A 96,578-nucleotide genomic window follows, 5' to 3' on the forward strand; every position below is an offset into this window, starting at 1 on the left:
CTGTTTGCCGCAGCCTCGGCACAGAAAGTTCTGCCTGCTCGTGCGCTTTACCCCGTTTTTGATGACCTTCATACTGTGGCAGTAGGGGCAGTTTACCTGGATAGTTATCTCGCACATAACTTCCTATGAATACCCTTGCTGCCATACTTATTCCAATATCATACATTCTAGACCACAGCCTTAAATACATCATTCGGGTAGGCTATGTCCCATACTTGTTTTTTTGCGGGAGGAAATAGCAGATGTAAGGCAGTGCCTGCAAACAATAAGCCGACGCAGCGACGGCTTTATTCGTTTTGTGACTGATTTTCGTAACCCTACATCCATTGTAGTACCGCAGTTGACAAAGTTCGATGTGGCGGAGCTTTTAAAGGAAGTTAAACCGTTGATGCGTGAGCAACTACTTGCTAATTAACTTGATTAAGAATGCCACATAGACCTTACAGGAAAAGGTAGAGCCTTTTATCACACTCCATGCTTATCTTGATGGACGTAGTAGAGTAAGTATAAAGGTGACTGATAATGGAACTGGCATGACAGCGGAGGCCATTGCTGAGACCTTTGTCCCGTTTTATACTACTAAGACAACAGGTTCTGGAATTAGCCTTAGCTGGTCAAGGCAAATTATGCGCCTGTACACAGGTACTGTTTCAGTTCATTCAGAGCTGGGAGAGGGTACCACTTTTCTGCTTCGCTTTTAGAATAGGGTATTAGTTTTAATATTCCGAATATTATGTTAAATAAAGGATTCAGGAAACATTTTATTTTAAACATACTTATACATATTACAAATAATAGAGGAGAAGAGGTAGGGTAGCTTTATTAAAAGCTACCCTACCTCCTAAGCAGCACCCAACATAACAGACAAAATGGAGAGTAACGAAATACTAAGCTACGTTACAGCCAGTGCAGACAGTACTGCAGGTATGGTAGCAAATATTCAGATAGGCGACCAGAAAATAGTGATAGATGAGTCGGGAATGGCAGAAGGTTTAAAACTCTCTCCTGACCCCTATGATTACATAATGTGTGCTTTAGGAGCCTGTACTGTTATTACATTACATATGTATGCGCAACGAAAGCACTGGCCCCTGGAGCGGGCAGAGGTAAGGCTGAACCATGAGCGAGTTTACATGCAGGATTGCCTGACCTGTGAAGATGATAACAAGTCTAAAGTCTCCCATATCACAAAAAAGCTTAAACTTGTAGGAGACCTTAGCTCTGAGCAGCGCAAACGACTGGAAATTATCTCTTCCAGATGTCCTGTGCAAAGAACTTTATCGGGAGGAATAAATATTCTTACTTTAATGGATTAATCTTATTTACAGGATTGATGTCGACTATAGTTTCAATTAGTATACTGCCTGTTTTTCTTTAGGCTGATGATACTTTCCAGAGTTATTTTACCAACTGAAGCCACTACGGAATCTTCCAGATTAAAAGCTATTAACAAGGCAGGTGTTTATAGTAAGAACTTTATGTAAGGCTTAATAAGGTGCAATAATGCTTTATGTCTTGCAGTCGGAACAGCAGGTGTATGTCTTGTACAGTATGCCTCCTGAATTACTACTTTAATGACTTTCAGAGGAGTATGTAATTTTTTTTAGATTCAAGGGAGTGTTATATCAGCCATGCTCAATTGCCACGAGAACTATCTTAGCTACATCTCATTCATAAACAGAATTAATTAAGCTTGCCACAACCTTTGTACTTAGTACCTTTACGCTTTTAAGTAACTTTATAAGCCATAAATAGAGCCAATTTAATTTTCTTTTGATGATAAATAAAACATTTTATAACTATCTGCTGATTGTCCTAGTTGCTTATGGTACTTATTCCTGTGTGCCGGTAGAGCAACAGGCACAGAGCAGTACAGGGAGTTCAGCATCAAATAAATTGCGTTACGACGACTATATCTATAACAGCAGTATTCAATCAGTACAGACTTATGTGGCAACAGGTTATAATGAAGAAGTACTAGAGCCGCCTGTTGTGCCTCTTAGCCAGGAGAAACCAATAATACTGGAGTTTGACAGGTTGAATTCTGGTCCACAACGCCTGATTGTTAAGCTGCAACATTGTAATGCGGACTGGACTCCTTCAGGCCTTATTGAATCTCAGTTTCTGAATAATTTCAATGAGTTTTACATAACAGATGTACAGAATTCGGTTAACACCAAAGTACCTTATGTGCATTACCAGTTTGAGGTACCGCAAGTGAAACTAAGCGGAAACTATCTGTTGATAGTGCAGGAAGAAGGAGGTAATCTTTTGCTGACAAGGCGTTTACTTGTGTATCAGAATACTGTGAGTGTAACAGCTAGGCTTAGTACAACTACAGGCCCTGCCGGGCGCTTTGTCAGACAACCTGTAGAATTCAATGTGTTTTATCAGGATTATCCGATTATAAATCCATCGCAGGAGGTAAAGGCTATCATGCGCCAGAATCACAGATGGGACAATGCTAAAAGCTATAAGCCTACCTATGTAAGGGATGATCAGCGTCGGCTGGAGTACATTTTCTTTGATGAGAAAGACCTGTTCCTCGGCCTAAGTGAGTTTCGTGCGTTCGACACCAGAAGTATCCGGTATAATGCTGTCGGTGTGGTAGGCATTAACTTAGAGGCTAGCCCTATTGAAGTAAAGCTGGAGCCTGATAAAAATAGGCAGAATAATGTGTATAGCCAACAGCCCGATATAAACGGTAAACGCATTTTTAATAACAGAGAATATGGTAACGGTATTGTTAATGCAGACTATACATGGGTTAACTTCGAGCTTATAACAGATGAGGTGCCAGGCAATGTGTTTATTGAAGGAGCTTTAACTGATTGGCAGTTAACAGATGCTGCACAAATGCTGTATGACAACGATCGGCAAGCTTATGTGGGCCGCATGCTTCTAAAACAAGGATATTATAACTACTATTATACCTTTAAACCTGCTTCTGGTGCAGCAGCCGATGAAAGCTACTTTGAGGGCAGTCATTTTGAAACTGACAATACCTATGATATTTTAATCTATTATCGCCCACCCGGATCACGGGCTGATCTTCTTATTGGTTATGAAGAATTTTTCTTTAATAGAAAATAGTTTCAGAAGCTTTAGACGATAATAATATAGCCCTCCACAACAAGTAGTAGATTGCCTACTTGTTGTGGAGGGCTATATTAGTTTGATTGTTACAAGTAAATCTTTTGAACATGATGTACCAAAATTATTGATGCCTTTATGTAGAAGGTTAGAAAACTAATTTAAGAAGGTCTGTAAACTTTTTGTTAAATATAGCGTAAGGGATGATTCTTAGGTTCTAGAGTTTACATTATGTTATTTCATTCTGGTGATGATAACTATACTATTAGGTATAGTAAACCCGTAGGTTTAGTAGAGCTAATCTGGCATGGTGCTGTTTCTTCGGATCAGTTTCAGGTTGCGCTAAGCCACATAATAGAAGTGCTAAAAGAAGATCAGGTAAAGTTTTTCTTGATAGATGCGAAAAGGCTGAACCCATTTCGGGCAAAAGACCAGACATGGTTAAAAAAGCACTTTTTCCCTAAGCTAAATGAGACACAGGTAATAAAATTTGCTCGTATTACGGAGCCCGATCTTTTTACACAAGCTGTAGTTGGAGATTTAGTGCAGTATGTGCATCACAACAAGAGTTTTAAGTTTAATATTCACAGCTTTTATGAACGAGATGAGGCTTTAGAATGGCTTTTAAATGAAGTACTAGTGGATTAAAACAAAAGCCCTGTAGTGGGGGCTACAGGGCTAGTTGCCTAATCTAAACACAAACAACCAACAAAATATTCTTTAAATTTTTTCTTAGGAGAAATTATAGTAGAAGATTATAAAAGTCTAGTACTGTATAATTGCTAAATTGGAGTAGGTTAAAAAGTTATCTGCCATACCTACAAAATAATCGCCTATAAACACACCCGCACCATTGCTTACTGCGCTCGCTCCTGCAAGTTGCGGAACAATGTTTCCATCTATAGTAGAAAAGTTAAGAAACTCTTCTTCAGAAACTACTGGTAGAGTAGGTGGTGATGTTGTCAATGCATCAACACTATTAGCTTGGGGTGGAGCCAATTGTGTTAATGTGGTAAGTTTGTTCATGTGCAGGTAGTTTAGGTTCTAAGTCTATACAATGTTACAAACTCTTATACTTGCATAACAGGAACATTACAACTAGAAAGTAACATAGCATCTGTATGTAGTGTACTTACATGTACTAATAAAAAGTATGTTTTTATTTTGAAAATACTTTGTTAATGTCATCATGTCAAAGTTCTTATAGTTCTATATTGGGAATTATAGTAACGATAGGTAACATTTTACATTTGCTTTTTTTCTTTAAAAGAGGATAAAATATAGTAGCTAAATACTTGTAAAGCTAAAACTGTTACACCTAAAAAGGCCCCTGGAAAAACAACTAACCACCATGCTGATGTATTGGAGCGAATACCAGAAATAGTTCTTCCCCAGCTAACCAATGTTGTTGGCACCCCTATTCCTAAAAAAGATAAGGTAGATTCCAGTGTCATAAGACTTGCTAGTCCGAAGGTAAAAGCTACTACAATAGGGCTAAGCATATTAGGAAGTACATGCTTCCATAGTAGTCGTCTGTCTTTAAAGCCTAGGCTAACACCTGCCTCTACATACAATATCTCCTTTAAACGGAACACTTCTGCACGTGCTAAACGTGCAGTACCTGTCCAGTAAGTAAGAACTAGAATGCCAGAAAGTAACGTAATGGAAGGTGGTACGAACGACGCAAGAGCCAGTATAAATATTAAACGTGGAATGCTTGTTAAAACTTCTGTCAAACGGATAATAATAGTATCAAGTGGAAGCGCAAAAACTTTCTGAAAAACCATGAACTTTTTCAGTAGCGGGTGGAGCAGGAGAAAAAGAAACATCAGGAGAAGCCCTAGCATGATATAACAAAGGGCTACAATCTGTAGTTCTAGCTTTACCTCTATTGCCTGAAGAGGAATGTGCAAGCCATAATAAAGAGAGCAAGCAAGAGCTATGAAAAGCACGATTACAGAGGCACGACTTATCTTTAACATCTTATCACCATAATACCCTGCATTCAGCCCTAGGGTAATTCCAATGATGGTAGAAATCACCATAACAGGTAGACTAATAAATAACGCAGTACGCCCCCCATATAACATGTTAGAAAACACATCACGTCCTAGCCCGTCAGTACCCAGCCAATGAGACACTGATGTGCTAGTAGTAAAATTGTTAAAAGGAGGCTGGAAAATGTGTTCTAGATCTAACACATTCGGCTGGTAAGGCAAAGGCAGGAATGGCAATAGCAGCGAAATAACAATAAAACTCAGCAGGTAAATTAGTGCTGCTCTGAAGCCAAATTTGGTTTGCCATATGGTATGTATGTCTTTGAGCCAGGCATTCATGAGGTAGAGTAGCGAATACGAGGATCTGCGAGTGCATAACAGAAATCAGCCAGCAGGTTTGACAATACTTTAAAAATAGCGATTACTAACACAATAGCAACAATCACCGGATAATCTCTCGACTGTACAGCTGTGATTGCCATACTTCCTATGCCTGGAATTGCAAAGATTGTTTCAACAATAATGGCCCCTGCTGCTAAGGAAGGCAGCATGTCAGAGAGCAGTGTAATAATGGGTAGTAAAGCATTACGTAGTATGTGTGTTCTTACTATCTTTCTAAAAGAAAGTCCTTTTGCCCTGGCTGTTTTTGTATAATTAGCCTGTGCTGCATCTGATAAAGCCCTGTAAATTTGATTTGTAAGATAAGGGAGTACCGAAAGCACGAGGCAAACGATCGGTAAAACCATAAATGGTGCTTGATTAGCAATTGCATAAAATATATTGTTAGGCTCTGAGCCATAAAATCCCATGCCATAAACTGGAAAGAGCTGTAAAAAGAAGGGAGAGGCGAATAATACTAAAAGTAAAAGTGCCAGCACAAATAGCGGTATACTATCTAGTGTGAAAAGAATTGATAAAGTAAATTTCTTCCATCTGCTATGCGGATGCTGAATCATGAGCAAACTTAATTCTAATGCTATGATAAATGCCAAACAGATACTGATAGAGATTAGCCACCAGGTATTTCCTATTGCTTCAGCAAGTACCTCTGTAACAGCTCTGTTATTACGATAAGAATATCCAAAGTTGCCCTGAAGTAACTGACTTAACCACTGATGATACTGATTCTTGAGACCATGCCAATGCAAAGCAGGCAGCATAAAACTATATGGATTTTGTTGCTTTACTAATTGTATGGTCTTCTTCTCTAAAGCGCTTGCAGCTGTTGTAGAAGATGCTTCCGCAACTTTTTGTGCTGATGAAACAAGATCATGAGAAGAAATGCTCGTATGCAAAACCATTAGCTCGTTTTGTAGCCTTTGTTTTTTATTGCTGGAAAGTTGGTTCTCGACCTGTTGTAAGTTATTGAAATATTCAGACACGATATTCTGGCTTCCATAGTGCCAAGCCAAACGTTTAAGCTGTTGCCGGTCGCTTTCAGAATATTTCAGATTTAGGGAGTCAGGTTCCGGAGCTGCATTTATACTAAAGTAGAACAGTGGCAGATCCTGACTTGTTTTATGAAGATAATCTCTATAAGCTTTCTCTCTACTTTCAGCATTTGCTTTACTATAAAAGCCTGCGTTATCGTCTAAAATTCGGGCAGAACTGAAGCTTCCTGGCAACATCCTGCTCAGTAAAAACACCAGTGATATGAGCAGCCATAATGTTGGCAGCGCTGTTATAAATCGCTTTAGCAGGTAATAATGCATTGGGTTGTGCTATTCTTTTAATGTGAAAGCACTTACATCATAATTAGGGTTGATGCCGGAAGTTTTAATGTTTCCGAACCGTTTGCTTATAGCCAGGCGTTCCTGCTGATAGTATAAAGACAGAAAAGTAGCTTCATCAAGAAGTATTTCCTGTAACCTCCTTAAAAGTTGAGCCTTTTGTGCCTGATCCTGTGTGGTTATAACCTCATCTAAAATAGCGTCGCTTTCAGCATTACCAAATCCTGTGTAGTTAAAGCCTCCCTGAGAAGCAAAAGAAGTATGGAACAGCGGCTTGAAATTAAATACGAAAGGGTTACCAGACAGGGAGCGGAAGAACATTTCAAAATTATGAGATTTAGATTTTAGTGTAAATAAACTTCCTTCTTGGGCCTGTAAAATTACAGGGATACCTGCTTCGGCTGCACTCTGCTGAAAAATAAGAGCTGCATTTTCAAACACTGTATTACCAGCCTTATAACTTACGGTCAGGGTAAGCTTTTCTTGCTGTCCATTTATTTTTTTGTACCAGCCATCGGTTCTGTTTTCCCAACCAGCAGTTTGCAGGAGTTCTTTGGCCTGTTGTACATTATAGCTGTAGGGCTGAATGCTTGTGTTGTAAAACTCTTTTATGGTTGGGGGTACGGGGCCTACGGTCGGGGTTGCATAACTTTGCTGAGACACTTTAATCATATTATCTACGTCAAGCAAGTGTGCAATAGCCTGCCGCGTGTGCTTATCAGCTAATTTGGGTAGGCGGCTGTTTAAGCCAACATAAACAAATTCGTAGGAGGAGGGAGTGTAAAGTGCATAATCCTGCAGAAATGTCTCATCCTGTTTTAACTGTTGAAATTCAGCAGCCGGAATATTCTCCAGAACATCCAGTTGTCTGTTTCTCAGAGCCATCAGGGCAGTGGTGTTATCAGGTATTATCTGGAAACTTATGCGCTGTGGGTTAGCAGAAAGGTAATCAGTGTTTGTTTTATTACCCCACCAGTCTTGCTTTTTCGTTAGGGTTAAATATTGCCCCGAAACCCAGCTATCCAGTATGTAGCCACCACTGCCCTGCAACAGTTCTTTATTTCTTGAAAAATCAGAACTGTTGAAATGTTCAGCAAAAGCTTTAATTCTCTGGTTGTTTTCTAGCGTGGTAGTATTTTCTTCTAAAGAAGCAACAGTAATCGGCTCTAATAATCTTTCTTGGTCAAACAGGTAAGCTGGCAATATAAAGAAGTCACCTGTTAAAAGCTCCATTTCAGGCATAAAGCCTTCACACTTGAGCTTGAACTTTCTGTTATTATTTTGATCTACTACAATATCACTGATAAACTCTACTTGTGGCTTTAATTTTTCATTGTTAACCAATGGTGCTTTCAGCACTTTTAATGTAAAGGCCACATCAGCTGCTGTTACAGGGCTTCCATTAGCCCATGTAGCTTCCTCTCTTATTTCATAGTTGAAATAAGTAAAGGAGTCAACCCTTTCTACAACAGGTAAGTCTACCACTAAAGCTGGTTTAAGCTCATCGCTTGCCAAATCAACAACTAAAAGGCTCTGGAAAAGCAGGTTTATCACCTGAAGCCCCTCAGCATCAGAATAACTGACAGGGTTTAATGTTTCTGGTTCTTTAGTAAGCCGCACGCGAACCTCATCGAGTTGGCGCTGTGGCTTACTGCAAAAACATAAAAATAAAGCTAAGCTGTAAACCAGTAAATTGATTTTCCGCATCTTCTTTAACCTTTGTCTACTGTTGAAATCAAAGGCAAGATAGGGAAAAGCTTAATTTTGTGTAGAGTCAATTAAAAACTATTATTCTACGTCATTCCAAGTACCTGTACCGCCGAAAGCTGTTATTGTTTGCTCAGTAGTTGCCTTGTCTTTAGTAGTTGCTTTCGTAGTAGTCTCTGATGTAGTGGTAGTGTTACCAGATAAGACTAAGTTTAACAGGATAGAGATGATTAAGGATGTCATTTTCTTGTCTTTTAAATTGTTTAAGAATAAGACAAAATTGAAACATTATTGGTGATGTAGAAAGGAATGTTATACTTCAAAAGTAACTAAAAATATTTAAACTATAAGTTTATCTATTTTAATACAGCTTATAGTTAAATTAATTAATTGCATAGTTTCTGATAAAAGCGTTATCTTAAACTTACAGAAAGTAACTTAATGCTGAATTTGTTAATTTAAAGTTAAAGCCTTAGAGTTGTAACTTAAATGAAATACTATGCTTAAAAGTAACATTGGTTTTAAGCATAGTATTTTTTAAAATTATGGTCAAGTTGCTATTTATGATGGTGAATCGTACTTAATCTTATGGAGGAACTAAAAAGGTTATCTAAATTAGTAACATATAGTTTAAACATTAATAGTGTTCTTTATCAGGATAAGAAGCAGGGGAATAAAGAGGACGTATTGATTTCAAACATAAAGAAAGGGAAGTATAAAACTGATGCAGATGCTGCTTTAGATCTCTATCAAGCTGGACCTAATGATGTCAGGTATAAAATGCTAAAGCATCGTTTAAAGAGAAAGCTTTATAACAACTTATATTTTATTGACTATAATAAGCTAAATACCAAAGTTAGTTTTCAGAAAGAGCAGGAGTGTTATAGTATGTTGCACCATGCTCATGTGTTACTTCGCCAATATGAGCTTGATCTTGTTATATCAATAGCAAAGAAGATTATTGCAATTGCAAATCAGTATGATTTCACAAGCTTGTTGATCTCAGGTCTGGAACTTTTAACTTTATCATACTCTCAACAAGGAGCATTAAAACCTTTTCTGTCAGCCAAACAAGATTTAACTGTGGCTTTAGACAAAAGAAATTATGAGCGTGAAGCTGTGTCTCTTTTTCAATATGTAAGCATTAATTTAAAAAAATCAGTTAAATCAAGAAAAGAACTATTACCAGAGTTACCTTCCATACTTCATAAACTGGAAGATTTATGGAATTCCTGTGGTACGTTTGATGCTTTTGAATCTTATTATAAGGCATATATTTGGTACAATGAATTGGAAGGCAGCTTTGCTAATATTGTTACACTTACTGTTCAATCTGAGAGATGGGTAGAAGAGGGTAAGGTCAATTTGTTAAGGTTTGAGTACAGCTACAACAAGTTTATAATAGTATATGCTCATTTAAGAGCCAAACATTTAATTAATGGACTACTATATGCAGAACGTTTTTTAGCAGACTTCAACCCTAATACTTCTAAATGGTTTGCCTATATGGAGAACTATTGCCTTTTAGCCCTTCACTCAAAGTTATATGAGTTGGCGGACAGTTTGTTCCAGAAGGTATTTGCTAATGGTGCTTATAGTAAAATAGGTAATACAGCCAAGGAGAGGTGGGTGCTTTACCAGGCATACTTTAGTTTGGTAAACTCAAACAGTACAACTGGCATCGCTAACAAAAAAAATCCATATTTTATCTCCCTGCCTGAGTATAGTAAGGATAAACAAGGTTTCAATGTTGCTATACTGGTGCTGCAGTTCGTTTACTTTCTTAAGAAGGGAGATGCAGAAGCTTTGATGTACCGCATTGAAAGCCTAAAAAAATATATTCTAACACATCTTAAAGACAACTTTAGCCTTAGAAGTAAACTTTTTCTGAAGTTACTGATGCTTACTGTTACAGAAGATTTCAATGCGGAGGTTTGTGCTACAAAAGGAGAAAAGTATTTTGAAAAACTGAAAGATACTCCCACACCAGGAGATGCTTATGCAGAAATTGAAATTATACCTTACGAGCATTTATGGGAGTTGATATTAGATACTCTTATAAAGAGGGAAGCTTAATAAACAGGGGCTTCTTTGTTTTTCTTGAATGATGTAGACCTGTTTAAGCATATTTTCTTTGTAACTGTTATAAAGCTTTAAACAAGATTTATCTTTACTACAATATAAAGTCTCTTTAGCGCCTTTTGCACTGCTTAGACCATATTTAATCTTATCATAACATAAAGGTTACTCAGATGTTATAATGGAGGTTTTTCTTAGTCTTTATAAACAAATAAAGATATAAGAATAACTATGAACAAAAAGCTACTTTTTTTCGGCCTCGGATTTATTTTAACTATGTCGGCCTGTCGTGAAGACGAAGATGTGACTGTACCTTTTCCAACAGAAGATCCTGCAGGCTTTTCAGAAATAGGCGAGATTCATTTAGAGGGTGGTGCAGGTGCTGCAGAAATCAGTGCCTATGACCCCAGTACAAAAAGGCTGTTTGTTGTAAACAATGCAGTTAACTCCCGGGTGGATGTTATTGATGTGCAAAATCCTGCTACTCCCGAATTTATTCAAAGCATTGATATAACACCTTATGGAGGCGGTGTTAACAGCGTGGCTGTGAAAAATGGTATTCTGGCTGCTGCTGTAGAAGCTAATATAAAGCAAGATAATGGTAAAGTAGCCCTTTTCAATACCAAGACTTACGATCTGCTGAAACTAGTGCCTGTAGGTGCGCTGCCTGATATGGTAACTTTTAGCCCTGATGGCACCTACATTCTTTCTGCAAATGAGGGTGAGCCTAACAGCGATTATACTGTTGACCCCAATGGATCTGTTTCCATTATTTCGGCAATTGACAATTACAATGTCGTAACGCTTGAGTTTACTGCGTTCAATAACTCTCAGGCTGATCTGGAAGCTAAAGGACTAAGAGTATTTGGCCCTAATGCTACATTAGCTATGGATGTTGAACCTGAATATATCACAGTGTCTGAAGACTCAAAAACAGCTTGGGTAACTTTGCAGGAAAACAATGCCATAGCAAAAATTGATTTAGAGACAAAGTCTGTTACTTCAGTTGTGCCTTTGGGTTTTAAAGATCATTCCCTTAATGGTAATGAATTTGATGTTAGTGATGAAGATAATGCTGTTGCTTTTGCTACATGGCCAGTAAAGGGAATATACCTTCCTGATGCTTTGGCTTCTTTTTCTGTAAATGGTACAGACTATATAATTACAGCAAATGAAGGAGATGCGCGTGAATATAATGCATTTGAAGAAGAAGCTAGGGTTAAGAAACTGCCACTAGATTCAAATGCTTTTCCGAATGCAGCAGAGCTGCAGAAAGACCTAAACCTGGGGCGCTTAAAAGTTACCACTACCTTAGGCGATATTGACAGTGATGGCGATTACGATGAGTTATATTCTTTTGGTACCCGTTCCTTTAGTATCTGGCAGGGAGCAACAGGTGTTCAGGTTTATGATAGCGGTAACGAAATTGAGAAAAAGTTGGCTGAAGCAATAGTTTACCCGGATGATAGAAGCGATGATAAAGGAGCAGAGCCTGAGGGGGTTACCGTAGGGGTAGTAAATAACCAGACAATTGCTTTTATAGGTTCAGAGAGAGCTGATGCCGTTCTTTTGTATGATGTTACTAATCCTAATCAGCCTCAATTTCTACAGGTGTTGAAAACTGGTGATGCTCCCGAAGGTATTATTTTTATTGCTGCTGCTGAAAGTCCAAATAAAAAGAGCCTTTTAATAGTAAGTTCCGAAGATGATGGGGTTGTAAAGGTATTTGAAGCAGGTAAAATATAGTAAGTTATACTTGTAAATAGTCTAACTAAGATCTAGCTGTGCTTCTTCGGTTTAATGCTAAAGCAGCATAGATAACTTTCAATTTATTTTAATTACAAAAGCCGCCTCTTAATTATAACAAGTAGGCGGCTTTTGCTTTACATAAAGCTTGCTTTTTATAACAGAATAAACCCCCCTTATGTAAGCTTTAACTTCAAAGAAGGATAATATTAAACTCATGATAGTGCTCCTTTCACGATCACCATAACGGATACTTTTCTACTTCTGGTTGTTATTTACAAATTGCTAAAAGCGATGATGAAATGTTAAGTTCGGTCTTGGATAACACATGCCGTTTTTTATCAAAAAAATGTTTGAACGGAGGATAATCTAAGTAAAGCTTCTATTTGGTTAAGTTAAAATAATATTATATTTAACATTGTATAAGTGGGATAATGTAAAAAAAATACTATTATTGTGGCTTGGTTGTTTTGAATAATTAACTCCTGTACTACCCAAATATAGCTAGAAAAAGAGGGGATATGTTTAGTATTAATATAGCCTCAGTACATTGATAATCTTTGCATGAAATTACCTGTTTCGTTTCTAACATTTCTCTTTAGCTTCATAATTACATCAGAAGCTGTCTTAGCACAACATTTTTTCAAGGATAAAAGTGATGCAGACGTAGCTGTTTATCATAAAATTGATTCTTTGAACGAGTTAGCTTTTGTATCAAAGCGTAATGATATAGATAAAGCTCTCAAGCTTCTTGATGATGCAGCAAGATTATCTGTAGCAAATAATTATAAAAAGGGAACTGCTACTAACTACCTGTACGAAGCCGGTATCTATGAACAAAATGGGTATTCCAAAAATGCCCTGCCTCTCTACTATAAGTCTTTAGAGTTGAGTAAAGCAATAGATGACACGTTTAATGTTGCCCGGGCAAACCAGCAGATTGCCAAAGCCTTGATGGATGGGAATGATCTAACAGAGGCTGAGAAGCTTTTTAAAGAGGCAATGGCGAACTATAAAATCTTAAACCGCAGAGATGATTTAGTAAATATAGAGAACTATCTTGGCCGTATTAAGCTGCAACAAAAAGATTATGTTACAGCAGAAAAGTATTTTTCCGAAGCCCTTCGAGAAAGTAAGGAAGTAGCTTATGGTTATGGATTAAAAAAAGCAAATTATTATTTGGGAGTCCTTTACCTGGAGAAGAATAACCTACCTAAGGCCAAAGTTTTTTTGAGCAATGCCTTAACTTTAGATGAGCAGAAAAACGATAAATATGGTTTATCTCTTGCTAAAATAAAGTTGTCTGTAGTTGCCTGTAAGGAGAAACATTATGAAGAAGCAGTAAAACTGGCTAAATCTGCCTTGCAGGATGCTCATGCAATTTCAGCCATGCAGCTTGAGATTGAGGCAGTTGAAACTCTTAAAAATGTTTATAATTATCAGAAAAACTATGAGAAGGTAATAGAGTGGCAAGAGGTTCTAATTGATCAACAAAAACAGATCTATGACAAAGAACGCTCTTTTGCCCTTCAGTTTCTAGATATATTAAAGAAAAAGCAAGAAGAACAACTAGCTTTTGAAAAGCAGGTGCTTCAGGCAGAGCATAAAGCAAGGTTTACTTATTTAATACTTTCTATAGTAGGCTTAGGCTTGGTTATATTGTCTGTTCTTGCTTATGTGTGTTATAGAAATTATTTAAACGCGAAGATCTACAGTAAAGAATTAGCAGCCAAAAATGCTGTGATTGAAGAGAATGCTTTGATGTTACGAGAATTAAACAAAGCTATTTCGATACAGAATACAGGTCTTGCAGAAACAAACCAAATGAAAAATAAGCTTTTCTCTATTATCTCTCATGATTTGAGAGCTCCTTTTTCATCTGTTAAGGGTGTTCTTGGCTTGATCCAATCAAGGTCTATGTCTGATGACGAGATAAAGCGGGTTATGGGGTTGCTTAACAGGGAATTGGAGGTAGCAATGGGAATGCTTCATAATCTGTTTGTGTGGGCTAAGGCGCAACTGGAAGGCTCTGTAATAAACCTTGAACCAATAAATTTATATAACCTCGCTGAAGAAAATATTGAGTTTGCGTTAAGCCAGGCCCGGCAGAAGAATATTTCACTTATTAATGCCGTGCCCACCAATGCTCTGGCCTTAGCTGACAAAGAAAGGCTGAGCTTTGTGTTGCGTAACTTACTGATGAATGCTATAAAGTTTACTTATGGCAACGGAGAAATCAGCATACATACAGAAGACCTTGGAGATAAAGTAGCCATAGCCGTTACTGATAATGGTAAAGGTATAGCACCTTCCAATTTAAATAAACTGTTTACTGAACAACGCTTTACCAGCCTTGGAACAGCTAAAGAAAAAGGGACTGGTTTAGGTCTTATGCTTTGCAAGGACTTCGTGGAAAGCCTTGGTGGAACTATCACAGTGAAAAGTACAGAGGGTGAGGGAAGTACCTTTTTTGTTGTACTGCACAAGGCTTTACAAGCTGACATTCAGGAAACTGCTGAGAGCCGGCATCAGTATCAGGAGATACACCATAACAATTAATACCTTACTCTTCTTGCTTATCGTTATTCATAAAAGAGAATAAACAGTTTGCAATTAACTGTGTCTTTGCAAGCTGTTAGGGGTTTAAGCTGTGGAACAGCTTAAACCCAAGAAAATAACTACCTTACCTATTCTCTTTAAAATATGGCTTACATTATGCTGCCACTAGCTCGTCTTGATAGACGAATGGGCGCCAGCCTTTCATGAACATTTCAAAGTTGGATGTACCATATCTGCAGGAATCAGTCTTCGGGCAAAATGATTCTAAAATGTTACCAGTAGAACCATCTTGATTTACATAAACTAGCCCATGTTCTTGGCCTTGATGCAACACAGAAATATCCACTATTCTGCAAGTTCGCTGTATGCCGTCTTTTTTTACTATAAAATCCATTTCATTATATAATTAATTCTAATAATCGCTGTCTTGGCTGTTTTTAGCCGTCTACATGCAATATTAAGTACAATTTAATTAACAAAAGCTTTGCCATACTTTATGGTTTCGTTAAGTTTTTGTGATCTTGTAATTTAAATATTTCGAAACACACCTTTATAATTTAGAAATACAGAGAGGCAATTACTATAAGGTAAACTTTCCCCTTTGGTTAGTTAGTGAAATTATGGGCCTTAGTAAAAGCACAATTACAAAATCAATTGACACTGAAAGGGGGAATGCTTTTCAATATTTTGTCTATTGGAAGAGTTTACCAGGCGAAGTTTAAAGTAGAATCTAGCATGATAATTTGTTTTAGTCCGGTTAAAATTCTTATACTCTGTAGCTTTAAGGAGCATAGAGTATGAAAGAGCAAAGCATATTTACTCGTCAAGTCTTATTAAACATTCCGAATTGATACAATACCTTAAACCTCCTGGTTCAGGCCCATCAGGGAAAACATGCCCAAGATGACAATCACAAACATTGCACAAAACTTCAATTCTGCTCATCTTAAAGCTATCATCAAAAGCATATTTAACGGCGCCCTTAGTTACAGGTTGAGTAAAACTGGGCCACCCGGATATGGCATGATACTTTTCTGTAGAGTTGAATAAGTGGCTGCCGCAGCCAACACAGGCGTAAAGGCCTGGCTCATAAGAGCGACAATAGGCATTTCTATATGGTGGCTCTGTTTCTTTTTGTCTCGCTACCTTATACTGTTCTGGTGTAAGTTTTAGCTTCCATTCTTTATCTGTTTTTTCAAGTCTTCTATATGGTTCCGGATTACTATATTTAGCAAATTTAATGACATCTATCCAGCGCAACATGTATGTATCTGTTATAAAGTATTTTCCTGAAACATGAGCTTCTGAAGTAAGATTCCACCTGTTTAGGATAGCAGTGCCTTTACCTTAAGTAAGGAAAACTTGGCTACAGATGCTTTGTTCTTTAGGTAGTAAAATAGCTAGTATTTAAGTTCGATACGTGGAAATAACTCTTAACCAGCCTCAGAAACCCTCCCCATAAATGCGGATTCTGAAGCTAGTTTTAACTTGGTTCCTTTAAATACACCACCTTCTTTGAAGGGATTAAGAGGTCATTATAGAAAAGTAGCGAAGCTCTTAGCTTAAAATGAAAAACGCTAAAACTATTAACTGCTATTTTTTTCTGAATCTATTACTTACAACAAGCTCTTTAGTTCCATGTATCCAGGAATAAAAACCTTGCCCTGACTTTATACCTTTATGGCCTGCCTGTACCATATTCACCAGCAGTGGGCAAGGAGCATATTTCTGGTTTCCAAATCCTTCATATAGAACATTAAGAATAGACAGACAAACATCCAGGCCTATAAAGTCAGCCAATTGTAAAGGTCCCATAGGATGAGCCATACCCAACTTCATGATCGTGTCTATTTCTTCCACACCAGCTACTCCTTCATACAAGCTGTAAATAGCTTCGTTAATCATGGGCATCAGGATGCGGTTAGCCACAAAACCAGGATAATCATTACACTCGGTAGGAACTTTACCTAGTTGGAGTGCTATTCCCATCACCTCTTGCGTAACGGCATCAGAAGTTGAATACCCCCTTATTATCTCAACTAGCTTCATCACAGGTACTGGATTCATAAAATGCATGCCAATAACTCTATCAGGGCGATCAGTTACAGAAGCTATCTTTGTTATAGAAATAGAGGAGGTGTTGGAGGCAAGAATGGCATTTGGCTTTGTATAGCTGTTTAGGTCTTTAAAAATCTTCAGCTTCAGATCAACATTTTCGGTGGCTGCTTCTACTACTAAGTCAGCATCCTTAACGGCTTTTTGTGTGTTTGTAAAGGTCGTAATGTTTTCTAGTGTCTCTGACTTTTCTTCTTCTGTTAGGTTTCCCTTAGCAATAATTCTGTCCAGGTTTTTAGAAATGGTGGCAAGTGCTTTTTGAAGGGCCACCTCCGATATGTCTACAAGCGAAACATTAAAACCATTCTGAGCAAACACATGAGCAATTCCATTGCCCATAGTACCAGAACCAATAATTGAAATTTTCTTCATAGGTGTAGTTTAACTTATTAGCTGAGCTATACAAAGCTAAAATAAATTAAGATAAACCTGTTGTTGTTTTGTAGTGCCTTTAAATATTCTAACTAAAGATTTAGAGCGAGAAACTATGCTACTAGTTGTAGTACCGTAATGTTAAAAAAAGAAGTTAATAAATGTTTTGGGGATAGGTATTAGTTTTTTTACTTATAAGTTACTGATTAATAAATGGTAATGGTGGTGTAACGCCTTTGAGATATTATTTACTTAATAAGTATATTATTTTATTCATACAAAAAAGTGCTTAAATATAAATCCTTTAAAATATAGATGCGTAAAAGCCTAAAACAAAAAAATACAAATAATGCCTGTTAGTAAATTTCTGGATTAAAGAAGTAGAAGAGCAGGCAGATGTAGTATGTAAGAGAGTATTAAAATCTAAAACTATGGGAAATTTATTGTATTTAATAGCAGTGGTACTTGTAATATTCTGGCTGATTGGCTTCTTAGGATTTCCTGATGCCGTGGGTGGAATAATTCACGTTTTATTAGTACTAGCCGTAATAGCAGTTTTATTACGCTTGATTCGTAGTGCATAACCTCTACGGGTCGAAATCGTTTAATACTTATAAGTTAAATATTTGACACAAAAAAATAAAACTATGGGAAATTTATTGTATTTAATAGCAGTGGTACTTGTAATATTCTGGCTGATTGGTTTCTTAGGATTCCCTGACGCTGTAGGTGGGTTAATTCACATCTTGCTGGTAATTGCCGTAATAGTAGTGTTACTGCGACTTATTCGTGGTTGNCTTCTTAGGATTTCCTGATGCCGTGGGTGGAATAATTCACGTTTTATTAGTACTAGCCGTAATAGCAGTTTTATTACGCTTGATTCGTAGTGCATAACCTCTACGGGTCGAAATCGTTTAATACTTATAAGTTAAATATTTGACACAAAAAAATAAAACTATGGGAAATTTATTGTATTTAATAGCAGTGGTACTTGTAATATTCTGGCTGATTGGTTTCTTAGGATTCCCTGACGCTGTAGGTGGGTTAATTCACATCTTGCTGGTAATTGCCGTAATAGTAGTGTTACTGCGACTTATTCGTGGTTGACGTTAATATAAATATAATAAAAAATAAGGCTGTCTCGAAAGAGCAGCCTTATTTTTTTACAGGAATGCTTGATGGGTTATTGTCTGAAAGGAAAGTTGAAACCTGCCCGAATTACCGGGTTACTATACGGGTTTGCATATTCATCTTTCCTGACATTGTAAAGTAGCAGCAGGTCAAAAGAAGCTTTATCACTGATCCGCTGGCGATAGCCAAGTCCTATCATAGGTAACGCTATGGCTGTGCGCTCCTTATAAAGATAACTTGTAAAAGGAGAAAAATATTCACTACTGATATACTCTACCTCACCATGTGCTATGATGGCACCATCTCCAATATTAAACATTTCCACTTGGGTAAAAGCCCTTCCTCCAAAGTTTTGTAAGGTAACACCATAAGCTCGTCTGAAATGATAAACTAAGCCTCCTCCTACGCTGAATTTATCTGTTAATTTATAACCAATAATAGGCAACAGCGAAATATTGGTATAAGTACCAAACTGCAGACCAAAGCTACCACCAAAGTACAGGCGATCAATCAGAGGAACTTTCTCTTTCACCTCCTCATCCTGGACTTCTGTTGATTTTTGAACCTGTACGGAGTTTTGCTGTGGTTGCTGATCGATTGTTCTTGGCTGCTTCCTTGGCCTTACAGGTTCAGTTGTAGGAGTAGGTGGGCCTGTGGGTAATACAGGTTTCCGGCGTACTGTGTCAGGCTCAGTCTGGCCAAAAGAAACTTCAGTGCTTAGAATCAGGAGTATCAGACTCAGAATGAAAGAAAAGCGCAGGCGCTGAGGCATAGTGGTAGTTTATGATGCTTGTTTATAAGGCAAAAATATCAAAACGTTAGTTAAATAACTTTTTCAGAGCCTTAAAAGATTATTACCAATATCAATACTAATAATCTTTTAAGGCTCTGTTAATTAAATTTTGTCTCCTAACTTAGAAGATTGAAGTTAATAATTCAAACGCTAATTTAATGTTAACTATTGCTTTGGTGCTTGATAGTTTAAAAAATGCCGTGCCTCTTTTAAAGCACGGCATTATAATTTTTACCAACAATTACAAAGATTAAACCACCGCTGTGGCATTCATTTTTTTACGCAGGTCTTTGATGTAATCATCATTCAGGTATTCCTCATAGCTCATGCGTCTATCGATAACACCATTTGGAGTAAGTTCTATAATTCTGTTTGCAACAGTATCCACAAATTGTAAGTCATGAGACGAAAACAAAAGGCTGCCATCAAAATCTTTCAGAGCGTTGTTAAGGGCAATAATAGATTCAAGGTCTAAGTGGTTAGTTGGATCATCGAGAACTAAAACATTACCAGACTCTAGCATTATTTTAGAGAACATACAACGTACTTTTTCTCCACCAGATAGAACACTTGCCTGCTTTAAAGATTCCTCACCAGAGAATAACATTCTGCCCAGGAAACCACGGATAAAGCTTTCGTCTTTCTCCACAGAATATTGTCTTAACCAATCAACCAGGTTAAGGTTTGTATCGAAAAACTCTTCATTATCTTTAGGGAAAAAAGAAGTCGTAATGGTGGTACCCCAAGAGTAATCACCTGAGTCAGCTTTTGCTTCTCCAGTTATTACTTTAAAAAAAGTAGATGCTGCAATATCGTTACGACCTAGAACTGCAATCTTATCTCCTTTGTCAACCATAAAAGTAACATCGTTGAAAACAGGAGTGCCGTCAACAGACTTGCTAAGGTTATTTACGCTTAGCAACTGATTACCAGGCTCACGCTCAGGTTTAAAGGCTATGTACGGGTACTTACGGGAAGATGGCTTAATGTCATCTAGCGTAAGTTTTTCCAGTAATTTGGCACGTGAAGTTGCTTGTTTTGATTTAGATGCATTGGCACTGAAACGTCGAATAAACTCTTCCAGTTCTTTACGCTTGTCTTCTACTTTTTTGTTAGCGTCGGCACGTTGCTTTAGGGCTAGCTGGCTGGACTCGTACCAGAACGTATAGTTACCGGCAAACATTTGTACTTTGCTAAAGTCAACATCGGCAATGTGTGTACAAACGGCATCCAGGAAGTGGCGGTCGTGAGACACAACAATAACAGTGTTTTTAAAATTATCCAAGAAGTTTTCCAGCCACATAATAGACTCCGCATCCAGGTGGTTGGTAGGCTCATCGAGCAACAAGATATCAGGATTACCGAACAGGGCCTGGGCCAGCAGAACACGTACCTTTTCGCTACCACTCAGGTCTTTCATAAGAGAGTAGTGAAGGTCTTCGCTTATACCAAGGCCACTTAACAGTTCTGCTGCTTCATACTCTGCGTTCCATCCTTCCAGGTCAGCAAATTCCCCCTCTAGTTCAGCTGCACGTATACCGTCTTCTTCGTTGAAGTCTGGTTTAGCGTAGATAGCATCTTTTTCATGCATGATGTCCCATAGGCGTTTGTGGCCCATTATAACCGTCTGAAGCGCAGGAAATTCATCGTAAGCAAACTGGTTCTGTTTCAAAACAGCAAGACGAGCATTGGCAGGTATATCTACGGTACCTGTGTTAGGCTCTATCTCGCCGGATAATATTTTTAGAAAAGTAGACTTTCCGGCTCCGTTGGCACCAATAAGGCCATAACAGTTGCCGGGAGTAAACTTAATAGTTACATCTTCAAATAATGTGCGCTTGCCGTAAGACAGGCTGACATTGCTGGTACTAATCATAGATATTTATAAATGAGCTATTACGAACGATTACAATACAAAATTACAAAATAAAGTGGGGATTGGCTAAAAGTGTTAAAAGCCATTTATCAGAGGCGTTTAACACTCATGCATAAAGCCTTTTTAATGAGGTTATTGAGGTGCCATGTGTAAAATAAATTGCCTAAAGCACAACGCCACGCCATTTTCTGTAGTATATAATTTTAGTTATATACAGTAAATGCACTTAATATATTTTGCCGGACCATAATCCGACGTTTATTGAATAACCAATAGAGTGCTTAATCTGTTCATTTTAAAATAAATAATAAGAAAAATTTAAAAGAAAAAATATGGCACCTTCAAATGTATCTTACCAGAAAGTATCTTTAAAATATGGGATTTTTGTGGGTATTGCCCATGTACTGTTTTTCCTGTTAATGAGAGTGCTTGGGTTTAGCAATGCTATTGAGCTATCATTTATTAGTGGTATCTTTTTAGTGATTGGTATTTGTGTGGCTTTAGCTAACTTTAAAAAAGCCAAGGGAGGCATGATAAATTATTTCCAGGGGTTGGCAATAGGTGCTACAGTCGGGGTAGTATCCTCTACCATACTGGCTTTGTTCTTAGTTTTATACGTTACTACCATTGACACAGCTTATCTTGCTAATTTACAGGCCAGTGCTCTATTCCCTGAAAGTATTTCAGTACTTGCTTTATTTGCATTGACTATTGTTTATGGTTCCTGGCCAGGGTTCTGGCTTGCTTTTATAGCCATGCAATGGTTTAAGAAGCCACAACACACTATGTCTAATGATAAGGTATAGCCTTTGAGTACAAAAGGAATTTTTACCTACAAAAGAAACTACAAACTATGGAAAAAGTTGGCTTAAAATATGGCGTTTTTACCGCCCTGGGCCTTATAGTGTATTTTTTACTAATGATGTTACTGGGCTTTGAGAAGGTCTTGGAGCTTCGTTTCTTTAATGCTGTTATAATGGCTGTGGGTGTATGTCTTGCTATAAGAGGCTATAAGATAAGCGTCAACGGAGATATCCCGTATCTGAAAGGAATAGGCACAGGGTTTTTGACTGCTCTTGTTGGCTCCGCTCTTTTTGCCGTGTTTATGCTTGTTTATACAAAGACAGCAGGAGGAGAGCTTATAGAGGCAATTGCAGCAGACAATATGTTTGGCGACCGCATGGAGTCAACGCCAGGTGTTGTTATTTTTATGGTACTAATGGTGGAAGGAATCATATCAGGTTTTCTGATCTCTTTTATAGCCATGCAATGGTTTAAAAAACCTAACCATGAAATTCCAGGTGGCCCCAATTCATAAACCACTGTTAGTTCCAAACACGAAGGCCCGCCAGATAATTCTGGCGGGCCTTCGTGTTTGGAACTAACAGTGGTTTTAAGACACAATTTGATCTGGCCTCTGTATTATTTGTATAACTACTTCGTGTAAATCGCCCTCATTGTCTTTAATCTTGAATGTAACCAGTGGGTTATCAGCATCATAAACAGATTGAATATCTATTACCTGTTCTCCTTTACCTAATTTTTCTTCCAACTGTGGGGTAAGTTCCTTTAATGCTTTAGCAATTGTGACTTCCAAGGTACTAGGGTTGTAATCTAATGTCTTCATACTTATATGTTTTAATACGTAAGCATTTGTGCTGCTTTGCATCCGTGCTTTTAAATAATCTTTAATTCTCTCTTAGTTTATACCATTTGTAAAGAGAAGAGTAACATATAAATTTTATAATATTTATTACTAGTCACTTTAAAAAAGCAGTATAGTCTTAGTTGATAATCACTTTGCTGTAATTGTTTGATAATCAAAAAATAAAGTGCTAATAAATCTTGATAAAGGAGAACCTGCGTTGCATTAAATACGTTAAATGATGAAGAAATAATAATAAAGGAAAGCGTATGAAGAAAATATTACTTTTAGCTGTTGCTTGCCTTATCTCTGTCTGTGGTTTTTCACAAAGCAGGTATCGTTCAGATGAAAAGCTTGATAAGTTGGTTTTAGCTGTTAACTTAACAGGCCCTGACATGGTTACCCAGGAGTTACAGCTGGAATTGAAACTGGATGATGATCAGCATAAGCAGGTGCTGGAATTGAACCTCTTCCGCTATAATGAAATAATGACAGCGGAAGAGGTTTATCAGAATGATCCTGTTATTCTTTCAAGAGTTATACGAAATATTAATTTTGAAAACGACAAAGCTATAACGAAGCTGCTTTCAGAAGTTCAGATGCAGGCATTTCTGAAGCTAGACGAACAGCGAAATATGATATTAGTGAGTGAGAACGAGTAAGCGTTTCGCTCTGCCTATACAAAAAATAAAGCCCGGTTTATTCGGGCTTTATTTTTTGTATAGGGTCTTTATAAAAAATCTCGGATGCTTTACCAATGGCATTTATGCGAACGCCTACTCTGTTTGCTTCTGACATCTTGTTGCGTTCTGTGCATTGAGAGCCTGGTTCCAAGTAATAATAGTAATTGCGTTGGTTCCCTTCAAGTAGTTCTTCATTGTCTGGTTTCCCAAGTACATTGCGTATCACATATTCTTTCTTACCAATTAGGTCTTGTTTAATTTTCTCAAAGTCTTCTACTAGCTGCATTCGTTTGTTATCGCAGGCATAACGATCATTTTTCCATGTTTCGCTATCAAAGTTCTTAAAGCTTTCAGGAGTACTGCAGGAACTCAGTAACAGGCATATTAGTAACGGTATTAAAAAAAAATGCTTCATCATTATTGGTTTTGGGTCATAAAGTTGCAGCATCATGTTGTATAAGACAAGATAATCAGTAAAAATATAGTGGAATGAAATATTTTTAGCCTAAATTAGTTATACAAGAAACATATAATAACAGGCTTTTACTGTTGGTTTTATATGTGTAGTTGGATAATTATTATAGATCAGGATAGAGATAGTTTAAAACAGCCGGAACAATTACAGGTGATAAACCTGTTCCCTTTGTAACTACTCCACAAACTTAAGCTTGAAAAACCTATGTTAAGAGCAGTATTATCTACCCTTACTCTTGGGCTATTATCGTTTTCTTTTACGTTGCCAGCCGATGGTGTGCATGCGGATGTGCTTCCTTCTACTGCTGTAAAAGCACCTGTTATTACAACACCTGTTACCTCTACTATGCCCGATAGGCTTACGTTTGCGGAAAAGCAGGCTGCTTTCAATGATCATGTTTTAGACATTTATAATAGTGCAGATTTGCAGCGAAAAGGCCTGTCTTTTGATGTGTTTCAGAAAGCTCTTATAGGCTTTCACAACTTCAAGAAGAATAATTTAATTTCTCCTTCCAAGTCTGTAATTACGGTTGTGGATTTTACAAAATCCAGCAGCCAGAAACGCCTCTGGACTATCGACCTGCATTCTAAAAAAGTTCTGTTCAATACACTTGTGGCTCATGGCCGTAATACAGGAGGAGACAAAGCCGTGAAATTTTCTAATCAGCCAAACTCCTTTATGAGTAGCGTAGGCTTTTACCTTACCAACCAGACTTATTATGGTAAACATGGCCTTTCGTTAAGATTATCTGGCATGGATGATAAGTATAATTCTAATGCCTTGCCACGTGCCATAGTGATACATGGTGCAGACTATGTAAGTGAAGCTTTTGTAAAAAGAAATGGACGCCTTGGCAGGAGCTTAGGTTGCCCCGCTTTACCTCAGGAGGTTTCTAAAGATGTTATAAATGCCATAAAAGATAAAACAGTATTATACATTCATGGTGCTGAAAAGAACTACACTTCAAACTACCTTAACCCGGCAACAGCTGTAGATGCTTTTGCTCTAGAGACATTAAGCAGTACGGTATCAAAAATTTGAGGAAAATATATGTTATGGCCACTTAAGCCATGACACAAAAAGCCACTTTCAAGCATATCTGAAAGTGGCTTTTTTGCTTTATAGAGGAAGTAAATCTTTAGGTTTGATCTTTTATAGTCTTTACCAAGCCAATACCCGAAGAGAAAAAAATAAGTCCTACGCCAAATGGTACTAAAGCAGACCATTTGCCTAACACACCGCCGTCACCTCCCATCATAAAAGCATATGCTCCCCAAATAATGCCAATAATACCTAGTATGGTAAGTATAGCACCGAAGGTCTTCTTCATATTCATAGGTTTACTGTTGTAGCTAAAACTCCTAAACTGCTTGGTAGCAGTAAGCTACCTGTGTTACGAAAATTTAATGAACTTAGATTGCTTTACAGGCTTTTGCTGAGGTAAAAAAGGTTAGGTTTAAAGTATGCCTCTGTTCTGCAAACTGCTTATACATAGTGAAAAAAGGTACTGGTTAAATCATGAAAGAGATGGTTTTGTTTCGTAACTACAATCTCCTGTCACACGTTTTGTCTGCGGAAAGTACAGAAAGCTATAAAAGAGCAATAGTGAACCAGCTGTCGCAGCTGCCAAATATTATGGCAGCAATAAGAAAGAGGAGACAGTTGATTTTACCTGGCGTGGTAATATTATTTTTATACAATGAGAGCAATCATAAAGCTTTTAGCAGCGCTCTTGATAGCTGCTGTTTCTCTTGTAACCTACTGGTGTAACACCCAGGAAAATGAGTTTACAGGAGAAAAACAACATGTAGATATGACGGTAGAGCAGGAAATAGCATTAGGCTTGCAGGCAGCACCTGAAATGGCACAGCAATATGGTGGCCTGCATTCTGATCAGGCAGCTGCTGCCAGAGTAAAAGAGGTGGGGCAGCGCTTGGTGCGCCAAACCAAAGCTGGCAAAACACCTTATGATTTTGATTTTCATTTACTGGCAGATGAGCAAACGGTTAATGCTTTCGCCTTACCCGGTGGACAAGTCTTCATAACAGCCGGATTGCTGAACAGACTGGAGTCGGAGGCACAACTGGCCGGTGTGCTGGGGCACGAGATTGGCCATGTCGTCGCCCGTCACTCTGCTGAACAATTGGCAAAAGCAAAGCTAACGCAGGGACTAACCGGAGCCGCTGCCATTGCAACTTATGATCCTGATAATCCTGCCAGTCGCTCCGGAGCAGTAGTGGCGGCTATGGTCGGCAAACTTATGAATATGCGCTATGGCCGGCAGGATGAACTGGAGTCAGACAGGCTATCGGTGAGGCTTACAGGTGAAGCTGGATATGACCCTCGTGCTATGATTGAAGTTATGCGTATTCTGGAGCAGGCAAGTGGTGGAGCAAGTGGGCCAGAATTCACTCAAACTCACCCTAACCCAGGCAACCGTGTTACTGAAATAGAACGAGCCATTCAGCAGGAATATCCTGATGGACTGCCGGAAGGATTACAGCATTAGCAATAGAAAATTTGGAGCATATAAAAACATGATTTCTCAAGACGCTCATGCTTCACTAGCACAACAACTTTTGTCCCTCCGAGAATCAAATACGTAAAAACCGTACTCTTTATAGGTTTTGCGAAATACTTTATAAATTGATTTTCGTATCAGAGGCAAGAGTTAAAAGCACCTCAAACAAAATGGAAGAGCCCACCACCCATAGACATATACTTTTTGTTATAAACCCAATTGCAGGTGACATAGATAAGGAAGAATTAGAGGAAGACATTGAGGATATTTGCCTGGAGCATGGCATTGAATATGAAATTTATAAAACTACGGGCGATCGTGACAAAGAAATTATAAAGGAACGTATTCAACAAAGACAATATGATGCGGTTTATGCTATAGGCGGAGACGGTACCGTAAGTATTGTTGCTTCATTACTTATCGGGTCTGCTTTACCTTTAGGTATTATTCCTTTGGGTTCAGGTAATGGCTTGTCTAAAGATTTGGGTATACCCCAGGATACAGAAGAGGCCTTAAGAATGATCTACAGCCATACAATAAAAAGTATAGATACGCTGGAGATAAACGGTCACATTTCAATTCATCTAAGTGATTTGGGTTTCAATGCACTGGTAGTTAAAAACTTTTGTGAGGGGGGACGTCGTGGGCCGGGCGCTTATGCCTGGATAGCCATGCAGGAGTACCTTGGGTATGAACCTAAGTCTTATAAAATAGAGACCGACAATGATACTTTCGAGGGTAAAGCCTTTATGGTAACTATAGCCAATGCAAACGCTTTTGGTAGTAACGCCAATATCAATCCTAATGGTGTTATAAATGACGGCCAGTTTGAGATTTGCCTCATTGAGCCTTTTCCTAAAGCAGCAGGCATTGGTATTCTATATAAACTTTACACCGATAGTATTGATGATTCTGTTTACAGCCGAAGGTTAAGCTGTAAAAGAGCTACTATTTATAATCTTGACAATGAAGTAGTGCATGTGGACGGGGAACCTGTGCAAATGGAGCAGAGAATTGATGTACAAATGCATACCCAAAGCTTGAATGTTGTTTTACCTCTTTTTGATGATGAAGAGGAATAGCTGATGGTTTATATCATCTCCTCCTGAGCAACATTAGGTTTTAAAATGCTCTTAAGCTCCTTTCGAAAGATAATCTTTCCTGCCTTATCTTCCTCAGACACTGCCTGTACTTCTATCCACACTTGACCGTTGTCGTAGTAGTTCAACACAACAAAGCCCAATTGCTCTACTGTAAACGTGGCTTTACCGCCTTTTTTTACGAAAGCAGTTTTACTGCCTGAGCCACTCACAATGTAGTGGTTCCTGCGGATTTCAAAATGCTGCAGATTATGGTCGTGGCCCGCAACATAAATAATGTTACTGTAGCGATGGAAGATCTGTAAAAACCGTTTACGCATCTTCTTGTATTTACCATGAGCCATATCTTCATACGCTCCAAACATTTTGCGATAGAATGGATAAGCGGAACCAAAAATCGGCAAGGGTATGTAAAAGCGCTTATGGGCAGCTGTTAGCGGGAAAATGTGCTGTTTTATTGTAAACTTGCCACCGTGCATGGCGTTGCTGTAAAGAGGGTGATGGGCCACAATGAGTATCCGCTGATGCTGGTTTTTGCGTAGCAGTGTGTTCAGGTCCAGGAAGAACTGCTCAATATCACTATAGGGGCAGTTATATTCTTTGCCTAAAGGCCGAATTCCCCGATGCACCCACCATTGTGTGTTTATCACGACCATCAACAGCCCTTCAGCTATTTGTATAGGCACTGGCCCCGGACAGCCATTGCGAGGCAGGTAACTGTTTTCATCCTGAAGCTTCTCTACAATAAATTTTTCCTGCCGGAGCATTTGCTGGTAGCCTCCTTTTCTGCCTTTAAACCAGTCGTGGTTGCCACTCAGAAAGATGCCTTTTCCCGAATAACTCTTTAGCATCTGGGTCAGTAGGTTCAGGCGTTCTTCCGCAGCAGCACGATACTTACTTCCTTCAGGAGGTAAACCGATAGGGTAGAGGTTGTCTCCCAGGAAAACAGCTGTACCATTAGCTCCGGCCTGTTGCTGCCACTGTTTGAAAAGGTGCAACACCGGATCTGTACCATCTGTCGCTACAGCACCAATGTCTCCTATTAAAGCAACTGAATGTACTAATTGTGCATTTTTAGGAGGTGTAATTCTTTGCCAGCCAACATCGGCGAGTTTATAATAGGGTTTGCGCCTGTATTTGCGTTCCTGCCAGTAATTGAAGATCAGAAAAACAGATATAAGCGTTGGTACTATGATCAGGAAATATGTCAGCATAAGGGTAGGTTAAACTCCGAACCAGCTTAATAGTTGGGTGGAGTCAGATTTTTAAAATGACCGTTCAGGCGGACACGCTCTTTCAGCCGTTCGGTTTCAAGTACAACTGGTACGATTTGCTCCAGATGTGCTAGTATAACCTCCTGGCGATCACTTTCGCTGTGTAACTGTAATAGGGCATATTCCTGCTCTGTGTTTAACCCCAGGTGATGAGCAATATCATAAGACTTGAAGTCATCAGGCATTTCCATGTACAGTTTGCCAATGCCTAATGCATCATAAAGCTTCTTAATGTTTTCTTTTATTTTCAGTTTGGTTATAATGTCTTCATCAAATGAGTTGTTGATCTCTTCTACTTCTCCGCCTGCATACAACCTGCCCGGTGCCATCTTATCAAATTGCAGAATTTTAAATATGCGTATTCCTTTGGTGCGAATATCCATTTCTCCGCCTCCGTACTTCTTTTCTACTTTAGTAATCTCTATTTCTGTGCCGTACAAGCCTACTCCGTTCTGGATATAAGTGGGTATGCCAAAAGTCTTTTCCTCTTCCACACATTCCATTACAAGCTGCTTATATTTTGGCTCAAAAATGTGCAGGTTTAGCTTCTCTCCGGGAAACACCACAATATCTAGCGGGAAAAGTGGGAGGTACTTAGGCATAGCTTTTTAAAAGTGAAATGTAAAAAGGCTTTATAACTTAAACATTAAGTTAAAACAAAATTATGAGCTTAAAAATAAGCTTTCAGAAAATCCTTTTCCTGAACTTACGGTAAGCTCACCGACTGGTTTACCTGGTGCATCTGTTTAAGTGGTTAAAAGGTTTTGTTGCCCTACAAAAATAGAGCATGTTTTACTTTACAAGTTTTTTTGGCAGGTCCAAAAAGTTAACACGAACTACGAATAAGAAAATGTTTTTACCTTTGCGGCCTTAAAACAGAATACATTTCATGAAAAAAAAGCAAATGGGGCTGCGGCAACTTAAGCTGGCATTTGTAAAGCTAGTGCTGTCGTTGTTGCTGCTGAGTATTGCTTGGGTGTTGCTTTACAGATGGGTGGCTCCGCCAGCTACACTACATATGGTGAAGCGCCGTGCAGAGGCTGGTAAAGCTGAAAGAGAAGAGCCTGAGATCTTGTATAAGTTTATTGCTTTGGAGGAGATGTCGGAGCAGTTGCCATTAGCTGTGGTTGCTTCTGAAGACCAGCTTTTTCCGGTGCACCAGGGCTTTGACTTTAATGCGATAAAGGGTGCCTTTAAGGGTAACCGTAAAGGAAATAACATAAGAGGAGGTAGCACCATTAGCCAGCAGGTTGCTAAAAATGTGTTCTTGTGGCACGGGCGCAGCTATCTTCGTAAAGCCATTGAAGCTTACTTTACAGTGCTGATAGAAGTGTTGTGGGGTAAAGAACGCATTATAGAGGTTTACCTGAATATTGCTGAAATGGGAGATGGAGTGTTTGGAGTAGAGGCTGCTTCTCAGAAGTTCTTTGGTAAGCCAGCCATGGACCTGAAACGAAGGGAGGCAGCCTTACTGGCCGCAGTATTGCCAAACCCGATTAAATTTTCGGCTAAAAATCCTTCTTCCTATGTGCGTACACGCAGATCCCGTATTTCCAGGGCAATGGGCAGATTAGGTGGTACTACTTATATAAAAGATATTCTTCCGGAAAATGATGAAAAATAAACCTCTATTCTTTGTTGCCAGTTTATTTGCGCTTTGGCTTTATACAGGCTGTACCACTAGTAGGAGTACTATGGCATCAGCGAACGATGCTGCAACTGAATTAAAGCAGGTACTGGATGAGCAGTCAGCCTGCTGGAGCAGGGGCGATTTAGAATGCTTCATGCAAGGGTACTGGAAGTCCGACTCTTTGCTTTTTGTAGGTAAAAGTGGTGTCACTTATGGTTGGGAACAAACTCTTGAAAACTATAAGCGCAACTACCCAGGTGCCTCTGCTATGGGTAAACTTACATTTAATTTAAAAGAGATACGGACTTTATCACCGGATACAAGGTTAGTGGTTGGGAAGTGGCATCTCAAACGGGACGTTTCAGCCGGAGATCTTACAGGTTATTTTTCTGTTATCTTCAGGCATTTTCCTGATGGATGGAAGATTATAGCCGATCACTCTAGCTAATACTAATAGCTTACTGCTAAAGCCAAAAAAAGAAAAGGCTCCCACAATCAAATTGAGGAGCCTTTTCTAATATTGAAATAAATTTCAACTTTTAGCCATTTGTATTAACGGAGTGTAAGATCAATAGTTACATCTTTATCGAAAAACTTTTTAAACTTCATAATAATTCACTCATTTAGCTGTTATAAAAGGGCTGTAAAGGATACTGCCTTTTTAACTGAAACTATTTACTGCCTGAGCCTTTAGCTTTTTTTGATTCTATATTTAGAATTTCTTTTTCAGGAGGAGGGCTTTAGAGGGTATAATGATAACATATGTAAAACCTGCTACTTTGATAGCTAAACACTGTTTTTTTGTAATATGTTGTTTATTAGTGTTTTATGTAATAGCTTACATCAAGATTTCTCTTCTTTCTTCAAAACGTGTGAGTTTTGTACCAATATAAAACAATTCGTTTGTGTAGCTAACACATTGCAGCTACAATTAAGTACTTTTACTGAGGTTTGAGTTATTATAATAAGTACTTATACTCTACTGATAATCAATTACTTTTTGTTATTTCGTTAAATCAATTACTTCTGTAACAGGTTATGCAGGCAAAATAATCTATAACTATAACAGAGAGCATAATGGCAGTAGTAGTGCAGCATATGAAGAATCATAACCTTGTTTTAGCTAAAGGACATATTGATACAGATGATTGCCTTACTTTAAGTCAGGTGCTGAATAATACTACCCTGTCGAAATGTAAAACAGTCTGGGTAGATTGTGAACAGGTCACTTCTATTTCAACTGACGCCTTGCACCTGGTCTTAAACCTTTCTGATAAGGCAACCTCCTTGGGCATTCCATTGCTTTTCTATCAACTTAACCCCGCTTTAAAAGACACTGTAAAAGAGGAAGGGCTATACCAGGTGCTGAACATTTTGCCAACTATAACTGATGCAAATAATTACCACCAAAAACTGATGAACCAGGCATATTAATTCCAACTACTATAGCGTGAGACAAAGGGGCTGTTCATGATTTGATAAACTTAGCTGAGAATTACTTGAAGAATTCTCTTGATGTTTTTAGCAAACCATAGTAATAGGCCTTCTTATCTGTTGTTGTAAAAGTACATTTGTAAGTTTTTGTGAAATAAGGGACTACAAATACTTTTTGAATACTCGAATCCTTAGAAGGAAATATTGGCTAGTTTAATAAAGTATAGAAGGTGTTTTCGGCACCAATCTTCTGTGTTTTATGGCTTAATAATTGACTATGCTTCTTCTTATATAGATTATTGTTAAATCCTGACTTTTAGATAAATAAAGGCGCATGAAGGGCTTTAGGCGAAGGTGTCATATGCAAATCCGATTTATCCAGATCATGATCTGAAATAAATTTTATCTAAGAAACGATGTTTTGCTTACTTATCTTGCTGCTCATCCAGGTTCTTCTCTTTCTCTATATGAGGAAGCTCCTCTGTGAAGATAAAACCCTTATCAGCGGCATGTTCAGCTGCCTGAAGAGTGTTTTTAACAAGCAACATCTCGACGTTACCTGCCTTGAGTTCATCAGCTATGCCTAACACAACCTCAGAACGCTTTTGTATGTTGACGTCTCTTATATAGATTGCCATTATTCGCCCCGGGTAATTCTTAACTACTTTCTGGTAAATAGGAGCATCCTGTTGTCCGCTGTCGCCTATCAGTATAAAATTAAGTTTAGGGTAAGTAATCAGGATGTTTTCAATCTCTTTATACTTATGGCTCATGTGGTCCGAGTGCAGAAACTTGCTTTCGTCTATTCCCATATCGCGGAGCAGGAGAGGCCCTTGCGGAATGTCGTTGAGCTCCAGGAAGTGGTACAAAAGATCATAGTTGTTCCAAGGGCTGCTGGATACATAGAAAAAAGGATTGTTGTGTTTGCCGTTTCTGCCAAGTCGCAGCGAACGGTAAAACTGCGATACTCCATGAAAAGGAAGGCGAGTGTGTGCATTGTTCAGCAGTACATTTTTGCCTGTCTGCAACAAGTTAGTGGCACCAGTACGAACAATGGTATCATCAATGTCTGAAATAATGCCATATTCTGCATCTGGCGGAGGGACTAGTACATAAGCCGTCTCTGTAATCTCTTCTTCAAACTTTACCGGGGCATCAATTAGTTTTACATCAATCGGATGCCAGGTATCATCAGCTTTGATAGGAGTCTTTGGCTGTAGGTTCAACACAAAATAACCTTCTACATCAGTCGTAATTTCGTTCACATGGCCATTTAAAACAAGTTGAATCCGGGCATTGGGTACTTCATCTGTCTCAAATCGGCGGTACATGTTCAGCAGGTTTTCCCATACTGTATCTTCTGCTTCTGATTGCTTAATGCCTTTGTCTACTAGTACACGCCCCTTTACATAAAGCCTGTTTTCTGTTCCATAGCTGCGGTAAGTGACAATCTGCAGTGGCTGCATCATGTTTAGTTTACGCTTAAGCTGGAACGTAAGCAAATCAACTTTCTCTTCCGTTTTCAGAACAGCCTTGGCCGCTGCTTTCTTAAGATTATTCATAATGATTAAAAAAATGCCTGCGGTTCAGAGCAGGCATGGTGGTTACAGTCCTAAGGCGCTTTTAAGATGATCTAAGTCAGTGTCTGGTGCCGATGTAGTACTACAGCCTCTTTCCTGCGCCGTTTGCTGAATATTTTGGATACGATTACCTGGGTTAGGGTGCGTACTCAGGAACTCTGGTGTGCTGGCTTGGTTGTCTTCCTGTTCTAACTTAATAAAAAAGCCGGCTGCTCCGTCGCAGGCGTAGTAGTTGGTGCCTCCCAGGTATGATACGGAGTAAGTGTCTGCTTCAGTTTCAGCACTACGACTGAAACTTAATCCCGTAAGGTTTCCTGCTAGCTCAGTTGCAATCTGGCGCAAAGTGCCTGGGTTATTTCCCAGAGCCACTGATAATAGTAAAGCTATGCCATATTGTTGCTGTAACTGTTTTACACTATGTCGCTTATCGGCGTGGGCAATTTCATGTGCCAGTACCCCCGCCAGGTGATCTTCATCGTCCAGGTAATCAATTAAACCCGAGTACACATATATATAACCTCCCGGGGTGGCAAAAGCATTGAGTGCTTCAGGGTCTTTGATAATTTTTACTGTCCACGGGAACTCAGACTTATACTTTACTTCTCCAGAGTTAAGAACTCTGTTTACGATGTTATCCAGATGCGTGTAAGCCTTTGCATTGGTACTATTACGCTCCAGTAAGATACCTTGCGCTCTATTGGTAGAATCTACCTCAGCAGCTACCTGCTTTCCAAGGTTCAGGTCATCCTGAATGGAGAAAATAACACCATCGTTATTATCACAACTCCCTAAAGCCAGCAAGCTCAAAATTGAAAACAACCAAAGGGGAGTAGGAAGGTATTTATTGAACATCTTTATGTTGATTGAAAATTAATGGTTTCTAAGTTAGTAAAGCTATTTTTTCTTTATCTGAATATATTAGTTGCAACGTGCTTTACGCAATCTTTCTGACTAAAGGTTGCAACCATAATTGGCACAGTTTCATAGGAGGGGGCGCAAAATAAAGAAAGCTCCTGATTTTCTCAAAAGCTTTCTTTACCTAATGTTGTATATCCCTCTGTCTACAGATCAGGTTTTGATTAGTTCTTTCAGTTGATGATCTGTTAAGTTCGGTAAGAAGGCAGAACTAAATTGCTTAAGAACTGGCTGCATCTATACCACCTTCAATTGTTAAGCTGTATGAAAGATAGCGCGATGTTTAGGTTCTTATTTCTTAATTTACATAGTAAAAGCCGCTATTTTGTCTCTGTCAGTACCTGCTTAGAGAACATGATTGATACTGTTAGAGTAAGAAGTGTTATTACTAACATAGCTGTTGTTAAAAGAAAAGCCATGCCAGCGGTTTGTGTACTCATGGCTTCTTGTTGCCCGCGTACCATTTCCAGCAAATGAATGAAATATGTGCCGGAGCGCCAGCCCAAAAGCACTGTTAATATTCCTGCTTCAACTGTACCCAGATAAAAGCCCCATCGGTGGCCTCGGTTAAGGAAATGACCAGCAGTTAAACCTAATATGCCACCTACTGTGCCTGTAATGAGGGCTGTATTCGCTTGCTCGCCGGCAAGGTCTACTGCTACAAATCCGCAGATGATTAAAAATATTCCGAAGAAAGCGTATAAGTATGATATGTTTTTGTGCATGTAGTTTGGTAGAGTATTTTCAGAGACAAAGATAATTCAGTTTATGTAAAGGTTCATCTTAATTAGAAGATCACTATCACTTCTCTTGATACTAAAACCTTTTTGCAAGGATGAATTAGCAGCTTTAAAGAAAACTTTTAAAAGATTGTACAGTATTAGCAGGAGGTGAGACAATAGAGCCTATAGAGATGGCTAAGAAGAACAATTTGCACGAATTATATGCAGACCCAAGTAAGTCTGCGGAATGGGCCGGTTTACGTTATACATCGGATTCCAGCCCTGGCTATACGAGAAAGAAAGCTGGTAAAGTTTTTTATTATGTAGACAAAAAGGGGGAACGTATTTCAGACGAAAAAACGCTCGAGCGCATTAAAGCTTTGGTGATTCCGCCTGCCTGGACGGATGTGTGGATTTGTAAGTCACCAAAGGGGCACCTGCAGGCAACGGGCCGAGATGATAAAGGGCGTAAGCAGTATCTTTATCATCCGGAGTGGCAGCAGGCACGAAGCCTGACCAAGTTTGGCAGAATGATCTCCTTCGGGAAACATCTGCCTCAGTTGCGTGAGCGAATTCAGCAGGATATCACTTCACGCAGCCTGGACAGGAGAAAAGTAACGGCGGTGGTACTTTCCATCATGGATAATGCCCTTATTAGAGTTGGTAACAGAACTTATGCAAAGGAGAATAAATCCTATGGCCTGACTACCCTACGCGACAAGCATGTGAAAATTGAAGGCAGCAAAATTAAATTTACTTTCAAGGGTAAAAAAGGAGTCGAGCATGAGATAGATTTGAAAGATCGCAGGCTTGCACGCCTTGTGAAGAAGTGTAAAGATATACCTGGCTACGATCTTTTTCAGTATTATGATGAAGAAGGGCAGCGGCATACGCTGGAGTCGGGGGATGTGAATGACTATTTACGAGAAGTAACGGAGGAAGATTTTTCAGCCAAAGATTTCCGTACATGGGGAGGAACAGTGCGTATGGTTGAATGCCTGGAGAATGTGCTGGACGAAGATCCAGAGCTAAATAAAGAAAAGTCTATAAAAAAGGCTGTAAAAGAAGTGGCGAAAGGTTTAGGTAATACACCAAGCGTCTGTAGTAAGTATTATATTCATCCTGAAGTAGTTAATCTTTTTAGAGAAGATCGTTTGATAGAGTACCTTGAAAGACATAATGCAACAACTTCTCAATCAGGGCATCTTACAGCAACAGAGGAGCTAGTACTAAAAATGCTTGAAAGAGTGGCAAAGGAAAAGAAGAAAGCTGCCTAGGTTAATCAGCATTAAAAAATACTTGATAACTTCAGAGCGTCAAATCCACCTCTGTATGATAGTATTAAAGAAATCAGCCATGTAATAGGTCAACATAACCTCCTATTATATGGCTGATTCCTATTTAACAAGACAAGCTAGAATACTTAGCATCAGCCTTTAAGCAGCTTTGGCTTAATAAGCAGTTTTGTCTTTAATAAGGGACACTAGCAAATGCTTTCTCTATTTTTCATCTGTCTCAAAACCACAAAATGTAGCATGAAAAACTAGTACCTTATTCTTTGCTCAATATAGTTTTAGCTGCGGTTATTGTTATAATAAGCTATCAGGCCGTTAGTAGAGCTATCGTGGCTTCCTTCTTTCTTTCCTTGTAATTCATCTTCAATAACTCCTGCTAGCTGCTTACCAAGTTCTACACCCCATTGGTCGAAGCTGTAGACATTCCATAGCACACCTTGCACAAATATTTTGTGCTCATACATAGCAATAAGGCTACCTAAGATGTATGGCGTTAGCTTAGGGAACATAATAGAAGTGGTTGGCTTGTTACCCTCAAAAACCTTATGCGGCACCAATGTTTCTACTTCATCAGAAGATTTGTCACCTTTTTTAAGTAGCTCTTCACGGGCTTCTTCTTCTGTTTTTCCTTTCATTAACGCCTCTGTCTGAGCAAAGAAGTTAGAGAGTAGCATGACGTGGTGGTTGCCAAGGGGGTTAAGGCTTTGTGCCGGAGCAATAAAGTCACAAGGTATAAGTACCGTTCCCTGGTGAATCAATTGGAAGAACGAATGCTGGCTGTTTGTACCTGCAGCTCCCCATATTACAGGTTGCGTTTCGTAATTTACAAAATTACCGTTGCGGTCAGCGCTTTTACCATTGCTTTCCATTAAGCCCTGTTGCAGGTACTCCGGCAGCAGGCGCAAGTACTGGTCGTAAGGCAGTACAGCATGGGTTTGTGCCCCAAAGAAGTTGGTGTACCAAACGCCTAGTAAACCCATTACTGCTGGTACATTTTCACGAATAGGAGCAGTACGGAAGTGCTTGTCCATTGCTTCTGCGCCTTTCAGCAGCTCTTCAAAAGCATCGTATCCTACGGCACATGCAATAGACAACCCAATTGCAGACCATAAGGAGAAACGGCCACCTACCCAGTCCCAGAAGCGGAAGGTGTTTTCAGGGGCAATACCAAACTCTTCTACAGCTGTTGTGTTAGTAGACAGGGCAATAAAATGTTTTTTAATTTGTTCTTTGTCGCCAGCGTGTTTCATGAACCAGTCGCGAGCAGAGTGTGCGTTGGCAATGGTTTCTTTGGTTGTGAACGTTTTTGATGCAATAATGAAAAGTGTCGTTTCAGGATCAAGTTTTTTAAGTACTTCTGCTACATCAGTACCGTCCACGTTAGAAACAAAGTCTACTGCAATGCCAGGCTTCTGGTAGTATTTCAACGCTTCTACTACCATTTTAGGGCCTAGGTCAGAGCCACCAATACCAATATTAACAATGTGATTAATGGGCTTGCCGGTGTAGCCAGTCCATTCGCCATTGTGCAGCTTTTGGCAGAACGCTTTCATCTGCTTCTGCACATCACGTACTTCCGCTAAAATGTTTTCTCCATCTACTTCAATGCTTTCGTCTGTGAAATTTCGCAGAGCAGTATGCAGGACAGCGCGTTTCTCTGTGGCATTTATGGTTTCACCTTGGAACATACTTTCAATTGCTCCGGATAAATCCATTTCTTCAGCAAGCCCGGTAAGCAGGTCTAAAGTTTTTTCTGTTATTCTGTTCTTAGACAAGTCAAAGAGCATGTCTTCGAAGTAGAGACTAAACTTGTTGAAACGCTCAGGGTCTTCCTTAAACAGGTCACGGAGGAGTTGTGGCTGCAGGTCTGCAAAATGTGCTTCAAGTTTCTTCCAGGCAGTGGTAGAAGTAGGGCTAACGTTTTTCAGCATAGTTGCTTTTTTATAATTGTGTTTTTAGCAAATTTACTAGGAATAGGTTGTTTGGGTTTCTAAGCAACCTAAATGCTATATTATAAATTCTTAGTGACTTTTATCATTTTATTTGATGTCTGACTATGTATACCTTGGTGAAATATAGTCTTACGAAGAGTAAATTCATATCTTTTTTACCTTACAAATACTCTTCTCATGCTTTTTTTAGTTTCTACTATATGCTCCTACATGCATATTCTTGTTGAGAAAGTACAAATTACTAGTGCCTAAGTGACTTATCGGTTGCTGCTGCGCATCAAAAACAAACCTCTTTAAGTATAGTTAAAACTATGGAAATCAATCAGAAGCATCCGTACTACAATGACTCTGTAGAGGATACACTACAGAAACTGCAATCAGGTAGAGAAGGACTGTCAGAGGAGGAGGCTAAGAAACGACTTGATGAATTAGGCCCTAATGAACTGACGGGCACTGAGGGCACAAATCCTGTACTGCTTTTCCTGAAGCAGTTTAAGGATGTGCTAATTCTCATTCTGTTTTTGGCGGCGGGTGTGGCCTGGTATGCAGACCACAAGGTAGATGTTTACGTCATACTGGGAGTGATTTTATTCAACGCTGTGCTGGGCTTTATGCAGGAGTATCGGGCAGAGAAAGCTATCCTGGCATTAAAAAGCCTGATTAAGCAAAATGCCAATGTGATGCGGAACGGCAAAGTGCGGGAGATAGAGGCAAAGGATCTGGTGCCTGGCGATGTGATTGTTTTGGAAGAGGGCGATGGCATTCCGGCTGATGCACGCATTATCAGTCAAAAAAGCCTGAGAGCCGAAGAGGCCTCGCTTACAGGTGAATCTGTGCCTACTGACAAAAAGATAGAAGCATTGGAGGGGAAAATAAACCTGGGAGACCGGGTGAACATGCTTTGGAAAGGCACACATATAGCCAGAGGCTCGGCCAAGGCTGTGGTGACAGGCACAGGCCAAAACACCGAGATTGGTAAAATATCTGAATCACTCGGTAATATCAAACCCGAGGCAACCAACTTTAGCAAAAAGACAGCCCGCCTCGGACAACAAATGGCTGTTATTGCTGTTGCCACCTCTGCGGTAGTGTTTGTGCTGGGGTATTTCTTTCGTGATTATGAGTTCCAAGAGATTTTGCTGCTGACAGTAGCCACACTTGTGTCTTCTATACCGGAAGGTCTGCCAGCTGTTATTTCCATTGTACTGGCGATAGGTGCCCGGCGCATGGCCAACCAGAATGCTATTATAAGGGAAACAACAGCAACAGAAATGCTGGGTTCAGTAACGGTTATTCTCACTGATAAGACTGGTACGATTACCCAAAGCATATTATCTGTAAAGCGAATATTTCTTGGTGATGGATCAGACGTGGCTGTGTCTGGTAGTGGTTATGCGGTGCAGGGTAGTTTTAAACAGGATGGTAAGGACGTAAGTCCCAATGAAAATCCTGTGATGCAACAACTCTTGCTTATTGCCAGCTTGTGTAATAATGCCAGACTAAGCGAAGCAGCAGAAGCAGAGGGTGGCAAAAGTAACACAGAAGCTTATGAGGAAGTAGAGACTAAGGCAGAGGGTAAAGATGATGATCTGGAGAACCAGCCTAAAGTTTCCGGAGACCCAAGTGAGGTGGCTCTGTTGGTTTTATCTAAAAAAGCAGAGGCTAAAAATGCATCCAGCGTTCCAAAAGCAAAACGTATAGATGACCTGCCTTTCAGCTCAGACCAGAAGTTCAGAGCCTCTCTTATAGAACGTGAGGGGGGCAAGCGGGAGTTATTGGCAGTAGGTGCTCCTGAGCAAATGCTGAAGCGATGTAACCAGGTCCTTGCCGCTAACGGCCCGCAGGAGCTGACAGAAGAGCACCGCCAGCAGATACAGGATAAAATGGATGAGTGGACCAATGAAGCAATGAGACTGCTGGGGCTGACTTATAAAGAGGTGGGTTCAGCTACCAACACAGCAGAAACAGAACATGTTGATAATCTTATTTGGGTGGGTGTAACAGGTATAGTAGACCCGCCACGGCAAGGAGTGCAGGAGGCCATCGAATCTTGTAAAACAGCAGGTATTCGTGTTATAATGGTTACTGGCGACCACAAAAACACTGGGGCAGCCATTGCACGTGAGGTAGGCATTGTAGATGGCTCTGATTCAAGACAAGGTTATCCTGTTGCTATGCAGGAAGACGAACTGGAGGTAGGCAAAGAAGAGTTTGATAAGATAGTGCAAAACGTATCAGTTTTTACGAGAGTTAGCCCGAACACAAAACTGCGTATTGCAGAACATCTCCAACAAAAAGGGCACCTTATAGCCATGACAGGTGACGGAGTAAATGATGCACCAGCTTTAAAACGTGCCGATGTGGGTATTGCTATGGGAATCAGAGGTACTGATGTTGCTAAAGATGCAGCAAAAATTGTGCTCTCCGACGATAATTTTGCTACAATCGTGCGGGCAATACGGGAGGGGCGTATTGTTTTTCAGAATGTAAGGCAGACAAGCTTTTACCTGCTTACGACTAACTTTGCCTTTGCACTGGTGTTTATACTAGCTATAGGAATGGGGTGGCCTTTCCCGCTTACAGCAACACAAATTTTATGGGTGAACCTGGTAACGGATGGAATAATGGAGCTGGGCTTAGCAACTGAGCGCGGGCAAAAAGGAATGATGAAAGAGAGGCCGGTGTCACGCGATGTTAATATTCTTGATAGGAGCGTTATTCCTTTTTTAATTATCATGTCAGTTACCATGTTGTTTGTAACCTTGGGTGTGTTCAGGTATTACCTTGGTCAGAATGAAGAAATAGCCCACACGGCAGTATTTATCGTAATATCAATGCTACAGGTGTTTAACACATTTAATATGCGCTCTCTGAAAGATTCCGTATTTAAAATCGGCATTTTCTCCAACAGAAACATAAATATAGCGTTTATCGTGTCATTGGCTTTGCAACTGGTCGTGATTTATACGCCATTCCTGAGTGGTGTATTCCGTTTTGAAGAGTTACCATTTGTTGACCTTTTAATTCTTATTGCTTTGTCAACGTCAGTAGTGTGGGTTGCGGAACTTTATAAATTAAGCGTTTTAGCCGAAACAGAACTGAAAAAATGAGTTAAGCTTATTGCTGATTAAACTGGCAAAGCTGTAATGAATTTCTTTTTTAATGTATCAGAATTCAACTAATACTATATTGAGGAAGAAGTAAGGTTTATAATGCATGAGCGGTAAGCTTAAAGCTATAAGCAGGCTTTTCCTTCTAATGTGTAACCTTCAGCTTTATCAATGCTGTAAATAAATAACCTACAAACCATAAAACACATATGAGCAACCTGAACAATCTCATCAGTGAGAGAAATATTAAAGCCCTTATACTGGACATGGACGGTGTAATAACTAAAACAGCTGTCTTACATGCAGAGGCATGGAAGAAAATGTGTGATCTATACCTAAAGCAACGTGGCAAAGAAGAAGGGAAAGAGTATAAGCCTTTTGATGTGGTGGAGGATTATCGTGAATATGTTGATGGTATGCCAAGGCTTGATGGCCTGAGAAACTTCTTTAAGTCCCGTGGGATTACAGTACCGGAAGGTAAGCCTGATGATGAGGCTGGTGAAAACACGGTGGTTGGTTTAGGCGATTTAAAGAACCTGTACTTTCAGGAGATGTTGAAGCAAAATGGTGTCGTAGTTTTTGAGGATACTATAACGTGGGTAAAGGTGCAGCAGGAAAAAGGATTACGTACAGCTGTGATATCAGCCAGTAAAAATTGTCTGGACATATTACGTAGTGCAGGGTTAACTAATCTTTTTGAAGTGCGTGTAGATGGTATGGTCTCAGCAGAGCTGAAGCTAAAAGGTAAACCAGCACCCGATATTTTCTTAGAGGCTGCTAAAAGATTAGATGTACAACCACAGGAGGCAGCTATTTTTGAAGATGCCTGGGCTGGTATTGCAGCTGGGAAAGCCGGTAATTTTGGTTTAGTAGTTGGGGTAGACCGTACTAATAATAAAGAATTGTTAGAAGAAAACGGAGCTGATCTGATAATCAAAAGTTTCACAGAATAATTTACTATGCAGAAATACGAAGCAACGGAATTGCCATCAGCATTAAATAAAATTGATCAACTACTAGAAGGGAAAAAGCCAGCTGTATTTTTAGATTACGATGGTTGCCTTTCGCCTATTGTTCAGGATCCTAATAAAGCTTTTCTCTCAGAGGCAATGAAAACTACTTTGAGGCAACTGGCAGACGTTTGTAGCGTGGCTGTAGTCAGTGGCAGAGATCGTGCTGATGTGGAGAAACTGGTAGGGTTGGATAATCTATACTTCGCTGGCTCACATGGGTTCGATATTACCGGCCCTGGTGGGATGCAGACGGAGCCGGGAGATGCTTCCAGGGCTTTACCGGCACTGGATAAAGCTGCTGAAACTCTTCATGAGAGGCTACAGGATGTGGCTGGTGTAGTAGTGGAGCGAAAGCGCTATGCTATTGCTGTGCATTATCGCAACGTAACTGATAACCAGATAGAACGCGTAAAGGTAACAGTTGATGATGTGCTGCATGAGCATGAGGAACTTAAAAAAGGACTTGGTAAAAAAATTATCGAGCTAAAACCTAACATGGACTGGCACAAAGGCAAAGCAGTACTTTGGCTGATGAATGAGCTGGATCTGAATAAGCCTGAGATTATGCCTATATACATCGGGGATGATATTACAGATGAGGATGCTTTTGCTTCGCTGCAGGAGCAAAAGTATGGGTTAGGCATACTGGTTGGAGAGCACGATGATAAAACAGCGGCCACCTATCGCTTAGAAGATGTAGATGAGGTTCGGCAGTTCCTGGAGAAATTAACTCAAACCGTAAAATAATAAAAAGATGGCTGATTGGAAGATAACCTACGATAGTTGGAAACCTGAAGAACAGCCACTACGGGAGGCGCTTTGCACCTTAGGAAACGGCTATTTTGCCACGCGTGGAGCCGCTGAAGAATCCACAGATGATGAGAAAGTTAATTACCCTGGTACTTACCTGGCAGGAGGCTATAACAGGCTTGTCTCGAAAGTAGCAGATCGTGACATTGAGAATGAGGATTTCGTAAATTGGCCTAACTGGCTACCGCTTTCTTTCAGACACTCTGATGAAGAAGAGTGGTTTGATCTTGAAAAGGTAGAACTTATCTCTTTTAGGCAGGAGCTCGATATGAAGGATGCCTTGTTGAAGCGCTGGCTACACTTCCGTGACAAAGCAGGCCGTGAGACATCTATTTATAGTAAACGCTTTGTAAGCATGGCTGACTCCCATGTAGCTGCTATTGAGTGGGAGTTTACTCCTGTGAATTGGTCAGGAGAGGTTGAACTTCGCTCGGCTTTGGGTGGAAGCGTGACAAACAATGGCGTTCCCCGTTACCGCAAACTAAAAAGTAAGCACCTGGAGCCTTTACAGACCGGGCAGCATAAAGAAGATACAGTTTTTCTGCTTGTACAAACAAATCAGTCGAAGATAAGAATGGCCCAGGCTGCCCGAACGCGAGTGTACGTGGAGCCTATTGCTTGTCAGGTGCAAAGGGATACACATCAGAAACAAGATTATGTAGAACAGTTACTGCGGCTATACTGTGAGCAAGGGCACTCCTTCCGTTTAGAGAAAGTCGTCACGCTTTACACTTCCCGGGATTTTGCCATTTCAGAAGTACTGCAGGATGCATGCCTAAACATAGACCGGTTAGGTAGTTTTACGCAGTTACTGGAAGATCATAAAAGGTCATGGAGCAGGCTCTGGAACCGATGCGATTTAGGTTTGGCCTGCAATGATAAAGCTCAGACAATTCTGCGGCTGCACATTTTTCACCTGCTGCAAACTGCTTCCCCTCATATTGTTAGTATGGATGTGGGTATACCTGCACGGGGACTGCATGGTGAAGCGTACCGGGGGCACATTTTTTGGGATGAACTTTTTATATTTCCTTTCCTGAACCTGCACTTACCAGAACTTACACGGGCACTTTTAAGATATCGCTTTCACCGACTTCCGGAGGCGCGCTTCTTAGCAGAGGAAGCAGGGTACAAAGGAGCTATGTTTCCTTGGCAAAGTGGTAGTACAGGACGTGAGGAAAGCCAGGTAATTCATTTGAATCCCAAGTCTGGTAATTGGGTGAAAGATGATACACATCTGCAACGCCATATAAGTGCGGGCATTGCCTATAATGTATGGCAGTATTTTCAGGCTACTGAGGACATGGAGTTTCTCACTTTTGCCGGAGCAGAAATGATATTTGACATAGCTCAGTTTTGGTCTACCATTGCCGTTTACAATCCAAAGCGGGAACGGTATGAGATTCATCATGTAGTGGGGCCGGATGAATATCATACACAATATCCTGACTCTGATGAACCAGGCCTGAGCAACAACGCCTATACCAATGTAATGGCTGTCTGGGTTATTCAGTGTGCATTAGGAACTTTCGATATACTGGATGAATCAAGAATAAGTGAACTCTTTCAGAAGCTTAACATCACAGATGATGACTTGGAACGCTGGCGTGACATAAGCCATAAAATGTTTGTGCCTTTTATAGGTGACAGTAACATTATTGCTCAGTTTGAGGGATATGAAAACTTACTGGATTTCCCGTGGGATAAATATAAGCAGAAATATGGCGAGTCAATGCGATTGGATCGTATTCTGGAGAGCGAGGGAGATAGTGTAAACCGGTACAAAGCCAGTAAACAAGCTGATGTGCTGATGCTTTTTTACCTATTTTCTTATGACGAGTTACTGAAGCTTTTTGGGCAGCTAAACTATGAGCTAAAACCTGAAAATGTTCAGGAAAACATCGTGTATTATGAGCAGCGCACTTCCCATGGTTCTACTTTAAGTAAGATTGTGCACTCGTGGGTACTGGCACGGTCTGACAGAAAACGTTCCTGGTCAAACTTTGAAGTGGCACTGGTAAGTGATGTAGAAGATGTACAAGGAGGTACAACGCCAGAAGGTATACACCTGGGTGCAATGGCCGGTACTGTTGACCTGGTACAACGCGGGTATACAGGCTTAGAGATACGAGACAATGTTTTGTGGCTTGACCCTGCACTGCCAGAGGAGATAGGTTGCCTAAACCTGCAACTCCGTTACAGAGGCCATTGGCTGCGCCTGCAAGCTACAACACAAAAATTAAAAATAACCTTTGACCGAGGCTGGTCTAAAGAAGTTCAGGTCGGTGTAAAAGGGGTGGTTTATACTTTTAGAACCGGAGATGAACGTGAATTTGATATTTAGGTGTCCATCATAATGAAAGTGTTGCCTCCAATTTGTATATACTTTAGTAGTGGCAGTAACTGACGTAATTCTTTACCTAAGCCTGATAAGGTTGTTAACGAAGAATTTACCTCTACATCTTTAAAAGAAATTATGCATAAAATAATCACTATAACAGTAAACCCAGCGCTCGATAAGAGCACAAGTGCTAAAAATATAGTGTCTGACGATAAAATACGATGTGCTTCTCCAGTGTACGAACCAGGAGGAGGAGGTATAAATGTTTCCAGGGCAATCAAAAAGTTAGGCGGTGAATCTTGTGCCTGGTTTTTGGCCGGAGGACCTCCCGGAGTAAAGCTACAGGAACTATTAAAAGAAGAGGAGGTTGATTTCTGGGCAGTAGAAACCAGGAATTGGAGCCGCGAAAACCTAATGGTAGTGGATGAAGCCATAGGCAAACAATATAGATTTGGTATGCCAGGTTCTGAAACATATGAAGAAGAATGGATGCAGATCATAAACAGGTTGGAGAAGCTGGAAGAGGTACCTGAATACGTGATTGCCAGTGGCAGTTTACCGCCAGGTGTACCAGATGACTTTTACTATCAGCTTGCCGTGATTGCCAATAAACGTAACTTTAAATTAATTGTAGACACGTCAGGTGCTGCTTTACTGAAAGCGGCTAGTGAAAGTATATTTCTGCTTAAGCCAAACCAGGCTGAACTTCCGGCGCTGGCAGAACAAGATAAAGTACATCCTTTGGCGATGGAAGATGTGGCGATGAAGGTACTGGAAGAAGGGAAATGCCAGGTACTGGTTGTTTCACTTGGGCCTCGTGGAGCAATGTTGGCTACAAAAGAAAAAGGTATTTCTTATGTAGTACCTCCTTCAGTTAAACAAGGTAGTGCTGTTGGTGCCGGAGATAGTATGGTGGCAGGTATGGTACTAGGGTTGCAGCGAGGCTATGATATGGAAGATGTTGTACGTTACGGTGTAGCTGCAGGTAGTGCTGCTACGATAACACCTGGTTCAGAGCTCTGCCGTAAAGCAGATACAGAAGCAATCTATCAGTGGCTTCAGCAGCATAAATAATAAGTACGATTAAGCACAAAATAAAAAAGGTGGAGTCAAAGCTCCACCTTTTTTATTTTGTGCTGTATTAAGCATTACGGTTAATAGCATTCAAGTCTTCGAAAGCTTCTTTGAGACGAGTAATGAATGTTTTCTCGCCTTCACGCAGCCAAACACGTGGGTCGTAGAACTTTTTATTAGGCTCATCAGCTCCTTTAGGGTTGCCAAGCTGAGCTTGCAGATATTCTTTTTTATCCTCGTAGTAGTTTTTAATTCCTTCCCAGAAAGCCCACTGCATATCTGTATCGATGTTCATCTTAATGGCACCGTACTCAATAGCTTCTTTGATTTTCGCTTTTTCTGAGCCAGATCCACCGTGAAATACGAAGTTTACCGGGTTAGGACCTGTGCCGAATTTCTCCTTGATAAACTCTTGTGAGTTCTTCAGAATTTCTGGGCGAAGTTCTACGTTACCTGGCTTATAAACACCATGTACATTACCGAAAGCAGCAGCAATAGTAAAGCGATGGCTAATTTTGTTAAGCTCTTCGTAAGCATAAGCTACTTCTTCTGGTTGTGTATACAGGCGAGAGCTGTCTACATCAGAGTTGTCTACACCATCTTCTTCACCACCAGTTACACCCAATTCTATTTCTACGGTCATGCCCATTTTGTTCATACGCTTCAGGTAGCTGGCGCATGTTTCCACATTTTCATGGATTTGCTCCTCAGACAGGTCCAGCATATGTGAACTGAACAATGGTTTTCCGTGCTCTTTAAAGAACTTCTCACCTGCATCTAACAAGCCATCAATCCAAGGAAGCAGTTTTTTTGCGGCGTGGTCTGTGTGCAATACAACAGGCACACCGTAAGCTTCTGCTAATAAATGCACGTGCTGTGCACCAGAAATAGCACCGGCTATAGCAGATTTCTGTAGCTCGTTTGCTAAACCTTTGCCGGCAACAAACTGTGCTCCACTATGAGAGAACTGAATAATTACCGGAGAGTTAACTTCTCTTGCTGTTTCTAATACAGCATTAATAGAGTTTGTTCCGATTACGTTTACGGCCGGAAGGGCAAAATTATTTTCATTGGCATACTTAAACAGTTCTGTTACTTCATCACCGAATAATACACCTGGTCTGAACTTAGTCTTTGTCTCGCTCACTGTTAGTTAGGTTATTTAAGTTTGAACGTTAATATTAGCTTATATTGATTTTTCAATATGCAGCCTGAAATTACTAAAATTAAAAATAACAGTCATTAAATTTGGGCTATAGTTTAAATAAAATGATATTTTCAGCTGTTTCAATACCATTCCGTAGTAGCACTGTATGATTGATTATTTTGTAGGAACGGAAACACTGTACCCTATTTATGGAGTAGAAGTTACCTTATTTGAAATACATTTATTTAACGATTGGGAATCGCATTCGTTTTATTCTGTAGTCTTTGGCTATAAAGAAATTATAACTTCATTAATATTGTCTTATAGTTTCTTTTTATAGATAAGCAGCTAGATGCTATTGCTCCAGATAATGTTTTAAATCCGAAATAGTGGTGATATGAAGCCTTTTAGCTTGTTGCTCCCGCATCATCAGCGCATAGGTGTTGTTGAAGCCCAAAGGAGGCAACCATTCAATTTGGAAACGCTCCTGAAATCGCGTTGAAACATATTTGAACATAAGTTCTTTATCTTTAGAAAGTGAATCAGCCAGTGCAGGAGGCGTATTCAGAATGACCTGCAGGCCTGTGCCTGTGTACTCCGGGTAAATATCAATTTCGCCAGCAGCAAGTGCATCAAAGCATATTTTAGTGCCTCCTAAACCTGTTTTAGCTGATACCTGCAGATCAGTATAACCTTTGATCAGTTGCGAAAGCATTTCGGTGAGAATGTATTGCTCTGTGAAAATTTTTGAGCCCAGTACTATGGTTTCTCCTAAGCCACTTCTTGATGCCTGCCATAAACCCTTCTTTTTTAAATAGGCTTTAGCCACATCGGCAGGGGATTGTTTTGCAAAATCTACCTGATAATTAAGCTCTGTCATTAAAGAGTCATTAATGGTGCCACTAAGCAATTCCAACACCTGCCGTAGTTCCGGATGCTGCTGCAGTACAGGTTCCCTTACCAGAAAAGCAGCATGATAGGGCGGGAATGATTGTTTATCATCTTCCAGTACCCTAAGGTTATATGTTTTGATTTTACCGTCGGTGGAATATCCGTCAATAATATCTACGTCACTTTCATAAACAGCTTTATATACTAAGGCGGGTGCCATAATAACGGTATTCAGATCAAGCTGGTAAGTTGCTTTCAAACCTGGATAGCCATCCGGTCGGCCGGCAAATTCCGGGCTGAGCCCTGCCTGTAGCTTAGCGTTGTTTGGTATCAGGTAAAAAGAAGAAAACAAAGGTATGCCTAGGCAAAACAAGAGCAAGGCCGGTTTTAACCTGCCCCGGCGTAGGTTCTGCAGGCGAGCCAGTATAAAGTCAAATGCAATGGCCAATAAGGCTGCCGGAATAGCGCCTGCCAGAATCATGGGGGTGTTGTTGAGAGCAATTCCTCCAAAAATAAACTCTCCCAGCCCGCCAGCGGCAATATAAGCAGCCAGTGTAGCCACACCTACATTTAATACCGCAGCCGTACGAATACCTGCAAAAAGAACAGGCAGGGCTAAAGGTAGCTCTATACGTGTCAGAAGTTGCCAGTCAGTCATGCCCATGCCACGCGCTGCTTCTTTCAGCGTAGGGTCTACTTGCATAACACCTGTATAAGTATTCCGGATAATAGGCAGCAGGGAGTAAAGAAACAAAGCAAATATGGCTGGCTTAGGGCCAATGCCTAAAAAAGGAATAAGGAAACCTAACAAGGCAATACTTGGGATAGTTTGTAAAATACCTGCTATGCCCAACACTGTACCTGATCCTCTCTTGTACCTGGTGATGAGTAGCCCCAATGGTAAACCAATCACTATTGACAGGGATAATGAGATTATGGTAAGGCCAATATGCTCCAGTGTTTGCTCCAGTAACTTCCCGGATTGCAGCCGTACAAAGTCAACAAATGCTGCAAGATCATTCATAGGTTCAGGGTTTGAATATATTTGTCTACAGCAGCCATTATGTCTGAAATTCCCAAGTGCAGTGCCGGAGTAGTAGCTGTTGCTTCTAAGGCTATTACTGGTCTTGGGTAAGTTGCAACAGATAACAGTTGCGTTGCCTCTAGCACACTTGCTGTTCCAGGTAAAGTTATTATATTGGTGTCTGTAAAAGTGAGGTGTGGCTGCAGATAAGAATGTAACTCCGCTAACTGTAACACCTGAAGTTGAAGCTGAAAACGCCGCTCCTGCAGAAAACGCCTTACAAATGCGTTGGCTGGCTGAAACACAAGTTCTTTTGGTGTACCAAGCTGCTGAATTTCCCCTTTATCCATTAAGCAAATCCTGTCACCAAGTTCAAAGGCTTCCTGAATGTCATGCGTTACCAGAATAACAGTTTTATGGCGCAATGCCTCCAGGTTCCTGAACTCATGCAGGATACTACTACGGGTAATAGGGTCGAGAGCACCAAATGGCTCATCCATCAGCACCACAGGAGGGTCTGTAACCAAGGCCCTTGCCAAACCAACACGCTGTTGCTGGCCTCCGCTTAACTCGCGTGGATATTTCCATAGATACTTCTGGGCAGATAACCCCATTATTTCCAGTATCCTGCTCGTTTGCGTTTCTGTTTTGCTTTTGTTCCATCCTAACAGCCGGGGTACTACTGCTATATTTTCCTTTACAGTATAATGCGGAAACAATCCTGCACCTTGAATCACATAACCTATCCTTCGCCGCAGCTCCTCAGGCTTTTGCTGTTGTATGTTCTTTCCGGCTACCTCTATACTTCCTGCAGAGAGTTCTATGAGTCTGTTTATTAGTTTTAGCGTTGTCGTTTTACCGCAACCGCTAGTTCCCAAAAGCACCAGGGTCTCTCTTTCTTTTATATCAAGAGATATATTATCTACTGCCTTAAAAGAGCTGAACGTTTTGGTTGCATTCCGGATTCGAATCATTATAAAGAAGAAAAATTAAGTATTGAACGGAACAAAAAAAAGTTTTACGGTGACGAGAGTAAAAAGCTTTATGGCTTAACCTCATATTTATTTATTGGTCATAAAAAAAGGCAGCTGAACAATCAGCTGCCTTTTTTACTGCTTAATTTCTATTAGATATTTCTGTTATCAGTTCTTCTTGGATCTTTCTGAGCATCCACTTTGTCTACATCGATGTCAGTTTTGCGAACTGTGCTTTTAATAGTTTCATCGTGCTGCTCAGTTTCTTTTCCAATTCTAACTTCTTCTACCACGCGAGCTTCTTTGTTTACCATCGGAATCTCAGCATGTTCAGTTATAGTTGTTTCACCTTCTTTGAAGTTGGCAAAGTCACGGTCTGTTGCCGGACGGTTAACTGGGTTCCTTTCTACGTGTACATGCTCTTCACGCAAGCGCATGCTTTCCTGAACCGGTCGTTCTACAATACGACTTCTTAATCGTACACCACCTGTTTCTACTTCACGCTTACCCACTTCCATTTGCTCTTCTATTACTGGAATAGACTGGCCTGCAGTTGTACCACTAGTTGCTGTACCTGTTGGTGGGGTAGCGGTACCCTGTGGTCTGCTGTTAAGATCGTTTACGTCAATGGCTCCGCAGTTATCCAGAGTTTCAGCAGCACGTTGCGCCTCATCTTTAGATTGAGCATGGACAGTTACAACCCATCCACGTCGAGCTGCTTCTGAATATCTTTTAGCCTCATCTTTATCATCAAAAAGATTATTAAAGAAATTATGAACACGCTCAGGGTTACCTGTGGTTGTTGTGCCACCAGACTGAGTATCTACACTTTGACTTAATACATCTATATTCTGTGGCCTAAGATTGATACTCTCAAGTTTTTGTGCGGCCGTTTGTGCATCTATTCCTTTATTGAAAATTCCTACTACTGTCTGTGTCATAGTTTTTAGATTTTAGATTATACATATTAAATGGTTTGATAATCAAACCTGATCTGGATTGTTATTGCTGTCAACCCGGTTTATATTCACTTCTTCTTTTCGAAGTGTAACTTGTTGCGGTTCGTGCGTTTCTACTTTCCGTTTTGTAATATGCCACTCTTCTACAAGCTGTATCTTTTTTACTACAACAGAAACCTCACGCAGAACAGGTATTATCATTTTATCTCCTTCATATCGAACCGGAGGTGGAGTTGTTTCTACAAACTCATTGATCTCAACCCGTTCGACATCTACTTCTTCATGAACAGTCGGAACATTTACGGTAACATTATCCTCATGTACACTTTTAGAAACGTGTACTGTTCCTGTTTCAACAACCTGTTTTTTAACTTTGAGCTGTTCCTCTATCACTGGTATCGTATCTGATGGTACCGTTTCAGAAGCATCAGCTGCAGGAGCAGGTGCTGTTTCAGTATAGTCAGAATCTGAACTGGCATTTCTCTGATTTGCCAGAATGCTTTCATTCAGTTTTTGTTCAAATTCTGATTGTTGTGTTTTATCTGCTCTTTTGTTCATTTTTATCAAGTATGGCCATATAATAATATAGCTTTTCCGAGTTTGTTATTATCAATACTCATGTTATTTTTTACGGTGCCAAATGGCATTTGTTATAATTATTGCATAATTAGTTTTGAAAAGTATTACTAAGAGTGTGGGCTAAATTAGGTATTAAGCCTACATAACAGCTATAGAAGGAAAAACTGGTACAAAGGAAAAAACAAAAGCTATCGGTTAGATAGCTTTTGTTTTACATAGTTTTATAAAAGAAATAATAAAGGAGGAGAAAGGGTAGGAGGAACGGCTATCAAAAAGGGGTATATGTTGTATTACTTAACTGGCCTGGATTTATCTTCTACTAATTTCATAATCATTTTGTGCAGCATCTCCTGGAATTGAATTAACTCCTGTGGTCCTCCACGCTGGTGTTTAATTTGTTTTACTTTTTGGCCATCTTCATAAAAAGCCATAATAGTAGAAGGCATATCAGACCAATCTGTAAGGTAGCTGCTTTGCCATTGGCTGTAATCAAGCTTTTTTACTTCTTTTTGAAGCTTTGCCAGGTCTTCCTGAGGAAGAGTAAGCTGAAGCGTGTCTGTTATTGGAACATAGCGCCTGCCAACATAGGTGATGTTGCCTTCTGTAGAAATGCTTGCCTCGTAAGATGGGCAGGTTCCTAAACAAGATGTTTTCTGTATGTATAGAAACTGAATGTCAGTGCGCGCGTTTGATGCCGCTCCGTTTTTAGACGCTACACTGGCAGAAGAACTACTGCAGCTTAAGAAAGCAGTACAAAAGCTACTTACCAATAAAAAAAGAAGAAGTCTACTATTACAAGTAATAACAGCTAACTGTTTGATAAATCTTTTTTTTAATCTGAGCTTATAATTTTCTGAATTTACCATTTTCAAATACATAGGCTTGTGGTGTACAGTAGCTACACTCATTATAGTTAATAGTAGAGTCTGGTGGATTTACAACGAACAGGCGGCTGTTTTTGCTGAATTGAGCACCTACATTACTTTCCACTTTATCCAGTACCTGACCGCTTTCACGGTCAACTACATAATGAGTCTGGCAGGAGGTGCCACAGCCAACAGTTACTACTGTGTATTGGCCTGCAAAATTAACGCCATCTTTTAGCCCCTCATTAATAGCGGTTCTGTACTTTAGGGCATCAGCATGGCTCTCCTCATCCAAAGGAGCCAGGCGGCCTATGTATAAGTCGTTCACAGCATAGTTTCCACTCCCTTCGTACTCCTGCATTGTAATGCGATATCTGTTATATAAGTCCGACGTATCATTGGGCGAAACAGGAACATCAACAGAATTTCTTTCTAATTCTTCTTCCAGCTTAGGGTGCGTACTGACTATAGTTTTATTTTCTTCGTTACCTGACTGGCAACTAAAGATGGTTAGTGATAACAGTAAAGGTGAAATTATTTTAAAATTTATTTTCATATTATACTTTATTATATATCTGCATACGGCAATATTAAAAGTGGAGACAATAAAAAAAGCCTTTCTGATGTCAGAAAGGCTTTTCTATGTTTTAAATTAAAGCGCTTTATTTATTTGCCTTATTACGTTTCTGCTGCTCTTTTTCAGCAGCGGCACGCATGGCTTCCTGCATACGCTCTGTAAAAGATGGACCACCTTTCTGTTTCTTTTCTTTAATCTTGTGCTTGTTTGCTTCCAGCTTGGCTCTCACTTTACCTTCATTAACAAAATTACGAATAATAGCCTGCTGGCTGAAAGTTACAATGTTAGACATGAAATAGTAAAAGCTAAGACCAGCCGGGTAAGAGTTCAGAACGAACATGAAGATCAACGGCATCAGATAGCTGTAAAACTTCATTGGTCCTTGCATGGTGTTCATCTGGTTGTTAGACCAGGTGTAAAGTATGGTAGAAGCTGTCATTAGCAGCGTAAACATACTTACGTGGTCACCATAGAACGGAATAGTAAATGGCAGCTTGGCAAAAATATCGTATGTAGAAAGGTCTGTGGCCCATAAGAATGACTCCTGTCGTAGTTCAATAGAGTTCGGAAAGAAGTTGAACATGGCGAACAGTATCGGCATTTGCAGTAACATTGGGATACAGCCGCTCAAAGGGTTAACCCCCATTTCCTGATAAAGCTTCATGGTCTCCATCTGCGTCTTCTGCATGTCTCCATCGTTACGTTCCTTAATGTCATCAATCTCTGGCTTCAGCACTTTCATTTTAGCCATAGACAGGTAAGACTTATAGGTAAGCGGGAACAGAATGGTTTTAATGTAAAGCACCAACAGGATAATGATGATACCGTAGCTGGCAATATAATTTTCCAGGAAGTCAAAAGCCGGTATAATCAGCCACTTGTTTACATAAGAGAAAATACCCCATCCCAGGTCAAGGTTTCTGTCAAAGTCGTTACCAACCTTGTTCAGAATCTTGTAATCATTAGGGCCAAAATAATACATAAACTCTCCTTTACCAGAAAGTACATCCTGTGCCGGAATAAGTATCTGCGAAGCCAAGGTTTTTACAACAGAAGTATCTGCCGGATCAACAGTAGCTTCAATTTTAGCACCGGCAAAGTTGTTGCCGGCTATAATACCAGCTGTAAAGAAGTTTTGCTTGTTAGCCACCCACTTAACCGGCTCATCTAATGTTTCAGTCTCTTTAGATTCAGAGATAGACATTTTATCAAAGCCATCCTCTATTGTATAATAGTTAATGGTAGATTTTGCACGATTTTGCTTTAAATCACGCTCTAACTGCTTTAACTGATCTGTCCAGGTAAAGGTAAGGTTGTTGCCACTAACCTGGCTGCTCAACCCTTTAAAGTCAAGCCTGTAACCTAGCATAAAGCTATTGTTATACAGTGTGTATGTCTGGTCTATATACTGGTTGTCACCAATTTGGGCTCTATAAGTAATAGTTTTTGCTTCCCCTGTCTCACTCTGAACCGTTTTAACGTCAGATGCAGTAAAATACAAATCAGAAAGGCTTACTGTTTTGCCATCATTCGTTGTAAACTGCACATCTGTTGTACTGCTTTCACTATCGAATAGAAATAGAGGCTTGCCGTCGTATGTTTTATAATTTTTAAGCAGAACTTCTTCTACCAGACCACCTTTTGTGTTTAATGTTACACGTATATTTTCATTCTCGATAGTGGTAGTACTAGCCTCACCATTTGCAGCAGCGCCAAAAGCGCCCAGAGCAGTTGCTCTGCGAGCCTGGGTGAGCGAGTCCTTTTCGGCAACTACTGTGCTGTTCAGTTGCTCTACCTTGGCCTGTTGCTGCGTGGCCTGCCTGTTGGCTGCTTCGTCTGGTTTAGAGAAGAAGAACGTATAAGCCAGCAGTAGTACAGCAATTAATCCGAAGCCAACTGCTTGATTTTTATCCATTTACTTTTTTTATAATTGTTTGAATTTGCTTATTTCGATTTAGCATAATCTATAGCCGCTTTTATGAACTTCACAAAAAGTGGATGTGGGTTCAGTACGGTGCTCTTTAACTCCGGGTGATACTGCACTGCCACAAACCACCGGTGGTTCTGTAACTCAATGATTTCAACTAACCCAGTATCGGGGTTTATTCCAGAGGCCACCATACCAGCTTTTTCAAAATCAGCTATGTACTTGTTGTTGAACTCGTAACGGTGTCGGTGACGCTCAATAATTTTAGCTTTCCCGTAAATAGAATAAGCCTTTGAACCTTTTTTTAGTTCACAAGTATAAGCACCTAATCGCATGGTACCGCCTTTTTGTGTGATTTCTTTTTGGTCAGCCATCATATCTATAATAGGATGAGGCGTTTCCGGGTTCATTTCTGTAGAGGCTGCATTCTCCAGGCCAAGTACATTTCGGGCAAACTCTACTGCGGCACATTGCATACCGAGGCAAATCCCCAGGAACGGAATGTTGCTCTCACGGATGTATTTTATAGAGTCCAGCTTACCCTGAAATCCGCGTTCCCCAAAGCCTGGAGCTACCAGCACGGCATCCATGCTCCCTAAAAGAGAAGCCACGTTATCAGGATTGATATTTTCAGACTGGAATGTCTTCAGGTTCACTTTACACTCATTGGCTGCACCAGCATGAATAAAAGATTCTATAATTGATTTATAGGCATCCGGTAGTTCCACGTATTTACCGATTAAAGCTATATTAACTTCAGCAGTTGGATTTTTGAGGCGACCCAAGAATTCTTTCCAGCTATCCAGGTTCGGATCAGCTTTGTGTGGAAGCTTCAGCTTGCTGATAACGCGCTCATCCAGCTTCTCCTTACGCATAAGCAAAGGCACATCGTAAATAGTCTCAGCGTCCAAAGACTCTATAACAGAATTCTGCTTTACGTTACAGAAAAGGGCTATCTTACGACGCAAATCAGACGGTATAGGATGTTCAGAGCGGCAAACCAATATATCTGGTTGTACACCTGCTTCTGACAGATCACGTACAGAATGTTGTGTTGGCTTTGTTTTAAGCTCACCGGCAGCTTTCAGGTAAGGCACCAGTGTCAGGTGAATAACACATGACTCATGCACGCCCAGTTCCCAGCGCAACTGCCTTACAGCTTCAATAAACGGCAAAGATTCAATATCTCCCACACAGCCACCAATCTCCGTCACTACTATGTCAAACTCACCAGACTGGCCAAGCAGCAACATACGACGCTTAATTTCATCGGTGATGTGTGGAATAACCTGAACGGTTTTACCTAAGTAGGCGCCTTCGCGTTCCTGCGTAATAACATGGTTATAAATACGGCCTGTGGTTACATTGTTAGCCTGAGAAGTGGGTATGTTCAGGTAACGTTCATAATGCCCCAAGTCAAGGTCCGTCTCGGCACCATCTTCTGTTACAAAGCACTCACCGTGCTCATAAGGATTCAGGGTGCCTGGGTCAATGTTAATGTAAGGGTCAAATTTTTGAATGGTTACAGAGAAGCCCCTTGCCTGCAGCAATTTAGCAAGAGAAGCGGAGATGATACCTTTACCGAGTGAGGAGGTAACGCCCCCTGTAACAAAAATATATTTAGTAGCCATAAGTTAGGTTAAGTCTTATGGACTGCAAAGTTAAGGTAATTATTTCATTATCTTGTAGTGTAGCGGCATACTTATGCCTTTTGTATAAGATAACTTAATTAAAATTCAAGACTCAATTCATGCTTTAGTTAGATTTTTATTACGACAGTGCCAGCCTTTGCCAGAGTTCCTGTCTGTAATTGCCGGAAACAGGTATAGGCATCGCAGCTATTACCAGTTGGTGCCGCTCAATCTTTTCAATCTTTGAAAGAGAAACAATATACGATTTGTGCACGCGGAGGAATGGCTTTCTTGACAATTTCTTAATAGCTTCAGATAGCCTCATGCGGGTAACAATGCGACGCTGTGGTTCATAGAAAGTGAGGTAGTTGTCGTCGGCTTTAATGTAAAGCAACTCATCAAGGTTAATTCGCACCATGTTATAGCCGTCTTTTAAATAAAGGAAATTGTCGAGTGCTGGTTGACTGCCAGCGGTGGTTAAATTTAGCTGCTCCTGTACACGGGTAGAGGCTAGCAGAAACCGGGCAAAGCTAATCGGCTTGAGCAAGTAATCGGTAGCGGCCAGCTCAAAGCCTTGTACAGCGTATTCTGGATAAGCCGTGGTGAAAATAATTTTAGAGTTTGCTCCTGTAATTTTAGCAAACTCTATCCCCGATAAATCGGGCATGTTGATGTCCAGGAAAACAAGATCAACCTTTTGTTGCTGTACATAAACGAGGGCTTCGGTGGCGCTTGCAAAAACAGCTTCTAATTTAAGAAAAGTTACTTTCTCAGCGTGTGCCCGAATAATGTTCAGGGCAATAGGTTCGTCGTCTATGGCAATGCAGTGGAGCAACGGTGTGTTGATTTAGGCTATTTTAGTAGTTCTTCAATCTGGAAGTAGAGTTTGTTTACGGCAGAGGGGTGCTCGGCGTGTACATTTACAATATTGCCCTCCTTGTTCACGAGCAAGTATGATGGAAAAGTTAGGATGCCCTTGTTAGCATACAGGTTCCTGAAGTATTCTTGCAATACCGTATTTCCCAAAACATGTCTACCCTTAACATTATAGAAGACTACCGCTTCTTTCCAGGTTCTTTCAGGCTCTATACTGTGCTCAAAAGCAATATAGACAAAATCTGCCGGTTTGCCTTTAAAATGTTCTCTCAGAGCTGCAGTATAGTTAAACTCTTCGCGGCACGGACCGCACCAACTTCCCCACATATCCACGTACACCACACGCCCCTTGTTTTGTACCAATACTTCCTCCAAAGTGTTGTAGAGATTTGAGTCCGCATCAAACTTTATTTCAGAGTCAGGATTATGTGGCGTTTTTTCCAGGAGTGGCTGTATTACTTTCTGCACATGGGTTAAGTAGGTACTGTTAGGGAATCTGCTCTTAAAATCCTTGTAAGCTTCTGGCAAGTATGCTAATTCACCACTTGCAACGCCATTTATTATCAAGGATGAGAGGGCGCTTTCAAGAGCTTGGCCTTTCAGGCTATAGTTTATCACTTTATATTCCCCAAACCTTTTTCCTTTGGATTTCATTTCTTTGGTAACTTCCATAAAGGGCTTTTGAAATACTTTTTCTGTCAGTTTTATAAAGTCTTCTTCTTTGGAAAAGGACATCTCCAGGAAGCGAGGGTAATAGGCAATAGTTTGACCATAGTGGTAACTTCCGATTGCAGCGGAGTTGGAGAGAGGCAGGCTGGCATAAGACTCTTTTAAAGCTTGCAACCACTTCTGCTTTGAATACTCGGAGGCCTTGCCAACGCTCCACGCATTGTTCTTGAAAATCAGGTCGAATAGTTTGCTGGGTGCAAAATAAGAGATATCTGCAGCAGTTAGCTGAGTAAATTTTACATTTCTAATGCGTGCTTTCTTAAGTTTTTCTGTAGCGGCTAATTGGCTCTTTCGCATAGAAGCGAGTATCACATCAGGAGAGGTGAGGGTGTCATTCCATAGCTGCGGATATAGTTTGAAGAATGTTAACCCTGATTCGTAGTAAAACTTGTTTTCTTTGCACAATTGACCTTTAAACTTGAGAGAGTTTTTGAAATCCTGCACATCGGCCTGTATTACCAGTGTTTTTCCTGGCTCAGCATATAAGCGCAGCCTTACTTCGGAATATTCTAAAAAGATAATTTGCGGCTTCTCGACAGGCAGCTTAACATAGAGTCTCCTTTGGAATTTACTGTAGTTTCTTTAGAATTTTGTTTATGATACCACACATCGTAGGGTACATTAACCGTTACTTTTTCTCCAGGTTTGGCATGAGAGAATTCGCCTTTTAAAATCATCTGGGCTCTAGGATTTTTGTTACCAACAGACAAAATATAAAAAATAGCTTTTTCATAATATTGGGCCTAATAGTTATAAATGGAGCTCAATGTGAAGTTCAACTTTAAAAGCATCTGTCTGGCTGATGGTGAGCTTGTGTTGGTCAGGGTAAAGTAACCGGAGGCGTTTTTGTGTGTTTTCGATACCTGTGCCTTGGCCTTGTGAAACACTGTGCTCCTTTAGTATCCTATTTTCAACTAGAAGCAGTAACTGTTGATTTTTAATATTCAGCTGTATGTGCACCCAACAAATATGATCGATGCTAATGCCGTATTTGAAGGCATTTTCTATGAATGGAATCAGCAGCATAGGAGCAATGGTGCAGGGCTTGCCGTCGTAACTTGTTCCTGTTTTCAACTTTATATTATTTCTATTGGGTAGACGCAGCCGTTGCAGGTGCAGGTAATCTTCAAGAAATTTTATTTCGTTTGTAATGGAAGTATAATCTTTTTCGGCTTCATTCATGGTATAGCGCATCATCCCAGCTAGCTGATCTATACTTTCCGCCGTATGTGGGGCGTTTACTTCTAAGGCGGTACCATAGAGGCTGTTTAGGGTATTGAAGAAGAAGTGAGGATTTACCTGTGCTTTTAAAGCCTTAAGTTCTGCTAAGGATTGTTCAGATAGTGTCTCAGCACTATTAATTCTTTGGTGTATGTAGTGACGTGCTACGACATACATAAACGCATAGACAGCTGAAAGTAAGATTGGGTAGAAAGGTGCCACTAACCTGCGCCACACAACAAAACCATTCATATTGTAATGAATGTAAGCATCAACTCCATAAAAAATGACACAAGCAATCCCCAAAAAGATTCCTATGATTTTGTAGCCTTTCTTCAGCCTGCCAAAAGCGATGTGGTAAGCGGTTTCAACAAAATAAACAGCGACCAGAACTCCGGTCCAAAGCCAATCATAAACAACCTGGTTGTAAAATCTACGACCAACAGTTAGAGGAGAGCCATCTTCATAGAAAATGAAATACCCCTCGTTCTGAATCCTAACCCAGTAATCACATAGATCATATAAAGTTAATACTGCCCACAGTAATAAGCTGTGGAGCAACCATTGTTGCCAAAAGCGAAGTTTAATATGATGCAATTTATATGAAGCCATTATGTTTTCTTTTCTTCAAAAGAACTACATCGGCAGGAGATCAAAAAATAAATGGGGTGAAACAGGAAAAGGGTGTGGTGTATGAATAAGTATTCCCCTTTTAAAACTCTAAAGTCAACTGATAACCTTCCTGCTTGTCTTGCTGGTAAAAAAGGCTTGATACAGAGATGCCAAGTAAGCGTACCGGGAACTGTGGTAATTGTGGAGTGCGAAGCAAGTCACGTGCTACGGTAAGAACAGCATCAGCAGAACTGATACAGCTAAGGAAAGTTTTGCTGCGTGTGTTCAAGGTGAAATCAAAGTATTTGATTTTCAAAGTTACAGTTTTAGCCTCTGCATTTAGCCTGGCCATGTCTTGTGCTACTTCCTGTGCCAGGCGTTCCAGTTGGGCGAGCATGTCCTCTTCCTCCGTTAAGTCCACTTCAAAAGTATGCTCAGACCCAATCGACTTTCGGATGCGATGAGGTTGTACAGCACGTTCGTCCTGAGCTTGGGCAATGTGGTAATAGTAACGACCTACTTTGCCAAAATGCCGCACAAGCTCTTCCTCTGTTCGCTCCCGAAGGTCAGCGCCTGTGGTTATGCCCATACTTTTCATTTTAGCTGCAGTAACCTTACCAATGCCATAAAATTTCTCTATTGCCAGGTTGGCCACTAATTCTTCAGCCATATCCGGTGTTATCAGGGTAAAACCGTCTGGCTTGTTCATGTCAGAAGCAAGCTTAGCCAGAAATTTATTAAAAGATACTCCTGCAGAAGCTGTAAGACCAGTTTCCTCTAGAATTCTTTTTTTTATTTCTTTTGCTATGATACTGGCTGATGGCATGCCTATCTTGTTTTCTGTTACATCCAGATAGGCTTCATCCAGCGACAGCGGTTCAACCAAGTCTGTGTAGGAGTAAAAAATTTCCCGTATCTGGCGTGACACAGCACTATAAACATCAAAGCGTGGTTTTACAAAAACTAGTTGTGGGCAGCGTTGTGCTGCAATTTTAGAGGCAAGTGCCGAATGCACTCCAAACTTCCTTGCTTCGTAGCTGGCTGCGGCTACTACACCTCTTGCTCTTGAACCTCCTACGGCCACAGGTTTGCCACGCAGTTCCGGGTTGTCGCGCTGCTCCACCGACGCATAAAAAGCGTCCATATCAATATGGATGATCTTGCGGGAAAGCTTATTCAAAATTTAAATAACTGATTATTTAGGCAAAGATAAAACTATAATGCCAGCAGGTAATAATTCTGTTCGTACAAGAGGGACAAAATGGAAGATATAACAACTTCAGAGTAGTGTTTATTTGTTCAGTTCTGAAGAAGGTTATTTTAGAATCAGTATTTAATATTATAAAAATGAAGAAATTAAACATTTTACTTTTAGGCTTAGTAGTGCTGGCTCTTAAAGGAGATAAGGGTGTACAATACTAACAGAATTTGTTCTGTAATAGATGAATGATTATAAATAATAGTAAAAGAGAAAATGGCAAGTAAGGAAAGAGTTTGATTTATAACAGGCGTATCAAGTGGGTTTGGAAGAACATTGGCTGCGGAAGCAGCCAGTGCAGGTGATAAAGTGATAGGTACCATAAGACAGGTAAAGCAGATAGAAGAGTTTAATGCAATCTAACCGGGTAATACTTTTGCTTATATGCTCGATGTAACACGCCCGGATGGAGTAAAGGCTATTGTAGAGGCTGCTTTCAAGCATTTTGGCAGGCTTGATATAGTGGTGAATAATGCAGGCTTTGGATTACTAGGCGTTGTCGAAGAAGTTTCTTTAGAAGAGTACAGGGAGGTAATGGAAACAAATTTCTATGGAGCTTTACAGGTAACGCAGGCCGTGCTTCCATACCTGCGGGCACAACGGCAGGGGCATATCCTGCAGATGTCGTCTACTTCCGGCTTTAGAGGCACCACAGGTTTTGGCGCTTATAATGCCAGCAAGTTTGCATTGGAAGGCATGAGTGAAGCACTGGCGCAGGAGGTAGCACCTTACAATATCAAGGTAACTATTGTAGAACCAGGTCCGCTCCGGACAAACTTTGCTGGGGCTGGTATTAAAGCAGCTAAAAAACATATAAAAGAGTATGATACTACGGCTGGAGCTTTTACAGCCTCTATGCGGGCAGGGCATAACGAACAGGCAGGAGACCCTGCCAAAGCTGCTAAAGTCTTAATGGAGCTTGTAAACACAGATAATCTACCCTTGCACCTTCCATTGGGAAAATTCGCTTTTGATGTGATCAGAGCAAAGCTGCAGAAAATGCAACAGGAACTGGATAAATGGGAAAGCTTTGCCAGCAAGACTTCTTTTGAAACTTAAGGGATAGGAGACATTGGAAACACTGGTACTGTTGCTTATCATTTAACTCTTTTATCGCTCTTCAAAGATGATTGTTTTAAGGCAACTCTGCTAACCTGGCTAAAATGCTAACCTACATGTAGGAACACTTAATAATATTCCTCCAGATAAGTAAAAGCAGCAGATCTTCAATAACTGCATGAAATAATAGTAACATATTATGTTTCAGACAACGTAAAATTAACTTTCAAAACCCTAGCAATTATTGAAGACATGAAAAGAATACCTTTATGTATAATCGGAGGACTGGCTGCAACATTTTTTAGCTGTAGCTCCAGTAGTAACTCCGAAAACAGTACGGCAGGTGCTAACTCAGCTCCTAAGGACTCAGCCGATGTAGTGAATACAGAAGTAGGTCAGTTGAGCCTACCTGCTCCGGATACGACACATGACGCTGAAAAGCGCTCAAACATAGTAGGATGGTCTGAGGGCGAGACTCCTAAAGCCCCTGCAGGCTTTGCAGTAACAAAGTTTGCAGACGGACTTAAGCACCCCCGGAATATATACTTAGCGCCCAACAATGATATCTTTATAGCCGAGTCGGATGACGAAGAAAAAAGCGCTAACCAGATAACCCTTCTGCGTGACACGAACAATGATGGTAAACCTGATCTACAGGAAGTGTTTATGACCGGACTAAACCAACCTTATGGTATGCTGGTGCTTAACGGTTATTTCTATGTAGGCAACACCGATGGAATTGTGCGTTATCCTTATAAAGAAGGACAAACAAAAATTACTTCTAAAGGAGAGAAAATTCTGGACCTGCCTGCAGGCGGCTATAACCATCACTGGACCCGTAACTTTATTCTTGGCCCGGAAGATGGCAAGATTTACATATCTGTTGGTTCAGCCAGTAATGTGGGCGAATATGGCATGGAGGAAGAAGAACGCCGTGCCAATATATTAGTAATAAATCCTGATGGTTCAGGTGAACGTGTTTATGCCAGCGGACTTAGAAACCCTGTAGGAATAGACTTTGAACCGACCACGAACACGCTCTGGACATCTGTAAACGAAAGAGATAACCTTGGGGATGATTTAGTGCCGGATTACCTGACAAGTGTGCAGGAAGGAGGCTTTTATGGCTGGCCATATGCTTACTTCGGGCAGAACATTGACCCACGCAGAAAAGGAGAGCGCCCTGATCTTGTAAAGAAAACGATAGTACCTGATGTGCCTTTAGGTTCTCACACATCTTCGTTGGGTTTAGCTTTTTATGATAACGATGCTTTTCCAGACAGATATCATAACGGAGCCTTTGTCGGTCAGCATGGTTCCTGGAACCGCTCCGCATTCTCTGGTTATAAAGTACTGTTTGTGCCATTTGCCAACGGAAAACCTTCCGGTGAGCCTGAAGACTTTCTGACTGGTTTTATCTCAGACAGGGAAGACTCTGACGTTTATGGAAGGCCTGTAAGTATCGCTGTACTTCCTGATGGAGCAATGCTTGTGTCTGATGATGCCGGTAATATAATCTGGAGAGTAACTGCTGCTCAATAGTAATAGTTAACATGCTTTTTAAACAAGAAAGGACGAATCTCTTGAAGATCGTCCTTTCTTGTTTAATGATATATTATCTAAACCAAAGGTTTATTGAAGAACTACTGTGCCAGGTAAGCGCCATCTACAGGATAGTAACCGCCAGTTATAAAAGAAGCTTTGTCTGAGCTTAACCATAAAACCATCTCTGCTACTTCCTCTGGCTCACCTAAGCGACCAATAGGGTGTTTTGATAGTAGTACTTGCTGCGTTTCAGTGTCGTGCGGAATAAGTGGTGTTTGTATAAAAGCTGGTGCAACCGCGTTTATTCGTATTCCTTGTGCGGAGTATTCCAATGCCGCGTTTTTGGTAAGGCCTAACACGCCATGCTTACTGGCCACGTAAGGGGAGGCCGTCGCAAAACCAACCTGCCCTAATATAGAGCACATATTTATGATAGCACCTTTTCCATTTTGTAACATGGCTGGTAATTGATACTTCATACCATAAAAGACACTGCTTAGGTTAACAGAAATCACCTTATCCCAGTCTTCCAACGTTGTATCGGCTATGGAAGCGGCAGGAGAACTAATACCCGCATTGTTACAGGCAATATCTAGTCTGCCATATATATCAAGTGCTGCTTTAACTAACGCTTCATTATCAGAGGCTTGTCCAATATTTGCTTTTACAAAAACAGCTTCGCCGCCTTTCTCTTTTATCTGTTGCACAATTTTTTCACCACCTTGCTCATTTATATCAGATACTACGACTTTAGCCCCATGAGCAGCATATAGTTTAGCGACACTTGCCCCAATACCTGAGCTGGCTCCTGTTACAATGGCTACTTTGTTTTCTAATGTTCTTTCCATGATAGTTGGTTGGTTGTTTTTTGTCCACCTTATGGATGTAAAAGTATGGGAAGAGCTTTAAGATAAATATGATATTCATCATCAAAAGCTAATTTATCAGTTACTGTATTTTTATACCTCGTAATCTCAACATTCCTAAAAGAAATGTTTTAATACTTACTGATGATCTCATTAAGTCAATTGTTCTGCTAACCTACCTTTTTGAGTTGTATTAAGTATACCCGTATAGAATTATAAATTAAGTAACTATCACGAACTATAATAACATAAACTATGAAAGTATTATTTGTGCTTACATCACACGCAGAATTAGGAGAGACAGGCAAAAAAACAGGTTTTTGGGTGGAGGAGTTTGCAGCGCCATATTATGTACTGGCGGATGCTGGTGCAGACATTGCCATCGCTTCACCATTAGGTGGAGAGCCTCCTGTAGACCCTAGCAGTGAGGCGCCTGGTGCACAGACAGAAGCTACCAAGCGATATAACGGAGACCAGGAACTTCAGAATAAGCTGCAGAACACGATAAAATTAAGTGAAGTAAAAGCAGATGATTTTGATGCAGTTTTCTACCCGGGCGGCCATGGTCCTTTATGGGACTTGACAGCCAGCGATGAGTCTGTTGCCCTGATCGAAAGCTTTGCGAAGCAATATAAACCCGTTGCTGCGGTTTGCCATGCGCCAGCTGTTTTTGCAAGAGTGAAAGGACCGAATGGAGAACCATTGGTGAAAGGTAAGAACGTAACTGGTTTTACAAACTCAGAAGAAGAGGGTGTAAAACTGACGGAGGTTGTACCATTTCTGGTAGAGGAAAAACTAAAAGAATTGGGAGGCAACTATTCTAAAGTTGATGACTGGCAGCCACATGTTGTACGGGATGGTCTGCTGATTACAGGCCAGAATCCGGCATCATCTGAAGGAGTTGCAAAAGAACTTTTAAACCTGTTAAAAAAGCAATAGTTGGGTTATAGCAATAAAAAGCCTGCTGTAAGTTTAAATTCAGCAGGCTTTTTTTCTTCCAGAGATTTTCGGAAAAGAAAGCCTAGGCTATCTGATCTATGTTTACAGGAGGCTCATCCTGCTCAATTTTAGTTGGGTCTGTTTCCTGATAAGTAGCAGCCTGGTATAACGCTTCATTAAACTCGCCCTCGCTTTTGGCTATCACGACAGAAGCAATCCCATTGCCGATCATATTCGTAATGGCTCTGGCTTCAGACATAAAACGGTCTACTCCCAGTAAAATAGCAATACTTTCTACTGGAATTACCTGCAGTGCAGATAGGGTAGATGCCAGTACTATAAAACCACTTCCTGTTACCCCGGCTGCCCCTTTAGATGTTACCATCAGTACACCAATAATAGTTAATTGTTGCCCTAGCGAAAGGTCTATATTGAATACCTGTGCCAGAAAAATAACTGACATGGAAAGATAAATAGAAGTGCCGTCCAGGTTAAAGGAATATCCAGTTGGTATAACAAGACCAACCACAGATTTGGAACAGCCGAACCTCTCCATCTTCTGCATCATACTAGGTAAAACAGACTCAGAAGAAGAAGTCCCTAGTACTATAAGTATTTCCTGACGGATAAACTTCAGGTATTTCCAGAGACTGAACTTAAAGAGGTAGCAGATCAGGTTAAGCACTCCGAAAATAAATAAGGCCATAGTCAGGTACACAGACAGCATAAGCTTGCCCATTGGCAGAAGTGTTTCCAACCCATAAGTACCCACTGTATAAGCCATACCCCCAAAAGCACCTAAAGGAGCCAGTTTCATGACAAACTTCATAATGTTGAAGAATACTTTGGCTATTTTGTCGAAAGTAACGAGCAAAGAAGCGCCGCTCGGCCCCATTTTGCTTAAGCCAAAGCCAAACAACACAGCAAAGAACAGTATCTGTAGAATATCGCCCTCTGCCAAAGATGCAAAAATGTTATGAGGCACGATGTGAGCAACAAATTCACCCCAGTTTATTCCTGTGGTATTGCCGGTATAAGCCTGTACTTGCGAGGCATCGGTGTTTGCCGGTACATGCACGCCATTGCCAGGCTGAAGCACATTTGCTACCACAACACCAATAGCAATGGCAAAAGTGGTGATTAATTCGAAGTAGAGTAATGCCTTTCCGCCCACCTTTCCTACTTTCTTCATGTCTCCCATGTGTGCTATACCCAGCACAATGGTAAAGAAAATGATAGGAGCAATAAGCATACTGATCAGGTTAATAAATGTCTGGCTGATAAGTTTGGCAGTCGGGGCAAAGCCAGGAAACGAAATACCTACAAGCACACCAACTATAATGGCAACTATGACCTGGAAAGTAAGGTGAGAGAATATTTTTTTCATCAATATTAATTAGTCAATATCTTTTCAAGATAGCTATAATCTCTTATTCTGAGATATAACTAAAGATCTTTTTAATAAAAAATTAAGTATTGCTGCTATCTTCAAGGCTAAATTATGCGTGTAAATTACTGTTGTTTAAAGAGCTAACATATGTTGTGTTGCAGGTACAGGGATGATAAGTTATCGACTTTGGTGATGGTTTATTGACTTGATGTTAATGAACTTAGGTTAAGTTTTTTTCTATGCAACGGTAGCGTTTGTAAGAATTATTAAAAGTATATCAGTGCCAGTGCAAATTTTTAGTAGGAGCAACTGCTGGTGAAAGAACTGTAATAACTCAGGTAGGTATAACTATGATTTGAATTGAACGGTATACGAGCATTGGCCGCTACAATCCTTATATTTGCAACATCATTCAGATGAATTTTTATATAAGAACAGGCCAGCTCTACCAGGTAGCACTGAAAAAGACTGAGCAAATAAACATATTGATATGTCTTCTTTACTTGATTTTATAGGCAATACGCCGCTTGTAGAACTAAAAAATATTTCTTCAAAACCCAACGTAAAGCTTCTGGCAAAGCTGGAGGGTAACAACCCTGGTGGCAGTGTGAAAGACCGTGCCGCTTACGGTATGATAAAGGGGGCATTAGACCGTGGTGAGTTAAAACCCGGTATGAAGCTAATTGAAGCGACCAGTGGTAACACTGGAATAGCCCTGGCTATGATTGCTCGCTTGTTTGGCTTTGAAATAGAATTAGTGATGCCTGCTAATGCCACGCAGGAGCGGGTTAAAACAATGGAGGCTTATGGTGCTAAAGTTATCCTGACGCCTGCAGAAGGCTCAATGGAAGCAGCTATTGACTATGTGAATGAGCAGGTAAACAAAGGAGGATACCTGGTGCTGAATCAGTTTGCTAATCCTGATAACTACATGGCACATTACCACTCAACCGCTCCTGAAATATGGCGGGATACACAAGGTGCTGTTACGCATTTTGTATCGGCCATGGGTACGACAGGCACTATTATGGGCGTTTCCCGCTACCTGAAAGAGCAGAATGAAGCGGTGCAGATTGTTGGAACACAGCCAGTAGAAGGTTCTCAAATCCCTGGTATCCGTCGTTGGCCGCAGGAGTACCTGCCAAAGATATTTGATAAAGAGCGAGTAGATAAAGTAATAGATGTGTCGCAGGAAAATGCCATTGCCATGACACGACGACTTGCCAGGGAGGAAGGTGTTTTTGCTGGTATGAGTAGTGGAGGAGCTGTTTTTGCCGCTACTAAGCTGATAGAAGAACTGGAAGATGGCGTTATTGTCTGCATTATCTGCGACCGGGGAGACCGTTATCTTTCGTCTGATTTGTTTAATGCATAAAATATATCTTTTAGGGTTATTAGAAGCCATTTTGCTGGAAATGCGAAATGGCTTTTTTCTTGATCAATGGTTTTAGGAAAGCTTCTGTAACAAGAGAGGAGCTTTAAAAGCTTTTAGTTTGCTATTAATCTATAAAAGTAATCGTATGCTTTTATAAGCGCTTAATGTAATTTCTTTGAGCAATCTGCTTAATGTGTCTGTTAAAGGAGTTCTAATTTGTAATCAGCCTGGCACAAATAAATCTGGTACATTACTTGCTAATTAAATGTACATACATTAAATATGTGTTATTATAACTAACTTATGAGAAACATTAAAAGAAAATATAAGGCTGTAAATGCTCCTGTGGGTGATCTTGTTACTTACAGAGCTTTGCCAACCCGTGAGATTGAGTACATTGATCCTTTCCTGTTCCTGAACCACCACGGGCCGCAGACCTATAAACCGAATAATAATGGTTTGCCTTTCGGGCCGCACCCGCACCGTGGCTTTGAGACACTTACTTTTATACTGGAGGGTGATATTATGCACCAGGACACAGGGGGCGGAAAAAGTGTGATTGAAGCAGGTGGAATTCAGTGGATGACTGCCGGACGAGGGCTTATTCATGCCGAAATTTCGTCTGATAGGTTTAAGCAGGAGGGAGGGCCACTTGAGATACTTCAGCTATGGTTTAACCTACCGGCTAAATACAAAATGGTTGAGCCTAAATACATTGGTTTGCAGAAAGACAAGATTCCAACTGTGACAGAAGACGAGGGTAAAGTAAAAGTAAATGTGGTGTCAGGCAATTGGGGCGATGTAGAGGGGCCTATAACGTCCTTGAGCGATATACACATGACAAGCATAGATATGAAAGCGGGAGGTGCCTTTACAACAAAGGTGACAGCAGAGCGAAATATTTTTTTCTATGTGGTAAGAGGAGAAGTAAAGGTAAACGGAGATACAGCTGATAAGCTAACATTAGTGGAATTTGCAAATGACAGCGATGAAGTAACCGTGGAAGCCCTGAAAGATGCAGTTTTATTATTTGGTCACGCGCAACCTTATAATGAGCCTGTCGTGTCTCATGGACCTTTTGTAATGAACTCTGAAGAGGAAATAAGAGAAGCTTTCCGGGATTATCAGTTAGGTAAAATGGGCACCTGGGAAGGTTAAACTTCTATATAATCATTTAATCTACGTTTGATAAAGTGCTTCTGTAAAATTGAGTTAGCATATAAATCTTACGGCGATACCATAAAAGCAAAGGGAGGTAACGAGTAGTACATACTCTTGTTACCTCCCTTTGCTTACAATTGAAACATATCAGAAACAGAAGATTAGTTTTGTCCATATCTAACTCACTTTAAAGAGTAAGTCTTTAACGGGTTCTTTTAGACGGTCCTTTGGTAGAAGCGTTTTTACCGGAGCCTCCTCTTGTACCGTTTTTATTGCCAAATCCACCTTTTGCAGTTCCCTTCGCTGCACCCCTTGACCCTCTGGAGCTTATCTGTTTGCCCTTTGGGGAAGTGGTTTTGCCTGGTTTGTTAAAGGGATCCTTCTTTTTTGGTGCATTCGTTCTGGCACTTCGTTCCTCACCTGGCACTACACCTGTACCTCTGTTTCTGCTGCCTGTGCTTTTTAAGGTTTTGCCTGATAATACCTCATTTAAACTTTCTATTTCTGGTTCAGATAAGATGCGCCAGTGGCCGGTTGGTAGTTTAGCCAGCGTAATGTTTGCGATGCGTGTTCTTTGTAAATGGATTACTTTATATCCTAAATCCTCACACATTCTTTTAATGTTGTGATTAGTCCCCGGCTCCAGTACAATCCTAAAACGTGCAGAGCCTTCTTTAACTACAAAAGTTCTTGTCTTTCTTTCCTCTGGATCAGCAGTACTTCCACCACTTATTTGTGTTAGAAAATCGGGTGTGATTATTTTGTCTAGCGTTATAATATACTCTTTCTCGTATCTATTGTCAGCCTTTGTTATCTTACGTACCAAGTCGCTGTCGTTGCTTAAGAAGATAAGACCTTCTGCTTCGCGTTCTAAACGACCAACAGGCAATAGTGACGCAGGATAATTGATGGCCCTGATGATGTTGTCCCGCACCGATTGGTCAGTAGTGGCAGACATGTGTGCAGGCTTGTTGAAAGCTAGAAAAACTGGCGCTTCTTCACGTATGCTCAGTAACTGATCATCAACCCGTACTTTGTCTTTAAGTGTTACTTTAGTGCCCGCTTCAGCCATCTTTCCGTTCACGGTTACCCTACCTTGCTCGATAAGCTTGTCTGCTTCTCTCCTGGAACAGATGCCGGTATCACTGATAAATTTATTTATTCTCTTTGGTTCCATATCATTCTAAGGCTACTAAAGGCAGGTTTGACTGGTGAAATTATCAGGTAAAGCTGCGACCGCCTTTTAAGTAAAATATTTTTATCCTCAAAAGTACGGGAAAGCGTGTGATTTACCTATCGTGGCTGGTTTAGAGTTGACAGATAATATTAATCAATTGTAGCAACATAAACAAAGCCGCCCCTGTCAGTGTACTACAGACAGGGGCGGCTTATTACGATGAATTATGATGCAGTTGTACGTTTACTCACAACCTAACTCAGCACCACTTCCGATAGGAGCTCCAGGAGCCAGTTCCTTATGCTCTGGAAGTTTTACAGGAGCCATTTCAGGATTTTCAATACGCTTCATGGCATAAACCAGGTGAGCTTTGTAAGGGCTGTCGCCCATGCGGCGGGTTTGCCTGTTCAGATAATCATTAAGGTTGTTAAGAGCGAGGTTAGCTTCGGCACGAGCACCGTAAGAAGTGCCTTCGTTGTTTGCCAAAGCTATCAGGTGAGTAAGCACTACCTGCTCCGTTTGCTGCTGTACCTGACTTGCAAGGCCATCTTTACGAGGGGCTTTAAAAGTATTTTTCACTAACTGGTCCACTACCTCGTTTAGTCCAAGGCTATTACCTCTGGCTTGTAATTCTACGAGTCTTGCTGTACGCTCGGGGTGTAAAAGCATGCTAACTGTAAAGTCTGCAGAGGCTTCTGCCGCAGCCAGAGGGTCAAATGTAAGGCCGGTACGTTTATTAAACAATTCACGTGTTGTGCGGAAACCTGGCGGGCGTGGCGGAATTAACTTTATTATATGCTCCGGCACTGTTAATACATCTGGCTGTAGTGTTGCCAGCAAGGCATCCAGTGCCTTTTGCTGCGTCTTTTTATCAAGTGGTTCTGTAATAGTTTGCTCGTCGCCACGCAAGGCATAGGTATAATTTACACCACCTACCAGTTTGGCTGTTGCCTCCGTCTGATAGCGATGGTAATTGTAAATTGGCACCAACACATCTTCTAGTAGTGCATAGGGCATTCCTTCTTTTATATTTTCTTCTGAGAAGTTCTGCAGTGCCTGCTTGCGTACTTCCAGCACGTGCTTTAATTCTTCTGGAGCATCCGGGCCGTTATCCCAAAGGTGAGCCTGTGGATGGGCACCGCCAGTAGCGCGCGAGTCGCGGTCAGTAATAAACTGTAAACCACTGTTAATACTGTTTTGTAATATGTTATCTAAGGCAGATTTTTCATTTGTGCCTTCCGGAAAGTCTTGGTAGCCATAGGTAACAGCCACTTTATCCCATTCACCAATGCCGGTGTCGTAAGCATTAGCAAGGTCTATTTGTCCATTGTTGCTAAGCTGCACCAGTGGGTGTGGGTAGTCCATGACAGAAGCACGGTTGTTTACACTGGCGGCATAGTTGTGCTGCAGGCCCAGCGTATGGCCTAGTTCGTGTGCCGAAAGCTGCCGGATTCGTGCCAATGCCATCGTCATCATTTCATCGGAGGCAGGCTTTCCTTCTTTGTATGGAGCCAGTAACCCTTCCGCAATCAGATAGTCCTGGCGCACACGGAGGGAGCCCAAGGTTACATGTCCTTTAATAATTTCTCCGGTGCGAGGGTCTGTTACAGACGAGCCATAAGACCAGCCGCGTGTGCTGCGGTGTACCCACTGAATCATATTATAGCGAATGTCCATCGGGTCGGCGGTGTCAGGTAGTATTTCTGCACGGAAAGCATTTTTATAACCAGCAGCTTCAAAGGCCTGATTCCACCAGCGGGCGCCTTCCAGCAGAGCGCTACGAATAGGCTCAGGAGCGCCATTGTCAATATAATATACAATAGGCTTTACCGGCTCAGACACTGCAGCTGATGGGTTTTTCTTTTGCAGGCGATGTCTTGCTATAAACCGCTTTTCAATATCATCCCCAACAGGCGTGGCAAAATCAAAATAAGTAATACCAAAGAAGCCAGCACGTGGGTCTAAAACCCGAGGCGTATAATTGTTGTCTGGCAGTTCTATAAAAGAATGGTGCTGGCGCAGTGTAAGAGCCTGTACATCTGGAGCTACCTCATAAACAAAACGTCCGGCATCATCGCCTCCTGTAAAGGTAAGGGTAGCTTCAAACTCTGTGTTCTTTGCGAAGTTCTTCGTGCGGGGCAGGTACAGAGCGGAACGGCTTGGGTCGAGGCGATAGGTGCCTTGCTTTGTCCTGCGGATGCTGCCGATAACGTTATGTGCATCGCGGAGAAGAAAATCTGTAGCATCAACCAATACCTTTTCACCTTCAGCTGCTTCTGCTTTAAAGCCCCAGATGATAGATTGAGCAAAAGATTCCTCCACAGCCCGCTTCTCGTTCTGATTGTCGGTTGAGGCTCTGTAGCTAAGGTTTGGCTGCACCAGCATTATTTTTGGGCCTTGCTTGCTGAAGTATACTACGCGCTCTCCGTCTAACTGTCCGCGATCAAGACCAATGTCGTTAGAACCCAGTCCGGCAGGTAAAGAGTTTACATACAGAAATTCTTTGTTTAGTTTGTCTACTTCTAACCAGATTTTGCCGTTAGCTTCATCAAGGTAAAAAGTAAAGTAACCTGGGTACTTCTTCATACCTGCTGTTTTGGAGGCGATACCAGGCAGTTGCTGTGCCAGTACTGTGCTAGCCATCAGGGGCAATAACAGCAGCAATAGCCAGAGCTTTTTGGTAAAAGGTGTTGTCATTTTAAAGTTAGATTTTAGTTTAGGATGTTTTAGGTTATTAATATTAGTTATTTTCTATGGGTTTAGAAAATGTGGGAGCTAAGAAATCATAGGACAGGCAGAGAAAAAGAAGTTGGCAGAAAAGGCTCTAATTGGTTTACAGTAGCATTATCTGCTGATAGCATAAGTAACTCTTTATAAAAAAGGCGCACCATAATGCTGGCGCGCCTTAGAGAAAGCTTTTATATAACGGTTTTCCTTTAAGAATATGCCTCAGAACTTGCTGGTAATTGAGGCAGGTATCTTACTTTGAGGCTGCTATATTTTTATTGATTTCTGATGCGGCTTTACATTTTTACAAAACTACTCCATCACCAGTTTGTCGCTTTTCTGGAAAGTCTTTTTCTCCCCATTGCTCCTTTACATTTGTTTCTATTGTTAAGCTGAGTGACGTAAGCGGTACATCTTCCAGTCTGTTTTCAAACGGATCTTCAGCACGTTCCCCTACTAAATCAAGACAAAGAAACACAAAAGAGATAATAACGGAAACAGGCATGGCAGCCCAGCCAAGTTCTTCTACAAACACAAATGGTAGAAGTGAGGCGTGTATAAATACAAATACCCTGGAGAAGAAACTATACTGCCGTGGAAAAGGCGTGTTTTTAATTCTTTCGCTGCGCCCCTGAATATTATTAAACTCAACCAGCGTTTGCTCCAGCTTTACAAAGCGAAAATCAGAGAGCCAGCCTTTTTTATATGCTCTTTTCAAGTCTTCACCCTGGAGCTCTAAAAGGTAGTTCGGTGGGTTGTTCTTCTGGCAAAAGACTTTATATTCATTGGGCGAAAGGAAAGAAATGGTATCAGAGTAATCATTAGCCTCTTCAAACATTTCCTGTTGTCCTGTTTCGTTATAAGCATGTTTCTTTCTAAGGAAGACACGCAAAGCATGCACAAAAGCTATGTGCCGGTATACCATACGGTGCTGGAGTTGTGTTACCTCCGTTACCTGATCAATATCTTCTGACATTATCATGGTGATAACCTCTCGTGTCCATGCGCGGCTGTAGTTTACTAATAGCCCCCATATCTTTCTGCCTTCCCACCATCTGTCGTACGCGTTGTTGTTTTTGAAACCTAAGAATATAGCCAGTGCAGTACTTAAGGCAGTAATAGTGTTGAACGGTAAGTGCAGATGCAATAGTTCAAAGTAGTCGTGAAGCAAGTATACAGCAATGGAAAGTAACATGTAATATAGCATGCTTTTCCAAGTATAATGTACTACTAATCTCCATTTTAAATTTCTCCTTGTTATCATATATTAATTAAGTCCATAAATAAATACTTCCTGCTAAAAACTTGTAGGTAAGAAAATTGTTTAAGCCATTCTATAAATGGCGCAGTCCGACATACATAAAAAGCCTTAGAGATGTTTCAGGTGAGCAACAGATGTTTGTTTTGCTGCAACTGATCAACCTGAAAGATTAAACTGATGGAGATGATATTGACTGCTGCGGATTGTAAGAGGTGTTCCTAAACCTGCTTGCTACGATAGAGCATCAGCAATGTGAGAGGAGCCAAACAGCAAGCGCATTATCTATAAAATATTGTGCATGTAATAATTTCATCACATAGCAAGCATTTTCTTAATTTAAGTATAATCTTTTGTTAAAGATTATATGACATTATAATGCTCTCTTTGCACCTGTTATATTCAATAACATAATAATTCAAAAGATAAGACTGCTTACAACAGTGTTATCTTTTGAAGCCGATAAGCTAGACAAGAAAACAGTAAAGAAGGCTAGTATAATATTCCTTCCAGGACTCAATAGAGTTTGTTTTTTAAAGTATGTGAGCTTTTATCATAGCTGAGAGACATATAATAAATCCTTTTGCTTAAAGCGGATAGCAAGTATGTATGGCTAACATTTGTCTTGGGTAATCAACCAATTTATTAAAATCATGCTACTAAGAGTAATTATATTTTGTGTTATACAGGTTTATCTTCTGTTAATTTTTACTTATGTATCCGCCCAAGATAGTTTAACAACAGTGTACTCTGGTCATATTCCTGCTGAAGATATTTTTAAATTGGTATACGTACCCTTCACTGTTCCGGAAGGGATATCAGAGATCAGGGTAAAGGAAGTTTATTCCGATCAGGGTAAAAATGTGCTCAACTTAGGTATATATGGCCCGGAAGGGTACGAGCTTGGGAATTCTGCGGGTTTTCGTGGTTGGTCAGGCGGAGCTAAAACAGAGTTCTTTTTAAACGCTGCTGAAGCCTCTACAGGTTATATACCGGGTAAAATCAAACCTGGAACGTGGAATACCATCATTTATCCTTCTACTATTATACCCGAAGGCATTGACTGGCAACTAGAAGTAACTCTTATTACTGGAACAGATAAAACTCCTTTTAAAATTACTCCAGCAGTCGAAGTAGTAAACAGGCAACCTGGTTGGTACCGTGGTGATTTGCACATGCATACGTACCACTCCGATGGCAAACGTACCCAGCAGGATTTATTAGATGAAGCAACAGCTAATGGGTTAGATTTTGTTGTATCTACGGAACATAATACTAACAGCGCCAATTTAAGCTGGGGACATTATAAAACAGATAAATTATTGGTATTGAACGGAGAGGAAGTAACCACTACGGCCTTTGGGCACTGGAACGCAATAGGGTTGGACGCTGAAACGCTAATAGAATGGCGTTACTCTCCCTCTGATAACGTTATTAATACCTATCTTAAACAGGTACATATTGACAACGGTCTGGCAATTATTAACCATCCTTTTTACAATGTAGAACGCACTAACAGCTTTGGTTTTGATGTAGATTTGTTTGATGGCATTGAGGTTTGGAATGGCAAATGGGATGAACTAGATAACATGGCAGTACAATGGTGGGATAGCCTGTTACGTCAGGGAAAAGCAAAGATTGCCATTGCAGCCAGTGATTCTCACACGCCTGTTTCTCTGGAGAATGCGCTTGGTATACCTCAGACTGTAATAAACTCACGGGCTTTGGCACGGCAGGAGATTATGGCAGGGCTTCGCGCTGGTAAAGCATATTTGGCCTATAATAAAGAACTGACTATATCATTAACGGCCAAGTCCGGTTCATCTTCAGCTGGTATAGGGGATACATTAGCCACCTCACAGGGTGAGAAAGTGCAGGTCCGGTTAAGTATAAAAGGAGCCCCTGATGCTGTTGTTACCTTAATAGGAGACAAAGGGGCTTTAACTACCGAAAAAGTTAAGGGAAATAAGACAGAGCTTAGCTGGCAGGTTGATTCTAAATCAACAAAATTCCTCCGGGTAGAAATTCGGACGTCTAAAGGTGACATGGTGGCTTTAACCAACCCTATCTGGTTATCCTAATTACGTTAAAAAAATAACTACTAAAAAGGTTTCTGATCTTGCTAATCCTTATTTTACCTCTTCTTTATGCTCATTAAAAAAGTTCTTGCCCGTTCCTATGCTCACCACTGGCAATGAACTTGGCCTTCTCTCTGACCACAGTATCCGGATTATATATTAATAAGACCTAGAAGAGGAATACCTTCTAAATAAGTATAAGCTTTAGGTAGTATACCCAATGGAACAGGAAGGCTTTGGTTATTGAAGATGTTAAATAAAACAACTGATAGATACAATGTTCATCATCTTAATTGAGGTTCAGGCTCTGGATAACTACCTTCTTTTTTATTAACAGTTTAGTAATAATGTTTGCTCGAATTTAACACTTTGATTAAAAGACAGACATAATCAATTAATCTTACCACACTTATTTTGCGCTAAATCTAAGAGCAAAAGAAGTGATAATAAACCTGTTTCTATAAGTGTTACTCGCTATTCAGAGCAGTTCGATGCTTGTTCTGTTAAGGCCTTACTTCTAGTAAAAATCAATGAATCAATAAAGTTAATTGTACTGCCTTGGCAAAAGGCAATAGTCTTTCTATTGCCCAGACTAAAGTGAAAGCTAATCAGGATGCAGTCGCCTCATAACACTTGCTGTGCAAAAGCACTTGCCTTTTTATAAATGCTTCTGTTTGTGCTATCAATGGTTTTATGTCCTAAGCTCTTGTGGTTAGAATCAATATTGAAAAAAATTAATGGTTTTAAAAATTGTAGAAATGACAAAAGTTTTATGAAAAAACGATCTAACACATTGATTAAGTTAAAACCAATATTTATTGCGACAGTACTCTGCGGCTCGACTATGTCGTTCCCAGGCAATACATATGCGGATCACTACAAAAAAAGTAGCTCCTTTCCTTTAGTTAAAAAAGTAAGTAAAGCGGAAGAAATTACTGTTTCAGGGACAGTTAGAGATGAGAATGGGCCTATACCGGGTGTTGTTGTGAGGGTAAAGAATTCTTCAAATGGTACTGTTACAGATGCAGATGGGAATTATACTATCAAAGCCAACCTAAATGAAACGCTGGTTTTTTCTATGCTTGGTTTCCAGACCCAGGAGGTTGTAGTAACCAGCGGTAAAGAGGATGTTACGTTGGCAGTTGACACAAAACAACTTGAAGAAGTAGTAGTTATAGGCTATGGAGCAACAACCCAAAGTGGGGTTACGGGTTCCATTGCAAGTGTTAAGAGCAGTGAGTTTAATGCGGGTGTTAACAGCAGCCCGGACCAGTTACTGCAAGGTAAAGTTGCTGGTTTAAATATAAGCAGAAGCGGTGATCCTAACGCGACTCCTTCTATCATTCTGCGTGGCCCTTCTACATTGCGAACAGGTGCAGCCCAGGAACCCTTTTATGTTATCGATGGCGTACCTGGTGCCTCAATAGATATTGTTGCTCCTAATGATATTGTGTCTATTGATGTTTTAAAAGATGCATCAGCAACTGCTATTTATGGTTCAAGGGCTTCTAATGGGGTTATTATAGTAACAACTAGAAGAGCTAACGCTGGAGAAGCCTCCATAACTTATAATGGCTATGCAGCAATAGAGAATGTTTCCAACCAAATTGACATGCTATCAGGGGAGCAACTAAGAGCCTATTTAGCAGCAAACGATAAATCTATAAACCCTGCTGACGACGACGGAGCCGATAATGATTGGCAAGACGAAGTTACCCGCACAGGTGTCTCCCATAATCATAACCTGTCCCTTTCAGCCAACACTGGCAAAACGAATTATAATGCCAGTGTAAACTATCTTGAAAACCAGGGATTAATAAAAGGATCATCATTAGACAGACTTATTTTAAGAGGAAGGGTAGAGCAAAAAGCTTTTAACGATAGGTTAAAGCTTGGTATTTCCATTAATCATAGCACAACCAATCAATCTGCGTCGCCAAGTGCAGTGCTTAACTATATGTTGAGTTTCCTGCCGTCTTACAATATTAAAGACGAGAACGGCAACTACAGAGAGAATTATCAGAATGGTGTTGCTAACCCTGTTTCCCTGATTGACAATAACTTGGATGATACCAAAACCAAAACCTTCCTTGCGAATGCCCTGGCAGAACTTACCATACTTCAAGGGTTAAAGTTTACCTTAAGCCTCTCTTCTCAGGATGAGCAAACAAACAGGAATATTTACTATGGCCGCTTATCTGCATTAGCTCAGAATGCTGGTGGGGTGGCTATTCGTAATACCTACTCAGATACAAGAAAAGTTCTGGAGTCTTATTTCAATTACGATAAGAGTTTCAATAAGCACAGTGTTGGTTTACTGGCTGGGTACTCGTGGCAGGAAGATAGAACAGGAGAAGGTTTTCAAACATCTAACCAAGGGTTTACTTCTGATGCCTTAAGCTATAACAATCTTGGCTTGGCAAGTCCTCCTTCAGGGTATGCTCCTAACTATGGAACTACAGCTATTCAAACATTAAGGCTTATTTCCTTTTATGGCCGTGTAAATTATTCATTTGCTGACAAATATTTACTTCAGGCATCTTTAAGAAACGATGGTTCTTCAGCTTTTGGTGTTAACAACCGCTGGGGCTTATTCCCTGCCGTTTCTGCCGGATGGAGAATAAACCAGGAAGAATTTCTGAAGCAGGCAACGTTCCTGGATGACCTTAAGCTAAGAATTGGCTATGGTGTTACAGGTAACTCTTTAGGCTTTGACCCACTTATTGCTACTACCCGCTACGGATCAACAGGTTATTTCTATTATGATGGGAAGCTTACAAACTCTATTGGCCCTACACAAAATGCTAACCCAGACCTGAAATGGGAGCGTACTGCCATGGCAAACTTTGGACTCGACTTCTCTGTTTTGAATGGCCGTGTAAGTGGTTCGGTAGATGTTTACGATAAGCGAACATCAGACCTGATCTGGAACTATCCGGTTTCTACAACACAATACTTTGTGAATACGCTTATCGCGAACGTTGGTAAGATGAGCAACAAAGGAGTTGAGCTACAATTAAATGTTGTTCCAATTGATAACAATGACTTTAGCTGGAGAACTTCTTTGAACCTTGCTCATAACAAAAATGAAATTCTATCCTTATCCAACGACAAGTTTAGTCTGAGCGAAATACGCACTGCTGAGCTGGGAGGTCAGGGCCAATCAGGTAACACCTCACAAATTATAAGAGAAGGTATGCCGCTTGGTACTTTTAATATCTGGCATTACATGGGTAAAAATGAAGAGGGGGTTTCACAGTTTTTAAAAGCTGACGGAACCATCACAACAACTCCTTCTTCAGCGGATTTTGTTATTTCCGGAAATGCGCAACCTAAATTGCTTTATGGCTGGAATAACAGCTTTAAATATAAAAATATTGATTTTAATTTCTTCGTAAGGGGAAATTACGGAGGTAAAATTCTAAACTCTACCTTAGCAGGATTAAATAACCCTACAGCTGCTCAGATACGCAACATTCCAGAATTTACTTTAGAGGAGTCTGTGAATGACTATAATGCCTACCTGGTTTCAGACAGGTTCTTAGAGAGTGGCTCTTATCTTCGCTTAGACAATACAACGCTTGGCTATACCTTCTCTCCTAAACCAAATGGCTTCAAAAGTTTAAGGGTGTACATTACCGGCACCAATTTGTTCACTTTAACTAAGTACAGAGGAATTGACCCGGAAGTTAACCTTGGAGGAATCTCCCCAGGCATTGATAATAGGGACTACTATCCTAAAACAAGGTCAATACTATTAGGTGTTAATGTTGGCTTCTAATTAACTAAAGACAAATGAAAAAGTTTATTTACTCAAGCGCGATACTTTTTATCTTATCTGTTTCATCATCTTGTACAGATTTGGACGTAGATGTAGAGTCAGAGTTCAACCCATCTAATTTCCCTACAACTCAGGAGCAGTTTGCCGCTGCTACAGGCCCTATATATTCACAATTTAGTTCTCAGTATGCGGTGCCGTACTGGCGTTTGCAAGAGCTTTCTACAGATGCTGCTATTATTCCGGCCAGAGCAGGAAACTGGGATGACGGTGGACAATATCGTTTTCTGCATAAGCATACCTGGACGGTGGATCATCCTATTGTTCGATCAATATGGGAGTGGGGGTTTGGAGGCATTAATACAGCTAACCGTGTGTTACAGATATTTGAAGATGCCCAGCCTAGTACTACCGGAAATGAGTCGATAGCCCAGGTTAGAGCAATGCGCGCGCTCTTCTACTTTTTTATGATGGATACTTTTGGAAATGTACCTATCCTAACAACTTTTGGCAGTACAGAACTTCCTGCTACTGCTCCCCGAGCTGAAGTATTTGCCTTTATTGAGAGCGAGCTAAAAGCTGCTATACCAGATTTAAGTGAAGCTACAGGTTCAGTTACTTATGGCCGCCCAAACAAATACATGGCTTATGCTTTGTTGGAAAAGCTGTACCTGAATGCTGAGTACTACATTGGCACGCCAATGTATACGGAGGCAGTAGAAATGGCTGATAGTATTCTTGCTGCAAATAAATATGCTTTAACTGCCGATTACAGTTCGATGTTCATGCCAGATAACGGGCCAAACGTTGAGGAAACAATTTTTGCAGCAGTTTATGATGCCAACCTGATCAAGGGAAATCAGATGACCAGATTTGCTATGCATTATGCGTTGCAGAAAAAGTACTCTATTCCGTTTACACCAAGTAGTAGTTTAATGACTCTGCCAGAGTACTTTAACAAGTTTAACCTAGCTGGAGATGTTAGAAACGATACCTGGTTAGTAGGCAAGCAATACGATTTTGACGGGAGCCCTGTAGTCATCAATACGACCAATAAAGGCCTCGACGAAACCTATTCTGGACCAGAACCGGAAGCCAAAATTGCATGGCAACTGGAAATATTTCCTGAACTGGTTCTGGAGAAAGAAGCTTCCATGGATATTGGTAATGATGTAAAAAGTCAGGCATATGGCGTGCGATCTATAAAATATTATCCAGATCAAAATTCTAGTACAGACCGACACCAGAACAATGATGTACCGGTATTCAGGTTGGCAGATGTGATGCTGATGAAAGCGGAAGCCATTCTGAGAGGTGCTGCACCTACAATAGTGGATGGCGAATTACAAACCCCTTTAGTTTTAGTAAACAAAGTTAGGGAACGAGCTAAAGCGCCATTGGCCACTGATGTTGATCTTGCTGCCTTGCTTGAAGAGCGTGCCAGAGAATTGGCCTGGGAGGGCTGGAGAAGAAATGACCTTATACGCTATGGACTGTTTGAGCAGGAGTGGGGTTTTAAGACTAATAATGAAACGTTTAGGCGAGTATACCCTATTCCTGCCACTGAACGATCACTTAATCCTAATTTAGCTCAAAACCCAGGCTATTAAGAATAAAAAAAGAGCGTTAGGTACGAATCAGTAAAGCACTCAATTTGCTTCTGATTACCAGGTGAACTTCGATGGGGATCAGTATTTTAGATTTAGTGCTTTATTAAAAACTTACCAATATAAGCTGTTTGAAAACTGTTCTTTACATTATAAAGAATAGATTTCAAACAGCTTTCAAGCAAATATAAGTTGTCTTTAAACTACTGATTCTAACAATCACTGTCTCTCTTAAAACTGGCAAAGTCATTCCTGAAGCTTCTTTATACATTAATTTCATAAATGAAAAGCTATCAAGCTTTTAAGGTTACAATTAAATGATACTCAAAAAAAACAGCAAAATGCCTTTGCTCATGGGTGCTTTATGTACCGTATTGCTGACGAGTTGCATCAGTAGTTCAGCACCAGGGCAGGCAAGCCTCAACAACACATTAGCACCGACAGAAGTGCCGCGCATTGCCAGCCTTACTGATGGTGTATGGCTTAAAGGTGATCTTCATGTGCACTCCAGGCACAGTAAGGAATCCACAAATAATCCTGTCGAAAAAATCATTGCCTTTTCTAAATCTGTCGGCATGGACTATCTCTGCATTACGGACCACGATAACCATGTAAATGGCGATGTTGCACATCACACTTGGGCAGATCCAGAATTCAAGTCAGACTCTGTTCTGCTTTTATACGGAGCTGAATGGACAACCACTCGCGGCCACGGCAATCCCTTCTCCGCCAAACCATATGACCACCAGCGGCTGTACGACGTTCGCGATCAGCGCGATGTGGTAATTGGGGAGGTGAAGAAGGAACTAGGAATCCATCTATCTGCCAACCATCCGAGTGGGAAAGACCATTTTGGATATTCCTATGATATGCTTGAATCAATCGAAGTATGGAACTCGGTACTGTGGTCAAAGAATGCAAATGCGATTATGATTTGGGACGACATGCTCTCATCGGGCCGTAAACTGACCGGTAGAGGTGGAAGCGACGCACATCATGGCACTCCTGATACGCCTGACAAGGCCACGGAAAATAGTCGGCAGGCTAAGGCCAATTATGTTGGTACTCCAACGACATGGGTGTATGCGAAAGACCGAACTTCACAAGCAGTTGTAGATGCCCTTACGAATGGACGGGTTTGCATTAGTGCTAATCCATACGCACCTCGTGTTGAATTCTATGCCGATATCGATCAGGACGGCAATGCAGACATGATGATGGGCGACAATACAAAATCGACGGGCAAGCCTGTCAAGTTCCATATTCAGCTAACAGGTAACACTGTTTCAGAAGTGTCTTATACCGTTAACGTGGTGAAGAACGGAAACAAGTTCGGTACTTTTCAGGCGACAGGAAAGACACCAACAGTTGAATTTACAGATACACCGGAAACACTTGGTCGTACCTATTACCGTATTGTAGTTGAGGGGCCACCTACAGCCTATCCGCAGGTTCCCGAATCAATGACACTGAGTGAGAACATGGTAGGGTTGTCGAACCCGATATACTTTAACTTTGACCCGAATTTTTGATCGGGACAGAGTTAAAGTAACAGATACATAGACCCATCTAATGATTATAAGCCTGAGTACTATGCTTAAGGTTCTTAGCAGTTATATCAGATATGTCTGCCTGAGTGTGCAAAAGAACTGTTTATCTCTTTAGCATGATGTGTGCTTTTTTCCTGCCTGAGACTTTAGTTCGTAAAACCTCAGGTACCTGCCTGTAAAATAGGTCTATGTAGCGATAGAGGTGGTGGGGATATATTTCCAAGATGGTGCAGATGTTTACCAGAAGGAATCGCTCCAGCAAGAGAAGCTTTACGATCCTTATCTGATCTTACAGTCTATTCCAAGTGTACTGTTAGAGCGGAATTTAAACCTGAAACCGAATTTAGGTTATTAATGTTAATCTTGAGCAGTGCAGGAGCATTCATTGTTTTGTTCCTGCACTGCTTTTTTACATATTTGTGCTAGCGACATGTACAGTTTGTTCTGCAAATTGACAATGAAGTTAATACCTACTGCCTTTTTTATCTACTTATGACAACACTGAAAAAGTTAAAAGCCAGTTTTTTGGCTATAATAAACTTAACGTTATTATCTACAGCAGCATTCAGCCAACAGAAAGAACTGCAAAGCTTCCCGCTATCTTCGGTGCATCTACTGGAGAGCCCTTTTAAAAAGGCACAGGAAACCGATATGCGCTATATTCTGGCGCTTGATCCTGACAGGTTGCTGGCTCCTTACCTGCGAGAGGCAGGGCTCCAGCCGAAAGCCGAAAGCTATGGCAATTGGGAAAATACAGGTTTGGACGGCCACATCGGCGGGCATTATCTCACGGCATTGTCTCTGATGTATGCATCGACAGGTAATCAGGAGCTTCTGCAAAGGCTGAACTATATGATTGATCAGTTAGAAGCCTGTCAGCAAAAGAACGGCGGTGGCTATCTTGCAGGCATACCAGGCGGACAAGCCATGTGGCAGGAAATAGCCAAAGGCAATATCGATGCGGAAACTTTTTCTCTGAATGATAAGTGGGTGCCCTGGTACAACATTCATAAGACTTATGCCGGACTGCGTGATGCATATCTGTTTGCCGGAAATGAAAAGGCAAAGGATATGCTCATAAAGCTTTCCGACTGGTGCATTGACCTTACGGCTAACCTGACGGATGCCCAGGTGCAGGATATGCTGCGAAGCGAACACGGTGGCATGAACGAAGTGTTTGCTGATGTGGCTGAAATAACAGGAGATATGAAGTATCTAGAGCTGGCACGCAGGTTCTCACATCGCTTTATTCTTGACCCGCTGCTTGCTGAGAAAGATCAATTAAACGGCCTGCATGCCAATACCCAAATACCTAAAGTTATTGGATATCAACGAGTGGCTGAAGTGGCTGGAGACAAGGAGTGGACAGATGCAGCAGCTTTCTTTTGGAAGGAAGTAGTTAACAACCGGACCATTTCAATTGGAGGCAATAGCGTAAGAGAGCACTTCCACCCTTCAAATGACTTTTCTTCTATGGTGGAGTCTAAGGAAGGCCCCGAAACCTGCAACACCTATAACATGCTTAAGCTCTCCAAGCAGTTGTACCTTTCCAGTGCCTCTTTAGACTATATCGATTACTATGAAAGAGCTTTGTATAACCACATTCTCTCGTCTCAACACCCAGAGAAGGGTGGTTTTGTTTATTTTACACCTATGCGGCCAAGGCATTACCGGGTATATTCCCAACCAGATAAAGGGTTTTGGTGCTGTGTAGGATCGGGTTTGGAGAACCATGGCAAGTATGGCGAACTTATCTATGCCCATAATGAGAAGGATATTTTTGTGAACCTGTTTATTCCTTCCACCCTATCATGGGGAGAGCGAGGCCTTGTCTTGACACAGGCTACTAAATTTCCGTTCGAGGAGAAGTCTGAAATAAAGCTTGAGTTGGAAAAGCCACAGAAGTTTATCCTGAACATCCGTTGCCCTGAGTGGGTAAAGAAGGGAGAACTGATGGTTTTGGTAAATAATAAGGAGGTAAAGGTAGGATCAGGTGCTTCTTCCTACGTAAAGGTAGAGCGCAAATGGAAACAAGGAGATGTGGTTTCAGTTTTACTTCCAATGCACACAAAAGTGGAGTATCTCCCTGACAGTTCTTCCTGGGCCTCTATCGTGCATGGCCCTATTGTACTGGCCGCTGCCACAGATAAAACAGACTTGGAGGGGCTTAGGGCAGATGGAAGCCGTATGGGGCACATTGCCAATGGTCACTTATACGCCATAGAGGAGGCACCACTAATTGTTTCAGCAGACAAGGACTTTGCCGCTTCCGTAAAACCTGTTAGTGGTAAACCATTAACCTTCATTGCTTCAGGCCTTATTTCTTCCGAAAAGTACAGGAACGTGGAGTTGGTGCCTTTCTTCCAGGTGCATGATTCCCGCTACATGCTGTATTGGCCTGTTACCACACCGGAAGGACTGGAGGCCAGAAAAGAGGCCATGCGCATGGAGGAAGAAGCAAAATTTGCTCTTGAGGAGCAGACCATTGACCAGGTGGCGCCAGGGGAACAGCAACCGGAGTCAGACCATCATTATCAGGGTCATAAGACAGAATCGGGAGTGTTTAGGGATCGCCATTGGCGGCATGCCAGCGGGTGGTTTAGTTATGACCTGAAAGATGGAGAAAAAGAGGCTCGCAAGCTTCGGGTAACTTACTACGGAGGTGACAAAGGCCGTAGCTTTGATATCTTAATAAACAACAAGCTTATAAAGACAGTACAGCTAGACGGAGCACAGGGTGATACCTTTTTTGATGTAGATTATGCGATTCCTGCTGAAATAACCAATAGTGCAGTAAACGATACTCTAAAAGTAAAATTTGCTGCGCATGAAGGCTCTACGGCCGGCGGAATTTATTATGTGCGTCTGTTAAAGTAAGGTCTTTAAAGTTTCTGGACTCTTGTTTACTGAGGTTGTCGGTTTTAAGAGTTATTAAGCTGTGTTGAAGTAAGTGTTTTACCACATTGTTGTAAATAGATATGTAGTAAAATAATAGCTCTAGTCCACTACTATTGCTTTTGCAGAAGTAAGTGATTTATCCAGACGTAGCCAATGCATATAAGTGCCGGTACTTTCTAGTTTGACCTTATAGCTAAGTTGCTTACCGAATTGTAGTTGTTCAAGAAAGACAACATAGAGGTAATTGTAAAGTCTTTGCATACCTTTCTCAAACTATTATGCTGGTCTCTCCAACAGAGAGCTAGCAGCTGTTATGAGATTGAGCCGGACTTCCTTTATGTGTTTGCCTTAAAGTTATTGATAAGCTTTTATGCTTTAAAAGCAGATACAGTTAAAGCATTGAATTAAAAGGGTATCGAAAAGCTGGAGATAATGGTAGATGAATATTTTTGCCTGCTGAAAAAGATAAGCTTTCTGACCTTGAAGTAGAGTTGGTGTGGTTAGAGAAAAGGAAACAGGAGAGCGGGAGCTGCATCTTGAATAAAACTTGATCTATATAGTTTTTTAGATACTATGTTAAAACACTTATGTTTGTTTGTGCTCCTGAGTTCTTTAACGGTGGCTTGTAAAACCTCTTCTGGCACTACTGCGGGAGGCCCAACAACAACAGCTAATTTCGCCGTTAACTTTAACAATAACTGGGAAATTATCCGGGATGTTGATACAACAGATGCAGGTGTTCGTTTGTCAGGCACAGGTCCGGCTCAGGAACAGTGGGAGCAGGTTTCGTTACCACATACTGCCCGCTTGGAACCCATAGAGAAAACAGAGCAGCAATGGCAGGGGAATGCTTTTTATCGTAAAACATTTCATGTTCCTGCTACTGATAAAGGCAAGCATGTGGCCATAAAGTTTGAGGCGGCTATGCAGGTGGCCGATGTGTACCTGGATGGTAAGCATATTTTCAGGCACCTGGGAGGTTATCTGCCATTTTATATTGATATCTCAGAGAATGTCAGGTTTGGGAAAGATAACGTGATCCTGGTAAAACTCAACAATGAAGATAATCCAGTGGTGCCACCCGGAAAGCCATTGGGAGATTTGGATTTCAACTATTACAGTGGTCTGTATCGTAATGTTTATCTTATTACAAAAGATAAACTACACATAGCTGACCCTATAGGCGCTAACCGTGTAGCAGGTGGAGGAGTAATGCTGCATTATGATACCGTTAACCAGCGTTCAGCGAAGTTAATGGTGCAGACAGAAATAAAGAATGACCATCCGCAAATAAAAACTGCAGCGGTAAGGTTAGTGCTTAAAGATAAGCAGGGAAATAGAGTGGCAGAAGCGATATCAACTCCAGTTGCTGTGGAAGCTGGTGCTTTTGGTACTTTCAATCAGGAACTGCAAATCACTGACCCTAATCTTTGGTCACCCGACAGCCCTTACCTGTATGATCTTATGGTGGAGCTGATGCAGGATGGAAGTGTGATAGATAAAATGAACTTGAAGACTGGTGTGAAAAGCTTTCGGTTTACTGCAGACGGATTCTACCTGAACGGAGAGAAACTTTACCTGAGAGGAACAAACCGCCACCAAGAGTATCCCTATGTCGGTTATGCCCTGTCGGACAATGCCCGCTACCGCGATGCCTACAAAATAAAAGAGGCAGGCTTTAACTTTGTCAGATCTTCTCATTATCCGCAATCACCTGCTTTTCTGGATGCCGCCGATGAACTAGGCTTACTAGTAATGGACGCCATACCAGGCTGGCAGTTTGTTGGAGATGAGGCTTTTCAAAAGAACAGTTTACAGGATGTAAGAGATATGGTACGACGCGACAGAAACCATACATCTGTTGTGGCCTGGGAAGCTTCGCTCAATGAATCTGGCATGCCAAAAGAATTTATGAAGGCAACTCACCAGGCGGTACACGAAGAGTTACCTTTTACAAATACCTATACAAGTGGCTGGATAGATTATGCCTATGACATTTTTATACCTGCCCGCCAGCATGGCAAAGCTCCAGATTACTGGAATAACTATGACAATGAAAAGCCGTTTCTTATTGCAGAGTACGGTGACTGGGAGTATTATGCCCAAAATGCAGGCTTTAACCAGAAAGAATATGCTGACCTAGAGGAAGAGGCACGCACTTCCCGGCAGTTGCGTGGCTTTGGGCAGAAACGCTTGTTACAACAGGCCCTGAATTACCAGGAGGCACATAACAGCAACTTGCAGGGCCCTGCCATAGGAGATGCTAACTGGCTGATGTACGACTACAAGCGTGGCTATGCTCTTGATATAGAGTCTTCGGGTATTATGGATATTGTACGGCTGCCAAAATTTGCCTACTATTTTTATCAAAGCCAGGCAGAACCTAGGCTAGATCAGCAAGCCGTGTTTGATAAGCCGATGATCTTTATTGCCAATTACTGGAATAACCCTTCTTTGAAGACAGTAAAAGTATATAGCAACACAGAAGAAGTAGAACTACATCTGAACGGGAAACCTATTGCTCGTCAGAAACCTGATAAAGACAAGCTTACCTCTCACCTGAACCACCCGCCTTTTACTTTTGAACTTCCCGGGTTTGCGCCTGGAACGTTAACAGCCATTGGCTATATTAATGGGCAGAAAGTGGTGGAGACAGAGCAGCGTACTGCCGCCAATGCAGCCAAGTTGAAACTTAAGGTTGATTATAGTGGGAGAGAAGCTACCGCCGGAATGAACGATGTACTTTTTGTATATGCATATATCACAGATGAAAAAGGGACGACTGTGCCAGACGCTTCAAATCCTGTCACTTTTAAGGTAGAAGGAGATGCAGAAATTGTTGCAGTTAACATTGTAAACGCTGAGGCGGGCGTTGCGGCTATGCTCTTGAAAGTAGGTAAAACGCCTGGTGCTGTCAATGTAACTGCAGACAGCAATGGCCTGGAAAGCGCCTTAACTACTATTCAGGTTGCTGCTATAAAAAAAGAATAGGTCTAAGCAGTTTGCTGTTGCAGCAAATGATCAAATTTTCCAAGTGCATTAGCAGCAAGTCTGATAGAATAAATCTGAGATCAAGGATAAGTTTCAGGAGCTGTACAATTGAGAACCATTGTTGGTTCGCTCCTCTGAAAGAGAGCCTTAGCGGTGAGTATACTGACTACATCGACGGTTTCATTTTACCTGCTGCTATCAAAAAAGGAAGGTTTCTTCGCTCTTGTTCCTAATGGTATCAACACTTTAGGGTCTACTCCCATAATTTGAAGAAAAAGCTGAGTTTGATTTTGACAAGGCTCATCCCTCTGACACCAGATAGGGCAATTCCTGCTGAGTGTAATCTCTCTGTTTCAAAATTCACTTGTTTAAAAAGCGTCCTAGAACGAGTGTTGTGCCGTGACTCTGAATATTTCAGTTCTCTATTTTATAATGATTGGAACTCTTAAAAGAAGATAATAGGTAACGGAATACCTGACCTGAAAGATGGTTTATACAATACTAGGTACAAGAAAGCCTCAAAGCAATTATTTATAGACCTTTACTATTGATCTATTACTTTTTGTTTTGTGCACTACTTCCGATGCAGAAAGTGTAAAATTTAAATAACACACTGATATACAATATTTTAAAATAAAAGTGCGAACTTAGCGGTACAAATAAGGAACATCAACAACCTCTTTTGAATAAAATGAAGCTGTAGCTTCAGATAGCTACAGAAACAACTCACAACTTATTATATATCAGTTAAGTTAGCGTGTTAGTAAAAGCTGTGTAATCTTATTTACCGTCACCTGTACTATGTGAGCAATTTAATTAAAAAACTTTTAGAAATCTTATTAACAATAATTATTCTGTTTAACATAAGATTTGCTATGGGTTAAAAATAATCAGAAGGCCCCTTGAAATGAGGGCTCCTTGATTATTTGTTACAACTTACATGCTTTCCAAAGGCTACAGTTCTGTAGGGGTTGTGAGCCGCAAAAAAACAGCCTGTTTGCCAAATAACGCCTTTTTCCTTAGTTTCGTGCCGCCTAACTCAGAGAGCTACGTATGTGATGGGCGAGCCACGATCAATGGCTTAAAAGTGTTTATCTAAATCAACAACCGAAGTGACCTGGAGAATATTAACGACTGAGCCGCACATCACTGTCTCCTACAATGTGGTAGAGGATGTCCTGTTCGCAGACTGGACTGGCGACCAGGCAAGGGAGAGCGTGATGGACGGGTGCGAGCGCATCCTGCACCTGCACTACCTCAAGCAGCATCACTGCAAGATGGTGCTCAACGACAACAGCCACGTCACCAGCATCTGGGACGACGCCTCCGAGTGGGTGGCCGTGGACTGGCTTCCAAGGATGTACAAAGCGGGTTGCCGGCTGTTTGCCTGGGTCTACTCCCCTAACCAGTACAGCAGGCTCTCGGCGGACAAGGCCCTCTCCTACGGGGCAGAGGGAATCATGGCCACCACCTTCGATAGCAAGCAAACCGCACTGGCCTGGCTGAGGGCGATGGAGTGACATCCGGTAGCGGGTCAACCCTAAAGTTAGGGCTGTACGTATAATCTGCTTCACCTGTGTCTCAACGGCTGCCTATTCGCTCATGCGCCCCGTGTCTTCTTTGACCGGTGGGGCGCCGAATGCCGAAAGGTAGCACAAGAGCGAAGCCTGATTGTAAATAATTGACTGCGCGCAGCACTATTGTGGCTGGGTAGATGTTATGCCATCATTTAAACTTTGTGCCTTCGTAGGTGCGTTAACCTTAAATTAATGGTCCTGTTCGACAACAGCCTTATCAGATTAGACTACACTCCGGCTACGGACATCCTGGCCGTAGAATACCCCGACCTGCACGACTTCCTTCTCTCCGACATCAAGCGCAGCATAGACACGCTTGTGGACACAGCCAAGCACTATGACGTCAAGCGGGTCCTGCTTGACTCGACCAGAACTGTCAGTTCAGTGAGCGAGGAGGCGAGCAGGAAGATAGCCGCTTACCTGGCGGCCGGGCTGATGGGGACGCGCGTAGTGAAAGTGGCGCGGGTGCAGTCGCCAAGCGCCACGGTGGAGACCACAGCACAGGAAAACATGAAGCATGTCAGGCAGTCGCTCCCGCTCCCGTTCGAGTTGCAGAATTTTACCTGCAGAGCGGAAGCTGTAGAGTGGCTTATGGCCAGACCGAACTAAACCATCTCCCACATTATACTTACCTTGCCCCAAATTACCTTCTGAACAGCAGTAAACACAACCAATGGAGAAACACCCCCCCACCGAGGACAGCATGCACGGCTCCATCTTTGTGCTGCTCAAGCGCTTCGTGGAGAACTTATACGATTACAGTACCTGGGTGAGGCTGCTCGAGGACGCAGGCATCAGGCACGCCCCTTACCAGATGGACGGGATGTACCCCACCAGCGAGATCTTCACTATCGTCCACAAAGCCTCAGCGCTCACGGGGGTGCCGCCGCAGAGCCTGATGGAGGAGTACGGGGCGTTCCTGGTGCCGGACCTGCTGCTGGTATACAAGAGGTACATGCAACCTGAGTGGCGCACCTACGAGATGCTGCTGAATACAGAGGGAGCCATGCACGCTGCCGTCAAGAAGGAGGATGAGAGGGCAACCCCGCCCCTGCTGCTGGTGACAAAGAAAGGCAGTAGGCAGTTGATTGTGGACTACCACTCCAGGCGCAGGATGGCGGCTGTTGCCATTGGCATCATCAAGGGCATCGCCAAATACTATGATGAAAGCGAAAAGGTAGAGGTCACACTCCTCACACCCGTTGGGGAGGAAAGGGTGCAAATAAGAGTGGACTTCCTGCCGTAGCTTTTCGCTGCTTTATATACACCTTTTTCTTCATGGGCGAAAGATTGGAAAGGGAGAAGCAAAGAGTGGAATTGTTGCGCTATATTTCGGGTTGTCGGAGGACGGAACAGAAAACCAGCGGCTTGATGATTATACCCAATCCAGTAGTAAAGCTTGACTATGACCCTGGCAGGGATGTGCTGTTTGTCGCTTGGCCCGACTTCAGTGAATACACTATGAGTGAGGCTGAATATGTTTTAGGTGTTGTCATTGAAACTGTCAGGACCTATGATATAAAATACCTCGTGACAGACACCAGAAACAGGATGGTCGATATTCCCGACTCCAGGTATAAGGCGATCATACTCCAGTTCGCTAAAGACTTAGCAGGCACCCGTCTGCGGAAGCTTGCGCGGATTGTAACAGAGAGCACCGCTAGGGAAAAGCCGATAAGTGAGGTCAGGCAGGAAACAAACCTTATGATACCGATGCGTAACTTCGGTACCGTTGAGGAGGCAATGAGCTGGCTCACCTCAAACTAACTCCATCTGCAAATGTCTTATGGTGATAGGTGCTCTTTTTATAGCCAATTGTAAGATTCTGTTGGTGGTGGGCTTTACAGGAAAAAAGTAGCTGACGGTTTAGCGTAGGCAGTAGCATCTGTTACTCGCACGTTGCAAAGCGTTGCCTTGTGTTGCGACCAAGTGTTGCTGGTACTGTTGATCTTGGCTTCCTGTATAGCCGTCCAGGCGATAGCTCACGGTTTTTTCAATAATCTTAGGCGTATTGATGACAGGGGCAGAAAGCAAAACGCCTCTGCAGGATTTTAGCTTCTTGTTCAGGGCCGGAGACACTGGGTTTACAGCATTCTCCCGGCCAATTTCTTCATCCCATTTTGAGTAATAGGCTGCTGCCAGCGACTTGCACACGCTCGGCTCTCCATGGCAGATACCGATGTAACCGAATTCGCTGCAGGAGTCGGCAAATTCGGCAAACCTCCCGTACTCCTTGGTCAGGATAAAACCAGTGGCTTTCACTGCCTCAGTCCTTTTCATACCGTTTTAAAATAATGGTCTTCTCACTGGTGGATTTTGACTCTTTTGCCGTTTGCGGGGGAAGCTTTGAGTGGCGCTCCATCTCTATGTTTTTAATCAACTGCCTGGCCTTTTTAATCTCCTGACACAGTCCCTTTTTGATGCCCCGGCGTGCTTTCTGGATCTCCTTGAGGCTTACCTGCAGTTGGGCAATGTCCTGGCAGATGGCCCGGCATAGAAACTGCTCCTGGTGATAAACCCGTATCTCTGCCAGGTCCCGCGGATCATAGCGCACCGTAACGGCCTCTCCGACAAAACCAGCCAGGGTGGGGGCGATACACCGCAGCCCCTGAAACCGTATCCCATCCCGCTGCACCTGGCGGGGCCTGTCCACGTATAAAAGCAGCGCGAGACAGGAAGTTGGGCAGGAAGCTCTCCGCCCAGCGTTCCACAGGTGCTTGCCCTGTGGCTCCATGCGGCTGATAGTGATATTCTTCTAAGATGAATTTTCCCACTACACGTTGCAGGGTGCTCAAATCAAGAGTAGGCTTAGACGTTGCTTTTCCTCTCAGGGTGTAGCCTGGCAGGTCCGTTAGGACTCGTTCATTTATCGTCTCAAAGAAGCGCTTCCTATTTTGCCGCGCCCCTGCGGACGGCCAACAGCTGAGTTTATCATCTGGGTTTTGGGTCTGGCACACACCTGCTCGATATGCAAAGAGGTGAAGTCACTGCCGTGGTCAGTGTATAGAACAAAAGGTACACCACACACTTGCCAGAGTGGCTCCTCTTTTCTCCAAATAGCTTGCCGTAACGCAAGCGCTGTGTGCAAAGCGCTCGGTGTGCTTCTAAGGAGAGGTAGTAACCGCTGACAGGCCTGCTGTAGTCATCCATGACGATGGTAAGCCAGGGCCTATGCTCCTTTCCCTTCCCATCCAGAATATAAATATCAAGCTGCGTGTGGTCTGCCTGCCATACCTGGTTTGACCTGGAACACTCCCTGCGGTAAATGAGCTCGTACTTTTGCCCGTATGCCTTTCCTCCCTCGTGTGCCAGTGTCAGCAAGGCTGGGCTGATGCTTTTGACCACTCCATAGACAGTAGCATAAGCGGGAGGCTTGCATGATTTCTTTTGAGCGATGGTTGCCACCTTTCGATGAATGGCTGCTATAGTCAAAGGAGGCTTCTGCAAGGCAAGCGCCAGCGTGAGTTCGAGCAGCTCCTCCTTTAGTTTTCGGCGCTTTGCTGTGTCATTACGTTTTTTCCTTCCCAGCCCTTCCAGTCCGATGGCCGCAAACTCTTTTACCCAACGCCGGATTGTCCGGCAGGCGACACCTGAGTCGGCGCTTACCTCAACTGCTGTCATCTCTTTGGCAAGGAGGGGGCTGATGACCCTGTACTTGTCCAGCGGAGTCAGCTTTGCCAACCTCATTATATATAGGTGTTGATGCCTGAAGGAAGAGCGTAATGATTAAAAAATAAACCTTCGTTTAAACCACAAGGATAATTTAGTGAAAATCCCTTAATTTAGCATCATCATTCTTATAAAATAACTACATACACCACCTTTTCATCTAACTGCTTCAAAATGGCCCGAAATATTGCCTATCTGCGTGTCTCCACCCTCGACCAGGACCTGGAGAAAAACAAGGCCGACATCCTGCACCTGGCCAATGAGAAAAACCTGGGGCGGGTGGAGTTTGTGCAGGAGAAGGTCTCCGGGAAAGTCTCGTGGCGGCAGCGCAAGATCGGCCCCCTGCTAGATGAGCTGGGAAAAGGGGATGCTATTTTACTGAGCGAGTTCTCCCGGCTGGGGCGCAGTATGCTCGAGTGCAAGGAGATCATCTCCATCGCCATGCAGTGGGGGATCCGCATCTACACGGTGAAGGGGAACTGGCAGCTCGACGACTCCATCCAGAGCAAGGTCATGGCTATGATCTTCTCGATGACATCCGAGATCGAGCGGGACCTGATCAGCAAGCGCACCCGTGAGTCGCTCGCCTCCAAGAAGCTGGCCGGCGTGAAGCTGGGCAGACCCAAGGGCCCGGGCAAGAGCAGGCTGGATGCCTACCGGCCCGAGATAGAGGCCCTGCTCAGCAACGGCTCCTCCCAAAAGTTCATCGCCGGTCGTTACCGCGTCACCGAGGCGACCTTGTGTAACTGGCTCAAGAAAAACAGCATTAAGCGGGCCAGCAGCACACCGTGATCAAAGAATGCCCCTGGCTGTAAGCGGCAAAATAACGCTGAAGAATAGGGGCAATATATTATTAAAGTTCACACCCAGAATCAGTCACCCGGAAGATC

At 41.4% G+C, this 96,578-nt stretch carries 86 protein-coding genes; 44 read left to right on the forward strand and 42 right to left on the reverse strand.

Translation table 11 applies throughout. The annotated features are described in order from the left end of the window. Positions 1 to 117: transposase-like zinc-binding domain-containing protein (locus LN995_RS22190; protein WP_394801836.1), on the reverse strand; the 117-nt coding region annotated here is incomplete at its 3' end. A gap of 106 nt (positions 118 to 223) precedes the next feature. Here LN995_RS22190 and LN995_RS16165 point away from each other — a divergent pair. The 5 genes from LN995_RS16165 (at position 224) to LN995_RS16185 (ending at position 3,741) form a co-directional block, all read left to right on the forward strand. Then, on the forward strand, positions 224 to 415 hold the full coding sequence (locus LN995_RS16165) for a hypothetical protein (protein WP_229962123.1): 192 nt from the start codon (positions 224 to 226) through the stop codon (positions 413 to 415). Between the two features lie 97 nt (positions 416 to 512). Beyond that, positions 513 to 701 carry an ATP-binding protein gene (locus LN995_RS16170; RefSeq protein WP_229962124.1) on the forward strand — a complete coding sequence of 63 codons (189 nt, stop codon included), beginning with the start codon at positions 513 to 515 and terminating at the stop codon, positions 699 to 701. 168 nt (positions 702 to 869) lie between these two features. Further along, positions 870 to 1,316, forward strand: coding sequence for an OsmC family protein (locus LN995_RS16175; RefSeq protein WP_229962125.1), 447 nt, complete (start codon positions 870 to 872; stop codon positions 1,314 to 1,316). Positions 1,317 to 1,776: 460 nt separating this feature from the next. Next, a complete protein-coding gene (locus tag LN995_RS16180) occupies positions 1,777 to 3,093 on the forward strand; it encodes a type IX secretion system plug protein (protein ID WP_229962126.1) in 1,317 nt (438 codons plus the stop codon). A 231-nt stretch (positions 3,094 to 3,324) separates the two neighbouring features. Beyond that, a complete protein-coding gene (locus tag LN995_RS16185) occupies positions 3,325 to 3,741 on the forward strand; it encodes a hypothetical protein (RefSeq protein WP_229962127.1) in 417 nt (138 codons plus the stop codon). Positions 3,742 to 3,858: 117 nt separating this feature from the next. Here LN995_RS16185 and LN995_RS16190 read toward each other — a convergent pair whose 3' ends face one another. From LN995_RS16190 to LN995_RS16210, 5 genes are all read right to left on the reverse strand, one after another. Then, a complete protein-coding gene (locus LN995_RS16190; RefSeq protein WP_229962128.1) occupies positions 3,859 to 4,119 on the reverse strand; it encodes a hypothetical protein in 261 nt (86 codons plus the stop codon). A 218-nt stretch (positions 4,120 to 4,337) separates the two neighbouring features. Continuing rightward, entirely contained in the window at positions 4,338 to 5,429 is a 1,092-nt protein-coding gene (locus LN995_RS16195; protein ID WP_229962129.1) for an ABC transporter permease, read from the reverse strand. Continuing rightward, complete coding sequence (locus tag LN995_RS16200; protein ID WP_229962130.1) at positions 5,426 to 6,802, reverse strand: ABC transporter permease; 1,377 nt, start codon at positions 6,800 to 6,802, stop codon at positions 5,426 to 5,428. The genes LN995_RS16195 and LN995_RS16200 overlap by 4 nt, the downstream gene beginning before the upstream one ends. Positions 6,803 to 6,811: 9 nt before the next feature. Continuing rightward, on the reverse strand, positions 6,812 to 8,527 hold the full coding sequence (locus tag LN995_RS16205) for an ABC transporter substrate-binding protein (RefSeq protein WP_229962131.1): 1,716 nt from the start codon (positions 8,525 to 8,527) through the stop codon (positions 6,812 to 6,814). A gap of 81 nt (positions 8,528 to 8,608) precedes the next feature. After that, positions 8,609 to 8,770 carry a hypothetical protein gene (locus LN995_RS16210; protein WP_229962132.1) on the reverse strand — a complete coding sequence of 54 codons (162 nt, stop codon included), beginning with the start codon at positions 8,768 to 8,770 and terminating at the stop codon, positions 8,609 to 8,611. A 345-nt stretch (positions 8,771 to 9,115) separates the two neighbouring features. On the opposite strand from LN995_RS16210, the gene LN995_RS16215 reads away from it, so the two are divergent. The 3 genes from LN995_RS16215 to LN995_RS16225 all read left to right on the forward strand — a co-directional run bounded on the left by LN995_RS16215 (position 9,116) and on the right by LN995_RS16225 (position 14,911). Beyond that, on the forward strand, positions 9,116 to 10,603 hold the full coding sequence (locus tag LN995_RS16215) for a hypothetical protein (RefSeq protein WP_229962133.1): 1,488 nt from the start codon (positions 9,116 to 9,118) through the stop codon (positions 10,601 to 10,603). Between the two features lie 234 nt (positions 10,604 to 10,837). Further along, entirely contained in the window at positions 10,838 to 12,352 is a 1,515-nt protein-coding gene (locus tag LN995_RS16220) for a choice-of-anchor I family protein (RefSeq protein WP_229962134.1), read from the forward strand. Positions 12,353 to 13,045: 693 nt separating this feature from the next. Continuing rightward, positions 13,046 to 14,911: a tetratricopeptide repeat-containing sensor histidine kinase gene (locus LN995_RS16225; protein WP_229962135.1), complete on the forward strand. Its 1,866-nt coding sequence runs from the start codon at positions 13,046 to 13,048 to the stop codon at positions 14,909 to 14,911. Positions 14,912 to 15,727: 816 nt separating this feature from the next. Here the strand turns inward: LN995_RS16225 and msrB are convergent. Both msrB and LN995_RS16235 read right to left on the reverse strand, forming a co-directional pair. Further along, positions 15,728 to 16,174, reverse strand: coding sequence for a peptide-methionine (R)-S-oxide reductase MsrB (gene msrB, locus LN995_RS16230; protein WP_229962136.1), 447 nt, complete (start codon positions 16,172 to 16,174; stop codon positions 15,728 to 15,730). A gap of 330 nt (positions 16,175 to 16,504) precedes the next feature. Continuing rightward, positions 16,505 to 17,398, reverse strand: a complete 894-nt coding sequence (locus tag LN995_RS16235; protein WP_229962137.1) for a 3-hydroxybutyryl-CoA dehydrogenase — start codon at positions 17,396 to 17,398, stop codon at positions 16,505 to 16,507. 431 nt (positions 17,399 to 17,829) lie between these two features. Here LN995_RS16235 and LN995_RS16240 point away from each other — a divergent pair, with 431 nt between their 5' ends. From LN995_RS16240 to LN995_RS16255, 4 genes are all read left to right on the forward strand, one after another. Beyond that, entirely contained in the window at positions 17,830 to 17,982 is a 153-nt protein-coding gene (locus LN995_RS16240; RefSeq protein ID WP_229962138.1) for a lmo0937 family membrane protein, read from the forward strand. A 63-nt stretch (positions 17,983 to 18,045) separates the two neighbouring features. Next, entirely contained in the window at positions 18,046 to 18,213 is a 168-nt protein-coding gene (locus LN995_RS16245; RefSeq protein ID WP_229962139.1) for a lmo0937 family membrane protein, read from the forward strand. Then, positions 18,188 to 18,292 carry a lmo0937 family membrane protein gene (locus LN995_RS16250; RefSeq protein WP_394801835.1) on the forward strand — a complete coding sequence of 35 codons (105 nt, stop codon included), beginning with the start codon at positions 18,188 to 18,190 and terminating at the stop codon, positions 18,290 to 18,292. The genes LN995_RS16245 and LN995_RS16250 overlap by 26 nt, the downstream gene beginning before the upstream one ends. 63 nt (positions 18,293 to 18,355) lie before the next feature. Then, positions 18,356 to 18,505, forward strand: coding sequence for a lmo0937 family membrane protein (locus tag LN995_RS16255; RefSeq protein ID WP_229962140.1), 150 nt, complete (start codon positions 18,356 to 18,358; stop codon positions 18,503 to 18,505). 76 nt (positions 18,506 to 18,581) lie between these two features. Here LN995_RS16255 and LN995_RS16260 read toward each other — a convergent pair whose 3' ends face one another. Next, the gene (locus tag LN995_RS16260) at positions 18,582 to 19,301 is read right to left on the reverse strand and encodes a hypothetical protein (RefSeq protein ID WP_229962141.1); all 720 of its coding nucleotides are present in this window, start codon (positions 19,299 to 19,301) and stop codon (positions 18,582 to 18,584) included. 271 nt (positions 19,302 to 19,572) lie between these two features. After that, positions 19,573 to 21,198 carry an ABC-F family ATP-binding cassette domain-containing protein gene (locus LN995_RS16265; protein ID WP_229962142.1) on the reverse strand — a complete coding sequence of 542 codons (1,626 nt, stop codon included), beginning with the start codon at positions 21,196 to 21,198 and terminating at the stop codon, positions 19,573 to 19,575. 332 nt (positions 21,199 to 21,530) lie between these two features. Between LN995_RS16265 and LN995_RS16270 the strand changes: the two genes are divergently transcribed. Further along, positions 21,531 to 22,004 (forward strand): DUF4199 domain-containing protein, encoded by a 474-nt coding sequence (locus LN995_RS16270; RefSeq protein WP_229962143.1) that lies wholly within the window; start codon positions 21,531 to 21,533, stop codon positions 22,002 to 22,004. A gap of 47 nt (positions 22,005 to 22,051) precedes the next feature. Next, positions 22,052 to 22,516 carry a DUF4199 domain-containing protein gene (locus tag LN995_RS16275; RefSeq protein ID WP_229962144.1) on the forward strand — a complete coding sequence of 155 codons (465 nt, stop codon included), beginning with the start codon at positions 22,052 to 22,054 and terminating at the stop codon, positions 22,514 to 22,516. A 75-nt stretch (positions 22,517 to 22,591) separates the two neighbouring features. Here LN995_RS16275 and LN995_RS16280 read toward each other — a convergent pair whose 3' ends face one another. Further along, the gene (locus LN995_RS16280) at positions 22,592 to 22,825 is read right to left on the reverse strand and encodes a hypothetical protein (protein ID WP_229962145.1); all 234 of its coding nucleotides are present in this window, start codon (positions 22,823 to 22,825) and stop codon (positions 22,592 to 22,594) included. A 287-nt stretch (positions 22,826 to 23,112) separates the two neighbouring features. On the opposite strand from LN995_RS16280, the gene LN995_RS16285 reads away from it, so the two are divergent. Next, on the forward strand, positions 23,113 to 23,505 hold the full coding sequence (locus tag LN995_RS16285) for a hypothetical protein (protein WP_229962146.1): 393 nt from the start codon (positions 23,113 to 23,115) through the stop codon (positions 23,503 to 23,505). Between the two features lie 37 nt (positions 23,506 to 23,542). Here LN995_RS16285 and LN995_RS16290 read toward each other — a convergent pair whose 3' ends face one another. Then, positions 23,543 to 23,944, reverse strand: coding sequence for a hypothetical protein (locus LN995_RS16290; protein ID WP_229962147.1), 402 nt, complete (start codon positions 23,942 to 23,944; stop codon positions 23,543 to 23,545). Between the two features lie 261 nt (positions 23,945 to 24,205). Between LN995_RS16290 and LN995_RS16295 the strand changes: the two genes are divergently transcribed. Next, positions 24,206 to 25,042, forward strand: coding sequence for a murein L,D-transpeptidase catalytic domain family protein (locus LN995_RS16295; RefSeq protein ID WP_229962148.1), 837 nt, complete (start codon positions 24,206 to 24,208; stop codon positions 25,040 to 25,042). Between the two features lie 97 nt (positions 25,043 to 25,139). On the opposite strand, the gene LN995_RS16300 is transcribed toward LN995_RS16295, so the two are convergent. Then, entirely contained in the window at positions 25,140 to 25,331 is a 192-nt protein-coding gene (locus LN995_RS16300; RefSeq protein WP_229962149.1) for a hypothetical protein, read from the reverse strand. Positions 25,332 to 25,700: 369 nt separating this feature from the next. Here LN995_RS16300 and LN995_RS16305 point away from each other — a divergent pair, with 369 nt between their 5' ends. Both LN995_RS16305 and LN995_RS16310 read left to right on the forward strand, forming a co-directional pair. Beyond that, positions 25,701 to 26,510, forward strand: a complete 810-nt coding sequence (locus LN995_RS16305; protein WP_229962150.1) for a M48 family metallopeptidase — start codon at positions 25,701 to 25,703, stop codon at positions 26,508 to 26,510. A gap of 182 nt (positions 26,511 to 26,692) precedes the next feature. Further along, complete coding sequence (locus LN995_RS16310; protein ID WP_229962151.1) at positions 26,693 to 27,604, forward strand: diacylglycerol/lipid kinase family protein; 912 nt, start codon at positions 26,693 to 26,695, stop codon at positions 27,602 to 27,604. An 8-nt stretch (positions 27,605 to 27,612) separates the two neighbouring features. Here LN995_RS16310 and LN995_RS16315 read toward each other — a convergent pair whose 3' ends face one another. Continuing rightward, entirely contained in the window at positions 27,613 to 28,836 is a 1,224-nt protein-coding gene (locus LN995_RS16315; protein ID WP_229962152.1) for a metallophosphoesterase, read from the reverse strand. 26 nt (positions 28,837 to 28,862) lie between these two features. Beyond that, on the reverse strand, positions 28,863 to 29,498 hold the full coding sequence (locus LN995_RS16320; protein WP_229962153.1) for an LON peptidase substrate-binding domain-containing protein: 636 nt from the start codon (positions 29,496 to 29,498) through the stop codon (positions 28,863 to 28,865). A gap of 287 nt (positions 29,499 to 29,785) precedes the next feature. On the opposite strand from LN995_RS16320, the gene mtgA reads away from it, so the two are divergent. The 3 genes from mtgA (at position 29,786) to LN995_RS16335 (ending at position 31,960) form a co-directional block, all read left to right on the forward strand. Then, a complete protein-coding gene (gene mtgA / locus LN995_RS16325; protein WP_229962154.1) occupies positions 29,786 to 30,520 on the forward strand; it encodes a monofunctional biosynthetic peptidoglycan transglycosylase in 735 nt (244 codons plus the stop codon). 70 nt (positions 30,521 to 30,590) lie between these two features. Next, entirely contained in the window at positions 30,591 to 30,974 is a 384-nt protein-coding gene (locus LN995_RS16330) for a YybH family protein (protein ID WP_229962155.1), read from the forward strand. A 650-nt stretch (positions 30,975 to 31,624) separates the two neighbouring features. Continuing rightward, a complete protein-coding gene (locus tag LN995_RS16335) occupies positions 31,625 to 31,960 on the forward strand; it encodes an STAS domain-containing protein (protein ID WP_229962156.1) in 336 nt (111 codons plus the stop codon). 425 nt (positions 31,961 to 32,385) lie between these two features. Here LN995_RS16335 and LN995_RS16340 read toward each other — a convergent pair whose 3' ends face one another. The 3 genes from LN995_RS16340 to LN995_RS16350 all read right to left on the reverse strand — a co-directional run bounded on the left by LN995_RS16340 (position 32,386) and on the right by LN995_RS16350 (position 35,180). Continuing rightward, positions 32,386 to 33,522 carry an App1 family protein gene (locus LN995_RS16340; protein ID WP_229962157.1) on the reverse strand — a complete coding sequence of 379 codons (1,137 nt, stop codon included), beginning with the start codon at positions 33,520 to 33,522 and terminating at the stop codon, positions 32,386 to 32,388. A 42-nt stretch (positions 33,523 to 33,564) separates the two neighbouring features. Further along, positions 33,565 to 34,392 carry a M48 family metalloprotease gene (locus LN995_RS16345; RefSeq protein WP_229962158.1) on the reverse strand — a complete coding sequence of 276 codons (828 nt, stop codon included), beginning with the start codon at positions 34,390 to 34,392 and terminating at the stop codon, positions 33,565 to 33,567. Between the two features lie 383 nt (positions 34,393 to 34,775). Next, the gene (locus tag LN995_RS16350) at positions 34,776 to 35,180 is read right to left on the reverse strand and encodes a hypothetical protein (protein WP_229962159.1); all 405 of its coding nucleotides are present in this window, start codon (positions 35,178 to 35,180) and stop codon (positions 34,776 to 34,778) included. Positions 35,181 to 35,368: 188 nt separating this feature from the next. On the opposite strand from LN995_RS16350, the gene LN995_RS16355 reads away from it, so the two are divergent. Then, complete coding sequence (locus LN995_RS16355) at positions 35,369 to 36,454, forward strand: DNA topoisomerase IB (RefSeq protein WP_229962160.1); 1,086 nt, start codon at positions 35,369 to 35,371, stop codon at positions 36,452 to 36,454. Between the two features lie 296 nt (positions 36,455 to 36,750). Here the strand turns inward: LN995_RS16355 and pgi are convergent, their stop codons facing one another. Then, on the reverse strand, positions 36,751 to 38,403 hold the full coding sequence (gene pgi / locus LN995_RS16360) for a glucose-6-phosphate isomerase (RefSeq protein WP_229962161.1): 1,653 nt from the start codon (positions 38,401 to 38,403) through the stop codon (positions 36,751 to 36,753). A 332-nt stretch (positions 38,404 to 38,735) separates the two neighbouring features. Here pgi and LN995_RS16365 point away from each other — a divergent pair, with 332 nt between their 5' ends. The 5 genes from LN995_RS16365 to LN995_RS16385 all read left to right on the forward strand — a co-directional run bounded on the left by LN995_RS16365 (position 38,736) and on the right by LN995_RS16385 (position 46,772). Next, positions 38,736 to 41,534 (forward strand): cation-translocating P-type ATPase, encoded by a 2,799-nt coding sequence (locus LN995_RS16365; RefSeq protein ID WP_229962162.1) that lies wholly within the window; start codon positions 38,736 to 38,738, stop codon positions 41,532 to 41,534. A gap of 209 nt (positions 41,535 to 41,743) precedes the next feature. Further along, positions 41,744 to 42,487, forward strand: coding sequence for a beta-phosphoglucomutase family hydrolase (locus LN995_RS16370; RefSeq protein ID WP_229962163.1), 744 nt, complete (start codon positions 41,744 to 41,746; stop codon positions 42,485 to 42,487). Positions 42,488 to 42,493: 6 nt separating this feature from the next. Then, the gene (gene otsB / locus LN995_RS16375; RefSeq protein ID WP_229962164.1) at positions 42,494 to 43,294 is read left to right on the forward strand and encodes a trehalose-phosphatase; all 801 of its coding nucleotides are present in this window, start codon (positions 42,494 to 42,496) and stop codon (positions 43,292 to 43,294) included. A 7-nt stretch (positions 43,295 to 43,301) separates the two neighbouring features. Beyond that, on the forward strand, positions 43,302 to 45,701 hold the full coding sequence (locus LN995_RS16380) for a glycoside hydrolase family 65 protein (protein ID WP_229962165.1): 2,400 nt from the start codon (positions 43,302 to 43,304) through the stop codon (positions 45,699 to 45,701). Positions 45,702 to 45,833: 132 nt separating this feature from the next. Continuing rightward, a complete protein-coding gene (locus LN995_RS16385) occupies positions 45,834 to 46,772 on the forward strand; it encodes a 1-phosphofructokinase family hexose kinase (RefSeq protein WP_229962166.1) in 939 nt (312 codons plus the stop codon). Between the two features lie 67 nt (positions 46,773 to 46,839). Here the strand turns inward: LN995_RS16385 and fbaA are convergent, their stop codons facing one another. The 14 genes from fbaA to LN995_RS16455 all read right to left on the reverse strand — a co-directional run bounded on the left by fbaA (position 46,840) and on the right by LN995_RS16455 (position 62,366). After that, complete coding sequence (gene fbaA / locus LN995_RS16390; RefSeq protein ID WP_229962167.1) at positions 46,840 to 47,919, reverse strand: class II fructose-bisphosphate aldolase; 1,080 nt, start codon at positions 47,917 to 47,919, stop codon at positions 46,840 to 46,842. A 355-nt stretch (positions 47,920 to 48,274) separates the two neighbouring features. Further along, positions 48,275 to 49,834 carry an ABC transporter permease/substrate-binding protein gene (locus tag LN995_RS16395; RefSeq protein WP_229962168.1) on the reverse strand — a complete coding sequence of 520 codons (1,560 nt, stop codon included), beginning with the start codon at positions 49,832 to 49,834 and terminating at the stop codon, positions 48,275 to 48,277. After that, positions 49,831 to 50,808, reverse strand: coding sequence for an ABC transporter ATP-binding protein (locus LN995_RS16400; protein WP_317206964.1), 978 nt, complete (start codon positions 50,806 to 50,808; stop codon positions 49,831 to 49,833). Before LN995_RS16400 ends, LN995_RS16395 begins: the two co-directional genes overlap by 4 nt. Positions 50,809 to 50,960: 152 nt before the next feature. Continuing rightward, positions 50,961 to 51,749, reverse strand: coding sequence for a YsnF/AvaK domain-containing protein (locus tag LN995_RS16405; RefSeq protein WP_229962169.1), 789 nt, complete (start codon positions 51,747 to 51,749; stop codon positions 50,961 to 50,963). A 42-nt stretch (positions 51,750 to 51,791) separates the two neighbouring features. Further along, a complete protein-coding gene (locus tag LN995_RS16410) occupies positions 51,792 to 52,325 on the reverse strand; it encodes a YsnF/AvaK domain-containing protein (protein WP_229962170.1) in 534 nt (177 codons plus the stop codon). A 311-nt stretch (positions 52,326 to 52,636) separates the two neighbouring features. Beyond that, positions 52,637 to 53,116, reverse strand: coding sequence for a DUF6438 domain-containing protein (locus LN995_RS16415; protein WP_229962171.1), 480 nt, complete (start codon positions 53,114 to 53,116; stop codon positions 52,637 to 52,639). 73 nt (positions 53,117 to 53,189) lie between these two features. Continuing rightward, positions 53,190 to 53,768: a hypothetical protein gene (locus tag LN995_RS16420; RefSeq protein ID WP_229962172.1), complete on the reverse strand. Its 579-nt coding sequence runs from the start codon at positions 53,766 to 53,768 to the stop codon at positions 53,190 to 53,192. Positions 53,769 to 53,874: 106 nt separating this feature from the next. Beyond that, complete coding sequence (gene yidC / locus LN995_RS16425) at positions 53,875 to 55,704, reverse strand: membrane protein insertase YidC (RefSeq protein ID WP_229962173.1); 1,830 nt, start codon at positions 55,702 to 55,704, stop codon at positions 53,875 to 53,877. A gap of 29 nt (positions 55,705 to 55,733) precedes the next feature. Next, on the reverse strand, positions 55,734 to 57,347 hold the full coding sequence (locus tag LN995_RS16430) for a CTP synthase (RefSeq protein ID WP_229962174.1): 1,614 nt from the start codon (positions 57,345 to 57,347) through the stop codon (positions 55,734 to 55,736). Positions 57,348 to 57,486: 139 nt separating this feature from the next. After that, positions 57,487 to 58,182 carry a LytR/AlgR family response regulator transcription factor gene (locus LN995_RS16435; RefSeq protein WP_229962175.1) on the reverse strand — a complete coding sequence of 232 codons (696 nt, stop codon included), beginning with the start codon at positions 58,180 to 58,182 and terminating at the stop codon, positions 57,487 to 57,489. Positions 58,183 to 58,199: 17 nt separating this feature from the next. Next, positions 58,200 to 59,357, reverse strand: a complete 1,158-nt coding sequence (locus LN995_RS16440; RefSeq protein ID WP_229962176.1) for a TlpA family protein disulfide reductase — start codon at positions 59,355 to 59,357, stop codon at positions 58,200 to 58,202. Between the two features lie 345 nt (positions 59,358 to 59,702). Continuing rightward, the gene (locus LN995_RS16445) at positions 59,703 to 60,785 is read right to left on the reverse strand and encodes a sensor histidine kinase (RefSeq protein ID WP_229962177.1); all 1,083 of its coding nucleotides are present in this window, start codon (positions 60,783 to 60,785) and stop codon (positions 59,703 to 59,705) included. Positions 60,786 to 60,885: 100 nt separating this feature from the next. Then, positions 60,886 to 61,965 (reverse strand): DNA polymerase IV, encoded by a 1,080-nt coding sequence (gene dinB / locus LN995_RS16450; protein WP_229962178.1) that lies wholly within the window; start codon positions 61,963 to 61,965, stop codon positions 60,886 to 60,888. 197 nt (positions 61,966 to 62,162) lie between these two features. Further along, on the reverse strand, positions 62,163 to 62,366 hold the full coding sequence (locus LN995_RS16455; RefSeq protein WP_229962179.1) for a hypothetical protein: 204 nt from the start codon (positions 62,364 to 62,366) through the stop codon (positions 62,163 to 62,165). A gap of 61 nt (positions 62,367 to 62,427) precedes the next feature. Here LN995_RS16455 and LN995_RS16460 point away from each other — a divergent pair, with 61 nt between their 5' ends. Then, positions 62,428 to 63,102, forward strand: coding sequence for an SDR family NAD(P)-dependent oxidoreductase (locus LN995_RS16460; protein WP_229962180.1), 675 nt, complete (start codon positions 62,428 to 62,430; stop codon positions 63,100 to 63,102). A 252-nt stretch (positions 63,103 to 63,354) separates the two neighbouring features. After that, entirely contained in the window at positions 63,355 to 64,644 is a 1,290-nt protein-coding gene (locus LN995_RS16465; protein ID WP_229962181.1) for a PQQ-dependent sugar dehydrogenase, read from the forward strand. Between the two features lie 101 nt (positions 64,645 to 64,745). Here the strand turns inward: LN995_RS16465 and LN995_RS16470 are convergent, their stop codons facing one another. Continuing rightward, the gene (locus tag LN995_RS16470) at positions 64,746 to 65,495 is read right to left on the reverse strand and encodes a glucose 1-dehydrogenase (protein ID WP_229962182.1); all 750 of its coding nucleotides are present in this window, start codon (positions 65,493 to 65,495) and stop codon (positions 64,746 to 64,748) included. A 273-nt stretch (positions 65,496 to 65,768) separates the two neighbouring features. Here LN995_RS16470 and LN995_RS16475 point away from each other — a divergent pair, with 273 nt between their 5' ends. Continuing rightward, positions 65,769 to 66,452: a type 1 glutamine amidotransferase domain-containing protein gene (locus LN995_RS16475; protein WP_229962183.1), complete on the forward strand. Its 684-nt coding sequence runs from the start codon at positions 65,769 to 65,771 to the stop codon at positions 66,450 to 66,452. 82 nt (positions 66,453 to 66,534) lie between these two features. Here LN995_RS16475 and dctA read toward each other — a convergent pair whose 3' ends face one another. Next, positions 66,535 to 67,839, reverse strand: a complete 1,305-nt coding sequence (dctA, locus tag LN995_RS16480; RefSeq protein WP_229962184.1) for a C4-dicarboxylate transporter DctA — start codon at positions 67,837 to 67,839, stop codon at positions 66,535 to 66,537. Positions 67,840 to 68,332: 493 nt separating this feature from the next. On the opposite strand from dctA, the gene cysM reads away from it, so the two are divergent. Both cysM and LN995_RS16490 read left to right on the forward strand, forming a co-directional pair. Beyond that, positions 68,333 to 69,217, forward strand: coding sequence for a cysteine synthase CysM (gene cysM, locus LN995_RS16485; protein WP_229962185.1), 885 nt, complete (start codon positions 68,333 to 68,335; stop codon positions 69,215 to 69,217). 303 nt (positions 69,218 to 69,520) lie between these two features. After that, entirely contained in the window at positions 69,521 to 70,375 is an 855-nt protein-coding gene (locus tag LN995_RS16490; RefSeq protein WP_229962186.1) for a pirin family protein, read from the forward strand. Positions 70,376 to 70,580: 205 nt separating this feature from the next. On the opposite strand, the gene LN995_RS16495 is transcribed toward LN995_RS16490, so the two are convergent. The 3 genes from LN995_RS16495 to LN995_RS16505 all read right to left on the reverse strand — a co-directional run bounded on the left by LN995_RS16495 (position 70,581) and on the right by LN995_RS16505 (position 75,546). Next, a complete protein-coding gene (locus LN995_RS16495; protein WP_229962187.1) occupies positions 70,581 to 71,555 on the reverse strand; it encodes a pseudouridine synthase in 975 nt (324 codons plus the stop codon). A 243-nt stretch (positions 71,556 to 71,798) separates the two neighbouring features. Beyond that, positions 71,799 to 74,252: a zinc-dependent metalloprotease gene (locus tag LN995_RS16500; RefSeq protein ID WP_229962188.1), complete on the reverse strand. Its 2,454-nt coding sequence runs from the start codon at positions 74,250 to 74,252 to the stop codon at positions 71,799 to 71,801. Between the two features lie 334 nt (positions 74,253 to 74,586). Continuing rightward, on the reverse strand, positions 74,587 to 75,546 hold the full coding sequence (locus LN995_RS16505; RefSeq protein WP_262910507.1) for a bestrophin family protein: 960 nt from the start codon (positions 75,544 to 75,546) through the stop codon (positions 74,587 to 74,589). Between the two features lie 737 nt (positions 75,547 to 76,283). On the opposite strand from LN995_RS16505, the gene LN995_RS16510 reads away from it, so the two are divergent. The 5 genes from LN995_RS16510 to LN995_RS16530 all read left to right on the forward strand — a co-directional run bounded on the left by LN995_RS16510 (position 76,284) and on the right by LN995_RS16530 (position 87,430). Then, complete coding sequence (locus tag LN995_RS16510) at positions 76,284 to 77,621, forward strand: CehA/McbA family metallohydrolase (RefSeq protein ID WP_229962190.1); 1,338 nt, start codon at positions 76,284 to 76,286, stop codon at positions 77,619 to 77,621. A 769-nt stretch (positions 77,622 to 78,390) separates the two neighbouring features. Continuing rightward, on the forward strand, positions 78,391 to 81,399 hold the full coding sequence (locus LN995_RS16515) for a SusC/RagA family TonB-linked outer membrane protein (protein WP_229962191.1): 3,009 nt from the start codon (positions 78,391 to 78,393) through the stop codon (positions 81,397 to 81,399). Between the two features lie 14 nt (positions 81,400 to 81,413). Further along, positions 81,414 to 83,006 (forward strand): RagB/SusD family nutrient uptake outer membrane protein, encoded by a 1,593-nt coding sequence (locus LN995_RS16520; protein WP_229962192.1) that lies wholly within the window; start codon positions 81,414 to 81,416, stop codon positions 83,004 to 83,006. A 350-nt stretch (positions 83,007 to 83,356) separates the two neighbouring features. Continuing rightward, a complete protein-coding gene (locus tag LN995_RS16525; RefSeq protein ID WP_229962204.1) occupies positions 83,357 to 84,535 on the forward strand; it encodes a CehA/McbA family metallohydrolase in 1,179 nt (392 codons plus the stop codon). Positions 84,536 to 85,045: 510 nt separating this feature from the next. After that, on the forward strand, positions 85,046 to 87,430 hold the full coding sequence (locus LN995_RS16530) for a glycoside hydrolase family 127 protein (protein WP_229962193.1): 2,385 nt from the start codon (positions 85,046 to 85,048) through the stop codon (positions 87,428 to 87,430). Positions 87,431 to 87,550: 120 nt separating this feature from the next. Here LN995_RS16530 and LN995_RS16535 read toward each other — a convergent pair whose 3' ends face one another. Continuing rightward, positions 87,551 to 87,712, reverse strand: coding sequence for a hypothetical protein (locus tag LN995_RS16535; protein ID WP_229962194.1), 162 nt, complete (start codon positions 87,710 to 87,712; stop codon positions 87,551 to 87,553). Between the two features lie 357 nt (positions 87,713 to 88,069). Here LN995_RS16535 and LN995_RS16540 point away from each other — a divergent pair, with 357 nt between their 5' ends. The 6 genes from LN995_RS16540 (at position 88,070) to LN995_RS16560 (ending at position 93,786) form a co-directional block, all read left to right on the forward strand. Next, a complete protein-coding gene (locus LN995_RS16540; protein WP_229962195.1) occupies positions 88,070 to 90,442 on the forward strand; it encodes a glycoside hydrolase family 2 protein in 2,373 nt (790 codons plus the stop codon). Positions 90,443 to 90,468: 26 nt separating this feature from the next. After that, entirely contained in the window at positions 90,469 to 90,675 is a 207-nt protein-coding gene (locus tag LN995_RS22195) for a galactokinase family protein (RefSeq protein WP_377469116.1), read from the forward strand. An 879-nt stretch (positions 90,676 to 91,554) separates the two neighbouring features. After that, complete coding sequence (locus LN995_RS16545; RefSeq protein WP_229962196.1) at positions 91,555 to 91,962, forward strand: hypothetical protein; 408 nt, start codon at positions 91,555 to 91,557, stop codon at positions 91,960 to 91,962. 249 nt (positions 91,963 to 92,211) lie between these two features. Further along, positions 92,212 to 92,628 (forward strand): hypothetical protein, encoded by a 417-nt coding sequence (locus LN995_RS16550; RefSeq protein ID WP_229962197.1) that lies wholly within the window; start codon positions 92,212 to 92,214, stop codon positions 92,626 to 92,628. 64 nt (positions 92,629 to 92,692) lie between these two features. Further along, positions 92,693 to 93,265 (forward strand): heme NO-binding domain-containing protein, encoded by a 573-nt coding sequence (locus LN995_RS16555; RefSeq protein ID WP_229962198.1) that lies wholly within the window; start codon positions 92,693 to 92,695, stop codon positions 93,263 to 93,265. 32 nt (positions 93,266 to 93,297) lie between these two features. Next, positions 93,298 to 93,786, forward strand: coding sequence for a hypothetical protein (locus LN995_RS16560; protein ID WP_229962199.1), 489 nt, complete (start codon positions 93,298 to 93,300; stop codon positions 93,784 to 93,786). Positions 93,787 to 93,885: 99 nt separating this feature from the next. On the opposite strand, the gene LN995_RS16565 is transcribed toward LN995_RS16560, so the two are convergent. The 3 genes from LN995_RS16565 to LN995_RS16575 all read right to left on the reverse strand — a co-directional run bounded on the left by LN995_RS16565 (position 93,886) and on the right by LN995_RS16575 (position 95,640). After that, positions 93,886 to 94,299, reverse strand: coding sequence for a hypothetical protein (locus LN995_RS16565; protein ID WP_229962205.1), 414 nt, complete (start codon positions 94,297 to 94,299; stop codon positions 93,886 to 93,888). Continuing rightward, positions 94,286 to 94,672: a Mu transposase C-terminal domain-containing protein gene (locus tag LN995_RS16570; protein ID WP_229962200.1), complete on the reverse strand. Its 387-nt coding sequence runs from the start codon at positions 94,670 to 94,672 to the stop codon at positions 94,286 to 94,288. The genes LN995_RS16565 and LN995_RS16570 overlap by 14 nt, the downstream gene beginning before the upstream one ends. A 278-nt stretch (positions 94,673 to 94,950) precedes the next feature. Then, positions 94,951 to 95,640, reverse strand: coding sequence for a hypothetical protein (locus LN995_RS16575; RefSeq protein ID WP_229962201.1), 690 nt, complete (start codon positions 95,638 to 95,640; stop codon positions 94,951 to 94,953). Positions 95,641 to 95,862: 222 nt separating this feature from the next. Here LN995_RS16575 and LN995_RS16580 point away from each other — a divergent pair, with 222 nt between their 5' ends. Next, on the forward strand, positions 95,863 to 96,480 hold the full coding sequence (locus LN995_RS16580) for a recombinase family protein (protein WP_229962202.1): 618 nt from the start codon (positions 95,863 to 95,865) through the stop codon (positions 96,478 to 96,480). Positions 96,481 to 96,578: the final 98 nt, after the last annotated feature.

This window comes from Pontibacter silvestris (genome assembly GCF_020907275.1).
Lineage (GTDB): Bacteria > Bacteroidota > Bacteroidia > Cytophagales > Hymenobacteraceae > Pontibacter > Pontibacter silvestris.

What these genes read in the sequence shown, in the direction of transcription:
- LN995_RS16495 (WP_229962187.1), bottom strand. Translation starts at nt 71,555, where the DNA reads ATGGAACCAAAGAGAATAAATAAATTTATCAGTGATACCGGCATCTGT.
- LN995_RS16185 (WP_229962127.1), top strand. Translation starts at nt 3,325, where the DNA reads ATGTTATTTCATTCTGGTGATGATAACTATACTATTAGGTATAGTAAA.
- LN995_RS16200 (WP_229962130.1), bottom strand. Translation starts at nt 6,802, where the DNA reads ATGCATTATTACCTGCTAAAGCGATTTATAACAGCGCTGCCAACATTA.
- LN995_RS16535 (WP_229962194.1), bottom strand. Translation starts at nt 87,712, where the DNA reads ATGCAAAGACTTTACAATTACCTCTATGTTGTCTTTCTTGAACAACTA.
- LN995_RS16330 (WP_229962155.1), top strand. Translation starts at nt 30,591, where the DNA reads ATGGCATCAGCGAACGATGCTGCAACTGAATTAAAGCAGGTACTGGAT.
- LN995_RS16385 (WP_229962166.1), top strand. Translation starts at nt 45,834, where the DNA reads ATGCATAAAATAATCACTATAACAGTAAACCCAGCGCTCGATAAGAGC.
- LN995_RS16520 (WP_229962192.1), top strand. Translation starts at nt 81,414, where the DNA reads ATGAAAAAGTTTATTTACTCAAGCGCGATACTTTTTATCTTATCTGTT.
- LN995_RS16530 (WP_229962193.1), top strand. Translation starts at nt 85,046, where the DNA reads ATGACAACACTGAAAAAGTTAAAAGCCAGTTTTTTGGCTATAATAAAC.
- LN995_RS16430 (WP_229962174.1), bottom strand. Translation starts at nt 57,347, where the DNA reads ATGGCTACTAAATATATTTTTGTTACAGGGGGCGTTACCTCCTCACTC.
- LN995_RS16445 (WP_229962177.1), bottom strand. Translation starts at nt 60,785, where the DNA reads ATGGCTTCATATAAATTGCATCATATTAAACTTCGCTTTTGGCAACAA.
- LN995_RS16260 (WP_229962141.1), bottom strand. Translation starts at nt 19,301, where the DNA reads ATGCCTCAGCGCCTGCGCTTTTCTTTCATTCTGAGTCTGATACTCCTG.
- msrB (WP_229962136.1), bottom strand. Translation starts at nt 16,174, where the DNA reads ATGTTGCGCTGGATAGATGTCATTAAATTTGCTAAATATAGTAATCCG.
- LN995_RS16190 (WP_229962128.1), bottom strand. Translation starts at nt 4,119, where the DNA reads ATGAACAAACTTACCACATTAACACAATTGGCTCCACCCCAAGCTAAT.
- LN995_RS16410 (WP_229962170.1), bottom strand. Translation starts at nt 52,325, where the DNA reads ATGAACAAAAGAGCAGATAAAACACAACAATCAGAATTTGAACAAAAA.
- LN995_RS16550 (WP_229962197.1), top strand. Translation starts at nt 92,212, where the DNA reads ATGGTCCTGTTCGACAACAGCCTTATCAGATTAGACTACACTCCGGCT.
- LN995_RS16365 (WP_229962162.1), top strand. Translation starts at nt 38,736, where the DNA reads ATGGAAATCAATCAGAAGCATCCGTACTACAATGACTCTGTAGAGGAT.
- LN995_RS16500 (WP_229962188.1), bottom strand. Translation starts at nt 74,252, where the DNA reads ATGACAACACCTTTTACCAAAAAGCTCTGGCTATTGCTGCTGTTATTG.
- yidC (WP_229962173.1), bottom strand. Translation starts at nt 55,704, where the DNA reads ATGGATAAAAATCAAGCAGTTGGCTTCGGATTAATTGCTGTACTACTG.
- cysM (WP_229962185.1), top strand. Translation starts at nt 68,333, where the DNA reads ATGTCTTCTTTACTTGATTTTATAGGCAATACGCCGCTTGTAGAACTA.
- LN995_RS16210 (WP_229962132.1), bottom strand. Translation starts at nt 8,770, where the DNA reads ATGACATCCTTAATCATCTCTATCCTGTTAAACTTAGTCTTATCTGGT.
- LN995_RS16180 (WP_229962126.1), top strand. Translation starts at nt 1,777, where the DNA reads ATGATAAATAAAACATTTTATAACTATCTGCTGATTGTCCTAGTTGCT.
- LN995_RS16560 (WP_229962199.1), top strand. Translation starts at nt 93,298, where the DNA reads ATGGGCGAAAGATTGGAAAGGGAGAAGCAAAGAGTGGAATTGTTGCGC.
- LN995_RS16280 (WP_229962145.1), bottom strand. Translation starts at nt 22,825, where the DNA reads ATGAAGACATTAGATTACAACCCTAGTACCTTGGAAGTCACAATTGCT.
- LN995_RS16275 (WP_229962144.1), top strand. Translation starts at nt 22,052, where the DNA reads ATGGAAAAAGTTGGCTTAAAATATGGCGTTTTTACCGCCCTGGGCCTT.
- LN995_RS16455 (WP_229962179.1), bottom strand. Translation starts at nt 62,366, where the DNA reads ATGGTACCTATCACTTTATCACCTGCACTGGCTGCTTCCGCAGCCAAT.
- LN995_RS16285 (WP_229962146.1), top strand. Translation starts at nt 23,113, where the DNA reads ATGAAGAAAATATTACTTTTAGCTGTTGCTTGCCTTATCTCTGTCTGT.
- LN995_RS16220 (WP_229962134.1), top strand. Translation starts at nt 10,838, where the DNA reads ATGAACAAAAAGCTACTTTTTTTCGGCCTCGGATTTATTTTAACTATG.
- LN995_RS16205 (WP_229962131.1), bottom strand. Translation starts at nt 8,527, where the DNA reads ATGCGGAAAATCAATTTACTGGTTTACAGCTTAGCTTTATTTTTATGT.
- LN995_RS16395 (WP_229962168.1), bottom strand. Translation starts at nt 49,834, where the DNA reads ATGAATGATCTTGCAGCATTTGTTGACTTTGTACGGCTGCAATCCGGG.
- LN995_RS16525 (WP_229962204.1), top strand. Translation starts at nt 83,357, where the DNA reads ATGGGTGCTTTATGTACCGTATTGCTGACGAGTTGCATCAGTAGTTCA.
- LN995_RS16175 (WP_229962125.1), top strand. Translation starts at nt 870, where the DNA reads ATGGAGAGTAACGAAATACTAAGCTACGTTACAGCCAGTGCAGACAGT.
- LN995_RS16300 (WP_229962149.1), bottom strand. Translation starts at nt 25,331, where the DNA reads ATGAAGAAGACCTTCGGTGCTATACTTACCATACTAGGTATTATTGGC.
- LN995_RS16195 (WP_229962129.1), bottom strand. Translation starts at nt 5,429, where the DNA reads ATGAATGCCTGGCTCAAAGACATACATACCATATGGCAAACCAAATTT.
- LN995_RS16255 (WP_229962140.1), top strand. Translation starts at nt 18,356, where the DNA reads ATGGGAAATTTATTGTATTTAATAGCAGTGGTACTTGTAATATTCTGG.
- LN995_RS16490 (WP_229962186.1), top strand. Translation starts at nt 69,521, where the DNA reads ATGAGAAACATTAAAAGAAAATATAAGGCTGTAAATGCTCCTGTGGGT.
- pgi (WP_229962161.1), bottom strand. Translation starts at nt 38,403, where the DNA reads ATGCTGAAAAACGTTAGCCCTACTTCTACCACTGCCTGGAAGAAACTT.
- LN995_RS16345 (WP_229962158.1), bottom strand. Translation starts at nt 34,392, where the DNA reads ATGTTCAATAAATACCTTCCTACTCCCCTTTGGTTGTTTTCAATTTTG.
- LN995_RS16370 (WP_229962163.1), top strand. Translation starts at nt 41,744, where the DNA reads ATGAGCAACCTGAACAATCTCATCAGTGAGAGAAATATTAAAGCCCTT.
- LN995_RS16310 (WP_229962151.1), top strand. Translation starts at nt 26,693, where the DNA reads ATGGAAGAGCCCACCACCCATAGACATATACTTTTTGTTATAAACCCA.
- LN995_RS16355 (WP_229962160.1), top strand. Translation starts at nt 35,369, where the DNA reads ATGGCTAAGAAGAACAATTTGCACGAATTATATGCAGACCCAAGTAAG.
- LN995_RS16565 (WP_229962205.1), bottom strand. Translation starts at nt 94,299, where the DNA reads ATGAAAAGGACTGAGGCAGTGAAAGCCACTGGTTTTATCCTGACCAAG.
- LN995_RS16350 (WP_229962159.1), bottom strand. Translation starts at nt 35,180, where the DNA reads ATGCACAAAAACATATCATACTTATACGCTTTCTTCGGAATATTTTTA.
- LN995_RS22195 (WP_377469116.1), top strand. Translation starts at nt 90,469, where the DNA reads ATGATCAAATTTTCCAAGTGCATTAGCAGCAAGTCTGATAGAATAAAT.
- LN995_RS16315 (WP_229962152.1), bottom strand. Translation starts at nt 28,836, where the DNA reads ATGCTGACATATTTCCTGATCATAGTACCAACGCTTATATCTGTTTTT.
- LN995_RS16580 (WP_229962202.1), top strand. Translation starts at nt 95,863, where the DNA reads ATGGCCCGAAATATTGCCTATCTGCGTGTCTCCACCCTCGACCAGGAC.
- LN995_RS16380 (WP_229962165.1), top strand. Translation starts at nt 43,302, where the DNA reads ATGGCTGATTGGAAGATAACCTACGATAGTTGGAAACCTGAAGAACAG.
- LN995_RS16515 (WP_229962191.1), top strand. Translation starts at nt 78,391, where the DNA reads ATGAAAAAACGATCTAACACATTGATTAAGTTAAAACCAATATTTATT.
- LN995_RS16575 (WP_229962201.1), bottom strand. Translation starts at nt 95,640, where the DNA reads ATGACAGCAGTTGAGGTAAGCGCCGACTCAGGTGTCGCCTGCCGGACA.
- LN995_RS16400 (WP_317206964.1), bottom strand. Translation starts at nt 50,808, where the DNA reads ATGATTCGAATCCGGAATGCAACCAAAACGTTCAGCTCTTTTAAGGCA.
- LN995_RS16320 (WP_229962153.1), bottom strand. Translation starts at nt 29,498, where the DNA reads ATGCCTAAGTACCTCCCACTTTTCCCGCTAGATATTGTGGTGTTTCCC.
- LN995_RS16405 (WP_229962169.1), bottom strand. Translation starts at nt 51,749, where the DNA reads ATGACACAGACAGTAGTAGGAATTTTCAATAAAGGAATAGATGCACAA.
- LN995_RS16235 (WP_229962137.1), bottom strand. Translation starts at nt 17,398, where the DNA reads ATGAAGAAAATTTCAATTATTGGTTCTGGTACTATGGGCAATGGAATT.
- LN995_RS16465 (WP_229962181.1), top strand. Translation starts at nt 63,355, where the DNA reads ATGAAAAGAATACCTTTATGTATAATCGGAGGACTGGCTGCAACATTT.
- otsB (WP_229962164.1), top strand. Translation starts at nt 42,494, where the DNA reads ATGCAGAAATACGAAGCAACGGAATTGCCATCAGCATTAAATAAAATT.
- LN995_RS16340 (WP_229962157.1), bottom strand. Translation starts at nt 33,522, where the DNA reads ATGAATAATCTTAAGAAAGCAGCGGCCAAGGCTGTTCTGAAAACGGAA.
- LN995_RS16270 (WP_229962143.1), top strand. Translation starts at nt 21,531, where the DNA reads ATGGCACCTTCAAATGTATCTTACCAGAAAGTATCTTTAAAATATGGG.
- LN995_RS16305 (WP_229962150.1), top strand. Translation starts at nt 25,701, where the DNA reads ATGAGAGCAATCATAAAGCTTTTAGCAGCGCTCTTGATAGCTGCTGTT.
- LN995_RS16420 (WP_229962172.1), bottom strand. Translation starts at nt 53,768, where the DNA reads ATGAAAATAAATTTTAAAATAATTTCACCTTTACTGTTATCACTAACC.
- dctA (WP_229962184.1), bottom strand. Translation starts at nt 67,839, where the DNA reads ATGAAAAAAATATTCTCTCACCTTACTTTCCAGGTCATAGTTGCCATT.
- LN995_RS16505 (WP_262910507.1), bottom strand. Translation starts at nt 75,546, where the DNA reads ATGATAACAAGGAGAAATTTAAAATGGAGATTAGTAGTACATTATACT.
- LN995_RS16470 (WP_229962182.1), bottom strand. Translation starts at nt 65,495, where the DNA reads ATGGAAAGAACATTAGAAAACAAAGTAGCCATTGTAACAGGAGCCAGC.
- LN995_RS16265 (WP_229962142.1), bottom strand. Translation starts at nt 21,198, where the DNA reads ATGATTAGTACCAGCAATGTCAGCCTGTCTTACGGCAAGCGCACATTA.
- LN995_RS16460 (WP_229962180.1), top strand. Translation starts at nt 62,428, where the DNA reads ATGCTCGATGTAACACGCCCGGATGGAGTAAAGGCTATTGTAGAGGCT.
- LN995_RS16555 (WP_229962198.1), top strand. Translation starts at nt 92,693, where the DNA reads ATGGAGAAACACCCCCCCACCGAGGACAGCATGCACGGCTCCATCTTT.
- LN995_RS16290 (WP_229962147.1), bottom strand. Translation starts at nt 23,944, where the DNA reads ATGATGAAGCATTTTTTTTTAATACCGTTACTAATATGCCTGTTACTG.
- LN995_RS16335 (WP_229962156.1), top strand. Translation starts at nt 31,625, where the DNA reads ATGAAGAATCATAACCTTGTTTTAGCTAAAGGACATATTGATACAGAT.
- LN995_RS16215 (WP_229962133.1), top strand. Translation starts at nt 9,116, where the DNA reads ATGGAGGAACTAAAAAGGTTATCTAAATTAGTAACATATAGTTTAAAC.
- LN995_RS16475 (WP_229962183.1), top strand. Translation starts at nt 65,769, where the DNA reads ATGAAAGTATTATTTGTGCTTACATCACACGCAGAATTAGGAGAGACA.
- mtgA (WP_229962154.1), top strand. Translation starts at nt 29,786, where the DNA reads ATGAAAAAAAAGCAAATGGGGCTGCGGCAACTTAAGCTGGCATTTGTA.
- LN995_RS16295 (WP_229962148.1), top strand. Translation starts at nt 24,206, where the DNA reads ATGTTAAGAGCAGTATTATCTACCCTTACTCTTGGGCTATTATCGTTT.
- LN995_RS16240 (WP_229962138.1), top strand. Translation starts at nt 17,830, where the DNA reads ATGGGAAATTTATTGTATTTAATAGCAGTGGTACTTGTAATATTCTGG.